Annotated in this window: 105 protein-coding genes and 1 tRNA gene (2 of these 106 only partly in view); 40 read left to right on the top strand and 66 right to left on the bottom strand. The window is 67.4% G+C overall.

Features of this window, described 5'->3' with window-relative positions:
* On the bottom strand, positions 1–1,502 hold the 5' portion of the coding sequence (locus tag ASC91_RS17680) for an ABC transporter permease (protein ID WP_056199369.1). The gene continues 1,066 nt to the left of window position 1, outside the view; 1,502 of the gene's 2,568 nt are visible here — the first part of the coding sequence; its start codon is at positions 1,500–1,502; its stop codon lies beyond the left edge, outside the window.
* Positions 1,503–1,557: 55 nt separating this feature from the next.
* Between ASC91_RS17680 and ASC91_RS17675 the strand changes: the two genes are divergently transcribed.
* Positions 1,558–1,631, top strand: a tRNA-Gly gene (locus tag ASC91_RS17675).
* A gap of 187 nt (positions 1,632–1,818) precedes the next feature.
* Here ASC91_RS17675 and ASC91_RS17670 read toward each other — a convergent pair.
* The 3 genes from ASC91_RS17670 to ASC91_RS17660 all read right to left on the bottom strand — a co-directional run bounded on the left by ASC91_RS17670 (position 1,819) and on the right by ASC91_RS17660 (position 7,164).
* Entirely contained in the window at positions 1,819–2,757 is a 939-nt protein-coding gene (locus ASC91_RS17670; RefSeq protein ID WP_327082884.1) for a diguanylate cyclase, read from the bottom strand.
* The gene (locus ASC91_RS17665) at positions 2,754–5,366 is read right to left on the bottom strand and encodes a response regulator (RefSeq protein WP_162247812.1); all 2,613 of its coding nucleotides are present in this window, start codon (positions 5,364–5,366) and stop codon (positions 2,754–2,756) included. The genes ASC91_RS17670 and ASC91_RS17665 overlap by 4 nt, the downstream gene beginning before the upstream one ends.
* A gap of 121 nt (positions 5,367–5,487) precedes the next feature.
* The gene (locus ASC91_RS17660) at positions 5,488–7,164 is read right to left on the bottom strand and encodes a bifunctional UDP-sugar hydrolase/5'-nucleotidase (RefSeq protein WP_056199363.1); all 1,677 of its coding nucleotides are present in this window, start codon (positions 7,162–7,164) and stop codon (positions 5,488–5,490) included.
* Positions 7,165–7,576: 412 nt separating this feature from the next.
* Here ASC91_RS17660 and ASC91_RS17655 point away from each other — a divergent pair, with 412 nt between their 5' ends.
* Positions 7,577–10,132 carry a TonB-dependent receptor gene (locus ASC91_RS17655; protein WP_056199361.1) on the top strand — a complete coding sequence of 852 codons (2,556 nt, stop codon included), beginning with the start codon at positions 7,577–7,579 and terminating at the stop codon, positions 10,130–10,132.
* A 102-nt stretch (positions 10,133–10,234) separates the two neighbouring features.
* On the opposite strand, the gene ASC91_RS17650 is transcribed toward ASC91_RS17655, so the two are convergent.
* Positions 10,235–11,719, bottom strand: coding sequence for an NAD-dependent succinate-semialdehyde dehydrogenase (locus ASC91_RS17650; protein ID WP_056199358.1), 1,485 nt, complete (start codon positions 11,717–11,719; stop codon positions 10,235–10,237).
* Positions 11,720–11,824: 105 nt separating this feature from the next.
* Between ASC91_RS17650 and alaS the strand changes: the two genes are divergently transcribed.
* Entirely contained in the window at positions 11,825–14,449 is a 2,625-nt protein-coding gene (gene alaS / locus ASC91_RS17645) for an alanine--tRNA ligase (protein ID WP_056199355.1), read from the top strand.
* A gap of 250 nt (positions 14,450–14,699) precedes the next feature.
* Entirely contained in the window at positions 14,700–15,836 is a 1,137-nt protein-coding gene (locus ASC91_RS17640) for a serine hydrolase (RefSeq protein WP_056199347.1), read from the top strand.
* Positions 15,837–15,864: 28 nt separating this feature from the next.
* Here ASC91_RS17640 and ASC91_RS17635 read toward each other — a convergent pair whose 3' ends face one another.
* From ASC91_RS17635 to ASC91_RS17615, 5 genes are all read right to left on the bottom strand, one after another.
* Positions 15,865–17,985 (bottom strand): methyl-accepting chemotaxis protein, encoded by a 2,121-nt coding sequence (locus ASC91_RS17635; RefSeq protein WP_082532755.1) that lies wholly within the window; start codon positions 17,983–17,985, stop codon positions 15,865–15,867.
* Positions 17,986–18,072: 87 nt separating this feature from the next.
* Positions 18,073–18,597, bottom strand: a complete 525-nt coding sequence (locus tag ASC91_RS17630) for a chemotaxis protein CheW (protein WP_056199343.1) — start codon at positions 18,595–18,597, stop codon at positions 18,073–18,075.
* Between the two features lie 29 nt (positions 18,598–18,626).
* Positions 18,627–20,750, bottom strand: a complete 2,124-nt coding sequence (locus ASC91_RS17625) for a chemotaxis protein CheA (RefSeq protein ID WP_056199340.1) — start codon at positions 20,748–20,750, stop codon at positions 18,627–18,629.
* A 25-nt stretch (positions 20,751–20,775) separates the two neighbouring features.
* Positions 20,776–21,138 carry a response regulator gene (locus tag ASC91_RS17620; RefSeq protein ID WP_056199337.1) on the bottom strand — a complete coding sequence of 121 codons (363 nt, stop codon included), beginning with the start codon at positions 21,136–21,138 and terminating at the stop codon, positions 20,776–20,778.
* A gap of 54 nt (positions 21,139–21,192) precedes the next feature.
* Positions 21,193–21,660, bottom strand: coding sequence for a hypothetical protein (locus ASC91_RS17615; protein WP_056199334.1), 468 nt, complete (start codon positions 21,658–21,660; stop codon positions 21,193–21,195).
* 197 nt (positions 21,661–21,857) lie between these two features.
* Between ASC91_RS17615 and ASC91_RS17610 the strand changes: the two genes are divergently transcribed.
* From ASC91_RS17610 to ASC91_RS17585, 6 genes are all read left to right on the top strand, one after another.
* Positions 21,858–23,015, top strand: coding sequence for a response regulator (locus ASC91_RS17610; RefSeq protein WP_056199331.1), 1,158 nt, complete (start codon positions 21,858–21,860; stop codon positions 23,013–23,015).
* Positions 23,012–23,659, top strand: coding sequence for a response regulator transcription factor (locus ASC91_RS17605; protein ID WP_056199324.1), 648 nt, complete (start codon positions 23,012–23,014; stop codon positions 23,657–23,659). The genes ASC91_RS17610 and ASC91_RS17605 overlap by 4 nt, the downstream gene beginning before the upstream one ends.
* A gap of 216 nt (positions 23,660–23,875) precedes the next feature.
* Entirely contained in the window at positions 23,876–25,096 is a 1,221-nt protein-coding gene (locus ASC91_RS17600; RefSeq protein ID WP_200955298.1) for an efflux RND transporter periplasmic adaptor subunit, read from the top strand.
* 4 nt (positions 25,097–25,100) lie between these two features.
* Entirely contained in the window at positions 25,101–25,787 is a 687-nt protein-coding gene (locus ASC91_RS17595) for an ABC transporter ATP-binding protein (RefSeq protein ID WP_056199321.1), read from the top strand.
* A gap of 88 nt (positions 25,788–25,875) precedes the next feature.
* Positions 25,876–27,045, top strand: coding sequence for an ABC transporter permease (locus ASC91_RS17590; RefSeq protein ID WP_056199318.1), 1,170 nt, complete (start codon positions 25,876–25,878; stop codon positions 27,043–27,045).
* 2 nt (positions 27,046–27,047) lie between these two features.
* Positions 27,048–28,364: an ABC transporter permease gene (locus ASC91_RS17585; RefSeq protein WP_056199315.1), complete on the top strand. Its 1,317-nt coding sequence runs from the start codon at positions 27,048–27,050 to the stop codon at positions 28,362–28,364.
* Here the strand turns inward: ASC91_RS17585 and fliR are convergent.
* The 13 genes from fliR to fliF all read right to left on the bottom strand — a co-directional run bounded on the left by fliR (position 28,361) and on the right by fliF (position 40,577).
* Positions 28,361–29,125 (bottom strand): flagellar biosynthetic protein FliR, encoded by a 765-nt coding sequence (gene fliR, locus ASC91_RS17580; RefSeq protein ID WP_056199310.1) that lies wholly within the window; start codon positions 29,123–29,125, stop codon positions 28,361–28,363. The genes ASC91_RS17585 and fliR overlap by 4 nt on opposite strands.
* A 646-nt stretch (positions 29,126–29,771) precedes the next feature.
* On the bottom strand, positions 29,772–30,041 hold the full coding sequence (fliQ, locus tag ASC91_RS17575; protein ID WP_056199307.1) for a flagellar biosynthesis protein FliQ: 270 nt from the start codon (positions 30,039–30,041) through the stop codon (positions 29,772–29,774).
* A gap of 60 nt (positions 30,042–30,101) precedes the next feature.
* Positions 30,102–30,848, bottom strand: a complete 747-nt coding sequence (gene fliP / locus ASC91_RS17570; RefSeq protein ID WP_056199304.1) for a flagellar type III secretion system pore protein FliP — start codon at positions 30,846–30,848, stop codon at positions 30,102–30,104.
* Positions 30,838–31,161 (bottom strand): flagellar biosynthetic protein FliO, encoded by a 324-nt coding sequence (locus ASC91_RS17565; RefSeq protein WP_056199301.1) that lies wholly within the window; start codon positions 31,159–31,161, stop codon positions 30,838–30,840. The genes fliP and ASC91_RS17565 overlap by 11 nt, the downstream gene beginning before the upstream one ends.
* Before the next feature lie 187 nt (positions 31,162–31,348).
* Complete coding sequence (fliN, locus tag ASC91_RS17560) at positions 31,349–31,795, bottom strand: flagellar motor switch protein FliN (RefSeq protein WP_056199299.1); 447 nt, start codon at positions 31,793–31,795, stop codon at positions 31,349–31,351.
* Positions 31,785–32,789: a flagellar motor switch protein FliM gene (gene fliM, locus ASC91_RS17555; RefSeq protein WP_056199294.1), complete on the bottom strand. Its 1,005-nt coding sequence runs from the start codon at positions 32,787–32,789 to the stop codon at positions 31,785–31,787. Before fliM ends, fliN begins: the two co-directional genes overlap by 11 nt.
* 13 nt (positions 32,790–32,802) lie before the next feature.
* The gene (locus ASC91_RS17550; protein ID WP_056199292.1) at positions 32,803–33,402 is read right to left on the bottom strand and encodes a flagellar basal body-associated FliL family protein; all 600 of its coding nucleotides are present in this window, start codon (positions 33,400–33,402) and stop codon (positions 32,803–32,805) included.
* Between the two features lie 134 nt (positions 33,403–33,536).
* Entirely contained in the window at positions 33,537–34,874 is a 1,338-nt protein-coding gene (locus ASC91_RS17545; RefSeq protein ID WP_157281730.1) for a flagellar hook-length control protein FliK, read from the bottom strand.
* 13 nt (positions 34,875–34,887) lie between these two features.
* Positions 34,888–35,343 (bottom strand): flagellar export protein FliJ, encoded by a 456-nt coding sequence (gene fliJ / locus ASC91_RS17540; protein ID WP_056199287.1) that lies wholly within the window; start codon positions 35,341–35,343, stop codon positions 34,888–34,890.
* Positions 35,344–35,422: 79 nt separating this feature from the next.
* A complete protein-coding gene (gene fliI / locus ASC91_RS17535; protein ID WP_056199284.1) occupies positions 35,423–36,850 on the bottom strand; it encodes a flagellar protein export ATPase FliI in 1,428 nt (475 codons plus the stop codon).
* On the bottom strand, positions 36,847–37,623 hold the full coding sequence (locus ASC91_RS17530) for a FliH/SctL family protein (RefSeq protein WP_056199282.1): 777 nt from the start codon (positions 37,621–37,623) through the stop codon (positions 36,847–36,849). Before ASC91_RS17530 ends, fliI begins: the two co-directional genes overlap by 4 nt.
* Positions 37,624–37,872: 249 nt before the next feature.
* Entirely contained in the window at positions 37,873–38,868 is a 996-nt protein-coding gene (gene fliG / locus ASC91_RS17525) for a flagellar motor switch protein FliG (protein ID WP_056199280.1), read from the bottom strand.
* 14 nt (positions 38,869–38,882) lie between these two features.
* Positions 38,883–40,577, bottom strand: coding sequence for a flagellar basal-body MS-ring/collar protein FliF (gene fliF, locus ASC91_RS17520; protein ID WP_056199276.1), 1,695 nt, complete (start codon positions 40,575–40,577; stop codon positions 38,883–38,885).
* A gap of 147 nt (positions 40,578–40,724) precedes the next feature.
* Here fliF and fliE point away from each other — a divergent pair, with 147 nt between their 5' ends.
* Positions 40,725–41,051, top strand: a complete 327-nt coding sequence (gene fliE / locus ASC91_RS17515; RefSeq protein ID WP_056199272.1) for a flagellar hook-basal body complex protein FliE — start codon at positions 40,725–40,727, stop codon at positions 41,049–41,051.
* A 222-nt stretch (positions 41,052–41,273) separates the two neighbouring features.
* Here fliE and ASC91_RS17510 read toward each other — a convergent pair whose 3' ends face one another.
* From ASC91_RS17510 to ASC91_RS17475, 8 genes are all read right to left on the bottom strand, one after another.
* Positions 41,274–41,843: a Tfp pilus assembly protein FimT/FimU gene (locus tag ASC91_RS17510; RefSeq protein ID WP_268795266.1), complete on the bottom strand. Its 570-nt coding sequence runs from the start codon at positions 41,841–41,843 to the stop codon at positions 41,274–41,276.
* On the bottom strand, positions 41,840–42,571 hold the full coding sequence (locus ASC91_RS17505) for a flagellar brake protein (RefSeq protein WP_056199265.1): 732 nt from the start codon (positions 42,569–42,571) through the stop codon (positions 41,840–41,842). The genes ASC91_RS17510 and ASC91_RS17505 overlap by 4 nt, the downstream gene beginning before the upstream one ends.
* Before the next feature lie 168 nt (positions 42,572–42,739).
* The gene (locus ASC91_RS17500; RefSeq protein ID WP_056199261.1) at positions 42,740–43,039 is read right to left on the bottom strand and encodes a flagellar protein FliT; all 300 of its coding nucleotides are present in this window, start codon (positions 43,037–43,039) and stop codon (positions 42,740–42,742) included.
* Between the two features lie 46 nt (positions 43,040–43,085).
* The gene (gene fliS, locus ASC91_RS17495; protein WP_056199259.1) at positions 43,086–43,523 is read right to left on the bottom strand and encodes a flagellar export chaperone FliS; all 438 of its coding nucleotides are present in this window, start codon (positions 43,521–43,523) and stop codon (positions 43,086–43,088) included.
* Between the two features lie 124 nt (positions 43,524–43,647).
* Positions 43,648–45,048: a flagellar filament capping protein FliD gene (gene fliD / locus ASC91_RS17490; protein WP_056199256.1), complete on the bottom strand. Its 1,401-nt coding sequence runs from the start codon at positions 45,046–45,048 to the stop codon at positions 43,648–43,650.
* 146 nt (positions 45,049–45,194) lie between these two features.
* Positions 45,195–46,169: a flagellin gene (locus ASC91_RS17485; RefSeq protein WP_056199253.1), complete on the bottom strand. Its 975-nt coding sequence runs from the start codon at positions 46,167–46,169 to the stop codon at positions 45,195–45,197.
* A 199-nt stretch (positions 46,170–46,368) separates the two neighbouring features.
* The gene (locus tag ASC91_RS17480; RefSeq protein ID WP_056199250.1) at positions 46,369–47,286 is read right to left on the bottom strand and encodes a flagellin; all 918 of its coding nucleotides are present in this window, start codon (positions 47,284–47,286) and stop codon (positions 46,369–46,371) included.
* A 291-nt stretch (positions 47,287–47,577) separates the two neighbouring features.
* Entirely contained in the window at positions 47,578–48,489 is a 912-nt protein-coding gene (locus ASC91_RS17475; protein WP_056199247.1) for a flagellin, read from the bottom strand.
* Positions 48,490–48,932: 443 nt separating this feature from the next.
* Between ASC91_RS17475 and ASC91_RS17470 the strand changes: the two genes are divergently transcribed.
* The 9 genes from ASC91_RS17470 (at position 48,933) to ASC91_RS17430 (ending at position 55,175) form a co-directional block, all read left to right on the top strand.
* A complete protein-coding gene (locus ASC91_RS17470; protein WP_082532754.1) occupies positions 48,933–49,394 on the top strand; it encodes a tetratricopeptide repeat protein in 462 nt (153 codons plus the stop codon).
* 223 nt (positions 49,395–49,617) lie between these two features.
* Complete coding sequence (flhD, locus tag ASC91_RS17465) at positions 49,618–49,938, top strand: flagellar transcriptional regulator FlhD (RefSeq protein WP_056199242.1); 321 nt, start codon at positions 49,618–49,620, stop codon at positions 49,936–49,938.
* Between the two features lie 35 nt (positions 49,939–49,973).
* Positions 49,974–50,510, top strand: a complete 537-nt coding sequence (gene flhC, locus ASC91_RS17460; protein WP_056199239.1) for a flagellar transcriptional regulator FlhC — start codon at positions 49,974–49,976, stop codon at positions 50,508–50,510.
* A 25-nt stretch (positions 50,511–50,535) separates the two neighbouring features.
* On the top strand, positions 50,536–51,288 hold the full coding sequence (locus ASC91_RS17455; protein ID WP_056199236.1) for a trans-aconitate 2-methyltransferase: 753 nt from the start codon (positions 50,536–50,538) through the stop codon (positions 51,286–51,288).
* A gap of 89 nt (positions 51,289–51,377) precedes the next feature.
* The gene (motA, locus tag ASC91_RS17450; RefSeq protein ID WP_056199232.1) at positions 51,378–52,235 is read left to right on the top strand and encodes a flagellar motor stator protein MotA; all 858 of its coding nucleotides are present in this window, start codon (positions 51,378–51,380) and stop codon (positions 52,233–52,235) included.
* A gap of 127 nt (positions 52,236–52,362) precedes the next feature.
* Positions 52,363–53,337 (top strand): flagellar motor protein MotB, encoded by a 975-nt coding sequence (gene motB, locus ASC91_RS17445; RefSeq protein WP_056199229.1) that lies wholly within the window; start codon positions 52,363–52,365, stop codon positions 53,335–53,337.
* A 55-nt stretch (positions 53,338–53,392) separates the two neighbouring features.
* Positions 53,393–53,785 (top strand): chemotaxis response regulator CheY, encoded by a 393-nt coding sequence (gene cheY / locus ASC91_RS17440; RefSeq protein WP_056199225.1) that lies wholly within the window; start codon positions 53,393–53,395, stop codon positions 53,783–53,785.
* Positions 53,786–53,812: 27 nt separating this feature from the next.
* Positions 53,813–54,442, top strand: coding sequence for a protein phosphatase CheZ (locus ASC91_RS17435; RefSeq protein WP_157255979.1), 630 nt, complete (start codon positions 53,813–53,815; stop codon positions 54,440–54,442).
* Positions 54,443–54,596: 154 nt separating this feature from the next.
* A complete protein-coding gene (locus ASC91_RS17430; RefSeq protein ID WP_056199218.1) occupies positions 54,597–55,175 on the top strand; it encodes a hypothetical protein in 579 nt (192 codons plus the stop codon).
* A 36-nt stretch (positions 55,176–55,211) separates the two neighbouring features.
* On the opposite strand, the gene ASC91_RS17425 is transcribed toward ASC91_RS17430, so the two are convergent.
* Complete coding sequence (locus ASC91_RS17425; RefSeq protein ID WP_056199216.1) at positions 55,212–55,964, bottom strand: ABC transporter substrate-binding protein; 753 nt, start codon at positions 55,962–55,964, stop codon at positions 55,212–55,214.
* Between the two features lie 171 nt (positions 55,965–56,135).
* Here ASC91_RS17425 and flhB point away from each other — a divergent pair, with 171 nt between their 5' ends.
* The 6 genes from flhB to ASC91_RS17395 all read left to right on the top strand — a co-directional run bounded on the left by flhB (position 56,136) and on the right by ASC91_RS17395 (position 64,150).
* Positions 56,136–57,311: a flagellar biosynthesis protein FlhB gene (gene flhB / locus ASC91_RS17420; protein ID WP_056199212.1), complete on the top strand. Its 1,176-nt coding sequence runs from the start codon at positions 56,136–56,138 to the stop codon at positions 57,309–57,311.
* A 95-nt stretch (positions 57,312–57,406) separates the two neighbouring features.
* The gene (flhA, locus tag ASC91_RS17415; RefSeq protein WP_056199209.1) at positions 57,407–59,497 is read left to right on the top strand and encodes a flagellar biosynthesis protein FlhA; all 2,091 of its coding nucleotides are present in this window, start codon (positions 57,407–57,409) and stop codon (positions 59,495–59,497) included.
* On the top strand, positions 59,494–61,155 hold the full coding sequence (flhF, locus tag ASC91_RS17410) for a flagellar biosynthesis protein FlhF (RefSeq protein ID WP_056199206.1): 1,662 nt from the start codon (positions 59,494–59,496) through the stop codon (positions 61,153–61,155). The genes flhA and flhF overlap by 4 nt, the downstream gene beginning before the upstream one ends.
* 8 nt (positions 61,156–61,163) lie before the next feature.
* Positions 61,164–61,940, top strand: coding sequence for a flagellar biosynthesis protein (locus ASC91_RS17405; RefSeq protein ID WP_200955297.1), 777 nt, complete (start codon positions 61,164–61,166; stop codon positions 61,938–61,940).
* Between the two features lie 98 nt (positions 61,941–62,038).
* The gene (locus tag ASC91_RS17400) at positions 62,039–62,752 is read left to right on the top strand and encodes an RNA polymerase sigma factor FliA (RefSeq protein ID WP_056199199.1); all 714 of its coding nucleotides are present in this window, start codon (positions 62,039–62,041) and stop codon (positions 62,750–62,752) included.
* A 132-nt stretch (positions 62,753–62,884) separates the two neighbouring features.
* Complete coding sequence (locus ASC91_RS17395; protein WP_056199196.1) at positions 62,885–64,150, top strand: methyl-accepting chemotaxis protein; 1,266 nt, start codon at positions 62,885–62,887, stop codon at positions 64,148–64,150.
* Between the two features lie 7 nt (positions 64,151–64,157).
* On the opposite strand, the gene ASC91_RS17390 is transcribed toward ASC91_RS17395, so the two are convergent.
* The 4 genes from ASC91_RS17390 to ASC91_RS17375 all read right to left on the bottom strand — a co-directional run bounded on the left by ASC91_RS17390 (position 64,158) and on the right by ASC91_RS17375 (position 70,836).
* Positions 64,158–66,200 carry an autotransporter gene (locus tag ASC91_RS17390; RefSeq protein ID WP_200955296.1) on the bottom strand — a complete coding sequence of 681 codons (2,043 nt, stop codon included), beginning with the start codon at positions 66,198–66,200 and terminating at the stop codon, positions 64,158–64,160.
* 163 nt (positions 66,201–66,363) lie between these two features.
* Positions 66,364–68,238 (bottom strand): GGDEF domain-containing protein, encoded by a 1,875-nt coding sequence (locus tag ASC91_RS17385; protein WP_056199190.1) that lies wholly within the window; start codon positions 68,236–68,238, stop codon positions 66,364–66,366.
* A complete protein-coding gene (locus ASC91_RS17380) occupies positions 68,238–70,460 on the bottom strand; it encodes a bifunctional diguanylate cyclase/phosphodiesterase (protein ID WP_056199188.1) in 2,223 nt (740 codons plus the stop codon). Before ASC91_RS17380 ends, ASC91_RS17385 begins: the two co-directional genes overlap by 1 nt.
* Positions 70,461–70,467: 7 nt before the next feature.
* On the bottom strand, positions 70,468–70,836 hold the full coding sequence (locus ASC91_RS17375; protein ID WP_056199185.1) for an Hpt domain-containing protein: 369 nt from the start codon (positions 70,834–70,836) through the stop codon (positions 70,468–70,470).
* Between the two features lie 173 nt (positions 70,837–71,009).
* On the opposite strand from ASC91_RS17375, the gene ASC91_RS17370 reads away from it, so the two are divergent.
* Positions 71,010–72,347 carry an ATP-binding protein gene (locus ASC91_RS17370; protein WP_157281726.1) on the top strand — a complete coding sequence of 446 codons (1,338 nt, stop codon included), beginning with the start codon at positions 71,010–71,012 and terminating at the stop codon, positions 72,345–72,347.
* 134 nt (positions 72,348–72,481) lie between these two features.
* Here ASC91_RS17370 and ASC91_RS17365 read toward each other — a convergent pair whose 3' ends face one another.
* The 7 genes from ASC91_RS17365 to ASC91_RS17335 form a co-directional block, all read right to left on the bottom strand.
* Positions 72,482–73,111, bottom strand: coding sequence for a response regulator (locus tag ASC91_RS17365; protein WP_056199180.1), 630 nt, complete (start codon positions 73,109–73,111; stop codon positions 72,482–72,484).
* A gap of 9 nt (positions 73,112–73,120) precedes the next feature.
* The gene (locus ASC91_RS17360; protein ID WP_056199177.1) at positions 73,121–75,598 is read right to left on the bottom strand and encodes a sensor histidine kinase; all 2,478 of its coding nucleotides are present in this window, start codon (positions 75,596–75,598) and stop codon (positions 73,121–73,123) included.
* Positions 75,599–75,639: 41 nt separating this feature from the next.
* Positions 75,640–76,824 carry an EAL and HDOD domain-containing protein gene (locus ASC91_RS17355; protein WP_056199174.1) on the bottom strand — a complete coding sequence of 395 codons (1,185 nt, stop codon included), beginning with the start codon at positions 76,822–76,824 and terminating at the stop codon, positions 75,640–75,642.
* A 157-nt stretch (positions 76,825–76,981) separates the two neighbouring features.
* Complete coding sequence (gene flgL, locus ASC91_RS17350; protein ID WP_056199172.1) at positions 76,982–78,265, bottom strand: flagellar hook-associated protein FlgL; 1,284 nt, start codon at positions 78,263–78,265, stop codon at positions 76,982–76,984.
* A 3-nt stretch (positions 78,266–78,268) separates the two neighbouring features.
* Positions 78,269–80,251 (bottom strand): flagellar hook-associated protein FlgK, encoded by a 1,983-nt coding sequence (gene flgK / locus ASC91_RS17345; RefSeq protein WP_056199168.1) that lies wholly within the window; start codon positions 80,249–80,251, stop codon positions 78,269–78,271.
* 173 nt (positions 80,252–80,424) lie between these two features.
* Positions 80,425–81,297 carry a flagellar assembly peptidoglycan hydrolase FlgJ gene (flgJ, locus tag ASC91_RS17340; RefSeq protein ID WP_056199166.1) on the bottom strand — a complete coding sequence of 291 codons (873 nt, stop codon included), beginning with the start codon at positions 81,295–81,297 and terminating at the stop codon, positions 80,425–80,427.
* On the bottom strand, positions 81,297–82,478 hold the full coding sequence (locus tag ASC91_RS17335) for a flagellar basal body P-ring protein FlgI (RefSeq protein WP_082532752.1): 1,182 nt from the start codon (positions 82,476–82,478) through the stop codon (positions 81,297–81,299). The genes flgJ and ASC91_RS17335 overlap by 1 nt, the downstream gene beginning before the upstream one ends.
* A gap of 151 nt (positions 82,479–82,629) precedes the next feature.
* On the opposite strand from ASC91_RS17335, the gene ASC91_RS17330 reads away from it, so the two are divergent.
* From ASC91_RS17330 to ASC91_RS17315, 4 genes are all read left to right on the top strand, one after another.
* Positions 82,630–83,028, top strand: coding sequence for a DUF4148 domain-containing protein (locus tag ASC91_RS17330; protein WP_056199163.1), 399 nt, complete (start codon positions 82,630–82,632; stop codon positions 83,026–83,028).
* Between the two features lie 344 nt (positions 83,029–83,372).
* Entirely contained in the window at positions 83,373–84,464 is a 1,092-nt protein-coding gene (locus ASC91_RS17325; protein ID WP_056199160.1) for a glycosyltransferase, read from the top strand.
* Positions 84,464–85,393, top strand: a complete 930-nt coding sequence (locus ASC91_RS17320) for a hypothetical protein (protein ID WP_056199157.1) — start codon at positions 84,464–84,466, stop codon at positions 85,391–85,393. The genes ASC91_RS17325 and ASC91_RS17320 overlap by 1 nt, the downstream gene beginning before the upstream one ends.
* A 48-nt stretch (positions 85,394–85,441) precedes the next feature.
* Positions 85,442–86,710 (top strand): amidohydrolase, encoded by a 1,269-nt coding sequence (locus tag ASC91_RS17315; protein ID WP_056199154.1) that lies wholly within the window; start codon positions 85,442–85,444, stop codon positions 86,708–86,710.
* Here the strand turns inward: ASC91_RS17315 and ASC91_RS17310 are convergent.
* The 9 genes from ASC91_RS17310 to flgB form a co-directional block, all read right to left on the bottom strand.
* Complete coding sequence (locus tag ASC91_RS17310; protein WP_082532751.1) at positions 86,700–87,428, bottom strand: transporter substrate-binding domain-containing protein; 729 nt, start codon at positions 87,426–87,428, stop codon at positions 86,700–86,702. The two genes, ASC91_RS17315 and ASC91_RS17310, sit on opposite strands and share 11 nt — an antisense overlap.
* A 76-nt stretch (positions 87,429–87,504) precedes the next feature.
* Positions 87,505–88,182, bottom strand: coding sequence for a flagellar basal body L-ring protein FlgH (locus ASC91_RS17305; protein WP_056199147.1), 678 nt, complete (start codon positions 88,180–88,182; stop codon positions 87,505–87,507).
* Positions 88,183–88,302: 120 nt separating this feature from the next.
* A complete protein-coding gene (gene flgG, locus ASC91_RS17300; RefSeq protein ID WP_056199143.1) occupies positions 88,303–89,085 on the bottom strand; it encodes a flagellar basal-body rod protein FlgG in 783 nt (260 codons plus the stop codon).
* 12 nt (positions 89,086–89,097) lie between these two features.
* On the bottom strand, positions 89,098–89,829 hold the full coding sequence (flgF, locus tag ASC91_RS17295) for a flagellar basal-body rod protein FlgF (RefSeq protein WP_056199140.1): 732 nt from the start codon (positions 89,827–89,829) through the stop codon (positions 89,098–89,100).
* On the bottom strand, positions 89,817–90,035 hold the full coding sequence (locus tag ASC91_RS28895) for a hypothetical protein (protein WP_082532750.1): 219 nt from the start codon (positions 90,033–90,035) through the stop codon (positions 89,817–89,819). Before ASC91_RS28895 ends, flgF begins: the two co-directional genes overlap by 13 nt.
* A 22-nt stretch (positions 90,036–90,057) precedes the next feature.
* Positions 90,058–91,404 (bottom strand): flagellar hook protein FlgE, encoded by a 1,347-nt coding sequence (gene flgE, locus ASC91_RS17290; RefSeq protein WP_056199137.1) that lies wholly within the window; start codon positions 91,402–91,404, stop codon positions 90,058–90,060.
* Positions 91,405–91,432: 28 nt separating this feature from the next.
* Entirely contained in the window at positions 91,433–92,074 is a 642-nt protein-coding gene (locus ASC91_RS17285; protein WP_056199134.1) for a flagellar hook assembly protein FlgD, read from the bottom strand.
* A gap of 16 nt (positions 92,075–92,090) precedes the next feature.
* A complete protein-coding gene (gene flgC / locus ASC91_RS17280) occupies positions 92,091–92,507 on the bottom strand; it encodes a flagellar basal body rod protein FlgC (protein ID WP_056199131.1) in 417 nt (138 codons plus the stop codon).
* Between the two features lie 13 nt (positions 92,508–92,520).
* Positions 92,521–92,934: a flagellar basal body rod protein FlgB gene (gene flgB / locus ASC91_RS17275; protein WP_056199128.1), complete on the bottom strand. Its 414-nt coding sequence runs from the start codon at positions 92,932–92,934 to the stop codon at positions 92,521–92,523.
* Positions 92,935–93,092: 158 nt separating this feature from the next.
* Here flgB and flgA point away from each other — a divergent pair, with 158 nt between their 5' ends.
* The 3 genes from flgA (at position 93,093) to ASC91_RS17260 (ending at position 94,667) form a co-directional block, all read left to right on the top strand.
* Positions 93,093–93,803, top strand: a complete 711-nt coding sequence (flgA, locus tag ASC91_RS17270; protein ID WP_157281724.1) for a flagellar basal body P-ring formation chaperone FlgA — start codon at positions 93,093–93,095, stop codon at positions 93,801–93,803.
* A gap of 138 nt (positions 93,804–93,941) precedes the next feature.
* Positions 93,942–94,274, top strand: a complete 333-nt coding sequence (gene flgM, locus ASC91_RS17265) for a flagellar biosynthesis anti-sigma factor FlgM (protein WP_056199125.1) — start codon at positions 93,942–93,944, stop codon at positions 94,272–94,274.
* A 3-nt stretch (positions 94,275–94,277) separates the two neighbouring features.
* Positions 94,278–94,667 carry a hypothetical protein gene (locus ASC91_RS17260; RefSeq protein ID WP_056199123.1) on the top strand — a complete coding sequence of 130 codons (390 nt, stop codon included), beginning with the start codon at positions 94,278–94,280 and terminating at the stop codon, positions 94,665–94,667.
* Between the two features lie 116 nt (positions 94,668–94,783).
* On the opposite strand, the gene ASC91_RS29835 is transcribed toward ASC91_RS17260, so the two are convergent.
* The 7 genes from ASC91_RS29835 to ASC91_RS17225 form a co-directional block, all read right to left on the bottom strand.
* Positions 94,784–95,140 (bottom strand): DUF4148 domain-containing protein, encoded by a 357-nt coding sequence (locus ASC91_RS29835; protein WP_162247811.1) that lies wholly within the window; start codon positions 95,138–95,140, stop codon positions 94,784–94,786.
* A gap of 211 nt (positions 95,141–95,351) precedes the next feature.
* Positions 95,352–95,783 (bottom strand): DUF1841 family protein, encoded by a 432-nt coding sequence (locus tag ASC91_RS17250; RefSeq protein ID WP_056199117.1) that lies wholly within the window; start codon positions 95,781–95,783, stop codon positions 95,352–95,354.
* 36 nt (positions 95,784–95,819) lie between these two features.
* Entirely contained in the window at positions 95,820–97,667 is a 1,848-nt protein-coding gene (gene kefC / locus ASC91_RS17245) for a glutathione-regulated potassium-efflux system protein KefC (RefSeq protein ID WP_056199115.1), read from the bottom strand.
* Positions 97,664–98,320: an NAD(P)H-dependent oxidoreductase gene (locus ASC91_RS17240; protein WP_082532748.1), complete on the bottom strand. Its 657-nt coding sequence runs from the start codon at positions 98,318–98,320 to the stop codon at positions 97,664–97,666. Before ASC91_RS17240 ends, kefC begins: the two co-directional genes overlap by 4 nt.
* Before the next feature lie 28 nt (positions 98,321–98,348).
* The gene (locus tag ASC91_RS17235; protein WP_056199113.1) at positions 98,349–98,900 is read right to left on the bottom strand and encodes an outer membrane beta-barrel protein; all 552 of its coding nucleotides are present in this window, start codon (positions 98,898–98,900) and stop codon (positions 98,349–98,351) included.
* Between the two features lie 62 nt (positions 98,901–98,962).
* Positions 98,963–100,351: a HAMP domain-containing sensor histidine kinase gene (locus tag ASC91_RS17230; protein WP_162247809.1), complete on the bottom strand. Its 1,389-nt coding sequence runs from the start codon at positions 100,349–100,351 to the stop codon at positions 98,963–98,965.
* Positions 100,348–101,007, bottom strand: coding sequence for a response regulator transcription factor (locus ASC91_RS17225; protein ID WP_056199107.1), 660 nt, complete (start codon positions 101,005–101,007; stop codon positions 100,348–100,350). Before ASC91_RS17225 ends, ASC91_RS17230 begins: the two co-directional genes overlap by 4 nt.
* Before the next feature lie 85 nt (positions 101,008–101,092).
* Here ASC91_RS17225 and ASC91_RS17220 point away from each other — a divergent pair, with 85 nt between their 5' ends.
* Positions 101,093–101,548 (top strand): MaoC family dehydratase, encoded by a 456-nt coding sequence (locus ASC91_RS17220; protein WP_056199105.1) that lies wholly within the window; start codon positions 101,093–101,095, stop codon positions 101,546–101,548.
* A gap of 44 nt (positions 101,549–101,592) precedes the next feature.
* Entirely contained in the window at positions 101,593–102,498 is a 906-nt protein-coding gene (locus ASC91_RS17215) for a DUF808 domain-containing protein (protein WP_056199102.1), read from the top strand.
* On the opposite strand, the gene ASC91_RS17210 is transcribed toward ASC91_RS17215, so the two are convergent.
* The 5 genes from ASC91_RS17210 to ASC91_RS17190 form a co-directional block, all read right to left on the bottom strand.
* On the bottom strand, positions 102,499–103,329 hold the full coding sequence (locus ASC91_RS17210; RefSeq protein ID WP_056199739.1) for a ScpA family protein: 831 nt from the start codon (positions 103,327–103,329) through the stop codon (positions 102,499–102,501).
* Between the two features lie 12 nt (positions 103,330–103,341).
* Positions 103,342–103,545 (bottom strand): DUF3460 family protein, encoded by a 204-nt coding sequence (locus ASC91_RS17205; RefSeq protein WP_056199099.1) that lies wholly within the window; start codon positions 103,543–103,545, stop codon positions 103,342–103,344.
* Positions 103,546–103,559: 14 nt separating this feature from the next.
* On the bottom strand, positions 103,560–105,209 hold the full coding sequence (locus tag ASC91_RS17200) for a SulP family inorganic anion transporter (RefSeq protein ID WP_056199096.1): 1,650 nt from the start codon (positions 105,207–105,209) through the stop codon (positions 103,560–103,562).
* Between the two features lie 127 nt (positions 105,210–105,336).
* The gene (gene metG, locus ASC91_RS17195; RefSeq protein WP_056199093.1) at positions 105,337–107,382 is read right to left on the bottom strand and encodes a methionine--tRNA ligase; all 2,046 of its coding nucleotides are present in this window, start codon (positions 107,380–107,382) and stop codon (positions 105,337–105,339) included.
* A 39-nt stretch (positions 107,383–107,421) separates the two neighbouring features.
* Entirely contained in the window at positions 107,422–107,604 is a 183-nt protein-coding gene (locus ASC91_RS17190; RefSeq protein ID WP_056199090.1) for a hypothetical protein, read from the bottom strand.
* Positions 107,605–108,193: 589 nt separating this feature from the next.
* On the opposite strand from ASC91_RS17190, the gene minC reads away from it, so the two are divergent.
* From minC to minE, 3 genes are read left to right on the top strand one after another with little or no spacing between them, the layout of a single operon-like run.
* Complete coding sequence (minC, locus tag ASC91_RS17185) at positions 108,194–109,027, top strand: septum site-determining protein MinC (RefSeq protein ID WP_056199088.1); 834 nt, start codon at positions 108,194–108,196, stop codon at positions 109,025–109,027.
* Positions 109,028–109,071: 44 nt separating this feature from the next.
* Complete coding sequence (gene minD, locus ASC91_RS17180; protein WP_056199085.1) at positions 109,072–109,887, top strand: septum site-determining protein MinD; 816 nt, start codon at positions 109,072–109,074, stop codon at positions 109,885–109,887.
* A gap of 13 nt (positions 109,888–109,900) precedes the next feature.
* The gene (gene minE, locus ASC91_RS17175; RefSeq protein WP_056199081.1) at positions 109,901–110,164 is read left to right on the top strand and encodes a cell division topological specificity factor MinE; all 264 of its coding nucleotides are present in this window, start codon (positions 109,901–109,903) and stop codon (positions 110,162–110,164) included.
* Positions 110,165–110,166: 2 nt separating this feature from the next.
* On the opposite strand, the gene ASC91_RS17170 is transcribed toward minE, so the two are convergent.
* The gene (locus ASC91_RS17170; protein WP_056199079.1) at positions 110,167–110,409 is read right to left on the bottom strand and encodes a VF530 family DNA-binding protein; all 243 of its coding nucleotides are present in this window, start codon (positions 110,407–110,409) and stop codon (positions 110,167–110,169) included.
* A 255-nt stretch (positions 110,410–110,664) separates the two neighbouring features.
* Positions 110,665–111,255, bottom strand: a complete 591-nt coding sequence (locus tag ASC91_RS17165) for a 1-acyl-sn-glycerol-3-phosphate acyltransferase (protein WP_056199077.1) — start codon at positions 111,253–111,255, stop codon at positions 110,665–110,667.
* Between the two features lie 232 nt (positions 111,256–111,487).
* Here ASC91_RS17165 and ASC91_RS17160 point away from each other — a divergent pair, with 232 nt between their 5' ends.
* Positions 111,488–111,990: the beginning of a serine hydrolase gene (locus ASC91_RS17160; protein WP_162247808.1), read on the top strand. 1,168 nt of this gene lie beyond the right edge of the window; 503 of the gene's 1,671 nt are visible here — the first part of the coding sequence; it begins with the start codon at positions 111,488–111,490; the stop codon falls past the right edge of the window.

Raw genomic sequence — 111,990 nt, 5'->3', positions numbered from 1 at the left:
ACGGCCAACGAGGACACCTGCATGACTGCAAAGCCCGGCCGTGCCGCGACCTGGCGCGTGGCCAGCAGCAGCCAGCGCGGCACGCCCGCACCGCTGACATTGACCGGCACCAGCCGGCGCAGCAGCCACACCGCCGCCCAGGCCAGCAGCGCGAACAGCAGCACCGCGGCGGCAAAGCCTGCGGCGGCGATGGCGCCGAGCTTCACGTCGCCTGCCAGCACGACGAGGATGGCCGCGAGGCCCGCCACACCCGCGCCGAGCACCAGCAGTGAGCCGGCCTTGGGCGCGCCGAGGTCGCGGCGGATGACGCGCAGCGGCGGCACGGCGGCGAGCTGCAGCACCGGCGGCAGGCCGAAGCCCAGCAGCAGCGACAAGCCCAGGCCCAGGCCCAGCAGCGCCGGCCAGATGCTGGGCGGTGGCAGGTCGACGTCGATCAGCCCGGCCAGTAGCGACACGAAAACCTGGTGCAGGGCCAGGCCGCCCAGCACGCCGACCGCGCTGGCGCTCAGGCCTGCGAGCAGGAACTCCAGCCCGTACGCCCAGGCGATGCGGCGCTGCGGCTGGCCGAGCACGCGCAGCATGGCGCAGTCGTCCAGATGGCGGGCTGCAAAGTCGCGTGCCGCCAGCGCCACGGCCACGGCTGCGAGCAGGGCTGACAGCATGGCCACCAGGCGCAGGAAGCGGGCCGCGCGGTCCAGCGTCTGGCGCATCTCGGGGCGGCCGGACTCCAACGACTCCAGGCGCACGCCGCGCAGCTTGTCCTTCTCGACGAGTTGCTCGGCGCCGGCCACGAAGCGGCCGACGGCACCCGGTGCTGCGCCCGGGCCGGGCACGACCGCCATGCGGTAGGTGAGGCGGCTGGCGGGCTGCACGAGACGGGTGGCGGCGAGGTCGGCCTCGGCCAGCATGACGCGCGGCGCGAAGCTCATGAACCCAGCGCCGCGGTCGGGCTCGGTCTCGATCAGCGCGGCGAGCTTCAGCTTCGCGTCGCCGAGCAGCAGCGAGTCACCGAGCTTCAGCCCCAGGCCATCGGCTACGGCCGGATCGACCCAGACCTCGCCGGCGGCTGGCGCACCGCTGCGGCCGGGCAGGGCCTCACGCAGCTTGATGCTGCCGCGCAGCGGATAACCCGCACCAACGGCCTTCACGGCCACCAGCCGGCTCTCGCCGCCATGGGCTTCGTCGCTGCGCGCCATGCTGGGGAAGGTGGCCGTGCGCACGGTGGTCAGGTTCTGGGCGGCGGCCAGGTCGACGAGGGCAGGGGCCGTGGGCTGGTCACTGGCAACGACTGCATCGCCGCCCAGCAGCTTGGCTGCGTCGCGGCGCAGGCCCTGGTCGAGGCGGTCGGACAGGAAGGCCACAGCGCACAGCGCCGCGACGGCCAGGGCCACGGCCAGCATCAGCAAGCGCAACTCGCCGGCCCGCCAGTCCCGCAGCAACTGGCGCCAGGCGATCAGCAAAGTGGCAGGCGGACGCTGGGCGGGCGAGGCGGAGGACGTCATGCGCGCGACTGTAGCCGTGGGAATCGCATTCAGCCCTGTAAACTCGCGGCCCATTGCGGGTGTAGTTCAATGGTAGAACTTCAGCTTCCCAAGCTGACTACGTGGGTTCGATTCCCATCACCCGCTCCAAATGCCAACGGCCCCACTCGGGGCCGTTGGCATTTGGGGTGGGGGCTTGGGATGAGAACCCACGGTTCGCTCAAGGACAGCCGGTGGCTGTCCTTGGACGGCGCCGTGCGCCGGGCCGAGTACCAGCGAGGCCGATGGATCGGTCCGACCGATCCATCGCATTCCGAGCATTCCCTTCCCGCCGCCGTCAGCCCTCTACCCAGCTGACGCGCCCACGCCCCGCAGCCTTGGCCAAATACAGCGCCTTGTCCGCCGCCTCGACGAGCCCCTGGGCCTGCGACCCCGCTGACACCCCCAGGCTGATCGTCACGCAGCCCTCCACCCCCGGATGCGGCAGCGACAACGCCCTCACCGTGTCCTCCATCAGCTGCGCCACCCCGATCGCCCCTGCCAGATCGGTGTCCGGGAGCAGGCAGACGAACTCCTCTCCGCCGTAGCGCGCCAGCAGATCGGTAGGCCGCCTCAAGCAAGCCCGCAGCGCCCCCGCCACGCGCCGCAGGCAGTCGTCCCCCGCCAGATGCCCCAGCGCATCGTTGTAGCGCTTGAAGTGGTCGACATCGGCGAGCACGATGGCCAGTGGCGAGCGCGAGCGCTGCGCACGCCGGGCTTCGGCGATGAAGCGCTCGTCGAAATGCCGGCGGTTGTGCACGCCGGTCAGCCCGTCGATGAAGGCGAGCTCGCGCAAAAGGTCCGACTGGGCTTTCAAGGTCAGCTGGGTCCGCACCCGCGCCCGCACGACGGTGGGATTGAAGGGCTTGGTGATGAAGTCGGCCGCGCCGGCGTCCAGCGCGCGGGTCTCGTCCTCGGGCTGGTCCTGCGCGGTCACGAAGATGACGGCGATGCTGCGCAGCAGCGGGTCGGCCTTCAATTCGGCGCAGAGCTGGTGGCCGTCCATGCCGGGCATCTGCACGTCCAGCAGCACGAGGTCGGGCTGGCGGTCGCGGCACAGCTGCAGGGCGCGGCTGCCGTCGGTGGCCATCAGCACCTGGCAATCGCTCGCGAAGACGCGGTGCAGGGCCTGGATGTTGACCGGCTGGTCGTCGACGATGAGCAGGCGCGGGCGGCGGCCGGCCGGCGCGTGGCCGGGCGTCAGCGGTGCGCGGTCAGGCAGGGAGAGCTGCATCATGTCGGGGCCTCCAGCGTCGTGCGCAGGCGGCGGCACAGCGTCAGCGCGGTGCCGAAGTCGAGGGCTTCCATGGCCGAATCGAGGGCAGTCACCGTGCCTTCATCGCCCTTCTGCCGCAGCCGCTCGCGCAGGCCCTGGTGGAAGTCGAGCGCAGCGAGGTCGGCGCCGTCGAGCAGTTCGGCGAGGGCATCCACGTGCTGGGCGAGGCTGCCGGGCGCTGCGGGCCGCTGCTGTTCGGCGAGATCGTCATGCAGGGCCTGGCGGGCGTGCAGGTCGGCGGCGAGCCGGTCCAGCGCGGCAAGATCGGCCTGGCGGCGCTCGAGAAAACGGCGGCGCCAGTCTTCGTCGGGCGCGCCGGCATGTTCACCTTCGGCGGCCAGGGCCGCCAGTTCCCCCGCGCCGAGCATGGCGGCCAGCCCGCGGTAGCCATGCAGGCCGCGCGTGGCGGTACGGCCACCCTCGGCCAGGGCCCGGGCGAGCTTGCGGTCCTGTTCGTGCAGGGCGGCCAGCGTGCGTTCGAACAGCTCAATGCGGCCGGACATGCGCGCCAGCGCCTCGGCCAGCGCGATGCCGGCACGGCCCGCGTCGGCCAGCAGGGTGGGGGGCAGCTCGGCGGCCACGGTCCTGGGCGCCGTGGGCGCAGCGCCGCAGCGCCGGCTGATCACGGCGACCAGTACGTCGGGGTCGAAGGGCTTGCCGATGTGCTCGTCCATGCCGGCCTCAAGGCAGGCCTGGCGTTCGGCATCCAGCGCGCCCGCCGTCATCGCAATGATGGGCAGGGTCAGGCCCAGCTGGCGTCGGATCAGCCGCGTGGCTGTCGTTCCATCCATGACGGGCATCTGCACGTCCATCAGCACGGCGTCAAAGCCGCGCCGGCCGCGGGTCTGGGCGAGCAGGGTCAGGGCCTGCTGGCCGTCGCCGGCCAGGCTGATCTGGGCACCTTCGAGTTCAAGCAGTTCGCGCGTGACCTGCTGGTTGCCGGGGTTGTCCTCGACGACGAGGAGATGCAGGCCGGCCAGGCGCTGCGGTGCCGGTTCGGGCGGCTCGCCGTCACTGCAGCGTGCCTGGATGGCCGCGCTGACGGCCTGGCTCAGCAGGGTCGCGGTGATGGGCTTGACGAGGAAGCCGTCGAGCAGGGCCTGCTCGGCCGCGCTGCGTTGGGCCAGGCGTTCGCGGTCGTAGCTGGTGACCATCAGGATCAGCGGCTCGGGGCCGAGGCGCTGGCGCAGGTGCACGGCGGTCTGCCAGCCATCCATGCCGGGCATGACCCAGTCGAGCAGCACGACCTCCGGCGTGCCGCTGGTGATCAGCTCCAGCGCCTCGGCACCGCTGGCCGCCAGGCGTGCCGTCCAGCCCAGGGATTGGGCCAGTGTGCCGATGACCCGGCGTGCCTCGGCATGGTCGTCGATGACGAGGGCCTGTAGGGCCTGGCGCGGCGCCGGCGCGCACTCCTCGGCGGGCAAGGGGAAGCTCAGAGTGAAGCTGAAGCGGCTGCCCTTGCCGGGCGTGCTTTCGATGTGGATGTCGCCGCCCATCAGGCGCACCAGGCGGCGGCTGATGGCCAGGCCCAGGCCGGTGCCGCCGAAGCGTCGGGCCGTTGACGCCTCGGCCTGGGCAAAGCCCGAGAAGATGCGCTGCTGCTGCTCGGGCGCGATGCCGATGCCGGTGTCGCGCACCGAGAAGGCGAGCACGACGCTGCTGGCGTTCTGCGACACGAGCGAGATGCCGAGCACGACCTCGCCGGCCTGCGTGAACTTGATGGCGTTGCCGGCCAGGTTGATGAGCACCTGCTGCAGGCGCAGTGCATCGGCGACCACGACCGGCGGCAGGGCGGGGTCGAGGTCGAACAGCAGCTCGAGCTCGCGCTTGTCGACGTTGGCGGCCAGGATGACGGAGAGGTCGCGCAGCAGCTCGTCCAGGCGTGTCGGGTGCGGGTCCAGGCCGAGGTGGCCGGCTTCGATCTTGGAGAAGTCGAGGATGTCGTTGAGCAGGCCGAGCAGGCCACGCGCGGCGCCTTCGCTCTTGACGGCGTAGTCACGCTGGCGGGCGTCCAGTGGCGTCTTCTGCAGCAGGCGCAGCATGCCCAGCACGGCATTCATCGGCGTGCGGATCTCGTGGCTCATATTGGCCAGGAAGCGCGTCTTGGCTTGTGACGCGCGCTCGGCGGCGAGACGGGCCTGGGCCTGGGGCGTCAGGTCGAGGACTGTCAGCACGAGGCCACCATCGGGAAGGGGCGCCGTGCGGGCCTCGATGAGGCGCTCGCCGGTGCGGTAGGTCTCGAGGCGGTTGGCGCGCTGGTCGCGGCCCAGGGCCAGGGCCGCGTCGACCGCGGCGCGGGCCTGTTCGCCTTCGCCATAGTCGCCGCGGGCGGCGAAGAAGAGGATCAGATCGTCGAAGCGCAGCGGCGGTTCTTCGAAAAGGGAGGCCGGCACGTTGAGCAGGCGCTCGAACTCGGCGTTGTGCACGAGGAGACGGCGTTCGGCGTCGAAAACGGCCAGGCCGCAGGGCAGGTGGGCAATGACCTCGCGGATCAGGGGGCTGGGCGTGCCGGGCGAGGGGCTCGCGGCTGCAGGACCGGCCTGAGGCTGGGCGTCACCGCCGGCTTGCATGTCCCACGCCATCACGCCCCCGAGCCGCTGCTGCCCGGCCATCAATGCCGGGCGCTTCGAGTCTAGGGCGGCCCCGTCAGGGCGCCGGGCCGGGGTCGCTACAAGAAGTTACAGGTTTGCCCTAGTCGCGCACGATGCGGCCCGGCGCCGCCTGGGAAAGCGCCAGCGGGTTGTCGCGCAGCAGCTCGACGAGGGCGTCGATGTCGGTGCCGAGCACGGCGCGGTCGCGGCCATGCTTGAAACCCGCCTGGGCGTCGCCGCCTTCGGAGAGGAAGTTGTTGATGACGACGCGGTAGTTGCGCGCCGGATCGATCGGCTCGCCGTTGATGCGCGGGTCGACGAGTTGGGCGACGCCATCGGCCGCGGCGCGCCAGTGGTAGCGCAGCGTCGACGAGGGCTGCAGCATGCGCGGGGCGGCGTCGCCCTTGGGCAGCTGGCGCTGCAGGATGTCCAGCAGCTGCTGGCCGGTCAGCGTCACCGCGACGATGTCGTTGCCGAAGGGCTGGATGGCGAGCAGGTCACTCATCGTCGTGGGCTTGCCGGGCTTCACGGTCAGGTCGGCGCGGATGCCGCCGGGGTTCATGAAGGCCACGTCTGCCGGGCCCTGCTTGCGCGCGAAGGCGAGCTGGCTGTCCGCGATGAGGTTGCCCAGCGCGGAGTCGCCATGGGGCTCCTTGGCATTGCGCGAGGCGCCTTGCGTCAAGGTGGTGACCGGCTTGTTGCGGGCTGCTTCGGTCAGCGCGGCGGCCTGGGCCACCAAGGCGGCCAGTGCCGGGTTGGGCGCGTAGGCCGACTGCAGCACCGGGTGGTTGACGGCCTGGGCATCGAGCACGCGGCCGGCAGCGTCGAACTTGAGATGGCTTTCGGTGATCCAGCCGCCATAGCTGCCGGCTTGCACGACGAGGCGGCCATCGATCTTGCAGGTGTAGGCCTGATGGGTGTGGCCGCCGATGATGATGGCGTAGGCGGGGTCCAGGCGCTTGGCGATGTCCTGCACGCGGCCGGTCAACGTCGGGCAGGCGTAGCTCGGATCGTTGGCACTGGCGTCCCTTCCTTGAACGCCACCCTCGTGCATGACGGCCACCAGCACTTGCGCGCCTTCCGCCTTGAGCTGGGGGACGAGGGCATTCAGCGTGTCGGCCTCGTCGGCGAAGCGGATGCCTTTGATCGCCCGGGCGACGATGACATGCGGCGTCTCCAGCGTCGCTACGCCCGCGATGGCGACTTTCAGCGCGCCAGCCTGCTTGATGACATGGCTGGGCAGCAGCGGCTTGCCGGTGTTCGCGTCCAGCACATTGGCGCCGAGATAGGGAAAGCCGGGGCCCTTGTAGCCCGGCCACAGGCAACCGCCTGCGCCGCATTCGCCGCGGGTCTGGCGCAGCAGCTCGGGCAGGCCGGCATCCAGCTCGTGGTTGCCCAGGGCGCTGGCGGCGATGCCGAGCTGGGACATGGCCGTCAGCGTCGGTTCGTCGCGCAGCAGATTGGAGATCAGCGGCGAAGCGCCAATCAGGTCGCCGCCTGCCACAACCAGGGCATCGGGGTTCCTGGCCTTCAGCGCGGCCAGGGCCGTGGCCAGATACGCGGCGCCGCCGGCAGGCTGGGACTTGAGCGCGCCTGTGGCGTCGGGGAGGCGCGGCAGCAGCGGCGTGGGGTCGGCGGGCTGGATGTTGCCGTGGAAGTCGTTGATGGACAGCAGCGTCAGCTCTGTCGTGGCGGGCTGCTGCTGGGTGGCGCAGCCGGCAAACAGGGCGCCCAGCACGAGGCCGGTGGCGAGACGGAAGGAGTGGGTAAAGGCCATGACGGAGCTGCTTGGAGGAGGCTGGGATCTTGGAGGTCGGTTTGTAGCGCGAGTTTGTCGCGGTTTCGCGACATCACGAGGTTCTGCCGCAAGGTTTACATTCCAGTAAAGATTGCACCATATCGGTGCTACAGGCGGCCCGATTCGTGGCTTGGTTCCGTGATTCCCAAGTCAGCGGGCCAAAAACGGGGAGTAATGTCGCCGGCCGGCGATGCACTGTCCCAGTGCTTCACGCCGGGCGCGAGTGTCTGAATCGGGCCACTTCTGACTTACCCGTAAAGTTCTGTCACAGAAAGTCATGACAATTCCGGGGCGCTTTGCGAAGCGTCTTTCTGCCGCGGTCATCGACGAACGGCACCCTACTGAATCTGTTGAAGCCCGCGCGCTTGGCGCACCCACTAGGAGTCTAGGAATGAAGAGCAGACTATTCTGCAAGACCGCCACCGCCCTGGCAGTTTCCGTGCTGGCCACCGGCACGGTGTACGCGCAGCAAGCGCCGGTGGATCAAGCCAAGGAAGAGGCCGCACCGCGCGCCAAGGACGATGCCGTCCGCCTGGGCACGATCACGGTCATTGGTTCCGGTGCCAAGCTGGCCGGTGGCAATATGATCAATGACGACTCCGTGAAGGGCCGCAGCACGATCACCAAGGCCGCGATGGAAAAGGAAATCGCCACCGGAAACGTGCTGCAGAGCATTGCGCAGCTGCCCGGCGTGAACACCTACAACTACGACGCGACCGGCCTAAACGGCGGCGACGTGAGCATCCGCGGCTTCGGCTCCGATCAGATCGGCTTCACGGTGAACGGCGTGCCGGTCAACGATTCGGGCGGCTATGCTTTCTATGCCCAGGAAATGATCGACAAGGAGAACCTCTGTACCGCTTCGGTGGCCCAGGGCTCTCCCGAGCTGGAATCGCCCCACAGCGGCGCCACCGGCGGCAGCGTGAGCATGATCACCTGCGACCCGAATGACACGAGCCGCCTCCGCTTCTCGCAGACGTTCGGCGGCCTGAACCTGTTCCGCTCCTTCCTGCGTGTCGACACGGGTCGTTTCCTGGACAACAAGGCCAAGGTCTTCCTGAGCTATTCGCATGCCGAAGCCGACAAGTGGAAGGGTGTCGGCAAGCTCAAGAAGGACCATGTCGACGCCGGCTTCACGCTCGACCTGAACGAGGACAACCACATCCTGGGCTCGATCCTGTACAACCGTTTGTACAACCAGAACATCTTCTCGGTCAGCCTGTGCCAAGCTCAGCTCGTTCCGCTCTCCAGCTGCGCCGCCTCCTTTGCCTCTGGCTCTGATGCCAATGGCACGCCCTATGGCTACAACTATGACTACGGCGCGAACTTCAAGGCGCTGAAGACACCGGTGGGCGGCACGGCCCAGACCGACGTCACCCAGTCGCCGGTCTACTACGGCATGGCGCTGAACCCGTTCAAGAACGTGATTGCGTCGGTGTCGGGTTCCTTCAAGGTCGCCCAGGACACTTATTTGAAGGTCCAGCCCTACATGTGGTACGGCTTTGGCAACGGCGGCTGGTCACAAGTCATCCTTGACGAAACCGGTACCGCTGCCAAGACCGGTAGCTCGGGGACTAGCCTGATTGGCGGTGCCATTGACATCAATGGCGATGGCGACAAGCTGGACAAGGTTGCCGTGGGCCGCGCCAGCGTGACCAAGACCATGCGTCCCGGCATCACCGGCGAACTCAGCACCACGCTGGACAGCCACTACCTGAAGCTGGGCCTGTGGTATGAGCGTGCCCAGCACCGCCAGACCCAGCCGGGCGTCCGCATCAATGCCGACGGCACGCCGGCGGACCCCTGGCTGCAGGACGGCTGCATCAAGCGCACTGACGGCACCTGCTACGAAGGTCGCGACAGCAAGACGATCAGCACCGCCTACCAGATCTACCTGAACGACCAGATCACGCTGTTGAACGACCGCGCCTTCATTTCGCTGGGCCTGCGCCTGCCGCATGTGACGCGTGACGTGACCAACTACGCTAGCGAGACCCCGGTCCCGACCTACACGCTGGTCAATGGCGTCTATACCAAGGGCGCCAACGTCTACCAAGACTTCAACATTACGCGTTCGTTCCGCAAGGCGCTGCCGCAAATCGGTGCCCGCTTCAACCTGGACAGCAAACAGCATGTCTTCCTGAATGCCGCGAAGAACTTCCGCGCACCACCGAACTATGCCTATCAGGTCAGCTCCAGCGGCGTCTATGTAGCTTCCGTCAACGGCGGCCCGGTCCAGCCCTTTGTAGAGGTCAAGCCGGAAACGTCGACGATGATCGACGGCGGCTACCGCTTCCAGTCGAAGGACATCTCGTTCACGGCTACGCTGTTCAGCTCAGACTTCAAGAACCGCCAGGTCTCGGCGACGGACCCGAATACCCTGGTCACCACCTATGTAAATGCCGGCGGCGTGAAGAACCGTGGCCTGGAGATGGAAGTCGGCAGCGGCGTCTTCGGCGGCTTCTCGGCCTATGGCTCGCTGACGCTGCAGAAGAGCAAGATCACGGACGATCTGCAGCTGACCGCTACCGGCTTCCTGCCGATCAAGGACAAGGAGTTCGGCAAGACGCCCAAGAAGATGGCCGCCCTGTCCGTGCAATACGAGCAAGGCCCGGTCTATGTGCGCCTGAAGGGCAAGTACACCGGCTCGCAGTACGTGGACCTGATGAACCAGGAAGCCGCCCCCGCTTACACCACCGGTGACCTGGACGCCGGCTTCAAGTTCGGCAACTTCGGCTCGCAGCTGAAGAACGCCCAACTGCGCCTGAACGTCAGCAACATCGGCAATGCGAAGTACCGCAGCGCGTCTTCGATCCTGACCAACACGCAGGCAACGCCGCTGCGGACGACGAATGGCTCGACCGCATCGCAATCTGCCAGCACCGAGTTCTACTACCTCGGTGCCCCGCGCTTCACCTCGCTGACCTTCAGCGTGGATTTCGAGTAAGTAGCTTGACTGCCGGGTGCACAAGGCCCGGTCAGTCGGTTCGGCAACCGCGAGTGCAGCCAGAAGCTGCCTCGCGGTTTTTTTGTTGCCGGGGCCTGGTTTTCAGCGGTGGATGTCGCCCAGGCAGAGGTACTTCACCTCGACATAGTCCTCGATGCCCTGGCGCCCGCCCTCGCGCCCCAGGCCCGATTGCTTGACGCCGCCAAACGGCACCTCGGCCGTCGAGATCAGGCCGGTGTTGACGCCCACCATGCCGTATTCCAGCGCCTCGCCGACGCGGAAGATGCGGCCGATGTCGCGGCTGTAGAAATAGCTGGCCAGGCCGAACTCGGTGGAGTTGGCCAACCGGATCGCGTCCTCTTCGGTCTGGAACTTGAAGATGGGCGCCACCGGGCCGAAGGTCTCCTCGCGCGAGCACAGCATCTGCGGCGTCGCATCGGCCAGCAGCGTCGGCTCGAAGAAGTTGCCGCCGGCGGTCTCGATGCGCTTGCCGCCCGCCAGCAGTTTGGCACCCAAGGCGATGGCGTCGGCGACATGGGTCTCGACCTTTTCCAGCGCTGCAGCGTCGATCAGCGGCCCGACATTGATGCCGGCATCAAACCCATTACCTGTCTTCAGCGCCGCGACCTTGGCCGCGAATTTCTCCAGGAAGGCGTCGTAGATACCCGCCTGCACATAGATGCGGTTGGCGCAGACGCAGGTCTGGCCGGCGTTGCGGTATTTGCTGGCGATGGCGCCTTCCACGGCGGAGTCGAGGTCGGCGTCGTCAAAGACGATGAAGGGCGCATTGCCGCCCAGCTCCAGGCTGAGCTTCTTGATGGAAGGCGCGCACTGTTTCATCAGGATGCGGCCGACCTCCGTGCTGCCGGTGAAGGACAGATGGCGCACGACATCGCTCTCGCACAGCACCTGACCGATCTCGATGGATTGCTGGGAGTCCGCCGTCAGCACGTTCAGCACGCCGGCCGGCATGCCGGCCTGCTGGGCCAGTTCGGCAGCAGCCAGGGCCGTCAGCGGCGTCGCCTCGGCCGGCTTGATGATGACGGTGCAGCCGGCGGCCAGGGCCGGGGCGACCTTGCGCGTGATCATCGCCAACGGGAAGTTCCACGGCGTGATGGCCGCGCAGACGCCGACGGCCTGCTTGATGACGAGGTAGCGCTTGGTCGGGTCGGTCGTCGGGATGGTCTCGCCGTAGACGCGCTTGCCCTCCTCGGCGAACCAGTCGAGGAAGCTGGCGCCATAGATGACTTCGCCGCGCGCTTCGGCCAGCGGCTTGCCCTGTTCGGCCGTCATCAGCCGGGCCAGGTCGTCGGCGTGCTTGACGAGCAGCTGCTGCCAGCGCACCAGCACGGCGGCGCGCTCCTTGGCGGGTTTGCTGCGCCAGGCGTTCAGCGCGTTGGCGGCGGCGGCGATCGCCGAATCGGCGTCGGCGCGGCCGAGGTTGGGCACCTGGGCCAGTTCGCGGCCGGTAGCCGGATCGTTGACCGCAAACGTGGCGGAGCCGCCGACCCATTCGCCATTGATCAGGGCCTGCGTGCGCAGCAGGCCGGGGTTGTCGAGCGCGTCCAGTGGGGAATTCGCGTCCATCAAGGGTTCTCCAGAGGTATCGCCCGGGACTCTACCCGGGGCAAGTAAAGCCCCCTCTCTACAATCGCCCCTCCTTGTCACAGACCTTTTCCAGGAAGCCCCGGAATGAAAGCCGCCGAGATCCGCCAGACCTTTCTGAAGTTCTTCGAGTCGAAAGGCCACCAGATCGTCGCGTCCAGCCCCGTCGTGCCGGGTGACGACCCGACGCTGCTGTTCACGAACGCCGGCATGAACCAGTTCAAGGACGTGTTCCTGGGCTTTGACAAGCGCGCCTACTCACGCGCCACCACCAGCCAGAAGTGCATCCGCGCCGGCGGCAAGCACAACGACCTGGACAACGTCGGCTACACGGCGCGCCATCACACCTTTTTCGAGATGCTGGGCAACTTCAGCTTCGGCGACTATTTCAAGAAGGACGCGATCAGCTATGCCTGGGAGCTGCTGACGGTCAACTTCAAGTTGCCGGCCGACAAGCTCTGGGTCACCGTCTACGAGGAAGACGACGAGGCCTACGACATCTGGAACAAGACCGTGGGCGTGCCCGCCGAGCGCATCGTGCGCATCGGCGACAACAAGGGCGCGCGCTACATGTCCGACAACTTCTGGATGATGGGCGACACGGGCCCCTGCGGCCCCTGCACCGAGATCTTCTACGACCACGGCCCCGACGTCGCTGGCGGCCCCCCGGGCTCGGCCGAGCAGGACGGCGACCGCTACATCGAGATCTGGAACAACGTCTTCATGCAGTTCAACCGGACTGAAGACGGCGTGATGCACCCGCTGCCCAAGCCCAGCGTGGACACGGGCATGGGCCTGGAGCGCCTGGCTGCGGTTCTGCAGCATGTGCATTCCAACTATGAGATCGACACCTTCGTGACGCTGCTGGCTGCGGCCAAGAAGGCTGTGGACGCGGCCGGTGGTGGCGACTGTGACGCCACCAGCCCGTCGCTGAAGGTCATCGCCGACCACATCCGCGCCTGCTCGTTCACCATCGTCGACGGTGTCATTCCCGGCAACGCCGGCCGCGGCTATGTGCTGCGCCGCATCGCCCGCCGCGCCATCCGCCACGGCTACAAGCTAGGTGCACGCACGCCGTTCTTCCACAAGCTGGTCGCGGCGCTGAGTGCCGAGATGGGCGAGGCCTACCCCGAGCTGCGCCAGGCGCAGGCCCGCGTCACCGACGTGCTGAAGCAGGAGGAGGAGCGCTTCTTCCAGACCATCGCCACCGGCATGGAAATCCTCGAAGCAGCCCTCGCCAAGGGCGGCAACGTCGATGGCGACACGGCCTTCAAGCTGCACGACACCTACGGCTTCCCGGTCGACCTGACCGCCGACGTCTGCCGCGAGCGCGGCGTGACGGTGGACGAGACGCGCTTCAACGAACTGCTGGACGAGCAGAAGAACCGCGCCCGCGCCGCCGGCAAGTTCAAGATGGCGCAAGGCCTGGCCTACAGCGGCGCGCCGACCGAGTTCCACGGCTACGAGCACCTCGTCTGCGAGCACAGCAAGGTGACGGCCATCTACGTCGATGGCGCTCAGGTCAACGGGGCGCAGGCCGGCGACGATGCCGTCATCGTGCTCGACCACACGCCCTTCTACGCCGAGAGCGGCGGCCAGGTCGGCGACGCCGGCGAGCTGCGCAACGGCACGACGCGCGTCGTCGTCGCGGACACGATCAAGATCCAGGCCGATGTGTTCGGCCACCATGGCCAGGTCGTGGAAGGCTCGGTCAAGGTGGGCGATGTGTTCGTTGCCCGCGTTGACGCCGAGCGCCGCGCCAAGACCGTGCGCAACCACAGCGCCACCCACCTGATGCACAAGGCCCTGCGCGAGGTGCTGGGTGCCCACGTGCAGCAGAAGGGCTCGCTGGTTACGCCTGAGCGCACGCGCTTCGACTTCGCGCACAACGCGCCGATGACGGCCGAGGAGATCCGCGAGGTCGAGTCGCTCGTGAATGCCGAGATCCTGGGCAATGCCGGGGCCAACGCCCAGGTCATGGCGCTGGACGACGCGCAGAAGTCGGGCGCCATGATGCTTTTCGGCGAGAAGTACGGCGAGACGGTGCGGGTGCTGTCCATCGGCTCCTCCAAGGAGCTGTGCGGCGGCACCCACGTGAAGGCCACGGGCGACATCGGCCTGTTCAAGATCGTGGCCGAGTCGGGCGTTGCGGCTGGCATCCGCCGCGTCGAAGCCGTCACCGGCGACAACGCGCTGGCCTATCTGCAGCTGCTGGAAACCACGGTGCAGGGTGCCGCGATGACGCTCAAGACCTCGCCGCACGAGCTGGGCGCCCGCCTGCACGCGGTGCTGGACCAGATCAAGTCGTTGGAGAAGGAACTCACCGCTGCCAAGAGCAAGCTGGCCTCCGCCCAGGGCGATGAGCTGCTGGCCCAGGCCGTGGACGTGGGTGGCATCAAGGTGCTGGCCGCCAAGCTGGAAGGCGCCGACGCCAAGACGCTGCGCGAGACCATGGACAAGCTCAAGGACAAGCTGAAGACGGCGGCCATCGTGCTGGCCGCGGTCGACGGCGACAAGGTCCAGCTGGCAGCCGGCGTGACGGCCGACAGCATTGGCAAGGTCAAGGCCGGCGAGCTGGTCAACTTCGTCGCCCAGCAGGTCGGTGGCAAGGGCGGCGGCAAGCCCGACCTTGCCATGGCCGGCGGCACGCAGCCGGCCGGCGTGGCCGCGGCGCTGCAGAGCGTGGCGGGCTGGGTGGCTGAGCGCGTGTAGTCAACACCTGGCCCCCGCCCTGAACAGGCCCGCTGATCGCGGGCCTTTTTCTTTGGTGGATACGGCCTGGGGCAGCAAGCTGCCGACCATGCCGACGATCGTGCGTTTCGTCGGCAAGTGCTGGCCCGCGAGGAGGGCGCCGACAACACTGCGCCGGCCCTCCAACCCTCCCCATGCCGCATGGCGGGCGGTCCTGCCTCGCCGTGTCGAGCCGCGGGATCGGTGTGTCCAGAACAGAAGAAACCCCGTGATGAACCACAGAATCTGCGCGATCGCCCTGGCCGCATGCGCCGCCTCGTTCACAGTCCTTGCAGCCGATGCGCCGCAGGCGCCCGCGTCTGCGGTCAAGGCGGCGCCCACCCTCGGTCTGCAGGCTCGCCTCGAAACCAGCGTGGGCGGCAAGGTGCCCGCCATGGGCGCCGTGGTGATACGCGGTGGCCAGGTGACGGAGCTTGTGGTGGCCGGCCTGCGCGCCAAGGGCGACGCCGAACCGGTCCGGCCGGGCGATGTCTGGCACCTCGGCTCCAACGGCAAGGCCATGACGGCCACGATGGTCGCGCGACTGGTGGAACGGGGCGTGTTGTCCTGGGACGCCCCGCTGAGTCAGTTGCTACCCGAGCTGGCCGTGGACATGCAGGCCGCCTATCGTGACGTCACCCTGCGTGACCTGCTCGCACACCAGGCCGGCCTGCAAGCGGACATTGATGAATCCTGGATGGCGGTGTTCTACAAAGACAAGCGCCCTTTGCACGAACAGCGCCTGGCCTTCGCCCGCATCGCGTTGGCGCAGCCTCCCGCCTTTGCGCGCGGTGCCGGCGACGGCTACTCGAACTCGGGTGTGCTGATCGCCGGCCTGGCCGCCGAGCGCGCCGCTGGCTTGCCCTACGAGACCCTGTTGCAACGCGAGCTGTTCGAGCCGCTGGGCCTGCGCAGCGCGGGGTTTGGTGCCACCCACCGCGGCCAGCCCTTGGGGCACAAGGCTGGCGAACCCGTCGAAGGCGTGGAGGCGGACAACCCCGCCGTCATTGCGCCGGCCGGGGGCATCACCATGTCGCTGGAAGACTGGTCCAAGTTCGCGGTCGACCAGATGGCCGGCGAGCACGGACGCGGCAAGCTGCTGAAGGCGCAGACCTACCACCTGTTGCACCAACCGGCGCGTGAAGGCGGCAAGTTTGCGCTTGGTTGGCGGGCGCAGAACAGCATGGCCGGCGTGAACGCCCGCCACCTCGCCCACACCGGCAGCAATCAGGCCTGGTTCGCCCTCATCGTGCTGAAGCCGGACACCGAAGATGCCGTGCTGGTGACCAGCAACGCCAGCGAGGACGTCGAGGCCGACAAAGCCGTCCGCGCGGTGGCAGTTGCCACGCTCAAGGCCATGGCGCCCTAGGCGGGCATCAACAAGGAGCGCCCAGGGCTCAGAAGGTTTCCCAGTCGCCTTCGGCGGCCGCCGGTGCCGGTGCCGGTGCCGGGGCAGGGCGGGGCGCGACGACGGAGGCGGGCTTCGCGGCAGCGGGCTTGGGTGCTGCCGCCTTGAAAGGCGCCTTGGGTGCTGCGGCCTTTGGAGCGGGTGCGTGCGCCTTCGTCGGTGCCGGGACGCTGGCCCTGCGCTGCGGCTCGCTGCCGGCCACGCGGAACACGGCGACGGCCTCGACAAGGCGCTGGGCTTGCTCCTTCAGGCTCTCGGCCGCGGCGGCGGACTCTTCCACCAGGGCGGCGTTCTGCTGCGTCATCTGGTCGAGTTGCACGACCGAGGTGTTGACCGAATTGATGCCCTCGCTCTGCTCGGTGGCGGCCGAGCTGATCTCGCCAATGATGTCCTGCACGCGCTGCACGCTGGAGACGATCTCGCCCATCGTCGTGCCGGCCGTCTGCACCAGGCGGGCGCCGTTCTCGACGCGCTCGACGCTGTTGCCGATCAGCGCCTTGATCTGCTTGGCCGCCTCCGCGCTGCGGCCGGCCAGGGAACGCACCTCGCCGGCCACGACCGCGAAGCCGCGGCCCTGCTCGCCAGCGCGCGCCGCTTCCACGGCGGCGTTCAGCGCCAGGATGTTGGTCTGGAAGGCGATGCCGTCGATGGTGCCGATGATGTCGGAGATCTTCTTGCTGGCGACATTGATCTCGTCCATGGTCGTGACGACCTGGCCGACGACCTCGCCGCCGCGTGTCGCGGCCGCCACGGCGGACTGCACGAGCTGGTTGGCCGTGCGGGCCGAGTCAGCGGTCTGCCGCACGGTGCCGGTCAGCTCGCTCATGGACGAAGCAGCGTTCTGCAGGTTGCTGGCTGTCTGCTCGGTGCGTTGGCTCAAATCCAGGTTGCCGGTCGCGATCTCGGTGCTGGCCGTGCCGATGCTGTCGACCGAGTTGCGCACCGTGCCGATGGTGGTGGCCAGGCGCTGGCGCATGCCCTCGGTGTCCTGGATCAGTGAGCCGATCTCGTCGTTGCGACTGCTGCTGACCGACTGGGTCAGGTCGCCCTCGGCAATCGCGCCGACGGCCTTCTGCAGCGAGGCCAGCGGCTGTGCGACCCAACGGCGCATCATCCACATCAACCCGAAGCCCAGGCCCACGGCAGTCAGTGCGAGGGCGCCCCAGAAGAACCACAGCGTCGTGCGGCCGGCGGCCTGAGCCTCGCCGCGTGAGACCTGGGCGACGACCCAGTAGCCGGTCTTCTCGCTCTTGCGCGCCACGGCGAAGTTGTCGGTCTTGCCGTTGCCCAGCACATCGGGCACGTCGTCCAGCACGACGGCGCTGGCGGTCTGTTCGGCCAGCGTCTTCTCGAAGCCGGGTGCGACGCTGGACAGCAGCTTGCCCTTGGCCGACGGGTGGGCGGCGAGCAGGGCCTTGGTCGGGTCCTTGGGCACGGCCACGATATAGGTGCCGCCGTGCTCGAAGAACTTGGCGCTGCCGGCCATGCGGTCCATGGCGAGCTCGAAGGCGTCGAGGTCGAAGCCGACGAAGAGGATGCCGATGACCTTGCCGGCGTCGCTTTTGATCGGTTCGTAATGCGTCATGTAGGCGCGGCCGAACAGCAGCGCGCGGCCGGTGTAGGGCTTGCCGGCGGAAACCGTGGCATGGGCAGGGTGCTGCTTGCCCAGCATCGTGCCCATGGCGCGTTCGCCCTTCTCGTTCTTCAGCGAGGTCGTGATGCGTTCGAAGTCGTCGCCCTTGGCCGCGAAAACGGTGGCCACACCGCCGTTGACGGCCGCGAACTTGTCGACCTGGGTGAAGTTGCCATTGAGCTTGGGGCCCCAGTCGCGCAGGTCGCCGGTGGCTTCGTCCAGTGTGAAGCTGGGGCCGAAATCCTGGCGGAAGGAGCCAAAGCTGCGCTGGATCTGCTTGGCGGCGACGTCGTCCATCGCCTGCATCGCGTCGATCAGCGACTCGGCCTTGTCGCCCACCCAGGTCTGCACCTGGTCATTGGCGGACCGCTTCAGCAGTGTGCCGACGATAAGGCTGACACCCAGCAGCACCACTGCAACGGCGACTGCGCCGGTCAGAGACACCTGGCGGGCAATGGAGTTGTTGGGCTGACTCATGCGAATCTCCAGGGGCCAAAGCAAGCAAGGCTCCGCACACCCCGCCTCGTTGCGGGGGGCACGTGAACAGGAATCAGGGCAGGGCGGTCAAGCGGCGATGGCCGCTTCCATCAGGCCCATCTCGGCACTGCTCATCAGGCCTTCGATGTCCATCAGGATCAACATGCGGTCGCCGACGGACCCGATGCCGGTGATGAAGCTGGTATCCACCGACGCCGAGCTCAACTCGGGGGCCGGCTTGATCGCGTCGCGGCTCAGCTCCAGCACGTCCGAGACCGAATCCACGACGGCGCCGACGACGCGGTTCTTCACGTTCAGCACGATGACGACCGTGAAGCTGTTGTACTCGGCGCTCGGGCAGTTCAGCTTCAGGCGCAGGTCGACGATGGGCACGATGACGCCGCGCAGGTTGACGACACCTTTGATGAAGTCCGGCGCATTGGCGATGCGCGTGGGCTGCTCGTAGGAACGGATCTCCTGCACTTTCAGGATGTCGATGCCGTATTCCTCGGAGCCCAGGCGGAAGGTCAGGTACTCGCCGCTCTTGGGGCCATGGGCCTTGGCGCTGAGGGCACCGGGTTGGCGCAGGGCAGGGACGTTGCTGGCTTCCATGCAGACCTCCTAGTTATGTGTGTGATGGTTCAATGGCGCGAACGACGCACAAGGCTGCCGACGTCCAGGATCAAGGCCACGCGGCCGTCGCCCATGATGGTGGCGCCGGACACGTCATTGACCTTGCGGTAGTTGGCTTCGAGGTTCTTGACGACGACCTGCTGCTGGCCGAGCAGTTCGTCCACCAGCAGCGCGACGCGGCCGCCTTCGGCCTCGACGACGACCATGATGGAGCTGACGTGCTCGAAGTCGAAGCGCGGCACGTCGAACACCTTCTCAAGCTCGATGACGGGCATGTACTCGTCACGCACCTCGACGACGCGGCCGGAGCCGGCGACGGTCTTGATGGTGTCGGACTGCACCTGGAAGGATTCGACGACGGAGGACAGCGGCAGGATGTAGCACTCGTCGCCAACGCCCACGCTCATGCCGTCCATGATGGCGAGTGTGAGCGGCAGGCGCACGGACACCTTCATGCCGTAGCCTTCCGCCGAGTCGATCTCGACCGTGCCGCCCAGCGACGTGATGTTCTTCTTGACCACGTCCATGCCGACGCCGCGGCCGGACACGTCGGTGACCACATCGGCCGTGGAAAAGCCGGGCGCGAAGATCAGGCTCCAGCACTCGGCGTCGGTCATCGTGTCCGGCGCGTCGATGCCCTTCTCACGCGCCTTCTTGATGAGCTTGTCGCGGTTCAGGCCGCGGCCGTCGTCGCGAACCTCGATGACGATGCTGCCGCCCTGGTGGGAAGCGACCAGCGTGATCGTGCCTTGCTCGGGCTTGCCGCGGGCGGTGCGGTCTTCCGGCATCTCGATGCCGTGGTCGCAGCTGTTGCGCACCAGGTGGGTCAGCGGGTCGGTGATCTTCTCGACCAGGCTCTTGTCCAGTTCGGTGGCTTCACCCTGGGTGACCAGTTCGACCTTCTTGCCCAACTTGGCCGCCAGGTCGCGCAGCATGCGCGGGAAGCGGTTGAAGACCGTCGACATCGGAATCATCCGGATCGACATGACCGATTCCTGCAGATCGCGCGTGTTGCGCTCCAGGTCGGCCAGGCCCGAGGTCAGCTGCTGGTACATCGCCGGGTCGAGTTCGCGGCTGTTCTGGGCCAGCATGGCCTGGGTGATGACGAGTTCGCCGACGAGGTTGATGAGCTGGTCGACCTTCTCGATCGACACGCGCAGCGTCGTCTGGTCCATGGCCGCGGGCTTGGCCTCGGCCTTGGCGACCGGCGTGGCGGGGCGCGTCGGCACGATGGCGGCCGTGGGCGCGGCCTCCGCGGCGGGCGCTGCCGCAGCGACACTTTCGGGCACGCCGGGGGCGTCATCGAAGAAGCCGTAGCCGGGGTCGGCGGACGGTGCTTCGGCCGGTGGTGCGCCGGGCGCACCGTCGTAGAAGCCGAAGCCGGGGCCGAGCGGGATCAGCTTGACCTGCTCGCGGGCGACGTGGAAGGTGAAGAGATCCAGCAGATCGTTGTCGGTCGAGCTGGTCAGTACCTTGAAGCGGCGCATGCCGTCGGAACTCTGGCCGGCGTCCAGCGGCTCGATGTTGCCGAGGTCGGTGATTTCCTTGAACAGCTCGACCAGGTTGTCGGCCAGGCTGAGGTCGGTCAGCGGGCCGACCTGCAGCTCCAGCAGTCGCGCGCCGGACTTGAGCGGTACGGCGGGCGCGGCGGCAGCGGGCGCGGTTGCCGCCTTGGGCGCCGGAGCGGCTGCCGCAGGTGCGGGCGCGCCACCACCTTCGACGAAGCTCTTGATGCTGACCAGCAGGTCGGTCGTGTCGAACACGTCGCCGCCCGAGCCCTGATGGCGGGCGAGCTGGGTGCGCAGCGCGTCGCCGGACTGCAGCAGCACGTCCACCATGGCGGCGTTGGGCTGCAGCTCGTGGCGGCGCAGCTTGTCCAGCAGCGTCTCCATCTGGTGGGTCAGCTCGGCGACGTCGCTGAAGCCGAAGGTTGCCGCGCCACCCTTGATGGAGTGGGCGCAGCGGAAGATGGCGTTCAACTCCTCGTCGTCGGCCGCCTCGACGTTCACATTGAGCAGCAGCCGCTCCATGTTGTCGAGGTTCTCGCCGGCTTCCTCGAAGAAGACCTGGTAGAACTGGCTGAGGTCGATGCCAGCACTGATGCTGGCGCCTTCTGTGGTCATGTCGCCCATGGCTGTTGCTCCGGTGGACCGAACTTCAGCGAATGACCTTGCCGATCACTTCGATCAGCTTGGCCGGGTCAAAGGGCTTGACCAGCCAGCCGGTGGCGCCGGCAGCCCGGCCCGCCTGCTTCATCGCATCGCTGGACTCGGTGGTCAGGATCAGGATGGGCGTGGTCTTGAACTTGGGGTTCTCGCGCAGCTTCTTGGTCAGGCTGATGCCATCCATGCGCGGCATGTTCTGGTCGGTCAGCACCAGGTCGAAATCACGCTGGCCCGATTTCTCCCAGGCGTCCTGCCCATCCACAGCTTCCACCACGTTGAAGCCGGCGTTCTTGAGCGTGAAGGCCACCATCTGGCGCATCGAGGCCGAATCGTCGACAGCGAGGATTGAGTGCATTTGAGTTTTCTCCGAGAGAACGTTGCCTGGGGGCTGAATTTAGCTTGGGGGGATTCAGAAAAGTTCGATGGAGCCGGCGTCCATCTCATCCTGCGTGACCGGGTTGGGCCGCAGCGGTGCGATCTCGACGACGGCCGCGCCGTCCTCATCATCCGCACCGAAGGCGTCGCGGGCCAATTGGTCGGCGCAGTTGCGCAGGCGCTGGCTGGTGTGGGCGATGAGCTGGGTCGCCATGTCCTGGAACTGCAGCGCGGTGATGGCGCCGGCAATGTCCTGCATGATCTGCTTCAGGCCTTCGGAGGCCGGCGTGCCGTCGCTGCTGCTGAGCAGGGACATGACCTCGCCGGACGCGCTGTAGAAATGCGTGGACAGGGCTTCACCGGCATCGTCGAGAAGGCGCTGCAGGCGCTCAAGGTCGTTCGTCACCGTCATCAGGTGATCCTGCAGTTCCGCGGCCGCCAGCAGCGGCATGGCGGCCACGGCTCCATCGAATTCGGCGGCGGTGGAAGGTTCTGTCTGCATCGTGTCTCCGCGAGGGGATGCTGCTTCTTGTCCCAGCCCTGTGGATACCCTCAGGGCGAATGCATCATGGCATGTTCACTCCTTTTTCGGCCCCTGTCGACCTGGAGATGTCACGAGAACGAGCCGTATTACCGCTCTGACCCGCGTCGAGTGTGGCGCCGGGCCACCTGCCGCGAGCGGCGGCATACTGCGCCCCCATGACGATTTCTGCTGTGGAGCAGGCGCCCCGGGTCCTGCGTGTGCTGCATGTCGAGGATTCCGAACTCGACCATCAACTCATCCTTGCCCAGCTCGGCCGTGCGGGGCTCAAGGTCGAGATGCAGAGGCTGGACGCCTTGCCCGCCGTGCTGGCCGCGCTGGAGCGCCCCTGGGACGCCATCATCTCGGACTACAACCTGCCTGGCTACTCGGGCCTGGATGTGCTGGAGGCGGTGAAGGCGCGCCAGCTGCTGACGCCTTTCATCCTCGTTTCCGGCGAGATCGGCGAGGACACCGCCGTGGGCGCGATGCGCAATGGCGCCTCCGACTACCTGCTGAAGAACAACCTGAACCGGCTGGCACCGGCCCTGCTGCATGCCATCGACGCCGCCGAGAACGAAAAGGCCCGTGTGGCCGCCGATCACGAACTGGTCAAGTCCAAGCAGCGCCTGCACCAGCTGGCCGGCCACCTGCAGACCAGCGTCGAACTGGAGCGGGCCGCCATCGCGCGGGAGATCCATGATGACGTCGGCGGGTCGTTGACCGCCGTCAAGTTCGACCTCGCCTGGATCGATCGCCATGCCCAGGAGCCCGAAGTGCGCCAGCGCGTCGCCGCGGCATTGGAGACCGTGAATGCCGCCATCGAGGCCAGCCAGCGCATCATGCACAACCTGCGTCCGGCTATCCTGGAGCAGGGCCTGGTTGCCGCCCTGCAGTGGATGACGGCCCGTTTCGAACGCCGCACCGGCATCGAGGCTGGCCTGCGCATCGGCGAAGAGCGGCTGGCGCTGCCCTCCGGCGTGCCGCTGGTGGCTTACCGCACGGCGCAGGAGGCGCTGACCAATGTATCCAAGCATGCGCTGGCGACCCGGGTCGACATCGAACTCAGCCAGGACTCCGGCGTGCTGACGCTGGAGATCCGCGACAACGGGCGCGGCATGGGGCGGGGCGACCTCGCCAAGGAGCGGTCCTTCGGCATCCGTGGCCTGCACGAGCGCGCCGCGACGGTGGGCGGCTGGGTCGACCTGTCCAGCCCGCCGGGCGGCGGCACCAGCCTGATCCTGACCGTGCCGCTGGCCCAGGACGCCATCGACGCACTGGACGACTCGACCGACTTCGGCAAGGATGACGGCCAATCCATCTGGGGACGCGCGTGATCAAGGTCATCCTCTGCGACGACCACGGCCTGATCCGCCGCGGCATCCGTGACACGTTGGCGGATGCCCAGGACATCGAGGTCATTGGCGAGGCCGGCGACTACACCGAGCTGCGCGGCCTGCTGCACACCCTGGGCAAGGACAACCCCTGCGACGTGCTGGTGCTGGACATCAACATGCCCGGCCGCTCCGGCCTGGACGTGCTGCATGTGCTCAAGGACGAGGGCAACCCGGTACGCACGCTGATCGTGTCCATGTATCCCGAGGACCAGTACGCCATCCGCGCGCTCAAGGCCGGCGCCTATGGCTATGTCAACAAGGGCGGCGACCCCGCCACGCTGGTGCAGGCCGTGCGCACCGTGGCCCAGGGCCGAAAATATGTAACGCCCGAGATCGCGCAGATGCTGGTCGAAAGCCTGACCGCGCCCGTCACCGAGCAGGCCCACCACAAGCTCTCCGACCGCGAGCTGCAAACCCTGGTCATGATCGCCTCGGGCAAGCGGCTGTCCGACATCGCCGAGGAGCTGATGCTCAGCCCCAAGACCGTCAGCGTCTACCGTGCCCGCATGCTGGAGAAACTGGGCCTGAGCAACAACTCCGAGTTGACGGTCTATGCCATCCGCAACGGACTCGTCGCCAGCTGAATGACGCCGGCGCGCCAAGCCTGACCGCCGCCGTTCATCGCCTCTGGCTGTCGATTCGCCACCGCCAGACGCCGTCCATCGATTGATGACATGCTGTGGCAGCAGCCACTGCACAATCCGCCCCGGTTCCAAATGGGTGGTCGAAAGACCGGTGCTGCTGCGGGCCTGAGGGTCCGCCCAAGCCAACTGTTCAGGGGGCATGTCATCGATACCGGATTGCTGAAAGAGTTGCGCATCGACGGTGCGCATCGCGAGGACCATGGCGACGGCGGGCCGCCCAAGTGGGTCTGGTCCCTGGTGGTGGCCGTCGTGCTGCTGGCCGCGGGCGGCGCCTGGGCCTGGTGGTGGCTGTCGGGGAACAAGCCGATCCCGGTGCAGACGGTCACGGTCCGCGCCAACGGTCAGGGCGCCGGCGCCGATGCAGTCCTGCAGGCGACGGGTTATGTGACGGCGCGCCGCATGGCGACCGTCTCGGCCCAGATGACCGGCACGCTGACTGAGGTGCTCATCGACGAGGGCTTCAAGGTCAAGAAGGGGCAGGTCCTGGCCCGGCTCGATGACACCGGCTTGAAGGCGGGCCTCGCCGCGGCCCAGGCGCAGATCCGCACGGCCGAAGCCAATCTCGGCCAGGTGCGCGCCCAGCTCGCCCAGGCCCAGGCCGACGAGCGCCGCCAGGCCGAGCTGAACGCCAGCGGCATGACGACGCGCCAGTCGCGCGAGCAGGCGGCCACGGCGGTGAAGACCGTGTCCGCGCAGATGGAAGCGTCTCAGCGCCAGATCGAGGCCGCCCAGGCCCAGGCGCGGCAGGCTCGCGTCAACTTCGACTACGCCACCGTGCGGGCGCCGTTTGATGGCGTCGTCACGGCCCGCGCGGCGCAGGTGGGCGAAATCATCTCGCCGTTGTCCGCCGGCGGGGGGTTCACCCGTACCGGCGTGGGCACCATCGTCGACATGGACTCGCTGGAGGTGAACGTCGACGTCAACGAGGCCTACATCGCCCAGGTCAAGCCCGACATGCCGTGCGAGGCCGTTCTCGACGCCTACCCGGACTGGAAGATCCCGGCCCATGTCGTTGCCGTCATCCCGAGCGCCGATCGTGGCAAGGCCACGGTCAAGGTGCGTGTGGCACTGGAAAAGAAGGACGAACGCCTGGTGCCCGACATGGGCGTGCGCGTGAGCTTCCTGGCGGCCAAGCCCAAGACCGAAGCCAAACCGGTACCCGGCGTGCTGCTGCCGCCGGAGGCCCTGGTGCAGCGCGACGGCGGCGACGCCGTGTTCGTCGCCCATGACGATCGCGCGGAGCAGCGCGCCGTGAAGCTCGGCGCCGACGCGGGCAAGTTCAAGCTGGTCACCAGCGGATTGAAGGCGGGCGAGACGGTCGTGCTGGCGCCGCCCACCGAGCTGAAGCAGGGTTCCAACATCGTGAAGAAGGACTGAAGAGATGAGCGCACTGATCGAGATCCGTGACCTGTCCAAGGTCTACACCCGTGGCAAGCAGAAGGTGGAAGTGCTCCACCACATCGAGCTGGATGTGCAGCAGGGCGACTTCCTTGCTTTGATGGGCCCCTCGGGCTCCGGCAAGACCACGCTGCTCAACCTCATTGGCGGCCTGGACGCTCCCAGCGGCGGCGCCATCAGCGTTGGCGGTGAACGTATCGACAAGCTGTCCGGCGCGGCGCTGGCCAAGTGGCGCGCCTCGCGCGTCGGCTTCGTGTTCCAGTTCTACAACCTGATGCCCACGCTGTCGGCGCAGAAGAACGTCGAGCTGCCACTGCTGCTGACCAAGCTGTCAGCGGGCGAGCGCAAGAAGCGCGCGGCGATTGCGCTGCAGCTCGTCGGCCTGGCCGACCGCGCCTCGCACAAGCCGACCGAACTGTCGGGCGGCCAGCAGCAGCGCGTGTCCATCGCGCGGGCCATCGTGTCGGACCCGACGCTGCTGGTCTGCGACGAACCCACCGGCGACCTGGACCGGCAATCCGCCGAGGATGTGCTGACGCTGCTGCAGGCCCTCAACCGCGATCATGGCAAGACCATCGTCATGGTCACCCACGACCCGCGCGCCGCGGCCCGAGCGAGCCACACGCTGCATCTGGACAAGGGCACGCTGGTAACCGAAGCCACCGCTTGAAGGAGCAGATGATGCCCCCACGCTCACTTTGTTCGCTGCCCCCCGAGGGGGCGTCCAGCCTCTTTGAGACGGCTCTGCGGAGGCTGGCATGAAATACCTTCATCTCATCTGGGCGGCGCTGTTCCGGCGCAAGGGTCGGACCTTCCTGACCCTGGTGTCCATCATCACGGCCTTCTTGCTGTTCGGCCTGCTGGACGCGGTGCGCGTCGGCTTCGACCAGGCCGGCAAGAGTGCCAACGGCGCCCAACGGTTGCAGACGGGCTCCAAGCTCAGCTTCATCCAGTTGCTGCCGATGTCGCTGGGCGCACGCATCTCGCAGATCGACGGCGTCAAGGATGTGGCCTTCGCCAACTGGTTCGGCGGCGCCTACCAAAAGCCCGAGAACGCGGTCTTCAGCTTCGCCGTCGCACCCAACTACCTCGACATCTACCCCGAGATGGAAGTCTCGGCCGAGCACCGCAAGGCGTTTGCCGAGACCAAGAATGGCGCCCTGGTTGGCGAAGGCCTGGCGCGCAAATTTGGCTGGAAGGTCGGCGACCAGGTGCCCATGCAGTCCACCATCTTCCCGGACCGCAACGGCAGCCAGAACTGGCCCTTCCAGATCGTCGGCATCATCCACGTGGCGGACAGGAAGGCGGCCGGCTGGTGGGACCAGATGTTCCTGCTGAACTGGAAATACTTCGACGACACCACGCCCTGGAACCAGGGCCAGGTGGGCTGGTACGTGACGCGAGTCAAGGATGTGAACCAGGCCGACCGCGTGCTCAAGGCCATCGACGAGATCTCGGCCAACTCCGACCACGAGACGCGCACCCAGACCGAGGCAGCCGCCATGTCCAGCTGGATGAAGCAGGTGGCCGACATCAACCTCATCGTCACCTCCATCATGGGTGCGGTGTTCTTCACGCTGCTGCTGCTGGCCGGCAACACCATGATGCAGGCCGTGCGTGAACGCACCGGCGAGATCGCGGTGCTGAAGACCCTGGGCTTCTCGGGTGAGAGCGTGCTTTCGATGGTGCTGGCTGAGTCGGTGCTGCTGCTGCTGATCGGCGGCACGGCCGGCCTGGGGCTGGCCAGCGTCATCGGCCCCATCGTCAGTCAGGGTAGCGGCGGCGCACTCAACCTGCCGGCGGCAGGGGTGGACAGCTGGATGATCGGCGTGGGCCTGGCCCTGCTGTTCGGCTTGGCCGTCGGCGCGTTGCCGGCGTTGCGCGCCATGCGTATCAACATCACCGATGCACTGGCCGGGAGGGCATGAGCATGAAATTCCTGAAGAACTTCGGCCTCATCCTCCTCACCGTCCTGATGCTGGCCGCGTGGATCCTCATGCCTTGGTATGGCGCCCTCGCGCTGGCCGCGCTGCTGGCGCTGTGGATGCTGCTCTTTCGCAGCGGCGCGCAGGCGCTCTCGGTCACTTCGGTGGGCATCAGCACACTGACGCAGCGGCTGGGCTCCTCGGCCGTCATCGTCGTCGGCATTGCCGGCGTGGTGGGTGTGCTCGTGTCGCTGCTGGCCATGGCCGAGGGCTATGCGCAGACCTTGCGCAACTCGGGCAGCCTGGACACCGCCATCGTCATGCGCGGCGCATCCGCCAACGAGGTGTCGTCGTCGCTGACGCGGGAGGACGTCGTGCAGATCGGGCAGGCGCCTGGGGTGTCCCGCAACGCCAAGGGCGAGCCCATCCTCTCGGCCGAAACCGTGGTGGCGGCCAACCTGCCGGTCAAGGGCGGCAAGGCCGGCGACCAGGGCAGCGCCCAGGTGCGCGGCATCAGCGAAGCCGCCTTCACCGTGCGGCCCAATGTCAAGATCGTCGAGGGCAAGGTTTTCCAGCCGGGCCTGCGGGAACTGGTCGTCGGTAAGGGCGCGGTGCGGCAGTTCGACGGGCTCACGGTGGGCGCCACGTTGAAGCTCGGCAACCAGCCCTGGACCGTCGTCGGCATCTTCGCCTCAGGCGACGCGATGGAGTCCGAACTGTGGGGCGACGCCACGATGGTCAACGACGCCTACCGGCGTGGCAACGGTGCCAACTCGGCCACGGTGAAACTGGACAGCCCGGCAGCGATCAAGGCCTTCAGCGAATCGCTGGAGAACAACCCGCAGCTCAAGGTCAAGGCGACCACGACGGTGGAGTTCTTCGCCAAGCAGAGCGAGCAGATGACCAAGATCCTGCGCATCATCGGCATCGTGGTCGGCTCCATCATGGCCGTGGGGGCGGTGTTCGGCGCGCTGAACACCATGTTCGCCGCCGTGGCCGCCCGGGCCCGCGAGATCGCCACGCTGCGGGCCATCGGCTTTCGCGGCTTGCCGGTCGTTGTCGCCGTGATGCTGGAGACAACGTTGCTGGCCTTGATCGGCGGCCTCATCGGCGGCGGCATCGCCTGGCTGATCTTCAACGGCTACGAGGCCTCCACGATGGCGGCCGGCTCGGTCGGCAAACTCAGCTTCAACCTGGCCGTGTCGCCGGGACTGCTGTGGGAGGGCATCAAGTGGGCCTTGGCCATCGGCTTCGTGGGTGGCCTGTTCCCTGCGGTGCGGGCGGCTTCGCTGCCTGTGACGACGGCGTTGCGCGAGGCCTAACTGAATGCTGACAGCAGACGCTCCAGCGCCACCATGAACGGCGTCTGCATCAGCGGCAGGGTGGCCACCATGCCGATCAGGCCGATGCTGACGGTCAGCGGGAAGCCGACCGAGAAGACACCGATCTGAGGCGCGACGCGCGAGATGACGCCGAGCACGAGGTTGACGAACATCAGCATCGTGATCAGCGGCAGCGCGATCCACAGCCCGATGCTGAAGATCTCCGCGCCCCATTGCTGGGGCGTGGCCACGCGCAGGAAGGCGAAGGGCTCGCCCCCCACCGGGAAGGCGTGGAAGCTCTGGATCAGTGCGTTGATCAGCAGCAGATGGCCGTTGATGGCGATGAACAGGAAGGCCACCATGCTGCCGAAGAAGCGTGCGCTGGCGGTGCCCTGAGCGCCGGTGCTGGGGTCGAAGAAGCCGGCGAAGTTCAGCCCCATCTGCAGGCCGATGATTTCGCCGGCGAACTCCAGCGCCGCGAAGACGATGCGCACCGCGAAGCCCATGGACAGGCCGATCAGCAGCTGCTGGGCGACCAGCAGCGTCAGCGCGGGCAGCGAGTCCAGCGGCGTGACCGGCATCGCCGGCAGTGAGGGCTGGGAGGCGACCGAGATGAAGAGGGCCAGGCCCACGCGCAGGCGCAGCGGCACATTGCGCTGGCTGAAGGTGGGCATGCCGGCGAACAGGGCCAGCGTGCGGATGAAGGGCCACAAAAGTGGATTCAACCAGGCGAGGAGTTGGGCTTCGGTGACGGAGAACATTTGGTGTTTGTTGCTCCGGTTATTGCCTGTCGCCTGAGGACGTGCTGCGTTCGGTGCTTTGGGTTGGCGCCACGTTGCCGGGAGTCCGTCCCGGCGGCCGGGTAACTTTCTTCTGCGGCGCCAGAAGAAAGTCACCAAAGAAGAGGCGCTGAACCGCACACGATCGCGACGACGCCATGAGCGTCGCGCGAAAACACTCACCTGCATTACGGGCAGACGCGACCCGCTGCGCTCTCGCTGCTGTCCTTGTGGAGAGCGCCATCCATTGCCCCTTCACGCCGCTTAACGCCGGCTGCACGCCGGGCTTATCAGGGAATACCGCGTCGCTGGGGCGACGCCGCCGAGCGCAACTAGCCGTCGCGTCGCCCGAGCGACGTTGTATTTGGTTTTCTGGTGAGCCCGGCGTGCAGCCGCGCGTTAAGCGGGCAGGCGGGGCGATGGATGGTGCTGGTGACAGGGACAGCAGCGAGAGCGCAGCGGTTCGCGTCTGACCACTCACATGTGGTGCTGGTGTGCGGTTCAGGGCCTCTTCTTTGGTGACTTTCTTCTGGCCCCGCAGAAGAAAGTTACCCGGCCGCCGGGACGGACTCCCGGCAACGTGGCGCCAACCCGAAGCATTGACCAGCCGCCCACTCACGGCGCCAACCTACCCAACCACGTTCGGGATCGTCATCAACGTCCGCTGGATGTACTCCACCAGCGTCGTCATCATCCACGGCCCCGCAACGGCCAGCGTCAGCACCGTGGCGATGACCTTGGGTACGAAGGACAGCGTCGCTTCGTTGATCTGCGTGGCCGCCTGGATCACGCTGACGACGACGCCGACGAGCAGCACGACGATGAGCACTGGTGCGGCGACCAGCATCATCATGTAGAGGCCTTGCTGGCCGAAGGTGAAGACTTGTTGTGCGTCCATCTGTTTCCTTTGCGGGACTGACCTGGAGGCGTACTCGCCGACAGCTCTGTCCCCAACTGACTAAGTCACAAAGCTCGCTGCAAGAGAACCAAGAAGCAAATTCCAGCCGTCCGCCAAGACGAACAGCATCAGCTTGAAGGGCAGGGCGACGAGCACGGGCGACAGCATCATCATGCCCAGGCTCATCAGTACGCTCGCCACGATCATGTCGATGACGAGGAAGGGGATGAAGATCAGGAAGGCGATCTGGAAGGCGCTCTTCAGCTCGCTGGTCACGAAGGCCGGCACCAGCACCTTGAAGGGCACGTCCTCGGCCTTGACGCTGGCATCCAGCTTGGCCAGGCGCGAGAACAGGGCCACGTCGGCCTGGCGCGTCTGCTTGAGCATGAAGCCGCGCATCGGCACCTCGGCGCGCTTCAAGGCCTCGTCGAACTGGATGGTGCCGGCGCTGTAGGGCTGCCAGGCCTCGGCGTAGACCTTGTCCAGCGTCGGGCTCATGACGAAGAAAGTCAGGAAGAGCGACAGGCCGACGATGACCTGGTTGGGCGGCGCGGCCTGCGTGCCCAGCGCCTGGCGCATCAGGCTCAGCACGATGGCGATGCGCGTGAAGGCCGTCATCATCAGGATGACTGCGGGCAGGAAGCCCAGGGCGGTGAAGAACAGCAGCGTCTGGATCGGCACCGAGTAGCTGCCGCCCGCACCCTGCCCAATCAGCAGCGGCACGGTGGCCGGCGGCGTCTGGGCTTGGGCAAAGGCGGCACCGGCTGCGAGCAGCAACGTGGCGCCAAGCAGGGGCTTAAGACGCATCTTGGCGCTCCTTGCTCAGCAGCTTGGCAAAGCTGGCTAGCGGGACGGGCTCGGCCTGCGGCGGCATCACATGCAGCGTCGTGATGTTCTGGGCCGTGGCCCCAAGCACCAGCCAGCGGCGGTCATCGCCCTGGCCGACCTCGACGACGAGGATGCGCTGGTTCGGCGCCGTGGGCAGTTGCGCCACGACACGCAGCACGCCGGTGGCCGCTGAGCCACCCAGCGGCGTGCGCTTGAGCAGCCACAGCGCGACCGGGATCAGCGCGACGATGCCGAGGAACCAGAGAAAGGGGAGCAGGCCGGAAGCATTCATGCCTCGGCATTCTGCGGACGGACTTGAGCCGGCGAACCCCCTAAATGGCAGCGCAAACCCTTGGTTGTCCAAAGACCGCCGCTGCCGTAGGCGCGGCGACGTCGAGGGCAGCCGCTGATCCGGCTTTGCCGGGCAGACGGCGTTGCCCCCTTGAGGGGGCCGGCGAAGCCGGTACGGGGTGGGCCGTTTATGCCGCCTTGGACAGGCGGCGCATGCGCTCGGAAGGCGTGACGATGTCTGTCAGCCGGATGCCGAACTTGTCGTTCACGACCACCACCTCGCCCTGGGCGATCAGGTAGCCGTTGACCAGCACATCCATCGGCTCGCCGGCCAGCGCGTCCAGCTCCACGACCGAGCCCTGAGCCAGTTGCAGGATGTTCTTGATCGGGATGCGGGTGCGGCCCAGTTCAACGGTCAGCTGGACGGGGATGTCCAGGATCATGTTGATGTCGTTGCCCGGACCCGCGCCGCTGGTCGGCGTGAAGTTGGCGAAGCTGGGCGTGGAAACCTGCTCCGGCACCTCGGTAACGACCTCGGTCGCGGTGGAGGGTGCGGGCGCGGCCTCGGCCAACGCCGCGGCCCACTCGGCCGCCATCGCGTCTTGTTCTTCTTGGCTGGGTGAATCAGGACTCATGTTTGGCTCCCAACCAGCTCTCTTGAGGGCCGGTCAGCATCTTGTCGATCTTGAGGGCATAGCGCCCGTTGGACGTGCCGTAGTGGCAGTCGAAGACGGGCACGCCGTCCACCTTGGTCTGGATCATGGGGTCCAGGTCCAGTTCGATGAAATCGCCCGGCTTGAAGGCCAGCAATTGCTCGACGGTGGCCGGCGCCGTGCCCAGCTCCGCCACCAGTTCAACTTCGGCCGATTGGATCTGGGTCTTGAGCAGATTGATCCAGCGCCGGTCCGGCTCGGAGGAGTCGCCGACCGTCGTCGAATACAGCACGTCGCGGATGGGTTCCAGCGTCGAGTAGGGGATGCAGAAATAAATGGTGCCGCTGGTCTCGCCGATTTCCAGCGTGAACGAGGTCGACACGACGATCTCGCTAGGCGTGGCGATGGTGGCGAACTGGGGCTGCATCTCCGAGCGCTGGTATTCCAGCTCGAGCGGATAGATGCCCTTCCAGGCCTTGTGGTACTCGGCGAGGATGACCTCGACGATGCGGGTGATGACGCGCTGCTCGGTGGGCGAGAAGTCGCGGCCCTCGATGCGGGCGTGGAACTTGCCGATGCCGCCGAACAGGGAATCGATGACGGCGAACACCAGCGTCGGGTCGCAGACGATCAGCCCGCTGCCGCGCAGCGGCTTCACCGACACGATGTTGAAGTTGGTCGGGACGACGATCTCGCGCAGGAAGGCGCTGTACTTCTGCACCTTGATGCCGCCGATGGCGACTTCCGGGCTCTTGCGGATGAAGTTGAACAGGCCGACACGGATGTTGCGCGCGAACCGTTCGTTGATGATTTCCATCGTGGGCATGCGCCCACGAACGATGCGTTCCTGGCTGGCGAGGTTGTACTCGCGTATGCCGCCGACCTGCTCCTCTTCCTGCTCGAGCTTTTGGCTCTCGCCGGTGATGCCCTGGAGCAGTGCATCGACTTCGTCTTGGGAAAGGATCTGCTGATTCATTGCTGACCCAGGCTTACTGGACGATGAAGTTGGAGAACAGGACTTGCGTCACCGGGCTTTCGACGTGGGCCTTTTTCTTCTTTTTCTTCTTGGGCGCGTCGGCGGCTTCGTGCTCGTCGTCCTCGTCGAGCTCGATCCCCATGGGGCGCACCGACTCGCGCATGATGTCCTTGGCGAGCTTGTCCTTGCCCTCGCGGGTCAAGAGCTCGGCGGCGGTCTTGTGCGCCAGCACCATCAGCACATTGCTGCGGATGGCGGGCATGTAGGCCTTGATCTGGTCGGCGAACTTCGGGTCTTCGACCTGCAGCGTGATGCCGATCTGGGCGAAGCGGTCCACGTCCTTGTCCGCCAGGTTGACCGTGAAGGGGTCCAGCGGCACGAAGGTGGGCGGGTGGTCGCTCTTGGCGTGGGCCTTGGGCTTGGCCGGGCTCTCGGTGGTGGCTTCGGCGCCGTCTTCACCGTCCTCGGCCACGGGCTTCTTCTTGAGCAGCATGACGGCCGCGCCGCCGCCCACCAGCACCAGCACCAGCACGGCGGCGAGGATGATGATGAGCTTCTTGCTGCCGCCCCCCTTGGGCGCGGCAGTTTCCGCAGCAGCCGGCGCAGTCGCCATGAGCACTCCTTGAGACGTCCATCGCCCAGGCCAGCCACTGCAGGCCGTGGGCACATGCGCTGGATTATTGACCCCGGGCCCGCCGGGCAAGCGCCGATTAGCTGGAGCGAGGTGTGCCTATTTCCGCTTCAGCTTCAGGCAAATGTGTCGAGCAGGCCGACGGCGCGCCGGGCGGGTGCTGCCGCGGTGCCGGCGGCGATGCGCCCGCCGCCGGTCGTCGTGCGCGAACTGCGGTCGTCACCGCTGTTGCCGGCGTCGGCATCGCTGCCCCTGGGATCCTTCTGATCCTGCTGGGTTTGCTGGAAGACGCCCCCTCCCGACAAGGTCAGTCCCTGGCTCTGCAGCGCGGCCGCCAGGTCGGGCAGGCTCTGCTCCAGCGCCTGGCGGGTTTCGGCCTGGGCGGCATGGAAGGAGACCTGCGCCTGGGAGCCGTCGATGACGATCTGCACCGCCACCGGGCCCATGTCGGCCGGGTTGAGCTGCAACTCGGCCTGCTGCACACCGTCCACTGCCAGCAGGCTGACGCGCGCGCCAAGCTCGGGCGCGAAGGCATTGCTGTGAACGGCGGCCTGAACCTGGCCACTGGCGCTGACCGGTGCGGTGTCGGCCGCGGCCGCCAGGGCCGGCATGGCCTGGGCGAGCACCGCGGCGAAGCTGGTGGGGAGGGCATCAGGCGAGGTGGCCGCGTGAGCCGTGCTGGCATCGCCGGAGGAGGCGGCTTGCAGGGCGTCACTGTGGATGGCCGCGCGTGCCGCCACCTTGTCGGCGGCAATGGCTTGTTCCACGCTCTTGGCGCGAGGCGCGACGTCCTGTGAGGTGGCGTCCGCCGGGCGGCGCTCGAAAGCTCCAGCCGAAGCGGCATCAGCGCCGGTACCGGCGCGGGCGGTTGATGTGCTGTCGTCGTCGGCCAGCCGGTTGATGCGCCCGCGGGCGACATGCTTGCCGCCAGGCGTGTCGTCTGCCGTGGCCTCGGCGCCCGGCAGCGCGGCCTGGGCGGCTGACGAAGCGGCCTGGGCGGGCAAGGCCGGCGGCGTCAGGCCGATGAGCTGGGTGAACTCGGCCAGGCCGGAGGTTTCAAGGTCTTGCGCGCCGTCGCCGTCGGTCGTGGCGACGGTGCTGTCATCGCCTGCCTCGCCGCTGACGGCTCCCTGCTCGGGTTTGGCCGAAGCTGCAGCGTCGGGCGTGCGGCCCTGCGCCGGCTTGGCGGGTGCAGGCGCGGCAGGGCGGCGGGTTGTGGCTGTGGCTGTGGCGGCAGCTGGCGCGGGCTCGTGGGTCGGGGACTCAGGCTCGCGCGGCACCGGATCGGCGTGGGCCGGCGGCGTCGGCAACCCAGGCTGGTCGTTCAGGAATTGCGCAAAGCTCGGCCCGCCGGCCGAACCGCTGCCGGGCAGGGCGGGGTGGGCGGGCTGAGAAGCTTGAACGGAGGGCAGGGCGGCCGGCTTGGGAGCGATGGTCTGCGAGGAGGCGAGCATGGTGGCGGCCTCCTCAGGCGTGCGCCATGCGGCGCAGGTGGGCGCGGGCGGCAAATTCGTCGGTGGCGCGCTGTTCGCTGCGCTGCACCGCTTTGGCGGCTTCGGCCTGGCGGCGGGCGATCAGCTGGCGCAGGGCGGCGACGCGCATCTCGGCCTGGCCGAGGGCCTCGCGGGCGCGCACCTGGCGCTGGTCGGCGTGGCTGGCGACGTGGCCCTGCGTGTCCACGGCCTGGTCGATGCGGCGGCCAAAGCTCTGGTAGCAGCCGACGATGTCCATGGTCGTGGCCTGGGCGAAGGATTGCGTCCAACGCTGCTGGTAGTCCTGACGGTAGCCGGACAGCTCGCCATGCTGGGCACGGGCGGCCTGGGCCTGGGTGCTGGCGGCATGCAAGGCCTGAGCGGCGGCGTCGCGCTCGTTCTCGGCGCGTTCCAACAGCAGGCTCAGTGTGTCTTTGGCGGGTGCACTCATCTCAAACTCCAGCACAGCGCCCGGCGACCCCGACAGGGGGCCCGGCGCTCAGTCGATATCGGCGGCCCGACCCGAAAGGTTAGGCGCCTTGGACCACGGCCTGCAATTGGCTGACGCTGGCGTGAAGAAGTGCCGGGCTGTGCATGTCCTGCTGCAGCAGCCGCGTCATGTCGGCATGCAGGCGTACGGCCAGGTCCAGCTCGGGGTCGCTGCCCGGGGCATAGGCGCCAAGCTGGATCAGGTCGCGGGCCTTGTTGTATTTCGCCAGAAGCTGGCGGAATCGACGCGCGGAATCGACCTGGTTTTGGGGTGCAACACTGGTCATCACCCGGGAAATGGAGCGCTCGATGTCGATGGCCGGGTAGTGGCCGGCCTCGGCCAGGTCGCGCGACAGCACGATGTGGCCGTCCAGGATGCCCCGCGCCGCGTCGGCGATGGGGTCCTGCGGGTCGTCGCCCTCGGTCAGCACCGTGTAGAAGGCGGTGATGGAACCCTCGCCCGGCAGGCCGTTGCCGCTGCGCTCCACCAGCTGCGGCAGCTTGGCGAAGCAGCTCGGCGGGTAGCCCTTGGTGGCCGGCGGCTCGCCGATGGCCAGGGCAATCTCGCGCTGGGCCATCGCATAGCGGGTCAGCGAATCCATCAGCAGCAGCACATGGCGGCCCTGATCGCGGAAATGTTCCGCAATCGCCGTGGCGTAGTGCGCGCCCTGCATGCGCATCAGCGGCGGCGAATCGGCGGGTGCGGCGACGACGACGCTGCGCTGGCGGCCTTCAATGCCGAGGATGTCCTCGATGAATTCCTTGACTTCGCGGCCGCGCTCGCCGATCAGGCCGACGACGATGACATCGGCCTGGGTGTAGCGGGCCATCATGCCCAGCAGCACCGACTTGCCGACGCCAGTGCCGGCGAACAGCCCGAGGCGCTGGCCCCGGCCGACGGTCAGCAGTGCGTTGATGGCGCGAACGCCGGTGTCCAGCGGGATGCGCACCGGGTCGCGGTCCATCGCGTTGATGGGGCGCCGCACCATGGGTTCGTTGTGGATGTCGGCCAGCTCGCCGCCGCGGTCCAGCGGGTGGCCATGCGGGTCGACGACGCGGCCGAGCAGGCCGTCGCCCATCGGCAGGTGCAGGCCGCGATCCTCGCCACGGCGCCAGGGGTGCAAGGGCTGGCCGAGTTGGGGAGCGAGCGGCGGCAGGTGGCGCGGCACGACGGTGGCGCCGCTGGACAGGCCCTGGACCTCGTCGGTGGGCATCAGATAGGCGCGGTCCCCCGAGAAGCCGACGACCTCGGCATTCACTGGCGCCGAGCCGCGGCGCGGGCTGTTGCCGCTGCTGGGCATCTGGATGCGGCAGACCGAGCCCATCGGCACCTTGATGCCGGTGGCTTCCAGCACCAGGCCGGCCACGCGAACCAGCTTGCCGTGGGATTCCAGCGGCGCGGTGTTGGCCGCCAGCGTCTCAAGGTCGGCGAGATAGCGCTGCCAGCGATCGGTGCGCGCCGAAGTCATTCGTCCTCCGTGCGCCGGTCTTCCCAGATCGATTGCTGGCCGATGGCCGAGACGGCCTGTTGCCAGCGCGTGGCAATCGTCGCGTCGACGCTGGCAATGTCGGCATCCACCTTGACGCCGCCGCGCGGCACCTCGGGATCGGGGATGAGCTGCGCCTCGCGGGCCTGCAACTCGTTGCCGGCGCCTTCCTGCACCAGGGGGTGGTCATCGGGGTGGACACGCACGCGCACGTGGCGCGCCGACAACTGCAGGGCCTCGACGGCGTCGTGGGCCACACGGGCGATCAGCTCGGGGCGTTGCTCAAGCTCGCTGCGCACGACCTGGCGGGCCAGCTCGACGGCGATACGGGCGATGGACTGGGCCATCTCGTCTTCCAGCGAGCGCATCTCGGTATCAAAGCCCGTCACCAGCGTGCCGAGCTGCTTGCTCATCTGCTGGGCAAAGCTCTGCTTGAAGGCGTCCAGCGCGGCCATGCCATCGCGGTAGCCGTCCTGATAGCCGCTCTGGCGCGCGGCGTGTAGCAGTTCCTGCGCGCTGGGTTCGGGCGGGGGCGGCGGCTCTACCGGTGCGGCGGCGGTGGGTGTGGCCGGCGGGTTGCCGGGGCGCATCGGCGCGAAGGGCGAGGGTGCGGCGTTGCCCAGGTTGTCGAGGTTCCAGGCCTTGGCGCCCTGGAGTTCCTCGCCAGGAATGAAGCGGGCATAGCTGCCACGCCGATCAGTCTCACGGCGATCGGGCGGCGGGACTTGCCGCGGGGGTTGGCGACCGGTGGCCATGTCAGTTGCTCCAATGTGCGTCGTTGCGCACCAGGGATTCTGCGGGCCGAGCGCAGGGCCGCTCCCAAGCCGGCCCGCCATGGCGATGTGCTTGCCGGTCAATCCGGCAAGCATCGCCGTCCCCTCGGGGGCTGAGGCCGGACACATTGCGCCCAGTGGGCGCGATGTGCCTGCCGAAGAGCTGCGGCACATGCCGCAGCGCGGTCTGCAAGACCGGCCAAGGTACTCCTTGGACGAGGGGCTTCATGATTAAACGAATTGGTCGTCGCCGCCGCCGACCAGGACGATTTGGCCCTCGTCGACGAGGCGGCGCACGATCTTGAGCATTTCCTTCTGCTCGGCCTCGACCTCGGACAGCCGCACCGGCCCGCGGGTCTCGAGGTCCTCGCGCAGCGTCTCGGCGGCGCGGGTGGACATGTTGCGGAAGATCTTTTCTCGCAGCTCAGCGCCGGCGCCCTTGAGTGCGACGATGAGTGCCTCGCTCTGCACTTCCTTGAGCACGGCCTGGATGCCCTTGTCCTCGATCTTGTTCAGATCGTCGAAGGTGAACATGTTGTCCATGATCTTCTGCGCCAGGTCGGAGTCGGCCTCGCGGATGTAGTCCAGCACCGAGGCCTCGACGCTGGAGCCCATCATGTTGATGATCTCAGCGGCCGTCTTGGCGCCGCCCAGTGAGCTCTTCTTCATGCGCTCGCCGCCGGCCAGGATTTGGCTCATCACTTCGTTGAGGTCCTTCAGCGCCGTTGGCTGGATGCCGTCCAGCGTGGCGATGCGGATCAGCACCTCATTGCGGCCGCGTTCGGTGAACATCTTCAGCACCGAGCTGGTCTGGTCGAAATCCAGGTGGGCCAGGATGGCCGCGATGATCTGCGGGTGTTCGTTGCGCAGCAGCTCGGCGACGCTGGCGGCGTCCATCCACTTCAGGCTCTCGATGGAGGAGACGTCGCTGCCCTGCAGGATGCGGTCCAGCAGCAGGTTGGCCTTGTCCTCGCCGAGGGCCTTGCGCAGCACGGCGCGCACGTATTCGTCGGTGTCGGTGACCAGAGTGCTCTGGGTCTCGGCGACGGCGTCGAACTTGTCGAGCACGGTCTCGACCTGGGCCCGCTTGATGACCTTGAGCTTGGCGATCTGCTCCCCCAGCGCCTGCACCTCTTTGGGCGACAGATGCTTGAAGACCTCGCTGGCTTCTTCTTCGCCCAGCGACATCAACAGGATTGCAGCGTTCTCTATGCCCTTGTCATCCATGGTTCAGCTCTGAATCATGCAGCCGTCTCGCCGGCCATCCAGTCGCGCATGATGTTGGCGACCGCTACCGGATTGTCGCGGGCCAGGGCGCGGGCACGCTCGAGTTTTTCGTTATGAATCGGCGCTTCAAGGCGCGGCATGCCGGCGCCCCCAGGCAGCAGCTCTTCGTCATCGACGACTTCATCCACCGTCTCGGCCTTGTCCTCGGGCGGCTGCGGCGCCGCGGCCTTGATGGCGGGGCGGATCATGCCGAAGACGGCGATCAGCGCGATGGCGACGAAGGCCAGCGGCACGATGGCGCTGCGGGCAACGTCCAGCAGCCAGGGTTGCTTCCAGATCGGCACATCGGCCGGTTCGGTCTTGTCGACGACGAAGGGCGCGCTGATGACCTTGACCGAGTCGCCGCGCTCGGTGTTGAAGCCCATGGCTTCCTTGACGAGGTCGGTCAGGCGCGTGATCTCTTCGGTCGGCACGGGCTGCTGCGTCGTCTTGCCCTTGGCGTCGGTCACCGAGCGGTGATTGACGACGATGGCTGCGTTCAGGCGCTTGACGTTGCCGACCGCGCCGCGCGTGACGCGCACGGTCTTGTCGACCTCGTAGTTGGTGACCTGCTCGCGGCGGCTGTTGCCGCCAGCCCCCGCTCCTTGTGCGGCCTGCAGCGGGGCGCTGGCGCCATTGACCGGGGCGGTGGCCGGCACAGGCGGTTGGTTGGTGGCAGCACCGGGTACGCCGGTGGGCGTGGCATTGCTGGCGTTGTTGCTCTCGTTGCTCTGGCTGGAGCGCACCGCAGCCTGGGCGTTCGGGCCCTGGTTGGGGCGGTACTCCTCGGCGGTGGCCTCGGTCTGGGAGAAGTCCACGTCGGCGGTGACGGAGGAGCGCAGGTTGTCGCGCCCGACAACGGGCTCCAGCAATTCGAAGATGCGCTTGTTGAAGCCGGCTTCGACCTGCTGCTTGTAAAGGAGCTGCTGGCTGTCGAGTCCGGTGGCGGTGTCCGCGCCGGTCTGGGAGATCAGGGCGCCGGTCTGGTCCAGTACGCTGACGGCCTTGGGATTGAGCTCGGGCACGGCACTGGAGACGAGGTGCACGATGCCGGCGATCTGGTTGCGATCCAGCGTGCGGCCGCCGCGCAGGGTCAGCACGACGGAGGCGCTGGGCTTTTGCTGCTCGCGGAAGAAGCCGTTCTGCTGCGGGATGGCCAGGTGCACGCGGGCATCGGCCACGTCCGACATGGCGGTGATGGTGCGTGTCAGCTCGCCTTCCAGACCGCGTTGGAAGTTCAGGCGTTCGTTGAACTGGGTCTGACCGATGCTGGACTTGTCCATCAGCTCGAAGCCGACGGCGTTGCCGGTGCCGCCCTTGGGCAGGCCCATCGCCGCCAGCTTCATGCGCAGCTCGTAAACCTGGCCGGCGGGCACGAGGATGGTGCCGCCTGCCTCATGCTTGTAGGGCACCTGCAGGGCAGCCAGTTGGCCGATGACGGCACCACCGTCCTTGTCGGCCAGGCCGCTGAACAGCGGGCGGTAGTCGCCCTGGCTGGACCAGAGCGTGATGGCCAGCACGGCGCCGGCCAGGGCGGCCAGGCCGGCGCCCATGGTCAGCTTGCTGCGCAGCGGCAGGCCGTTCAAGCGCTGCACGAAGTTGGGCTGGGCGTTGATCGGGGTGATCATCACCGGGGCGGCAGCAGCAGAGGCGCTCAGGGCGTTGTCCATCGGATGGGCGAGTACAGCGGGGGCCGGGGAATCCGGCGATGGCGCAAATTATTCGTGCCAGGCCCCTAAAGAAAGCGCCGAAGTGGCCGACTGAGCCCGCGCATCTCCGCCCTTAGTGCGCGTGACTTGCTGCCAAAGTCCTGCCCCATGGACATGAAGTTGCGCCCCTTCGACTTTGCACAGGCCGCCGCCCGAGCGGGCCTGGCGGTCAATGGCACGCCGCTTGCGCCCAAGCCGGCCGCCACGTCAGGCGCCAGCTTCGGCGACGCGATGACGCAGGCGCTGAAGAATGTCAGCGCCTCGCAGAACGAGGCCGCCCGCCTGCAGCGCGAGGTGCAACTGGACAACCCGACCGTCAGCCTTGAAGAGACCATGGTCTCGATGCAGAAGGCGCAGATCGGCTTCCAGGCCACGCTGCAGGTCAGGAACCGCCTGGTCTCGGCCTACTCCGAGATCATGAACATGCAGATCTAGCGGCTTTCGGGCCGAGCGCTGGGCCGCTCCCGAGCCGGCCCGGCTTGGCGATGTGCTTGTGGCTCAATGCCGCAAGCATCGCCGTCCCTTCGGGGCTGAGGCCGGACACATGGCGCCCAGTGGGCGGCATGTGCCTGCCGAAGCGTTGCGGCCTTAGCCGCAGCGCGGTCCCGACCAGACTTGCCCGCGTCCAGCGCGGCAAGGCTGGGCGAGGGGCACCACTCAGCAAGCGCCTTTTCGTGCGTCTGCTCCGCAGATCGCTGGCCGGCCCAACGGGTTCAAGTCCAGATACAGCTGCTGGTTGCGGTCGTTGGAGATGCCGATGCGCGTCCATTCCAGCGCCCGGCCCATGCCGGCCTGGAAGGTGACGCTCTGGCCAGACTGCAGCAGCGTGCCTTTGTGCTCGCGGGAGTTGATGGCGCCGAGCTCGCAGCGCGGCACGCCTGTGGCGCAGTCGCAGGGCGCGGTGCGGCTGGTGCCCCAGCACCATTGCGCGCCACTGCTGAAGCTGACATAGATGTTGCGGCCCTCGTCCACGCTCAGGCCGCGGGCGCGGCGCAGGTCCTGCTCCAGCATCTCGGCCACGTGGCGCAGGCGCTGGCGGGCCAGATAACTCGCGTAGCTGGGCACGGCCGCCGACAGGATGATGCCCAGCACGGCCAGCACGAAAACCACCTCGAGAAGCGTGAAACCTTGCCCCTCGGCGCGCGAGTACGCGCACCGGTCCCCCGAGGGAACGCGGGCTGGCTTGGGAGCGGCCCTGCGCTCAGCCCGTCCGCCGGCCGCGTTCATGGATCCAGCTTCAGCAGGCGACGGCGCTTTTGCGTCTGGTCCACATAGACCTGCAGCGAGCGGCCGGCGTTGGCATCGAGGTCGACGAAGGAGCATCCCAGCTGCTGCATGCCGCTCGTATCGCCGGCGATGGGGCTGACATGGTGGGGCAGCAGGGTGACGCGCAGGGCGCTGATGCGATCCAGCTCGAGCACCAGGCCGTCGCTGACCTCGCCCACGGGCAGGGGGCTGAAATCGGGCGGCAGGGCCAGCGCGAGGCCGCCGATGCTGAGGTCCAGCACGCGCAGTGCGCGGCCGGGTTGCTCGGCGCCAGGCAGCACGATGCGCGGATAGGCACTGCCGGCCGGTTGCACGCGGAAGGACTGACGGCGCTGGAAGCGGTACAGGCGGGCGGGCAGCGCGCTGCGCAGCACCGTGCCCTGTTCGCCGCTGACGAGGACGGGGCCCTCGAGTTCGAATTGCAGCTTGATGGCGCCGAGGTAGGCGACGGCGGTGATCTCGCCCTCGGCCACCAGGGCCTGGCTGATGCCGTCGGGATCGGTGCCGATCTCCAGGCCGATGAGGTCGGCGTCGGCGTCCAGCGCGACGATGCGGCTGGACAGGCTCTGGCCCTGGGGGCCGCTCAGCAGCACGCCGGAATTCTCGCGCTGCAGTTGCTGCAGATACGCCGCGATCTCGGCAGTGGAGGCGACGCGCAGTTCCTCGGAGGTGGGTTCAAGAGCGCTCATGCCAGGATGGTAGCTGCGCGGGTTGGTTTTGCGGGCCGAGCGCCGGGCCGCCCCTAGCCGGCCCGCCTTGGGCGATGTGCTTGCGGCTCGACGCCGCAAGCATCGCCGTCCCCTCGGGGGACCGGCTGGACTCGCCCGCGTTCAGCAGGGCGAGACCGGACGAGGGGCTCAATGCACCATCCTGCTCTTGCCCTTCATCACATGATCCAGGTCTTCCAGCCAGGGTTCGGCCAGATGGCGGATCTCGGCGTCATTGAGCAGGATGCGCTGCATGATGCGGGTCTTCAGCGCCGATTCACTCGGGGCCAGCTGGGATTGGTTGGCGGCGGACTTGAGCTGGGAGATCAGCAGCACGCAGGCACCTTCGAGCTTGACGACTTCATCCCAGTTGCCGGTGCGGGCAGCTGACAGCATGTCGGCGCTGGCTTGTTCGATGGCCTCGTAATAGTTGAGCAGTTCGGAATTCATGGGGGCGTACCGGAAAGCGTGAGCAGGGCGGGGCGGAATGGGCGGATCAGGCGGCCCTGGGCGGGCGCACTGCGGGGTTGTCGGCGATGGCTTGCCAGGCGTCACGTACTGGCGCCAGCAGACGCTTGCACTCCTCGATGGCAGCGACGTCGCTGTGCAGGTTGGCTTGGGTCAGCCGCATGCACAGATACGCGTAAAGGTCGCGCAGGTCGTGGGCCAGCGGGGTGGATTCGAGGTTGAGGGCAGCCTTGAGACCTTCGTCCAGGATGCGCACACAGCGGCACAGTGAGTTGTTCTTGACCGGCGTATTGCCTGCCTGGATCGCGGCCAGGGCCATGTTCATGCCTTCCATGACGCCGTCGAACAGCAGGGCGACGAGGCGGTGCGGGCTGGCGCTGAGGACATCGGTCTCGACGCCGACCTTGCCGTAGGCGGAGCCGGCGCGGTGAGCTCGGGAAGCAAACGGGGAGGAGGATCCGTACATGGGGGCTCTCTGGGCTGGATACCTTCAAATTTCGGCGCCCGGCCGGGGAACTTGAGGCGACCAACCCCCGCTGGCGGCATGAAAAAGGCGCCCTAAGGCGCCTTGTTTGCAATTCTTCACGGGCTCAGCTCGACGAGGTGCTGCCGAACTGCTTGTTGACATAGGACGACAGCGCGCTGAGCTGGCTCATCTTGGTGTCCAGCGCGCTGTACTGCGCGCGCAGGCGCTTTTCGGTCAATGTCAGCGAGTCCTGCATGTGGTCGATCGTGGCGTCGTTGCTGGCGATGCGCTTTTGCAGGCTGCTCTGGCCGTTGGTGATGGCGCCGTCCGTGCCCAGGATCTGGGTGGCAAAGGTGTTCCATTGCAGAGCGAAGCCCCGGTTGCGCGGCGTGGCGGCGTCCGGCGCGGCGAACAGCTTCTTCAAGTCCGTGAGATTGGTCAGCGCCTTGTCGAGCTTCGTCGAGTTGACCGTCAGCGTGCCGTTCTGGCCGGGCTCCAGGCCGATGTCGGCCAGGCGGCCGAAGGCGCCGGCGAGTGTCGTGCTGCCGCCGGTGATGCCGCGCAGCATCTGTTGCACGGAAACTGCCTTGCTGTCGCCCTGAAGCACACCGGCGGTCTTGGTGCCGGCGTCGTACTTGGTCTGGTCGCGCATCAGGTTGAGCAGCTTGTTGTAGGAGTCTGCGAAATCCGTGATCGCCTTCTTGATGCTGGTCGTGTCGTTGCTGGTGCCGATGCTGATGGCGCTGGCCGTCGTCTTGAGCAGGGTCACGCTCATGCCGTCGGTGATGCCGGTCAGCGTGTTGCTTTCGGAGGTCAGGTCCAGCCCGTCCCAGTTGAACTGGGCATTGCTGGCGGCCTGGGTCTGGGCCATGCCTGCGCCGCTGCCGGGATCGTAGGTCAGGTCGGCCAGGGCGGCATCGGGGCTCGTGATCTGGAAGGCCTGGTTCTCGCCGGTGCTCAGCGACCGGATGACCAGGCGCGTGCCGGCCGCGTCGTTCACCAGGCTGGCGTTGACACCGACATTGGCGGCGTTGATCTTGTCGCGGATGCTGGACAGCGTGTCGGTCGCACTGACGGTGATGGCGGCGGGCGTGCCGCTGCCGGCGGTGAAGACCGGCGGGTCACCGGCCCAACGGCCAAGGGCAATGGTCAGGGTGCCGTCACCCAGGGTTTCGCTGCCACCAGTGAAGATGCGGCTGGCCACAGACTGGGCCGAGGCCAGCTGGCTGACCTTGAGCAGATGGTTCTGGCTGCCCGCGCTGCTGGCGCTGACGGTGGCGACCGAGGTGTCCGACACGCTGACCGTGGAAGCGTTCCACAGGCTGGCGTCGGACAGCTTCTGAGCGGCCGTCTGCATGCTGGATACGGCCGACTGCAGCTGGCCGTAAGCGGAGATCTTGGTCTGAAGCCTGGCAGAAGCCTGCTTGATGTTGTTGATCGGCTGCTGCTCGATCGACATCAGCTTGCTGACCAGGCTCTCGACATCAAGACCACTGCCGATACCGAGCGATGAGATGGTGGCCATAGCCCTTTCCTGTTAAGACCCGTTCCGTAACGCCTTCGGCATGCCGGTGGCGAACTTTAGGAAAACTTTCGCGGGACCGGCGCTGAAATGACAACGCCGGGACTTCCGACACGCGGATCCCGGCGTTTTTGGGTGCGGCGGGCGACTCAGCCCTTGAGCAGTTGCAGCACCTGCTGCGGCAGCTGGTTGGCCTGAGCGACCATGGCGTTGCCAGCCTGTTGCAGGATCTGTGCCCGCGACATGTTGGACGTTTCCTGGGCGTAGTCGGCATCCATGATGCGCGAGCGGGCTGCGGTCTGGTTCTCGACGGCGACCTGCAGGTTGGCGATCACCGAGTCGAAGCGGTTCTGCGTCGCACCGTAGGTGGAGCGAGCCAGATTGACCTGGGCGAGGGCGAAGTCCAGGAACTGGACGGCCACCGACGGGTCACCTTCGTCGCCGTTGGCGCCCGTCAGGGCGGGCGGCGCGCCAGCGGCGGAGAAATCCACCGCCGCGGTCGGCGGAACGCCCCCTGTACCGCTGCCGGAGGCGCCAAGAATGTTGATCTTGGTGCTGTTGATGGCAGCTTCCAGGGCGCCGTCGTTGCCGTTGGGCGTGCCGCTGGTTCCCAGGGTCGTCGTCAGGATGTCGCTTTGGGTGATGACGATCTGGTCATCCACCGTGGCGTTGGCGCCGACCTGGAACGTGAACGAGGTCGCCGCGCCGGTCAGGATCTGCGAACCGTTGAAGTTGGTATTGCGGATCAGCCGCCCCACTTCGGTCTGCAGCTGCGTGAACTCGTTGTTCAGCGCCGCGCGGTCCTGCACGTTGTTGGTGCCGTTGGCGGCCTGCACGGCCAGTTCACGCATGCGTTGCAGCATGTCGCCAACCTTGCCGAGCGAGCCTTCAGCCGTCTGCGCCAGCGAGATGCCGTCATTGGCATTGCGCATGGCAACCGACATGCCACGGACCTGGGTGTTCATCCGTTCGGCGATCGCCAGACCGGCGGCGTCGTCCTTGGCGGAATTCACACGCATGCCAGAAGACAGGCGCTGCATCGACACCGCCAGCAGCCCTTGGGAACTGTTCAGGTTCCGCTGCGCGTTCATCGATGCGATGTTGGTATTGATCGTCTGGGGCATTTAAGCACTCCTGCAACAGCCCGGTTGATTCCGGTGTCCGCGCCGCAGAAGTCAGCGACGCGATGGAGTGAATTGTGTTGGTGCCCTGCGCAGGTCAAACCCGCGAACAACGGTCAAAACCACGGCTATTAAGGAAGCGTTGTTCAACGCTTCTCAAGCCCGTGCCGGCGGTGCCCCACCGCCGGCGGCCTTGCTTCTATCAGCCGCCGCGCAGCAGCGTCAGCACCTGCTGGGGCAGTTGGTTGGCCTGCGAGATCATCGCCGTGCCGGCCTGCTGCAGGATCTGCGCACGGCTCAGATTGGCGGTTTCGCTGGCGTAGTCAGCGTCCATGATGCGGCTGCGCGCGGCCGACTGGCTTTCCACCGACACCTGCAGGCTGGAGATGACGGCGTCGAAGCGGTTCTGGGCGGCACCGAAGGTGGAGCGGGCCGTGTTCACCTGGGACAGCGCCTGGTCGATCTTGGCGACCGAGTCCAGCGCACCTTTGGTGCCTGTGCCGGTGTAGAGATCGAAGGTGGCGCCGGTACCGGCCGCGCCGACCAGCAGGATGTCGGTGTTGGTCGTGTTGGTGACCTCGGCCAGGGCGCCCTGGTTGGTGCTGGCAGCGGTGGCGGCATTCAGGATGTCGGCACCGGTGATCGTGATGGTGTCGTTGGCCGTCGCGTTGGCGCCCACCTGGAAGGTGGTGGCTGCGGAGCCCGTCAGGATGGAGTTGCCGTTGAAGTTGGTGTTGCTGGACAGGCGCGTGATTTCGGACTGCAGCAGCGAGAATTCATTGTTCAGCGCAGTGCGGTCGTCGATGTTGTTCGTGCCGTTGGCTGATTGAACGGCCAGTTCACGCATGCGCTGCAGCATGTCGCCGATCTTGCCCAGTGCGCCTTCAGCGGTCTGCGCAAAGGAGATGCCATCGTTGGCGTTGCGGATGGCCACGCTCATGCCGCGCACCTGGGTGTTCATGCGTTCGGCGATGGCCAGGCCAGCGGCGTCGTCCTTGGCCGAGTTGACACGCAGGCCCGACGAGAGGCGCTGCATGCTGACCATCAGCGAGCCCTGCGAGGCGGACGTGTTGCGCTGAGCGTTCAGCGAGGCGAGGTTGGTGTTGATGATTGCGGACATGGCGCGTTCCTTTCAGTGCCAATAGGTTGAATCCGAGCCCTGGGCAGCCGGCGCATGGGGCCTTGTGGCCTGTTGCTTGGGCTGACGAGCTGGGACCCGTTGAAACCGTTATCGGACCGGTCGGGGGAACGCTTGAGAGTGATCCTTTGTAAAACGGGCCGCTCAATCTCGCGAATTGCGGGGTGATTGGCGGCCTTTTAAGGTGCTTGAGCTGGCGGGCTTTGCCCTCGGGGGTCGACGACGACGGCTGTCGCGTCGGAGCTCAGGGCCAGCGTCGAGGCTGGCCCAGGATCATCGAAGAAGCGACAGCACTTGCTGCGGTTGCTGGTTGGCTTGGGCAATCATGGCCGTACCCGCCTGCTGCAGGATCTGCGCGCGGCTCAGGTTGGCGGTTTCCATGGCGTAGTCGGCATCCATGATGCGGCTGCGGGCGGCGGACTGGTTTTCGACCGCGGTGCCCAGGCTTTCGATCACGGCGTCGAAGCGGTTCTGGGCGGCGCCGAAGGTCGAACGGGCCACGTTGACCTGGGCGATGGCCTGGTCGATCTTGGCGATCGAATCCAGGGCGCCCTTGGTGCCGGTGCCGGTGTAGGCATCGAAGGTCGCGCCGGTGCCGGCCGCGCCCACGTTCGAGATGTCGGTGTTGGTCGTGTTGGCCACTTCAGCCAGGGCGCCGTCGTTCTTGCCGACTGCCGTGGTGGTGCCCAGCATGTTCTGGCCGCTGATGGTGATGGTGTCGTTGGCCGTCGCGTTGGCACCGACCTGGAAGTTGAACGACGTCGTGTTGGTCAGCACCGCCTGGCCGTTGAAGGTCGTGTTGGTGCTCAGGCGGGTGATTTCGCTCTGCAACTGCGTGAACTCGTTGTTCAGCGCGGTGCGGTCGTCGGTGTTGTTGGTGCCGTTGGCGGACTGCACGGCCAGTTCACGCATGCGCTGCAGCATGTCGTTGACTTTGCCCAGGGCGCCTTCAGCCGTCTGCGACAGCGAAATACCGTCGTTGGCGTTACGGATGGCGACATTCATTCCCTTGACCTGGGAATTCATGCGTTCCGCGATGGCCAGGCCGGCGGCGTCGTCACGTGCGGAGTTCACCCGCAGGCCGGACGACAGACGTTGCATGGAGGTGGCCAGCGAGCTTTGTGCGGAGCTGGCATTGCGCTGCGCGTTGAGCGACAGCAGGTTGGTATTGATAACTGCGGGCATGATGCGCTTCCTTTTAGCTAGAGATGACCCGGCAAAGCGCCGGCGAAGACCCGAGTGCCCGGGTGAGGCACCCGTGCTGCCCACGCAGACTCGCCTTACTAACTAATAGGCAAGCCCTTGTGGCTACGCCCGACGCCAGTCAACCGTTGAAGCTCGTCCGCCGCCTGAGCTTTGGACATCGCCTCGGCTTTCCAGCCGGACCACGGAACCGTTGCCGGCGCCGTTGCAATGGCTATCGGACGGGCCGACACGTTTCTTGAGTCGCTTTTGTCAAGGGGCGTGATCTTTTGAACAGAGGCATCTGCAAAGCCTTGTTCATCGGATCAGCCGGATGAAGATTTTTTGGCCTGCTCGGGCCTGCCTTTTCGTTGGATCGGTCGTCTGAGGCCTGCCTAAAGTCCGCTCCATCCCGGCCGAACCCGCACGCCGGACTGGAGCCTGCGATGCCCGCCTTGTCCGCCTCGACCCGTCAAAAAGCTGTTCACCTTCCCACCGCCGCCACGCCGTTGGAGGAACCCCTGATGCTGCTGGCCCGCGCCCGCAATGCTGCCTTTGCCGAGGCCGCCCGGGGCAACCTGGGCCAGGGCCTGGGCATCCTGCAGGACGCCCTGGCTGACGAGCCCATGAGCCACGAGCTGCTGGCCGACATGGGTGCGCTGCTGCTCGTGGCCGGCCGCCACGACCAGGCCGCTGCCAGCGCCGAGCGCGCGCTGAAGATCCAGCCCGATCATGGCCCCAGCCTCTACACCCTGGGCTTTGCGTTGTCCGGCCGCGGTGAGAAGAAGCGGGCGATCGAGGTGCTGACTGCGCTGCAGTCGGGCCCCGGCGCTGACAGCCTGCGCGCCGAGTCGCCAGAACTGATGCCGGTCGCCATGATGGAATTGCACCGCTTGCAGCGCGGCTGACGCGACAAATTTCACACCTTCAAGGCCCCGGCCAGCGCGAGCTGCCGGGGCCTTGGTTTTTGGGCGCCGGCAAGCCCGACGCGGCTGTAGGAATTTGGCTGACAAGACCTTCCAGAAAAGGTGACGTGGCGCACCGACGCAGCCTGATATCGCGAAAGAAGAGGGGTCAACACAATCCGTTTCACTGATCCGCAACACCCCATCACCTCTGACGGAAGCCGCCATGAACACCGACCAAATGCTCGCCGAGATCCGTGAAGCCAACCTGTCCTACCTGATGCTGGCCCAGAGCCTGATCCGCGCCGACCGCGAACAGGCCCTGTACCGCCTGGGCATCAGCGAGGACACGGCCACGCTGATTGGCACGCTGAGCCCGGCGCAGATCATGAAGATCGCTTCCGGCAACACGCTGCTGTGCGCCTTCCGCATGAGTGACGACCTGGTGTGGGGCCTGCTGACCAACCACAGCAAGCCCGGTGCGAACGAGAGCGTCAGCCGCCTGCACGCCTCCATCCTGATCGCCGGCCGCCACGAGCACGCCTGATCTAGAACCGCCCTTACTGATTCCGGAGCCACACCATGCGCGTCAAAAGCATCCTCACCGAAGCCAAGCAGATCGACCGTGCCGTTCAGCTGATCCACCTCGGTGCCCGCCTGCAGGTGCTGGAGTCGGAAACCGATCTGTCCTACGAGCGTCTGCTGCGCCTCTATAAGGAAGTGAGCGGCAAGTCGCCGTCCAAGGGCCAGTTGCCCTTCTCGACCGACTGGTTCATGACTTGGCAGCCCAACATCCACGCCAGCCTCTTCCTGAACATCCACGAGTACCTGAACAAGGCCGCGGAGATGGACGAGATCGACACCGTCATCAAGGCCTACCAGCTCTACCAGGAGCAGACGACGGCCCAGGGCCTGGAAGCCATGCTGTCGGTCACGCGTGCCTGGCGCCTGGTCAAGTTCGTCGACAACGGCATGCTGACCCTGACCAAGTGCGCCAAGTGCAATGGCCAGTTCGTCACCCACCCGCACGAGATCGCCCGCCATTTCGTCTGCGGCCTGTGCAACCCGCCCGCACGCGCTGGCAAGGGCCGCGCGCAGGGTTCCATCCAGATGCACTAACTCACACTCCGCTACCCTCTCGGGTATGTGGATTGCTCGCTGGCCGCTGCCCGCTCTGCTGAGCTGGCTGGCGGCCTGGTTCATTTATGCGGCCGCGCTTTTTGCCGGCCTGTCACCCGGCCCGGCCTTGGCGCTGGGTGCAGCCGTCGCCGCAGCCTTGGGTTGGCTGAATGGCGAGCGCTGGCGCCGCCTGATCGTCGCCCTGGGCTTCCCGGCCTCCGTGCTGGCCCTGGGCTGGCAGGGTGAGGCTTCGGGCTTGCTGTGGCTGGTGCCATTGGCGCTGCTGTGGTGGCTCTACCCGCGCCGGACCTGGTCCGAGGCTCCCCTGTTCCCGACCCCCCGCGGCGCACTGGCCCGTTTGCCGGCACTGGCGCCCCTGTCGCCGGGTGCGCGCGTGCTGGACGCCGGCTGCGGTGTCGGCGATGGCCTGCGTGAATTGCTGCACGTCTACCCACAAGCCCGCGTCGAGGGCGTCGAATGGAGCCGGCCCCTGGCCTTGCTGGCGCGCTGGCGCGTGCGCGGCGCCATGGTGCGCCAGGGAGACCTGTGGGCCGACGACTGGGCGCCGTTCGCCCTGGTCTATGTCTTCCAGCGGCCCGAGTCCATGCCTCGTGTCTGGGCGAAGGCCTGCGCCGAGCAGGCGCCGGGATCCTGGCTGGTCAGCCTGGACTTTGCCGTGCCCGATGTGGTGCCCGTGGCCAACTGGCAGCTGCCGGGTGGGCAACCCGTATGGTTGTATGCAACTGTAGGGAAAGCCGTCTCAAAGGGGCCCAATTGAAAGTACTGCCGCAACTGACGCGCGGCATACTTGCTCAAGCCCCCCGGCTCCGGGCCGATATGGCCTGAACACCCCAAACTCAACCGCGCATGTTCGTCATCATCGGCTGGGCCATTTCCATGGTCTGCATCTTCGGCGTGTTCATCGCTCACGGCGGGAACATCGGCGTCATCCTGCACGCCTTGCCCTTCGAGATGATCACCATCTTCGGCGCGGCCATCGGCGCCTTCCTGGCCAACAACCAGATGAAGGTCGTCAAGGCGACGGCCGCCGGCTTGGGGCTTTGCTTCAAGGGCAGCAAATACAGCAAGGCCCGCTACATGGAGCTGCTGGCGCTGATGTACGACATCCTGCAGAAGGCGCGCAAGGAAGGCCTGATGTCCATTGAAAAGGACGTCGAGGATCCGCACAACTCGCCGCTGTTCCAGAAGTACGCGGTGGTTGGCAACGACCACCATGTCACCGAATTCATCACCGACTACCTGCGCATGATGGTGTCGGGCAACCTGAACGCCCACGAGATCGAGTCGCTGATGGACAGCGAGATCGAGACCCACCACCAGGAAGAGCATGCGGCGGTTGCCGCGCTGCAGCGCCTGGCGGGCGGCCTGCCGGCCTTCGGCATCGTGGCCGCCGTGCTGGGCGTCGTGAACACCATGGGCTCGGTCGGCCAGCCGCCGGCAGTGCTCGGCGGCATGATCGGCTCGGCCCTGGTCGGCACCTTCCTGGGCATCCTGCTGGCCTACGGCTTCGCCGAGCCGCTGGCCGGCCTGCTGGAACAAAAGGTCGAGGACGGCGGCAAGGAATTCCAGTGCATCAAGACGACGCTGCTGGCCAGCATGCAGGGCTATGCGCCCCAGGTGGCCATCGAATTCGGCCGCAAAGTGCTGTTCTCCGGTGACCGCCCGAGCTTCACCGAGCTCGAAGGCCACGTGAAGAAGAAATGACCCCCCCCCGAAGCGCCTTCGGCGCTCCCCCCCAGGGGGGCGCACCCAGTGGCCTGGCAAAGCCAGTTCCACGGCTGCCGCTTGAGGGCGGCGGCGCTTCGCGCGCCGGAAACACGGAGACCGTCTGATGGCTGGCGACGCGAAAAAACTCCAGCCCATCATCATCAAGAAGGTGAAGAAGGGCGGCCATGCGGTGCATGGCGGTGCGTGGAAGATCGCGTATGCGGACTTCGTCACGGCCATGATGGCGTTCTTCCTGCTGATGTGGCTGCTCGGTTCCACGACCGAGGGCGACAAGAAGGGCATTGCCGACTTCTTCCAGTCGCCCCTGAAGGTGGCGATGCTGGGCGGCTCGGGCTCGGGGGACTCCTCCAGCGTCATCCGCGGCGGCGGCAAGGACCTCACGCGCGAGACCGGCCAGGTCAAGGAAGGCGAGAGCGCCGCCAAGCGCGCCAGCTACACCTTGCGTGCGCTGAAGGAAGAACAGCGCAAGGCCGAGAAGGCGCGGCTGGAGCAGCTCAAGACCAAGGTCGAGGAAGTGCTGGCCGAGAACCCCAAGCTCGCCGCTTTAGGCGGTCAGATCCGCCTGGACATGACCAAGGAAGGCCTGCGCATCCAGATCGTCGACGAGGGCAACCGGCCGATGTTCGACAGTGGCAGTGCCGTCGTGAAGCCCTATATGCGTGAACTGCTGCGCGAGCTCGGCAGCGTGCTGACCGAGGTGCCCAACCGCCTGACGGTGGAGGGGCATACCGACGCCCAGGCCTTCCCCGGCGGCGACAAGGGCTACAGCAACTGGGAGTTGTCGGCCGACCGCGCCAATGCCTCGCGCCGTGAGCTCGTCGCGGGCGGGCTGTCGGAGGCGCGCATGCTGCGCGTGCAAGGCCTGGCCGCCAGCAAGCTGCTCGACGCCAAGGACCCCAACGGCGCGCTGAACCGGCGCATCAGCATCATCGTCATGAACCGCGACGCCGAAGACGCCGTGCTGAAGAACGTGCCCGACGAGCCCGAAGCCGACGCAGCGCCTGCGCAGACCGAGTCCACGCAAGTGCCGCAGAACGGAAAAATGCCGCAAACTCAATCGTCGGCGCCGGCTCGCTAGAAACTAGACTGCGTGCTGACCCTGAAATACCGCCTGCACCCGAGAGAGGATCGCCATGAGCACTGATATGAAATTCCTGGTCGTCGACGACTTCTCCACCATGCGCCGCATCGTGCGCGGCCTGCTCAAGGAGATTGGCTACAACAACTGCGAAGAGGCCGAGGACGGCGTCGAGGCGTTGAACATGCTCAAGGGCGCCAAGTTCGATTTCGTCGTCAGCGACATCAACATGCCCAACATGACGGGCTTCGAGTTGCTGAAGGCCATCAAGGAAGACCCCAACCTCAAGCACCTGCCCGTGCTGATGGTTACCGCCGAGGCGCGCAAGGAAGACATCGTGCTGGCCGCCCAGTCGGGTGCTGCGGGCTACATCGTCAAGCCCTTTACGAAGGCGACGCTGGAAGAAAAAGTCCTCAAGATCATGCAGAAGCTGGCCGCCGCGGCCTGACAACACCAAAAGGGGACTGTCATGTCGATGGATCAACTGGAGCAGTTGGGCAAGGCCCAGGAGCCGCTGCTCGTCTCGCCCGAAGTCTTTCAGCAACTTGGCACCATCACGCGCACGCTGCACGACACCATGCAGCGCCTGGGCGTCATGCCCAAGCTGCAGGTGGCCACCGACGGCCTGCCCGATGCGCGCAGCCGCCTGAGCTACATCGCGGAGAAGACCGCCGCCGCCGCCGAAAAGGTGCTGAACTCCGTCGACCAGGCCAAGGGCGAGCACGCCGGCATCAGCCGGGCGACCAAGGAATTGGCTGCTGCCATCGTTGCCGATCCGGTGCGCGCCGTTGCCAGTGGCGCCGTGATGAACTTCGTCAAGGATGTCGAGAACCGCACCGCGAGCATTGACGGCCATCTGACGGACATCATGCTGGCCCAGGACTTCCATGACCTGACCGGCCAGGTGGTGGCCAAGGTCGTGAAGCTGGCCAACGACCTGGAAGACAGCCTCGTCAAGCTGCTGGTGCAGGTCGTGCCGCCCGAGCAGCGCGAGAAGGTCGACCCGACCATCCTGCAGGGCCCGGTCGTCAACGCCGAGGGTCGTACCGACGTCGTCACGAACCAGGGCGAGGTCGACGATCTGCTGGCCAGTCTCGGCTTCTGAAGCGCTTCGCGCTCCCCGCATCAAGCCCGCCGTTCGGCGGGCTTTTTCTTGTCCCGAAATGGGTGATGCCGCTCGCTGGGTGGGCGGCAGGCTTCTGCTACAAACGCCGCCGCGCCCGCAGACGGGCGGGCATCAACAACATCAGGGAAGTCAAATGATCCGAATCAAACAGGGGGCTGTCGCCCTGGCGGCCGCCATGCTGGCCGTCGCATCACCGCTGGCCCAGGCTCAATCCAGTGCGCCGGACTCGCGCATCGGTTGGTACGGCGACGTTGCCGTCGGTGGCACCCACTATGAGTCCGAACCCGGCTTCATCCTCTGCCGCTGCCGCAAAGGCAGTGCCACCTCCCTCAAGGTCGGCGCCGGCTACCGCTTCGGCGTCTCCGCCGTCGAGGCTTGGTACGTGGACTTCGGCAAGGCAAATTTCGGCGCCGACTTCTACGGCCCGGCCACCTCGGCACATTTCCGTGCTGCCGTACTGGGCGGCGCCTGGGCCGTGCGGTGGGGGCAGCATGTCGAGGCCACCTGGCGCGCCGGCGCCGCCTTCGTCAATGCTTCTGCCGGCGGCAGCACCAAGCATGACGTGCGGCCCACGCTGGGCTTTTCCATCGGCTGGCGCACCACCGAAACCGCGACGCTGGAATTGAGCTGGGACTATCTTCGCGCCAGCGATGCCAGTGGCGCCCGTACCGACGCCGTGCCCATCACGCTGGGGTTCCGCCAGCGCTTCTGAACGCGCCAGGGCCGCCCGGCTTTTCTCTTTGGCGCCTCAGTCGGCCTGCGCTTCGGGCGGCAGCTCGCGGATGGCCTGATTGAGCTTGTCCAGCGTCTGTGGTTTGACTTGCAGGGAGCAGGCCAGGTAGCGAAGTTCCCCGCGCGGCATGTCGGCGAACTCGATGCGCACCAGGGGCAGGGGGGCGAATTCGGGGTCCTTGCGCAGCCAGTTCAGGTCTTCCTCGTCGATCAGCATGTAGTCGGCGCGGCGGACTCCCACCATGCGCGCCAGCTGCAGTGGCGCCAGCTGGGCGCGCAAGGGCGGCTTGGCTGCCGTGGCGAGGAACTGGTCCAGCTGCGGGCCGTAAGACACACCATCCAGAACGCCGGGTTGCAGCGAAGCATCGGCAAAAAGCTGGGCGACGCGCGGGATGGCGCGGATCTGTGCCGCGACGCTGGCATGGGCCAGCACGACATGCGGCCGGTCGCGGTGGATGGGCAGGGAGAAGCGGGCAAAGGCCTCGCGCTCGGGGTTCTTGTACAGGCCCGGTGAACACAGCGCCGCCAGGTTGGCCTGCAGATTCTGAAGCGTGCGGCGGATCGGCACCTCGGCATAACGGGCCTCGATGCCGGCGCGCTTGAGCAGCTTGGCGGTGCGCTCCATCAGGAAGCCGGCCGGCTTGCCGTCCACCGTGTAGCTGTAGGGCGGCTTGTCGCGGTACTCGATGGCCAACGGTTCCGCCTGGGCCAGGGCTGCGCCGGCGCAGGACGCGGCCAACAGCGTGAGCAGGCGGGCAGAGCGGGGCACGGTCCGAGATTAGCGTGAGCCGCGCCGGCCTCGCCACCCTGGCGGCGGCAATCCTGCACACCTGGTCCGGCGCGCTGCGGCCCGGCTGGGATTAGCCGGGCATCCACCCTGCTTTTCTCGCTCAAGTTTCAGCGGCTGCCTCGAACAATTCGGTTCAGCTGCAGCACCACCATGGCCGACCACGACGCACAGGATCGCAACTTACCCGCCTCGCCCAAGAAGATCGAAAGATCCCGGGCCGAGGGCCAGTTGCCGCGCTCGCGCGACCTGCCGCATTTCGCCATGATGGTCGCTGGCGGCGCCGTGCTGTCGGTGGGCGCGCCGCAGATTGTCGAGAAGCTGCGCCAGATGCTGATCACCGGCCTGCATTTCGACGCCCGCCTGCTGGCGCAAAAGGGTTTCATGGGCGAGCGGCTGGCTGAGATGACGCTGGCCTTCGCCGCCGTCATGGGGCCGATCGCCGCGGTGCTGGTGATCGTCGGCATCGCCAGCAACCTGGCCAGCGGCGGCTGGAACTGGACGATGAAGCCGCTCGCGCCCAAGTTCAGCCATCTCAACCCCCTCGCCGGCCTGGGCCGCTTGTTCACCGGCCAGGGGTTCGGCTCGGCCCTGAAGGCCGTGCTGCTGGCCCTGGTGCTGGGCATCGTCGGCGCGATGGTGCTGAAGGACCGCCTGGCGGCCTATGTCGGCATCATGTCCGTGCCGTTGCCGTCCGCCCTGGCCTACGCGGGCCAGCAGCTGATGGGGGGCCTCGGCCTGCTGGCCGTCGCGCTGGCGGTGTTTGCCGCCATCGACGTGCCGCTGCAACGCCAGCTCTGGCTGCGCCGCATGCGCATGAGCCGCGAAGAGGTCAAGCAGGAAATGAAGGAGGTTGAAGGCAACCTCGAGATCAAGGCCAAGATGCGCGCCATCATGCGCGAAATGGCCAAGCGCCGCATGCTGGCCGCCGTGCCGCAGGCCGACCTGGTGGTCATGAACCCGACCCACTACGCCGTCGCGCTGAAGTACGAGGAAGGCAAGATGGCCGCGCCCAAGGTCATCGCCAAGGGCGCCGACCTGCTGGCCATGAAGATCCGCGACCTGGCCAAGGAGAGCAAGGTGCCGGTGCTGCAGCAGCCGGTGCTGGCCCGCGCCCTCTACGCCCATGCCAAGGTCGACCACGAGATTCCCGCCGCGCTGTTCGGTGCCGTGGCCCAGGTGCTGGCGTACGTTTACCAGCTGCGCGCCGCCCTGGCCTCGCGCAACATGGCCCGCCCGGATGTGCCGCATCCGCATGTGCCGCCGGAGCTCGACCCGCACAACAAGCCGGGCTGGGCACCCGAGCCCGAGGAAGACTTCACGGAGTGAGCGCTGCGGGGAGAACAGCCCGGCTTTCCCGCCGTTTCTCCGGCTCAAGTTTTCCGGGCCGCCGCGAAGAATGCAGGTGAGACCAGACCTGCCGCATGAATAAGCTCACCGCCAAACTCCAAGCCCTGCTCGGCCCACGCGCGGGCATCATCGCCGCGCTCGGCGCGCCCATCGCGGTGCTGCTCGTGCTGTCCATGATGGTGCTGCCGCTGCCGCCCTTCGCGCTGGACCTGCTGTTCACCTTCAACATCGCGATGGCCGTGATGGTCATGATGGTCGCCGCCCACATGGTGCGGCCGCTGGACTTCGCGGCCTTCCCGACCGTGCTGCTGCTGACCACGCTGATGCGGCTGTCGCTGAACGTCGCCTCCACGCGCGTGGTGCTGCTGGAGGGCCACACTGGCACGGGCGCCGCCGGCAAGGTCATCGAATCGTTCGGCCACTTCCTGATCGGCGGCAATTTCGCGGTCGGCCTGATCGTCTTCGCCATCCTGGTGGTCATCAATTTCATCGTCGTGACCAAGGGCGCTGAGCGCATCGCCGAAGTCGGTGCGCGCTTCACGCTGGACGCAATGCCCGGCAAGCAGATGGCCGTGGACGCCGACCTGAACGCCGGCCTCATCAACGAAGCGGAGGCCAAGCGCCGCCGCGTGGAACTCTCCGACGAGGCCGACTTCTTCGGCTCCATGGACGGTGCCAGCAAGTTCGTGCGTGGCGACGCGGTCGCCGGCATGCTGATCTTGGCCATCAACATCGTCGGCGGCTTCATCATTGGCGTGGCCCAGCATGGCCTGTCCGCCGGCCAGGCCGCCGACAGCTACATCCTGCTGGCCGTCGGTGACGCGCTGGTGGCCCAGGTGCCGGCCCTGCTGATCTCGGTCGCGGCTGCCATGGTGGTGTCGCGCGTTGGCACGGACAAGGACATCGGCAGCCAGATCGGCAAGCAGGTGTTCGGCTCGGCCAAGTCGCTGGCCATCACGGCCGGCGTCATCGCCGCGCTGGGGCTGATCCCGGGCATGCCCCACGTCGTCTTCCTGCTGATCGCCGCCGGCCTGGGCTACCTGGCCTACTGGCTGCGCAGCAAGGAGCAGGCGCTGGAAGCCGCCAAGGCCGTCAAGCCCATCATGCCCAGCAGCGAAGGCGCCGGCGAAGCGAGCTGGGAAGACCTGGTGCCGGTCGACACCCTGGGCCTGGAGGTCGGCTACCGCCTCATCACCCTGGTCGACAAGAGCAAGGAAGGCGACCTGCTGAGCCGCATCAAGGGCGTGCGCCGCAAGTTCGCGCAGGAAGTCGGCTTCCTGCCGCCGCCGGTGCACATCCGTGACAACCTGGAGCTGCGCCCCAGCCAGTACCGCATCTCGCTGCGCGGCGCCGTTGTCGGCGAGGCCGAGGCCTTCCCCGGCATGTGGCTGGCCATCAACCCCGGCCATGCGACGCAAAAGCTCATTGGCACGCCGACGACCGACCCCGCCTTCGGCCTGCCGGCCGTGTGGATCGAGGAGCGGCAAAAGGAGATGGCCCAAATGAGCGGGTTTACGGTCGTTGATTGCTCGACCGTGGTGGCCACCCATCTTTCACACTTGATGCAAGTGCACGCGGCCAAGTTGTTGGGCCGCGTGGAGACACAAGCCCTGGTGGAACACCTCACCAAGCAGGCGCCGCAATTGATCGAAGACGTGATTCCCAAGATGGTCAGCATCGCCACACTGCAACGCGTTCTCCAGCTGCTGCTGGAGGAGGGCGTGCACGTCCGCGACATGCGCTCCATCGTCGAATGCCTGGCCGAGCATGCCGCCGCCGTCACCGACCCCGTCGAGCTGGCACGCCGCATCCGCACCCATATCGCGCCGGCCATCGTGCAGCAGATCTACGGCTCCACCAAGGAGCTGGACGTCATCGCGCTCGAGCCCGAGCTGGAGCGCCTCGTCACCCAGGCCCTCAATTCGCCGCACGGCGCAGCACTCGACCCGGGCGTGGCCGACACGCTGGCGCGCAGCGCCGCCGAGAACGCCCAGAAGCAGGAAGACCGCGGCGTGCCCGCCACGTTGCTGGTCCCCGACCTGATCCGCGCGCCCATGGCGCGCCTGCTCAGGCGCGCCGCGCCCCGCCTCAAGGTGCTCGGCCACAGCGAGATTCCTGAGACCCACACCATCCGCATCGGCTCCATCATCGGAGGCACAGCATGAACGTCCGCAAATTCACCGCTCGCACATCCCGCGAGGCGCTCGCGCTCGTCAAGCAGGCGTTCGGCGCCGACGCCGTCGTGCTGTCCAACAAGACCGTGCCAGAAGGCGTGGAAGTGCTGGCGATGGCGCCGGAAGGCATGGGGCAGATCGAGCAGATGGCCCACAGTGCGCCGCGCAGCCAGACCCGCCCGCAGGTGCCGCCGCCCACCGTGCAACCGCAGGCGCCTGCCGCCCGTGCCAATTTCGCCGACCGCTCCCGCATGGAGCCCAGCTTCGGCAGCCCCGAGGTGAGTGGCGACGTCGAGCAACTCGCCATGAGCACGCTGAGCTTCCAGGACTATGTGCGCGAGCGCGTGCTGCGCCGCCGCCAGGCCGAGATGACGGGCCAGCCCGATCCCATCGCAACGGCACCGCGGATCGCCCCGCCGCCGACCCAGCCGGCGGCTGCCTCCCTGGACGCCGCCCGCCAGCAGCGCGAGCGCCGCGCCGCCGAGGCCATTGCCGCGCTGGCACCCAAGCGCGCCGCTGCACCGGTTCAATCTCAGCCTCAGCCTAAACCTCGCCCGGCGCCGCCCGTGCTGCGCGACGAGATCCGCATCCCGTCAGCCAGTTCGCAACGCGCGGTGCCGCAGCTCAGCGACATCGGTGCCGTGGAGCCCATGCCGCTGCCCGGCCAGCCCAATGCCAGCCAGCGCAACCAGATGGACATGGCTTCCGAGCTGCGCCAGATGCGTGGCCTGATCGAAGAGCGTTTTTCGTCGCTGGCCTTCATGGAAAAGCTGCAGCGCCAGCCCGTGCAGGCGCGTCTGACGCAAAAGCTGCTGGAACTGGGCTTCAGCCCGGCCCTGGTTCGCAAGCTGGCCGAGAGCTGCCCGTCCGAGTTCAAGCCCGGCTCGCCCGCCGACCCGGCCGACGAGACCGCCTGGGCCGCCCATGTGCTGTCACGCAACCTGCATACCGATGAGGCTGCCCCGGCCATCGAGGACCGCGGCGGCGTGTTCGCGCTGATCGGCTCCACCGGCGTCGGCAAGACGACGACGACCGCCAAGCTGGCTGCCCACTTCGCCACCAAGTTCGGTGCCAGCCAGCTCGGCCTCATCACACTGGACGCCTACCGCATTGGCGCCCACGAGCAGCTGCGCGCCTACGGCCGCATCCTCGGCGTGCCCGTGCACACCGCCCACGACCGCGCCTCGCTCGATGACCTGCTCGACCTGCTGTCCAGCAAGAAGCTGGTGCTCATCGACACCGCCGGCATGGCCCAGCGCGACAGCCGCACCCAGGAGCTGCTGGAGATGCTGGCCCACCCCAGCATCAAGAAGCTGCTCGTCATCAATGCCGCCCAGCAGGGTGAAACCATTGAAGACGTCGTCAACGCCTGGAAGGGCGCGGCCTGCGAAGGCGTCGTGCTCAGCAAGATCGACGAAGCCGTCAAGCTCGCCCCGGCCCTGGACACCCTGATCCGCCACAAGCTCAAGGTGCTGGGCGTGGCCAATGGCCAGCGCGTGCCGGAAGACTGGCACCGCCTGCCCAGCGTCGGCCTGGTGCAGCGCGCGCTCAAGGGCGCCGCCTCGGGCGCCTGGCGCATGGACAACACCGACGTCAATCTCATCTTTGCCGGTGCGCCGCTGACCGAAGGCATGAGGGCAGTCCACTGATGTCCATCATGCAAGACCAAGCCCACGGCCTGCGGCGGCTGTTCGCCGCCTCCAAGACCCGCTTCGTGCCGGTTGTCAGCAATCCGCGCGTCATGGGGGCCGGCGTGCTGCTGGAAGGCCTGTGCGCGGCCTTTGCCGAGCTGAACCTGAACACCCTGGTCGTCGACGCCGGTGAACACTCGGCCAAGCCCTCGGAGCTGGCCAGCGTCGATCTGTCCAACTGCATCGAGCGCCTGTCGCCCAAGGTGTCCTACCTTGCCGCGCGCGGGCTGCCGCTGCGCCACATCAATGCCCATGGTTCGGCGGCTTCCTTTCTGGAGGCCGTGGCTGACGCCGCACCCGACGCCGACGTCATCCTGCTGCACGCCCCGGCGGCCGAACTCGCCCGCATCGTGGCCCTGCGAGAGGTGCGCCCGCTGTTGCTGGCTGATACCGAGCCCGCCAGCGTCACGGAAGCCTACGCGGGCATGAAATGGCTCACACAACGAGCGGGGCTGATGGTCTACAGTCTGCTGATGGCCTGCCACCCTCAACTGCGCGTGGCCACCCGCATCGCGCAACAGCTTCATTCCTGCGCCGACGGCTTCCTCGGCGCGGTGCTGCGCGATTGGGCCTGCCTGGACCCAAGAGCCTCCCAGCACGCACCACTCACGCCTGAACTGCGCCATCTCGCCCGCGAGCTGCTGCTTGCAGCTCCCCCGGGAGCGGCCGTTGACGCCGCCTCCGACGCGACTCCGCTGCGCCCGGCGCGCAAGGCGTCTTCCCCGTTCATCGCTGCGCATTGATCTCGCCGGAGACCAAACATGATGCCCCCACGCTCACTGCGTTCGCTGCCCCCCGCGGGGGCGCTTCAGCCCCTTCGGGCGGCCGTGCGGAGCTGACCATGTACACACCCAAAGGCCGCCTCGACAACAGCACGCTGATCAAGCAGTACAGCCCGCTGGTCCGACGCCTGGCGCACCAGATGATTGCCAAGCTGCCGGCCAATGTGGAGGTGGATGACCTGATCCAGGTCGGGCTGATCGGCCTGACCGATGCGCTGTCGCGCTTCGACGCCGAGCAGGGCGTGCAGTTCGAGACCTTCGCCACCCAGCGCATCCGCGGCGCCATGCTCGACGAGTTGCGCGGCGGCGACTGGATGAGCCGCGGCACGCGCCGCCAGCAGCGTGAGATCGAAGTCGCGGTGCACAAGGTCGAGCAACGCCTGGGCCGCGCGCCGCGCGAGGACGAGATCGCCGCCGAGATGGGCCTGCCGCTGGCTGAGTACCAGGAACTGCTTGGCAAGGTGCGAGGCACCCAACTGGTTTATCTGGAAGACATGTCGGGCGCCGACGGTGACAACGACTACCTCGACCGCCATGTGGCCGACGAGGGTGCCAACCCCGTCGCCCAGTTGCAGGACCACCGCATGCGCGAGGCGCTGGTTGCGGCCATCAAGAACCTGCCCGAACGCGAGCAGTTCGTCATGAGCATGTACTACGAGCACGACATGAATCTCAAGGAGATTGCGGCCGTGCTCAAGGTCACGGAGTCCCGCGTGTGCCAGTTGCACAGTCAGTCGATTGCAAGGTTGCGCGTTAAGCTGCGTGACTGGTAATTTACGGGGCCACTTCTTGCCGAGCCCCGGCCAATAAGCGGGGACAAATGCATGTTCAAGTGGCCCAAGGGCGGAGGTTCTTCCCCCGCCATCACTCGGGATGAGCCCGTCCGGCGAGATGACAGTGCGGCGTTGAATGTCGTCAAGCGGCTGGCCCGCTCGATTTCCACGGTCGGCAAGGATGCCGCGGAAGTGCGCGGTGCCCTGGAAGATACCCAGCGCATCGTCCAGGCCCAGAGCCAGGCCATGCAGGCCCTGGCTCAGCAGCTCAACCAGATCGGGCAGGCGCAGACCGCCATCACCACCGCCACCGCCCAGAGCGCCGCCGCCGTGCAGCGGGCCCGCGGCGCGCTCGGCGTCGTCGGTGGCGAGGTCGTTGGCATGGCGTCCACGCTGGCCCAGGTGTCGGGCGCAGCGGCCGAGATCACCAAGATTTCCCTGCAAACCCGCCTGGTCGCCTTCAACGCCGCCGTCGAAGCCAAGCATGCGGGCGATGCCGGGCGCGGTTTCGCTGTCGTCGCCGAGGCGGTCAAAGCCCTGGCCGGCCAGGTCGAGGCCTCATCCAAGGCCATCGTCAGCGCCATCGCCAGCCTGCAGGAGCGCATCGATCGCTTCAGCGCCGAGCTGACCGAGAACCCGGCCAAGCCCAGCCAGATCCACGCCGCCTTCCACGAGGTCGAGCAGGACGTGCAGCGCATCTCCGCGTCGGCCGGCGAGAGCAGCCAGCAGATGAGCCTGCTCAACGAACGCGCCCATGAGCTGGAGCGCGAGGTGTCCCAGGCCTCGCACGGCCTCAAGGTGGCCTTCGACGGCAGCGACCGCTTCCTGCGCATGTCCGAGGAGCTCGTCGAGCAGATCGCCGAGAGCGGCGTCGAGGTCGACGACATGCCCTTCATCCGTACTGCGCAGCAGGCCGCTGCGGAGATCGGTGCCCTGCTCGAAGAGGCGCTACGCGGTGGCCAGATCAGCCAGGCCGATCTGTTCGACGACAAATATCGCCCGATCGAAGGCACGGCGCCGCAGCAGCACACGACGCGCTTTTGCCAGCTGACGGATCGCCTCTTCCCCACCGTGCAGGAGAAGATGCTGGCGTTCAGCGACAAGGTGGTGTTCTGCATCGCGGCCGACCGCAACGGCTATATCGCGACGCACAACCGTAAGTACTGCCAGCCGCAGCGCCCGGGCGACACGGTCTGGAACACGGCCAACAGCCGCTACCGCCGCATCTTCAACGACCGCACGGGCCTGGCCTCGGCACGCAACACGCGGCCCTTCCTGCTGCAGACCTATCGGCGCGACATGGGCGGTGGCCGCTTCGTCATCCTGAAGGAGGCCGCGGCGCCCATCATCGTCGCCGGCAAGCACTGGGGCGGACTCCGCCTGGCTTTCAATTTCTGATCGGGAGCTACTGCACGGTGACGAAGAAGCTCGTGGCATCCTGCCCGGGCGCCACGGTCGCCCCATTGCTGCTGATCGAGCTGAACGCACCGCTGAGGCCACCGGTGGCCTGGATCAGCACGAGCTTCTGCCCCCGGGCGTAGCTGCCGCTGAAGTTCAGCACCAAGCTGCCACCGAGCATGGCAGGCCCGGCAACGCTGACATGGTCGTGGGTGACGCCAGGTGCGGTGCCGGCGATAGAGAGCGTGAGCTGGCCGGTCGCGCCCTGCCGGAAGCTACCCCCCAGCGCCAATTCATGTTGGCCGCTGGCCAGCCCCAGGGCCGCGTTGTTGACGACGTCGCCCGTGCCCATCGCATTGGCGCTGCCGGCCCAGGTGGTGCCCCCATTGAACAGCGTGGCACCTCTGTAGCTGTTGTTCTGCAGCGTGAGCGCAGCAGCGCCGTTGTGAGCGAGGCTGCCGCTGCCGCTGATGTTGGACAGCGTGATCGCGGTCGTGGTGTTCTGGACGATGAGCTGGCCGTCGTTGACGATGGCATTGCTCGCCACGCCATTGGGCGACTCGGCCGTCAGCAGGCTGGCGTCACCGCTGTAGGTGGCCTGCAGGAAGGTCGATTTGCCCTTGCTCGCATTGACGGTGATGTAGTTCAGCGGCACGGGCGTTCCTGTGCCCAGGCGCAGGATGGCGTTGGCGCCGATGGTCGTGGTGCCGTTGTAGTTCTGCGGTTGGGCGAAGGTCACGTCGTTGCCCGGCGTCGGCATGACCTTGACGTTGCCCGTACCGACCGCGCCATCCCGGTGCGGGCCGCCCCCGCCGCCGGTGATGCCCACGTGCAGAGTCACCGGTCCGTTGTAGTTGAAGGCCAGCGTGCCGCTGCGCAGGTTGATGTAGGCGTTCTTCTTGCCAAGCGTCGGGTAGGGGTCGGCCGGCGACGGCGCCGACGGCAGAAAGAAGTTGGCGTGTGTGCCGTCGCCCCATTGGACGACGCCGGCGCCGCGCTCGATGTTGATGCCGCGGTAGCTGCCGTCGTTGCCGTTGACGTCGTTCGCGCCGCCGCGGTAGATGACCTTGGCGAAGTTCAAGCTGAGGTCGCTCAGGCCCGGGTTGACCAGGTTGGGATGGTTGTGCGGGCTGTTGTCGGTGTGGCTGTAGACGCCCGACATGACGATGGTCGACGGGCCGATGGCGTGGAAGTTGATGTCGTTCCCGTAGGCCGCTTCATAGATGTTCTGCGTCACCGTGACGACGCTGCCTGGCGGGCTCCAGACCAGCCATGAGCCTTCGTTGAGGACCGCCTTGGCATTGGCCAGCGATGCAGCGACATGGTTGCTGCCGAAATCCTGTCCGACGGTAAGAGCGAGCACACCCGAGTAGGTATTGACGCCACCCGATGAGTTGCCGCCCCAGACGTCCGGGGCCTGGACGATGCTGCCGCTGCCACTGATCTGGCCCAGCAGCACGAACTGCGCACTGCTGAGGATGATCGTGCCGTTGTTCAGGATGTTGTTGAGGTTGATCTCCCGGTTGATCAGGCTCGCCTCATTCTTGCTGTCGGACGTCGCGATGATGTTGGGAGCGCTGTCGGCACTGGTGTTGGTGCCGATCTGGAGCGTGGCGCCGGGATCGATGGTCAGCACCGGCGGGTTCAAGCCGGTGCGGGTCAGCGCGTAGCCTGCGCCGGGATAGATTGTCTTTTTGATGACCTGGACTTGCTGGGCCGTCGGTAGCGTGAACGTGCTGGTGCGCGTGATGGTCAGCGTGCCCGTGCCGGCGGCGGGCATGAGGCGCAGCGTGCCTTGCCCGCTGATGACGCCGGAATAAGTCGTCGTGCCCGCGGGCAGCTTGATGACGGCGGTACCGTCCAGCGTGATGTCACGATTGGCGAGGACGTCCGCCGTGATGTCCCTGGTGGCCTGGACCGCCTGGGCGGAGGCGCCCGCTGTCGAGCTCGTGCTCTCGGCGTCCCCACCGCCGCCACAGGCCGTCGTGAGGGCGGCGCAGCCGGCCAATAAGATTCCGCGCCGGCTGGCGCCAGTAAAGGTCGAACGCAAGGAGGCTCCTGCTGGATGATCTGCGAGCGCCGGTTACCGCGCCCGCGCGCATCATGCCGGCAGGCCCCCTGCCAGCCGGAGCGCCAATTGCAACTTTCCGTTCGCCTCGGGGAACCGCGTCAAAGTTGGCGTGCAGCCTGCTTTGGGACGTCCCCCGTGCAAATCACTCCGCGATGCATGCCCGGTTCTTGCCGGTGTGCTTGGCTTCGTACAGGGCCACGTCGGCGCGGTCCAGCGCGGCTTCCAGCGTCTCGCCGGGGCGGTAGAGCGTGACGCCGGCCGAGAAGGTCACGAAGACGTCCTTGCCCTCGTGGTTGAACAGCGCACTGGACAACGAGCGCTGCAGCCGCACGAGCACCTGCTGGGCCTCGTCCAGCGGCGTGTTGGGCAGCATCAGCACGAACTCTTCGCCACCATAGCGCGCCACCATGTCGCCAGGGCGCAGCGAGGCCTGGGTGCGCTCGGCCAGCGACTTCAGCGCGATGTCGCCGGCATGATGGCCGAGGCTGTCGTTGAGCTTCTTGAAGTTGTCGATGTCCAGCAAAGCCAGGGCCACGCGAGTTGACTCCCGCTCGGCCTTGGCCTGCTCGATGCCGAAGGCCTGGATGAGGCCGCGGCGGTTGGCCACTTGCGTGAGCTGGTCGGTGTGGACTTCGTTGGACAGCCGGCGCAGCTCGCCCTCCAGCTCGTCGACGCGCTGGTTCAGCGCGGCCGCGCGGTCGTGCTCGAGGGTCAGGCGCGCTTGAGTCTGGGACACCAGGCTCTGCACGCTGCGGCTCTCCTCGACCATCTCGCGCACGGTGCCGGTCAGGCTTTCCAGCGAATCGGCCTGCTCGATGGCCTCGGCATAGCGGCCGACACTGCTCTGGAAGCGATCGGTGTGCTGGCCCAGCTCGCCGAGTTCGGCCAGCATGCGCTGGATGAGGCCCTTCAATGAGTCTCGCGCCTTGGAGCGTTCCTCGCGCAGCGCGCGCTGGCGCTCGCGTGTGCCCGACAGCAGTTCGGACACGGTGCGCACGCCGCGGCCCGACAGGCCCTGGGAGAGTGCGGTGCTCATCGCCTCGGCCTGGCCCCGGGCCCAGGAATCGTCCTCGGCCAGATCGACGAGGCTGCCACTCAGCTCGCGGCACAGGCCGCCGAGTTCATCAAAGAGATGGCGGCGGTGGTCCAGCAGATGGCGGGCGCGCAGGCACAGCGCGGCCATCTGCGTGGCGCGGTCGGGGCTGGCGCCATGGGATTTCAGTTCGGCCTGGGCGGCGTCGAGCTCGCGCATCAAGGCGTCGGCTGGCGTCGCCTCGGTCTGCGGCGAGCGCAGCGCATGGCGCACCGTGCCGTTCAGTTCGCCGCTGACATCGGCCCAGTGCAGGCTGGTGTCGACCGGCGGTGGCGTGTCGCGCAGGCCGGTGCGGCTGAGTTCACCAAAGCCGGTGCTCTCGCGAAAACGGGACGTTTCGCCAAAGCCCGTCTCGGCAAATGTGCTCTCGGAGAAGAACTGGCTGGGTGTGCCGCCGTCCTCATCCGTCTCCACGCCGCTGCCGTCGCCGTCCTTGTCCCAGCTTGCCACCAGCTGGCCCAGGCGCTTGACGAGCTTGCTGCTGTCGTTGCGGCCCAGCTCCAGCACGCGGCTGATGCCGTCCTTCTTGCGCGCCAGCGTCCAGTGCTTGCCGCCGCGCTCCAGGCCGCGCAACAGGCGCTCGATGGCCTGGGCCAGGGCCTCGGCCTGGGCGGCGGGGCCGGCCACGTCGAGCAGCTTGTCGACCTGGCGTTGCAGTTCGTCGAGCTTTTGTTCACGCAAGGCGGTCTGCAGCTCCTGGCGCGTGCTGCCCGAGGGCAGGGCCAGGCTGATCAGCTTGGACATCAGCTGCTGGAGGCGCTCGGAGACGGCGCTGGTGGCGCCACTGGCGGCCTGCGCCGGCTCGCCACCGCTTTCGATAGCGTAGGCACGGGCGTAGTTCTCGGGCGTGGGTTCCAGCCGGGCCTGGGCGAGGCGCTGCAGCGCGGCCTTGGCCAGTTGGGCCGGAGGCAGTTGCGAACGCATTAACGTTGCCCGCGAGACGTCACGTCGTTGTTGCCGTCGGCCTGCGTGATCCAGGGCGCCTTGCGTGGCAGCACGGTCTGGGCGATCCAGCGCTCCAGCTCATCGGGCGGCAGCGCCTTGCTGAACAGGAAGCCTTGCATCAGCGAGCAGCCCAGGCGGTGCAGCACTTCCATCTGGCGCAGCGTCTCGACACCCTCGGCAATGACGCGCAAGCCCAGGGCCCGCGCCAACGCAATGATGGCCGTGACGACGGCCGAGCTTTGCGGCGTGATGCCGAGGTCGCGCACGAAGGTGCGGTCGATCTTCACTTCCGAGATCGGCAGCGTCGTCAGGTAGGCGAGGGACGAATAGCCGGTGCCGAAGTCGTCGATGGAGATCTCCACACCCACTTCGTTCAGGCGATGCAGAGACGGGATGACGTTCTGCAGGTCCTTCATCAGGTTGTTCTCGGTGATCTCGAGCTGGATCGACCGGTGCGGCACGCCATAGGCGCTGACGCATTGGTGGATGTGCTCGACGAGATCGGTACGCTCGAACAGCCGGCTGGGCAGGTTGACGGCGATGGAATCGCTGAAGCCGAACTGCAGTGACCACAGCTTGGCCTGGCGGGCCGCTTCCTTCAGGGCCCATTCGGACAGCGGCACGATGAGGCCAGTCTCTTCGGCCAGCGGGATGAAATCGGCCGGCGGCACCAGCACATTGCCACGCTGCCAGCGCATCAGCGCCTCGGCGCCCACCATGCGGGCGGCGCGCACGTCGATCTTGGGCTGGTAGTGCAGCACGATCTCATTGCGCTCCAGCGCCTTGTGCAGGGCGCTTTCCAGCTCCAGCTTCTGCTTGCCGTGGCCGGCCAGCTGCGGCGAATAGACGGCCGAGGCATTGCGGCCCTGGCTCTTGACCGCGTACATCGCCACGTCGGAATTGCGCAGCAGGTCGGCCATGGTCTGGCCGTCGCGCGGGTACAGCGCAATGCCGACGCTGGCCGTGACGAAGCACTCCTGGCCGCCGACGAAGATGGGCTCGCGCAGGGCGTCCAGCACGCGCTGGGCGACCCGTTCGGCATCGCGTTCGTCGGCCACCTCGGGCAGCAGGGCGACAAACTCGTCACCGCCCAGGCGGCCCACGGCTTCCAGGCCGCGATGGCTGCGGTTGCCCAGGCCGTCGAGCACGCCTTCCAGAATCTGGTCGGAATGGCGCACGCAACTGCGCAGGCGACGGCCGACCTCGACGAGGAGCTCGTCGCCGGCGGCGTGGCCCAGGGTGTCGTTGATGACCTTGAAGCGGTCCAGGTCGATCAGCAGCAGGCCAACCTCGTGGCCGCCGCGGCGCGCACTCTCGATGGCGCGCTCGACACGGTAGATCAGCTGGCGGCGGTTCGGCAGGCCGGTCAGCGCGTCGAAGTGGGCCAGCTGGCGGATGCGGTCCTCGGCCTGGCGGCGGTCGGTCACGTCCTGCAGGATGCCGGTGTAGCCGTTGACGCCGCCCTGCTCATTGAATTCCGGCTCGGCCTCGATGTGGACGACGCGCTGGCGGCCATCGGGCAGGGTCAGTGGCAGGTCGGTGACCAGCACCGAGGTGTGGGCGATGACGTCGCGCAGCAGGCGCAGGAAGACATGGCGGTCGTCCGCCGGCACCATGCGCATGACGCCGATGAAGTCCAGCCGGTCCTGTGGGCCGCGGCCGAAGACGCGCAGGCCCTCGGCGGAAATGGCAAAGCTGGCGGCCGTGTCGCGCCACCATTCGAAGCTGCCCATGCGGGCCAGATCCTGGGCGCGCGCCAGCTTGGCCTTGCTGCGCTCCAGCTCAAGCCGGGTGCGCGAGCTGCGCAGCAGATAGCGCAGCCGGCCGTCGAGCAGGCTCCATTGCGGCGACTTGACGAAGAAGTCGGTCGCGCCGGCCTGGTAGGCGCGGTTGATGGAGGCTTCATCGTCCAGGCCGGTCAGCATCAGCACGGGCAGGGATTCGAAGCCGGGTGTGGCGCGCAGCAGCGAGCAGGTTTCGAAGCCGTCGAGCTCGGGCATCAGCGCGTCCAGCACGACGACGTCGGGCGTGCGCGTGGACAGCAGGCCCAGGGCCTCGCTGCCACTGGGCGCTTCGGTGACTTCAAAGCCGCGCTCGCGCAGCGCGGCGGCGGTCAACAGCAGATTGACCTCGTCATCGTCCACCAGCAGCACGCGCGGGCGCGGCGGGAGGTCGTCGAGGGCTTGACCGGTAGGCAGCATGCTTCTCTTAGAGCAGCGCGGCCAACGCCGCGCGTACCTGTTGGATGTCTTGGAGCATAGCGTCCAACTGCTCGGAAAGGCCGTCCACGCGGCCATCGCGCACCATGGTTTCGATGTCGGCGCAGCGCGCAGACAGTGCCATGGCGCCCAGGCTCGCCGACGAGGATTTCAGCGTGTGGCTGACATGGCGCACGACGGCGAGGTCAGGTGTAGCGCCTTCACGGGCGCGGGCGAGGTCGGGCAGCAAACGGTCCAGTGAGTTGGAGAACGCCGCCACGACGCGTTCCAGCAGCTTGTTGCCGCCGCTCGGGTCGAGTTCCCGCAGGCGACGAATCGCCTCGGGATCGAGCAGGGCTGCGGGCTGTGAGGCGGTCATGGACTGGTCTGCGGGTCAGGGACTCGGCACGCCTAAATGTATCTCGGGTGGGAGGGGGGGCAAACGCGAAGGAATGCACACTTTCGGCCGGCTGCGCTGTGGTTATTGACATCGGGCGACGCCGGGCATGCCCAGGCCCTGTTGCTGGGGAAGCGCTGCCTACAATGAAGCGCATGAACAGCCTCAGCGACGACAGCGCGCTCATCTCGCGCCGCCAGGAGCGACGACTGCCGATGCGGCTGCTGATGCTGACCCTGGCCACGGTCTCCATCTTGATGCTGGTACTGGGCGGCCTGGTGGTGCTGGCGTTGATGCGGGTCTGGGGCGGCGAGGTTGGCCTCGTGCACGCGGCCCTGGTGCTGACGGCATTCTTCACCGGCGTCCTGCTGCTGGTTGCGGCTGCGTTGGGCTGGCATGCCGGCGTGCGGCTGACGCGCCAGCGCCTGGCCGAGCCCCTGCGCGAAGTGCGCCAGCAGCTGCTGATGCAGGCCCAGCTGCAGCGTGACTGGCAATGGGCCACCGATGCCGAGCACCGCTTGGTGCGCTGGCAGGCGCCGCAGGGCGCGCCGTCATCGAGCTGGGTGGGTGCGGGCGCCAGCACCCAGCAGCTGTGGGAGCGCTTCGAGGTTGCCGAGCCGGCCGCCCAATTGCGCGAGCGCCTCGGTGCCCACCAGCCCTTTGTCGACTTGCAGCTCGCCGCTGCCGATGGCAGCACCGCCTGGCGCCTGCGCGGCCTGCCCTGTATCGACTCGCACGGCCATTTCGCTGGTTACCTGGGCACGGCCCGCCCCGACGAGCCCGCCGAGGCGACGCCAGCGCCACAGCCGGCGCATGCCGCCGACCTGGCCGCCGAACACGAGTCCTTCAGCTACACGGTCTCCCACGATCTGCGTGCGCCGCTGCGCGTCGTCGAGGGCTTTGCGCGCATCCTCAAGGAAGACTACGGCGCGCGGCTGGATCGCGTCGGCAATGACCACCTCGACCGCGTCATGAGCGCTGCCGCTCGCATGAACAGCATGATCGACGCGCTGCTGTCGCTCTCCCAGCTGTCGACGCGGCCACTGGCGTGCCAGCCTGTCAACCTGTCGCAACAGGCCGGCTATGTGATGGAAGAGATCAAGCGCGGGGCGCCGCAGCGCGAGCTGGTGCTGGACATCGAACCGGGCCTGACGGTGCAGGGCGACCCGACGCTGCTGCGCATGGTGCTGGAGAACCTGCTGGGCAACGCCTGGAAGTACAGCGGCAAGGTCGAGTGCACGCAGATCGGCTTTGGCAGCGTGCAGCAGGGCGGGCGGCGCGTCTTCGTCGTGTCGGACAACGGTGCCGGCTTCGACATGCGCTTTGCCGAGCGCCTGTTCGGCGTCTTCCAGCGCCTGCACAGCGCCAGCGACTTCCAGGGCACCGGTGTCGGCCTGGCCCTGGTGCGGCGCATCGTTCGCCGCCATGGTGGCGACATCTGGGCCGAATCCGCCGTGGGCGAGGGCTCGCGTTTTTATTTCACTTTGGGCTGACGCCCATTGCTTTGCGGGCCGAGCGCCGGGCCGCTCCCTAGCCGGCCCGCCTTAGGCGATGTGCTTGCCGGTCGATCCGGCAAGCATCGCCGTCCCCCTGGGGGACCGGCCAAGGTATTCCTTGGACGAGGGGCTCACTTCTGGCCCGGGCGCGCCAGCAGCTCCAGCGCATCCACGACACGCCGTGCCTGCTCGGGCAGGCTGTGGCCATCGGCGGAGGCCAGGCTCATCAGGCGGGCGAGCGCCTCGTCGCGTGGCAGGGAATAGCGGTGCATCAACACGCCGACTGCCAGGGCCGTCACGTCCATGGACGGCAATTCCGAGGGGGCCTCGAAAGCCTGGGCCATGGCGGCCGGTGCCGCCGGGGCTGAGGTGGCGACGGGGGGCGTCGAACGCGTGGTTGAACGTGCAAAAGCGGCCTCGACGGCGGGCACGATTTGCGAGATGTCCAGCGGCTTGACGAGGTAGGCAACGGCGCCCAGCTCCTTGACCTTGGCCACTGTCGCCTCGTCGGTGAAGGCGGACAGGAACATGAAGGGTGTCTGCAGGAATTCGCGCAGATAGGCGGCCACATCGAAGCCGGTCAGGCCTTCCATGCGGATGTCCAGCAGGGCCAGTTCGGGCCGGTGTTCGCGGGCGAGCAGGATGGCATCGTCGCCGTTGTCGGCGTCGATGACCTCGAAGCCGGCCTGCGTGAGCCCATAGCTCAGCGTCGCCAGTACCAGACGGTCGTCATCGACGACCAGGATCTTGCCCTTGCTCACCGTGCCCCTCTATCCAGAACTTGGTTTTATGGCCGGATTGTGAACCACGCTCGGTGGAATCAGTTCCAGCCGGCAGACGACATCGTCGCCTTGCTGTTCCAGGCTCAGGATGGCGCTGCGCCGCGGCAGCAGGGCGCGCACCAGGCCCAGGCCAGACACGCCGCTCTTGACGTTCTGCAGCGCAAAGCCTTCGGGCAGGCGGCCGGGGTTGGCGATCTCGACGGTGATGCCGGCCATGTCGCAGATGAGCTGGCAGCGCACCTGGGCGCCGTTGCTGTGCCGCAGCGCATTGCCGAGCAGCTCGTTGAGGCTGAGCGCGATCGGGATGGCCTCGGCCTCGGGCAGGCACCAGTCCTCCATCAGCGCGCCGCCCTCGGCGGCCGTGGTGATGACGCGGCCCTGCATGCGCTGCACCGAGCCGACGATGGCGTCGAACACCCGCTTGAGCACCAGCGGCCCGGAGGCGCCGACCTGCAGGCCATAGACCTGGGCGATGGCCTGCACCTGGCCCACGGCCTCCTTCAGCACCCCGGCCACCTCGGGGCGGCGCACGGCGATCTGCTGTAGCAGCCCGGCCACGCCCTGCAGGTTGTTCTTGATGCGGTGGTGCACCTCGCGCACCAACAGCTCACGCTGCGAGATGGCGGCCTGCAGCCTGGCCTGCTCAGCGGCGCGCTGCTCGGTGACGTCGCTGGCCACGAGCAGCAGCAGTTCGGGCGTGTCGTCGCCGCCGACACCGGCCAGGTGCAGCAGCCGCGCGTCCCAGATGCGCGTCGAGTTGCCGGCCGGCACGTGGTATTCCCGCTGCACGACGGTCTGGGATTCCAGGGCCTCGCGCATGTCGGCGACCACCTGCGCCCCCTGCTCGTCGCCGAAGAGCTGCGCCGGCGTGCCGCCCAGCATCGCGGCCTCGGGCCTGCCGGCGAGCGTGGCGGCGGCGTGGTTGAGCTTGACGATGCGCAGGCTCTGCGCCTCGTGCAGCGTGATGGCCAGTGGCGCACCTTCGATGATGCGGGCCAGCGATGCCTGGGCCAGCCGGCTCTGGGCCTCGGCCTGGCGGCGGCGGTCGATGTCCAGCAGGGCATAGGTCAGCTGCTGAGTGACTTTGCCGGGGCCATCCTCTCGCTGCGTCTGCACCGCATTGCCGATGACCCAGAACTCGCGCCCGTCGCGGCCGCGCAGCCGGCACTCGAACACATCGGCGCCGGGCTCCGTGTGAAAGGCGTGCTCGTCATCCTCCGGCGCCAGCACGCCCATGGGCTGGCCCTGCACGTCCTCGAGTTCGCAGCCGAACATGCGGCGCGCCGAGCGGTTCATCCACTCGATGCCGTCCGGGCCGACGGTGACGATGCCGACCAGCACGGAGTCCAGCACGGCGCGTTCGCTCTCGGCACGCAGCAGCAGCGCGTTCTCGGCCTGGGCTTGGGCCGTCACGTCGAGCGTGACGACCGAGGTGGAACGCCGCCCGCCGGCCAGCAGGCCCGGCGCGACGCGGGTCAGCAGCCAGCGCCGGCCCAGCTCGGGGTGGCGCACGGCATAGCGCACCTCGACGGCGTCACCCTTCTTGAGCGCGCGCTGCAGGCGCTCGAACTCGGGCAGGGAGGCGGGCTCGACGATCTCGCGGCTGATGCCCTGCAGCGAGCCGGCCGTACCTGTCGTGCCACCTGGCTGTTTGCTGCCGGTCTTGAAGGGCGAGCCCTTGCGGTGGGCCTTGAGCCAGCCGGCTTCGGGCTGGAAGGTGGCCAGGCCCACCGCGGCCGTGTCCATCAGCGCGTCGAGCTGCTGGTGGGCAAGGTCGCGCTCATGCAGCGTGCTGTGGTCTTCCAGCACGGCCAGCAGCAGGGCGCGGCCGGCATGGCGCCACAGGCGCAGCCGCGCCTGCAGCCAGCGGTGCTGGCCCTGCGGGTCGATGTACTCGGCCTCGGTGATCAGCGGCCCGTCCTGCGGGCGCTGCGCCGTCAGTGCCGGCAGCGGCATGCCGCGGTGCCAACCCAGCAGGGCCTGCAGCAGGTCGGGCAGGTCGTTCAGGTGGCGGGGGGCGCCGGCGTAGAGGCCGGCAAAAGCGGCGTTGTGGCGCAGCAGCGTGCCGCTGGCGGCATCGGCCAGCAGGGCCGGCAGGGGCAGCAGGGCCAGCCATTCGGCCAGCGGTGGCTCGCCAGGGTCGGCTGCGCTGAGGCGCGCATGCAGCACCCAGTTGGGTCGTTCGCGCAGCAGGTGCAGCGTGGCACGCTGGCCGTCGGCGAGTTTGAGCGGTGGCGCAAGTGGCGGCGCGCGACCGGCGTCGATGGCATGGGCAGCCTCGCGCAGCCAGCTTTCCAGCCGCGCTCCGGCGGCATGGCGAAGCAGCCGCCAGCCCTCGGCGGCGTCGGCGCCCAGCCATTCGCGCGCCGCTGGATTGGCGCGCAGTGCGGACAGATCCGCCCGTAACGTCAGCACCGGGTCGCCGACGAGGTCGAGCAGGGCAGTGGAGGCGGGCGGGCCGAACATGGCTCAGCCTGGCGAGCCGATGATCCGCAATGGCGCCTTGCTCATTCGAGCTGGGTGGCCTTGTGCAAGGCCCGCAGCACGCAGGCGTTGATCTCGCCGGCGCCGAGCATCAGCGCGTCAGCGCGTTCGCGGTAGTCGAACACGCTCTCGGATTCGATGGCGCGCACCAGCTCCAGATAGGGGTGGAAGGGGCCGCTGTCGTCCACCAGGGCCTGGCGCACACGCTCGGGCACGGGAATGCTTTGCAGCAGCTTCTCGAACGGCGCCTTGAGCATGTGGTCCAGCAGCGAGAACAGGCCACAGATGAACATCTCGTCGCGCTGCTCGCGGTCTTCGATGCTGGCGGCAAATTCCTCCATCAGCAGGCCGCGGCGCACGGCGCCGAACATGATGGGGCGCATGCTGTGGTCCTTGCTGGCCGTCGTCAGCAGCAGGGCCAGCCAGCGTTTCAGGCGCGCATAGCCGAGCAGCATGATGGCGTGACGGAAGCTCGACACCTCGACCGGCAGGCCGAAGGCGGCCGAGTTCATGTAGCGCAGCAGCTTGAAGGCCAGGCTGGGGTCGCGCTTCAAGGTCTGCTCCAGGCGCTCGACGTCCTCGCCTTCGTCGACGCGTGAAATGAGCTCCATGATGACCTGCAGGTCGGCCGCGATCTCAGTCTTGGCGGCGCCGGCGGTCGCTTCGTAAGGGCCGTCCATGGGCCAGCCGATGACGATTTCGGCGCCGGCCTTGAAGCTGGCGTCGATAGCGTCGGCGCCACGCACGCCGGCATGCACGACGGCAACGCCGGCCGGCGCGGCCTGGCCGGGCTCCAGCACCACCTGCCTGAAGGCGGCGCCGACGGCGGCCGGCAGCGGTGCATTGGGCAGGCCCTTGAGCAGGCCCCTGTGGCCAGCCGCCTTCAACGCGGCGATGGCGTCGCTGTGCGCGGCATCAGCGGCGATGAAGGCCGGCACCTCGATCTGGGTCGGCTCGGCCGGCGGCTGGGCCAGCAGGGCGGCCAGCAGGGCTTCGCCCTGGGCGCTGATGACGGCGCCGCCCTGGGGCCAGGTCGCGGCCAGCGCGGCCAGCAGCTCGGCGTGATCGGTCCTGGCATCGGCGCGCAGCGGCACCAGCGTCAACCGTGTGCCGGCGATGTTGCGCTGGCGGTCGATGACGGGGGCATAGCCCAAGGCAACACCGGGCAGGATTGCGCGATCGAGAGCGGCGGGAGAGTTGTCGGACATGGCGCGGCGCTGGGCTGGCGGTGAATGCGGCAGTCTGCCACGAGCGCCGCCGCCCTACCGGGACGATTCGTGACCGAATTCATTCCCGGTGGCGCCACACCAGAGATGGCAGCCGACGGCGCGGCGCCGTCCTGAAATCATGTGCAGCGGGGCGTGCCTAGCCCTGGATGTACTGGAACAGCGTCATGCGCTGGACCATGGCATAGGTCTTGAGCGCCGTTTCGTAGCCGGTCTGCTGGTTCTGGAAGTCGGAAATGCCTTGCACCATGTCCAGATCCTCGGCTGCGCTCTTTTCCTCGGAGCTGTACTGCTTCAAGGCGGCCAGGCGGCTTTCTGTGCCGTCGAGGTTGTTCAGCCGTTCGCCCACCTGGCTGCGCATGCTCTGCATATTGCCCATGACGGCGTCGATGTCGCGGATGCTGGTGGTGTTGGCCTGGGTCACCTGCGTGGGGGTGCGCTGCGTGGTGTTGAGGTCGGCGATGGCCTTGTCGATGACGTCGAAGACCTTGAGGCCGTTCTTGGAGCCGGCGATGGCGAAGGCGTCGCCGTCGACCGGCGTGCCTGAAACGGTGAAGGCCATGCCGTCGCCCGTGATGGCCTGGCCCGGCTTGAAGCTGCCGCTGGAGACGACGCTGCCGAGGTCGGTGTCGGTCAGCGTGTAGGTTTGCGAGGGCGTGGCGCCGGCGATGTCGACACGGTAGTTGTGGCCGGTCAGCAGCTTGGGGTCGATGGTGCGGCCGCTGTCGATCCATCCCGAAGCCACGTTGCCGGTGATGCCGTTGACCAGCGGGCCGCCGGTGGCCGGGTCGATCAGCTGCACGACGGACTTGCCGGTCGTGGGGTCGGTGGTCAGCGTGCGCGGCGCCGTCTCGAAGGAGCCATTGCCACTGCCCGCCTGCTCCCAGGAGGCCCGGCCATCGATGGTCAGCTGGAAGTTGTCGAGGTTGCCGGTCTGGATGTTGCCGGGCACGCCGATGTAGCTGACGCCGCCGGCTTGATCCAGGAAGGGTGGGGTGGAGGCGCCCTGGCCGGAGAAGATGTAGCCGCCGGAGCCGTCGGGCCGGTTGGCGATGGCCAGCAACTGGTCGCGGATGCCCTTGAGCTTGGTGGCCAGCCCCTGGCGTTCGGCGTCGGAATAGCTGGCATTGCCAGCCGAAACCATGGTTTCACGGGCCTGCTGCAGCAGCTCGTTGGCGTCGCCCAGGGCCGATTCGCCCAGGGTCATGCTGTTGCGGCTGGCCTCCAGTGCACGCTGGTTGGCCTCGACGCGGCCGATGGAGGCCAGAGCCCGCTCGGCGCGCGCAGCGCCGGTGGGGTCGTCGCTGGCCAGGGCGATGCGCTTGCCCGAGGTCAGCTGCTCTTGCTGGGTCTGCATCGCGTTCTGCCGGCGCTGCAGATTGGCGATGGACGCGTCGAAGAGGTTGGCGGTAGCGAGTCTCATGGATTACCTCTGCGCAATTCGCATCAGTTCGTCGAATAGGGTCTGGGCTGTCTGCAGCACCTTGGCGGCGGCCTGGTAGCCCTGCTGGAACTGCATCAACCGCGAGGCTTCCTCGTCGAGGTTGACGCCGGCCTGGCCGGCGCGGCTGGTCTCGGCATCGCCGGCGACGCTGGTGGACACGTCGGACAGGTAGTTGGCGCTCTGCACGCGCGCGCCGATGTCGCTCATCGCCGCGGCATAGGTGTCGTTGATGGTCGAACCCGGCGTGAAGCCGCCGCCAGCCAGCACCTGGCGGCCGACGAAGGTTTCGCTCTGGATGTTGAGGAAGGCCTTGGCGTTGCCGTTGTTCGTGGCGGTGTAGGTCGTCGGGTCGATGGCGATCTTGTCGCCGCTGCGCGGCACGCCGTTGGTGCGCAGCTCGAAGCCGAGGTCGATGCCGGCGGCGGGTTGGTTGCCGATGGGCTGGCCCGAGCTCCAAATGCCGCTGAGCACGCTGCCGTTGGCCAACGTCAGCGTGTACTGCACATTGTTGGCGTTGGCCGGATCGGGCGCACCGAACTGCAGGGTCATGGGCGCCGTGGTCGGGTCGAAGTTCTGGTTGACCGCGTAGATGCTGTCGACGCTGAGGGTGCCGGTGTTGTTGACGTTCGTGGAAGCGGTCAGCGGCGACGCGGCAGCGATGCCCGTGGGGGCGTCCAGCACGCGCTTCATGTTGACGGCGGCGGAACCCACGGGCTCGATGAGGAAGCTCTCACCCGCGGCCGGCGCTGCAGGGGTGAAGACGATCTTGAAGCCATCGATGGTGTCGCCGTCGTTGACGGTGCGCACCAGCCCGTCGGACAGGCGCGTCAGCTCATAGCTGCCGGACGTGCTGGAGCTCAGTTTGTAGCTGCTGGCCTGCAGCTGGCTGGCGTCGACGATGCTGGCCGCGACGCCGTTGGTGAAGCCACCGCCGGGGTTGCGCTGGTTGCTGGCCGCTGGCAGCACGTTGGGTACGGCGACGCTGAAGATGGCGGCACCCTTGCCGGGCGGGTTGGACAGGTCCAGGCCGAGGGCGTTCTGGTCGTTGACGCGCGTGCCGATGGCGGCTGCGAGCTGGCCCAGCAGGTTCTTTGCGTCCTGCAGATCCTTGTTCTGGAAGCTCAGCAGCGCGGTCATCGAGCCGCCGGTCAGCACGCTCTCGTCCAGCGGCCGGCTCTGGCCGCCTTCGTTCAGCGACACCACGGCGCGCAGCGGGTCGTAGGCGTCGGCCGAGACCTGCAGCGACGAGGCCTGGTTGCCGAGCACAAGGCGCTGGCCGCCGCCGATGAAGACGCCGACGGTGTCGTCGTCGGCGGCCAGTGTCGTCACCGCCACATGCTCGCCGAGCTGCGAGATCAGCCGTTCGCGCTGGTCCATCAGGTCGTTGGGTGTGTGGCCGCTGCCGCGGGTCTTGGAAATCTGGTCGTTGATGTTGGCGATCTGCTGCGCGAGCTGATTGACGACGACGACGTTGGCCTTGAGGTCGCTGACGACGCCGGCCTGCAGATCGGTGACCTGCTGGCCGGCGTTGGAGAAGCGCACGGCCAGCTCGTTGGCCCGGCCCAGGGCGACCTGGCGCGCCGACGGGTCGTTGGGGCGGCTGGTCACGTCGACCATGGCGTTCAGGAACTGGCTGGCGGCATAGCCCAGGCCCTCGGTGCCGGGCGGGAAGATCTTCTCCATGCGCGCCAGTTGCTCGGCACGGGTGGAATCGGCCATGGCGGTGGCCTTGGAGGAAGCGGCCTCCTTGGTCAGGAACTCGTTGTGCGAACGCACGACGGTCTGCACGTCCACGCCCTTGCCGAAGAAGCCGGCACCGGTGTATTGGCCGGCCGAGGTTGTCAGCACCACGGACTGGCGCGAATAGCCCGGCGTGTTGGCGTTGGCAATGTTCTGGCCGATGGTCTGCAACGCCGCCTGGTTGGCGAACATCGCGCGGGCGCCGAGAGTGAGCAAGCCGGCCATTTCAGTTCTCCGTTCCGCGCACGCGGCAGTTGCGGTGCATCAGATTTGCGGGCCGAGCGCCGGGCCGCTCCCTAGCCGGCCCGCGCTGGCGATGTGCTTGCCGGTCGAACCGGCAAGCATCGCCGTCCCCGCGGGGGACCGACCAAGATTCTTCTTGGGCGAGGGGCGTCATATCAAGCCATGAGCGTGCTTTGCACGCGCTGGGTGGTTTGGATGGTCTTCGCCAGCTTCTCGGCATAGGCCGGGTCGGTGGCGTAACCCGCTTGCTGCAGGCCGCGGGCAAAGCCGGCGGCATTGCCGTTCTGGGCCTGGGCGACGACCTTGGCATAACGGTCGTTGCCGCTGATCAGCTTGGCGTAGTCCTTGAAGGCCTCGTCGTAGCTGCCGTAGGCGCGGAACTTGGCCGTCACCTTGACGGCCTGGCCGTTGATGACCTCGGTGGTCCTCACGTCGACGGTCTTGCCCTTCCAGCCCGGCGTGGCCTTGATGCCGAAGACGTTGTGCGAAGGACTGCCGTCGGCGCCGGTGATCTCGCGCTTGCCCCAGCCGCTCTCGTGGGCGGCCTGGGCCACCATGAAGCTGGCCGGGATACCGGTGGCAGCCGACGCGGAGCGGGCCGCGGCATCGTGCTTTTGGATGAAGCCCTGCACATGGTTGGGAATGCCCTTGGTGGCCAGTGCCGGCAGGGCCTGGGCCAGCGTCGTCTGGCTGTTCTTCTTGATGTTCTCGGGCGACAGGTCCTGGATGCCCATCTGGCGCTGCAGCTGCTTCTGGATCGCCTCCGACAGGCCGCCGGGGAGGCCGCTCATCTTGCCGGCGAACTGCGTGTCCAGCATTTCGGTGCCGAGCTGGGTCGCGTTGTTGTCCAGCATGCCGCTGGACAGGGTGGACGCGCGCATGCTCTTCATGACTTCCTGCATGAAGAGCGACTCAAACTGCTTGGCCGTCTCACGGATGCTCGCCTTGGGGTCGCGCGAGGCCTGCGCCTTGAGCGCATCAAGGCTGCCCAGGCTCTGGCCGGAAATGGACTGGAACGACGACGACATCAGATCACCTCGAGCTCGGCGTTGAGGGCGCCCGCACTCTTCATGGCCTGCAGGATGGCGAGCAGATCCTGAGGTGTCGCGCCGAGGGAGTTCAGGGCCTTGACCACGTCCGCCAGGCGCGCGCCGGCGGCCAGCTGGATGAGGCTGCCGGGCTCCTGGCGGATGGAGATGTCGGCCTTCTCGGCCACCGTGGTCTGGCCGCCGGACAGTGCGTTGGGCTGGCTGATGATCGGTGTGGAGCTGATGGTCACCGACAGGCTGCCGTGCGCGACGGCGCAGGAAGACAGCGTGACGGCCTGGTTCATGACGATGGAGCCGGTGCGCGCATTGATGACGATGCGGGCCGCGGGCGTCGCCATGTCGATGGAGAGGTTCTCGACGTCGGCCAGGAAGCCGACGCGTTCGTCGGGCGTGGACGGCGCCTTCACGCGCACGACGCGGCCGTCCAGCGCCTGGGCGATGCCGGCGCCCTTGGCCTTGTTGATGGCCTGGGCGACGGCGCGCGCGGTGGCGTAGTCGCTGCTGTTCAGGTCGAGCTGGATGCTGTCGCCCTGGGACAGGGGCGTGGGCACCGAGCGCTCGACGAGGGCGCCTGCGGGAATGCGGCCGGCGCTGAGGTGGTTGATCTGCACCTTGGAGCCGCCGGCAGAAGCGCCAGCGCCGCCGACCACGAGGTTGCCCTGGGCGATGGCATAGATCTGGCCATCGGCGCCGCGCAGCGGCGTGGCGATCAGCGTGCCGCCGCGCAGGCTCTTGGCATTGCCGATGGAAGAGACGTTGATGTCCAGCTGCTGGCCGGGCTGGGCAAACGGCGGCAGCGAGGCCGTCACCATGACGGCGGCGATATTGCGCGGCTGCATCGTGACGCCCTGGGGCAGCAGCACGCCGAACTGCTGCAGCATCGCCGTCAGGCTCTGGCCGGTGAAGGGCGCCTGCGTCGTCTGGTCGCCCGTGCCGTCCAGACCAACGATCAAGCCGTAGCCGGTCAAAGGGTTGGAACGCACGCCGGCGACCGAGGCGACCTCCTTGATGCGCGCGGCATGGGCAGGGGCAACGGGCGCCAGCACGACGGCCAGGCTGAGGAGGAGGGCTTGCAGGTACTTCACTCGACCGATTCTGCGGATCCTTGAGCCCGCGAAGCCGACGAAAAGGGCGCGGTCAGCCCCGCTTTTCTGAACCATTGGTCGTGGCCGCCATGAGCCGCGGGTATTTTTCACACCCCGCCGAGGCTGTAAGGCCGGCGACCTTCGCCCGACCACTCACCACCTGTGAGCACTGAGGCGCCCAGTCAGCACAGCAACCTCTCTTCCACCGTCCCTTTTGGAGACTGACATGACACGCCTTTCCCTGCTGACCCTCGTGCTGGCCACCTCGCTTGCTGCCTTTTCTGCCCCCAGTCAGGCCCAGGGTCTGACCCGCGAACAGGTCAAGATGGAGCGCGACACCTTCCTGGCCCTGATGCGCTGGGACGAACTCACCGGCATGTGGGTGCTGAAGTCCGGCATGGAGCCGCCCAAGGGTGTGATGTCGCGCGCCGAGGTTCTGGCGATGCGCGACCAGTTCCTGCGCATGAATGTCTACGACGACACCGTCGGCAGCTGGGTGCCGATCAAGGCGCCGCGCGACATGAGCACGCTGACGCGCGAGCAGGTCAACATGGAGACGCTGCGCTTTTTGATGATGTATCGCTACGACGAGCAGCGCAACGAGTGGGTCAGCAAGATGCGCTGAGCCCTGCAGCCCTGTCGGGGCAATCCGGACATGGATGCCCGACCGCTTGGTCGGGCATTTTCCGTTGCCGTCTGCAAGGTCCGGCTAAGCCCTTGGACCTGCGTGCGTGAGATCCTGTCAATCCCGACTTCCGGCCCGCCGTAGATAGACCGAGGCCGCGATGTCTCCGCCGGCTCCCCGGGACTGCTAAACGTTTTCCCGCATTCCCGCCAATTGCGGACGTTTGAGAGCAATTGGGAGCTTAGCGGCACCCGTTTGCGGAGGGGCGGCGACAGGTTTCTGAATGTGTATATCGGTAAAGTTTTGCTTGCCGATTCGAGCTGCATTCAGTTGCAAGACCTGCCATGCCCCCGCCCTTCGAACCGTTGACCCTGGTTCATGTCGTGTTTTCATCCCGCATCGCGGGCGGTGAGCGGCATTGCATCGACCTCGCCAATGCCCAGGCCGCGCTGGGCCATCGTGTCCACGTCATTGGCACGGCCAATTCCGTTGTTGCCGCTGCGTTGGCTCCCGCGGTGCGCTTCCACGGGCTGAAACTGCCGCTGCTGCGCGGCTGGCGAGTGGCCAACCTGGCGCGCCGGCTGGCGGCCGATGTCTGCCATGGCCACCTCGGCCCGGCCTGCAAGGCCGTCGCGCACGCCCGGCCTTCGACCCGCGTCGGCACCCTGCACGTCGGCTACAAGGCTCATCACCATGCACGCATGGACGGCCTCATCTGCGTGAATCGCGCCCAGTACGAGAGCCTGCCTGAGCGTGAAGCGCTGGCCAGCGTCATCTACAACTGGGCGCCGGAGCGCGACGCCGCGGCCGCCGCCCGCCACACCGATCTGCGCGCCGAGCTCGGTCTGGCACCCGGCCAGCTGCTGGTCGGCAGCGTGGGCCGCCTGCACCGCAGCAAGGGCATGGACTTGCTGATCGCCGGCTTCAGGGCTCATGCACCGGCCGATGCCGTGCTGGCCATCCTGGGCGAAGGGCCGGACGAGGCCGCGCTGAAGGAACTGGCTGCGGGCGACTCGCGTGTGCGCCTGCTGGGTTTTCGCAGCGATGTTGATCAGGCATTGAAATCCTTCGATCTCTTCGTGTCACCGTCGCGTGAGGAGGCTTTTCCGCTCGCCATCCTGGAGGCCATGCGCGCCGGGTGCGCCGTGCTGTCCAGCGCCACCCAGGGCCCACGGGAGATGCTGGCCGGGCAGCCCGCCCGGTTGGTGCCGGTGGGTGATGCCCACGCTCTGGGCCATGCGATGGCCGAGGAACTGGTCCGGCTGCGCAGCCTGCTTCCTCAGGAGCGCAGCGTGCGTTACGCGACGGCGGCCTACGATCGCACCAATGCGGTTGCCCGCACGCTGGGCTTTTATCGCGACGTGATGCTCCATCGGGCTGCCCGGGCCAGGGGCTTCGACGCTGAGGATGAAGCTCACGCCGCCTGGCACGTTTGATGTTCAAGCGGCCGCGCACCGACTTCTGGCAGGTCGGCATCGTCCCTGTTCCCATTGAAGACATCGATGCCCGCCGGCTGAGCGCCGCGCGGGAGCGCATCACATGGTTGCCCGATGCCGGCCGCTGGCGTTACCTGGCCGACCCTTTCGGCCTGGTACGTGGAGACGCCCTGCACGTGTTCGTCGAGGCCTTCGACTACCGCGTCAAGCGTGCCACCATCGAGCGCCACGAGTTCGGCCTCCCCGACCTGGCCTGGCGCCGCCAGTCGACGGTGCTGGACCGGCCCTTCCACCTGTCCTATCCCCAGGTCTTCGAGCACGACGGCGAAACCTGGATGGTGCCGGAGAGCTACCAGGCCGGTGAGATCGCCCTCTACCGCGCCTGCGACAGGTCCCTCAATCACTGGGAACGCGAATGCGCCTTGCTGGGCGGCCTGCCCGGGGCGGATGCGTCCATCATCGAGCATGAGGGACACTGGTGGATGTTCTACACCCTGGTCGGGCCGGGAGCGCGCGACCAGCGTGAACTGCACATGGCCCATGCGCCGGCATTGTTCGGGCCCTGGGTGCCACTGGCCGCCAACCCGGTGCGCGTGAACCGCGAAGGCGCCCGCCCGGCGGGCCGGCCCTTCATCGGCCGTGACGGCGTGCTGACGCTTCCGGTGCAGGACAGTTCGACCGGCTATGGCGGCGCGACGCGCCTGCTGCGTTTTCCACGCCTGACGCCCGGGCAGGTCGAGATCGAGGCGAGCCTGGAGCGGCTGACCGGCGATCTGGTCAGCGACAGCCACCAGGCCGGCCTGCACACACTGACGGGCTGCGGCGGTTACACGCTCATCGACGTGAAGCGCATCGACCGCTCGCGCGGCAAGCAGTGGTTGGATTTGAAACGTCGCTTTACACGGATAGGGCGCCTGTTGGATCGCTGAGACGCCGCCCGCACACACCCGGGCCGCACAGGTCTACCATGGCTCTTCATGAGCCCCCAGCCTCCTTTTAGCGAGCGCATCGCCGCGCTGACGGCGGCCCTGGAGCCCCAGGTCATCGCCTGGCGGCGTGACCTGCACCAGCACCCCGAGCTCGGCAATCGCGAATTCCGCACCGCGTCCGTCGTCGCCGAGCATCTGCGCAGCCTGGGCTTTGACGAGGTCAAGACGGGCGTCGCCCACACGGGTGTCGTCGGGCTGCTCAAGGGCGGCCTGGCCGGTGGTGTTGTCGCGCTGCGGGCCGACATGGATGGCCTGCCGGTCACCGAAGAAGTGGAGCTGCCGTTCGCATCCAAGGCTCGCGCGGTATGGAACGGTGAGGAGGTCGGCGTCATGCATGCCTGCGGGCATGACTGCCACGTCGCCATCCTGATGGGCGTGGCCAGCATCCTGGCCAGTCTGCGCGCCGACCTTCCCGGCACGATCAAATTCATCTTCCAGCCGGCCGAGGAGATGCCCCCCGAAGGCGAGGAGGGCGGGGCGGCGCTGATGATCAAGGAAGGCGTGCTGGAGAGCCCGACGCCCAGCGCCATCTTCGGCCTGCATGTCACCTCGCGCCAGCAGGCTGGCGTGATCGGCTACCGCCCGGGGCCGACGATGGCGAGCAGCGACAAGCTCAAGATCACCGTGCAGGGCAAGCAGACCCATGGCGCCGCGCCCTGGCTGGGCATCGATCCCATCGTCACGTCGGCGCAGATCGTGCTGGGCCTGCAGACCATCGTCAGCCGCACGCTCGACCTGAACCGCGAGCCGGCGGTCGTGACCATCGGCGCGATCAAGGGCGGCGTGCGCGAGAACATCATCCCGGACTCCGTCGAGATGCGCGGCACGATCCGCAGCTTCGACGAGGGCATGCGCGAGGCCATCCATGAGCGCGTGACCCAGTTGGCCGAGGGCATTTCGGCCGCGTCACGCGCGACGTGCAAGGTCTGCATCACGCGCAATTACCCGGTCACGCGCAACGACCCGGTGCTGACCGAGCAGATGGTGCCGACGCTGACCCGCGTCGCCAGCACCGGTCCGAGGCCCATGGGCATCGAGGTCGTGCCCAAGGCAACGGGCGCAGAGGACTTCTCCTTCTTCCAGCGCCTGATCCCTGGCCTCTTCTTCTTTGTCGGCGTGACGCCGCCGGAGATCGAGCCGACCAAGGCCTACTCCAACCACTCGCCGCGCTTCATCGTCGATGAGCGCGGGCTGGAGGTGGGCGTGCGCGCACTGGCCAATCTGGCCGTGGACTACCTCGAGTCCGTCAGGGCTTGACGGCGCTCGCCGCCCAGGCCGTGCTACGCAGCCTGGCGGACTCGCCGCTGGCCTCCATCTGCTGCAACGCCTTGGTCAGCTGTGGTAGCAATGCCCGGTGGCGGCCGTTCAGCAGCGCGTAGAGCGGCGTCGAGTGCAGTGCGGCGGGCAGCCTGACGAGGCCGTCGGTCTGGTCGGTGTCGATGTCGGGCTCGCCGGCCATCGACGCAAACAAGGCCAGATCGATGGTGCCAAGGCGCAAGAGGCGCAGCAGATCTTGCCGGGTGGTGGCGTCGACACGGCGTGGCGCGTCGGCCAGCAGCTTCTCCAGCGCAATGACGCCACGCGGATAGCCGACCCGCCAGGCCGTCAGCGAATTCAGGTCGGTCGGCATGGCTTCGCCGCGCCGCACATAGCCCCGCACCTCCATCGTGGCCAGTGGCACCGGCACGAGCAGCATCGTGGGATGTTCTTCGGCGACGGCGCGGATGCGCATGGTTTCGCCATCCAGCAGGCCTTGCTCGGTCATGACCAGCGAGCGGCGCAGAGGCAGTGGTTCGAACTGCACCTCATGGCCCAGCGAAGCCAAGGCGTGCCTCAGCAGTGTGCGGACGGCTGGCGACAGGCCACTCTGATCATTGGCATCGGTGGCAAAGCGCAGGGGCGGCGCGGCCGCCGCTGCCAGCGGCAGCCAGGCCAGAACTGCCAGGCCGGCTTCACGACGCCGCCACAACTCCATGTCCCTCACCCCGCCGCGCGCTTTTTCTTCTCCCTTTGCGCCGATGTTAGGCGCAAGGGACGGGCGGCGGTGTGAGTCAGCTCGGCGCGAGGTTCAGGAAGAAGCGCGACAGCCAGCCCACGGCGTGGGCATCCGCCGCCGCGCCGCGGCCGCGCTGCTCGATGCGCACGTTGGCGACCGAGGTCGACGGCACCGCATTGCCCTGGGCAATCATGCGCGGATCGACCTGGCCGGAGAAGCGCAGCACGTCGACATTGCGGTTCACGCCGATCTGCTTTTCGCCGCTGATCATCAGATGGCCGTTGGGCAGCACGCCGGTGACGACGGCCGTGATGGCGCCGGTGAACTCGTTGGTGTTCTGGTTGCTGCCCTTGCCCTTGTTGTCATTGGCCGATGTGGCCTCGGCGCTGGCCCTGCCGAATGCCTTGGGCGAGATGCCCGGCACCGCGGTGATGCCGGCCGACAGGCTGCCCGTCTTGCTCAGCTCGCTGGTGCTCGTCTGCGAAGCCGAGACGCGTTCGGTGATGTTGACCGTCAGCGTGTCGCCGACGAGGCGGGCGCGGTGGTCCTCGAACAGCGGGCGGTAGGCAGCGGCCTGGTAAATGGAGCCATTGGTGGGCGCCATGGCCTGCACCGGCGGCAGGTTGACGACCGGCGTGTGGGCCAATTCGACCTGGGGCTCGGGATAGGGCGTGGCGCAGCCGGCGAGCAGGGCGGTGGCGACCAGGAGTCCAGTGAGTGCAACGATTTTCATGACAACTTGTCCATTCATAAGGCCGCGGAGCAGGCCGCTCATCCAGCGGCGCCGCGGAACCGGCTTTGCCGGGCCGCTGGCGCGCCCCCTGGGGGGAGCGCGCGAGCGCTACGGGGGGAGCTAGATCTGGGCGAGCTTCTGCAGCATCTGGTCGGAGGTCTGCACGGCCTTGGAATTGAGTTCGTAGGCGCGCTGGGTCTGGATCATCTGCACCAGTTCCTCGACGACGTTGACGTTGGAGGTCTCGACGAAGCCCTGTTGCACCGCGCCAATGCCGTTGTTGTTGGGCGCGCCGGTGTTGGGTGTGCCGCTGGCGGCCGTCTCGGTGAACAGGTTCTGGCCCTTGGGGTCCAGGCCGGCCGGATTGACGAAGGTGGCGAGCTGCAGCTGGCCGACGGTCTGCGCCGCGGCCTGGCCGGGCAGCGTGACACTGACGGTGCCGTCGTTGCCGATGGTCAGGCTCTGAGCGTTGGCGGGAATGGTGATGCCGGGCAGCAGCGTGTAGCCGTTGTTGGTGACCATCTGGCCATTGGCATTGAGCTGGAAAGACCCGTCGCGTGTGTAGGCGGTCGTGCCGTCGGGCTGCTGGATCTGGAAGAAGCCATCGCCCTTGATGGCCAGGTCCAGGTTGTTGCTGGTCTGCTGCAGATTGCCCTGCGTGTAGATACGTGCCGTGGCCACCGGGCGCACGCCCAGCCCGACCTGCAGACCGGTGGGCAGCGTGGTCTGGTCGGTGCTGTTGGCGCCGGCCTGACGCATGTTCTGGTAGATCAGGTCCTCAAAGACGGCGTGCGAGCGCTTGTAGCCATTGGTGGCGACGTTGGCGAGGTTGTGCGAGATGTTGTCCAGCTGGGTCTGCTGGGCTTCCATGCCGGTCTTGGCGATCCAGAGCGAGCGCATCATGGTGGGGCCTCTTTACTGACTGCCAAGCAGCTTGGCGGATTGCTGGCCCTGGGTCTGGGCAATTTGCAGCAGCTTCATCTGCTGCTCGAACTGGCGGCCGGCGGCGATCATGGCGACCATGGTCTCGACCGGACTGACGTTGGAGCCTTCCAGCGCGCCGTCCTGCAGGCGGGCGGCCTGGTTGGCGGGCAGGTCGCCCTCTAGAGCGCGGAACAGGCCGTCGTCCCCGCGCGAGAGTTGGTTGGCCGCTTCGGGCGTGACGAGCTTGAGCCGGCCCACCGTGGTCGGTTTCTGGTTCGGTGCCTTGGCACTGACGGTGCCGTCGCTGCCGATGGCCACCTCGCTGTTGGCTGGCACGTTGATCGGCCCGCCGTCGCCCAGCACCGGCATGCCGTTGCGCATGACGAGGATGCCTTCGGCGTTCACGTCCAGCGAGCCGGCGCGGGTGTAGGCCTCGGTGCCGTCATTGGCCTGCACGGCCAGCCAGGCATTGCCCTGCATGGCAACGTCGAGGTTGCGGCCAGTCGGCGTGAGCGGGCCTTGGGCGTCGTTGTAGCCGATGGTGGTCTCCAGCGCGAAGGCGCGCGTGGAGGCGCCGTCGCCGCGCACCGGCACGGCGCGAAAGGCCTGCAGTTCCGCCCGAAAACCATTCGTGGTGACGTTGGCAAGATTGTGCGAGAGCACGTCCTGCCGTTGCATGGCCGCCTTCGCGCCCGCCATCGAGAGGTAGATCATGCGGTCCATGTGCGCTCCTTTGCTTGGTGCGCGCGCCAGCGCCGCACCTCCTCAAGCGGCCGCCGTGGAACCGGCTTTGCCGGGCCACGGGCGGCGCCCCCTTGAGGGGGAGCGCCGAAGGCGCTTCGGGGGTGGGTCATCCCTTGCGAGAGCACGTCCTGCCGTTGCATGGCCGCCTTCGCGCCCGCCATCGAGAGGTAGATCATGCGGTCCATCGCGCGTCCTCAGTCGTCGTGATCAGCGCAGGTTGACGATGGTCTGCAGGACCTGGTCCTGCGTCTTGATCGTCTGCGCATTGGCCTGGTAGGCGCGCTGGGCCGTCACCATGTTGACGAGCTCGGCGGTCAGGTCGACGTTGCTTTCCTCCAGCGCGCCGGACTGCAGCGCGCCCATGTTGCCGTCGCCCGGCACGCCGACGACCGCGTCACCCGAGGAGACGGTGCGGATCCAGACGTTGCCGCCCATGGTCTGCAGGCCTTGCGGGTTGCGGAAGCTGGCGAGCTCAACCTGGCCGGCCGGCTTGCTCTGGCCGTTGGAATAGCGGGCCTGGACGATGCCGTCGTTGGCGACCTGGATGCCGGTCAGCTGGCCCGGGGCATAGCCGTCCTGGGTCAGGTTGGTCACCGCGAAGCTGCTGCCGTTCTCGGTCGCGCCGGTCAGGTTGAGCTGGATACCGGGAATCGCCAGCGTCGGGTTGCCGCGCGTGCTGGTGCCGGCCGGCACGGACATAGAGATCGCGCCGGGCGGTGTCGTCGCGCTGCCGGCGATGGCCGAAGGCGCGCCGCCGGTGGGCGGGAAGGTGACGGTGGTGTAGGGGATCGTCGGGTTGCCGTTGGCGTCCAGCGGGATGGCGTTGCCAGAAGCATCGGTATCGAAGGGCGTGCCGTTGGCAGTCGCGTAGACGTTCCAGACGTCGTTGGGCGGCACGGCGCCACTGGGGTCGGTCGCGCGCTGGAAGTAGAAGGTCACGGCGACGTCCTGGCCCTTGGCGTCGTAGGCCGTCATGGACGTCGCGTTGTTGTAGGTCGCGCTGTCCTTCAGGTCCATGCCGGTGCCCGTGCCGCCACCGGGGGCGGTGGCCTTCAGGCGGGAGTCGAGGTTGAGCTCCATGCTGACCTTGGTCGTCACGGCGGGCGGGATGCCGCCGGTGGGCAGCTGCAGCGGTTGGGCCGTGCCGGGTTGGATGACACCCGCGCCATTGGCCGGATAGCCCATCAGCTTGAGGCCCTCGTTATTGACGATGAAGCCATCCTTGCTGACCTTGAACTGGCCGTTGCGGGTGTAGCGCGTCGGGTTCACGCCGTCGCTGACCTGGAAGAAGCCGCCGCCGTTGATGGCGAGGTCCATCGGGTTTTCGGTCGTCGTGATATTGCCCTGGGTGAACTGCTGGGCGACGGACTGCAGGCTGGTGCCGATGCCGACCTGGTTGGCGCCGGCGCCGTTCAGCGCGGCGGCGTAGACGTCGGAGAACTCGGCCCGCGAACCCTTGGCGCCAAAGGTGCCGGAGTTGGCGATGTTGTTGCCGATGACGTCCAGGTTCTTGGAGGCGGCATTGAGCCCGGAAAGGCCTTGCTGGAAGCTCATGGGGAGTCCTTGCTTGCGGGAGAGGTGATCAGTTGACCGAGGAGACGGCCGTGTAGTCCACGGGGCCGAGGCGTTCGAGATTGAGCTTGAGGCTGCCGTTCTCGCTGTAGACGGCGTCCACCTTGTCGTGGGCGTAGAGCGTGGACGTGACGGCCTTGGCGCCGTTGGCTGCGGTGATGCGGTACTTGACTTCAGTGCCCTCAGGCACCTTGGTGCCGGCGGGCCAGGAGAAGGTCTGGCGGCCCGAGCCCTGGGCACCCAGCTGCACGGTGTCGATGACATTGCCGGCCCCGCCGAGGATTTCCAGCTTCACGGTCTGGGCCGCGCCGTCGAGCTCGTAGCTGCCGTCGGCAGCACCGTTCTCGACTTGGATCTTGTCGCTGGGCACGCTGACCTCGCGGCCCACCAGCGAGATGGACTGCAGGGCCTGCATCTGGCCGAGCTGGCCGCCCAGGCTCTTGATGCTGGTGTCCAGCGTGGACAGGCTCGTCACCTGCTGGATCTGCGCCATCTGGCTCGTCACCTGCGCGTTGTCCATCGGGTTGAGCGGGTCCTGGTTGTTCATCTGCGCGACGAGCAGCTTCAGGAAGCGGTCCTGGGTTTCGGCGGCGTTCTTGGCGGAAACGGTGGGCGTGCCCGTCGTGCTGCCGTTGAGTGCGGTGATGTCCATAGCGGGCTTTCAGCGGTCAGGACTGGCCGAGTTGCAAGGTCTTGAGCAGCAGGTTCTTGGCCGTGCTCATCACCTCGATGTTGTTCTGGTAGGAGCGCGACGCCGAGATCATGTTGACCATCTCTTCCACCGGGTTCACGTTGGAATAGGTCACATAGCCATCGGCATCGGCCTGCGGATGCTTGGGGTCGTGCACGCGGCGGCCGGGGGTCTGGTCCTCGGTGACGCTGGTCACGCGCACGCCGGCGCTGCCGCTGTCGTTGCCGGCGCCCATCAATTGGGTCTGGAAGACGACCTGGCGCGCCTTGTAGGCCTGGCCGTCCGGGCCGGCCACGGTATCGGCGTTGGCCAGGTTGCTGGCCACGACGTTGAGGCGCTGGCTCTGGGCGCTGACCGCGCTGCCGGCGACGTGGAAGATCTGGAACATGGACATGGTTCAGCTCTCCTCAGCTCTGGTTGTGCGACTTCATCGCATCCAGCGTCGTGCGTACGGCGCCGTTGATGAAGCGCAGCGTCGCCTCGTACTTCACCGAGTTGTCCGCGAAGCTGGCGCGTTCGCGGTCCATGTCGACACCGTTGCTGTCCAGGCTGGTCTGGGACTGCAGCGCGTATTCCTTGCCGCTCTCGCCGCGCGCACCGGCCAGCGGCGCGATGTGGCCGCGCTGCGTTGCGGCAAGAGCGCCGGGCGTGCCGATCTCGCCGGTGGCTTCGCGCAGGGCCTTGGCGAAGTCCATGTCGCGAGCCTGATAGCCTGGCGTGTCGGCGTTGGCGATGTTGCTGGCGAGCTGGCGCTGACGCTCCGCCCGCAGCGTGAGCGCCTGGGTCTGGAAGTTCAGCGTGTCTGTCAATCGGTTCAACATCTGGGGGCCTCTTTCGAGGTTGCTTTCGAGCTGAAGGGCCGGGATGGCTCTTCTCGCAAATTGTCTGGAGCAGCTCCGAAAACATGAGCGGGATAAACGGGGGCAAAGCCGTTCAATTCCGACCTAGGGACTGCCGGCCCCTCTCTAGAGTGGCGGCCATGCTTCGTGCCACCCTGCTCCTTGTCTGCATGCTGCTCTCGGCCGATCCCGGCCTGGCGCAGGCCGTGCCTGCGTCGGTGCTTGATCCGGCGCTGGTGGAGCGGGTGCGCGTGCTGGCCGAGGCGGCCGCGCGCGCCGCGGCACCCCCCAATACCCGTGTGGCCGTTGAGATCGGCGTGCTTGACGCCCGGCTGCGCCTGGCGCCCTGCCAGCAGATCCAGCCTTATCTGCCGCCCGGCATGGCCGTCTGGGGCAAGAGCCGCATCGGCCTGCGCTGTACCGATGGCGTGGCGCGCTGGAATGTCACGCTGCCAATACGCGTTGCCGTCTTTGGCCGCGCCGTTGTCGCCAGCGGCCCGCTGCCGGCTGGTGTGAATTTGTCTCAAGAACAGCTGGCCGTGGCCGATATCGACATCGCTGCCGAGCCCGGCGCCGTCTTCACGGATCCGGCCCTGCTGATCGGCCGCACGCTGGCTCGCCCGCTGGGCGCCGCCGAGGCGGTGCGCGCGCCGGCGCTGAAGTCGCGCCAATGGTTTGCCGCCGGAGAGACCGTGCAGGTCCGGGTTGCGGGTGAGGGATTTGCCGTCGCCTCCGAGGCGCAGGCTCTGTCGGCCGGCATCGAGGGCCAGGAGGTCAGGGTGAGGTTTGAGAGTGGTCGCGTCGCCAGCGGCCGAGCAGTCGGCGAACGCCGCGTGGACGTGTTGCTATGAGCAAACTGCCACGAATCTTGAGAACTGGCCGGAAAAACCGGCCAATTCCCGCTCAAGTTCCTAGGCCCGGGGCCGATACAGGAGGAAACTCCCCTGCAATGCCCTCTGCGGGGCCCGCCCCGCACCCTGGAGAAGCTCATGAAGATCGGTAACAGCCCAGACGGCACCGCCAGCCCGCCCAAGGCCGAGCGCCCCGCCTCGCGCAAGCCCGAGGCTGCCGGCACGGCCGACGTCGTCCGTCAGACCGCCCAAGCCGCGACCTCCGCGCCCAGCGCCCAGGTCGCCATTTCCAACACCGCCAAGCTGGCTGCCAGTGGCAGCGCCGACGACGGCAGCTTTGACGCCGCCAAGGTCGCACGCATCTCCAAGGCCATCAGTGAGGGTAAGTTCACGGTCAACGCGAACGCCATCGCCGACAAGCTGGTCTCAAATGCGCAAGAATTGCTGGACAGCCGCGTCAATAAGCACTGAACCATGACCGCCATCGCTCCGTCCACCCTCGGCACCGAACTCGAACAGCCTCTGCTGGCTGTCGAGGCTGCGCTGAACCAGCTCGGTGATGCGCTGGCCCGCCGCGACGCGACGGCCATCGAACAGCATGCCGCCGAGCTGCACCAGCACCTGGCCCGCGCCGTGCAGAACTTCAGCGAAGCCGCCCGCACCGGCAGCGTGCCCAGCGCCCTGCGCAACCGCCTTGTGCGTGCCGGCGGCCTGCTGGCCGCCCAGCGCGAAGCCCTGGCCCGCGGCAATGCTTCACTGGATCGTGCGCTGGACGTGCTGATCCCGAGCGAGCCCACGGGCCTGTATGGCGCTGGCGGCAAGGCCGAGCGCCGCAGCGTCGGCGGCGGCAGCTACCAGGCCTGATCGGTCGCTGAATACAGGAAGCCACCTGCGGGTGGCTTTTTTGCGCCTTGTCGCCCCACAAGCGCCAAAAAGAAGAGCGGCCCCGGAGGGCCGCTCGTCATGGTGCGGGGCTCCGCTTACTTGGCTGCCAGGGCAGTGGTGCGGCGCACGACCGGGGCCGGGAAATCGCCCAGCTCGCGAGCGGCGTTCTCGCCATGGTCGGCGGCCAGCGCTGCGGTCTGTTCGACCTGCAGGTCGGTCGCCCTGACCGTCAGGATGGCCTGACGGGGCAGCTTGACGGTTGCGACGGCGGCAGCCTTGGCGGTGGCCGGCGTCGTCGCTTCGACACCCTTCTCACCTTGGAGGGCAGCCAGTTCGCCGCTGTTGCGGGCGGCCACGAGGTCGGCGATGACGGATTCGCGGGTTGTTTGTGCGGAGGCGGCGCCGGCAGCGATCAGCAGGCCGGCGGCAAAGACGGTAGACAGCTTGTTCATGATGATTTCCTTCAAGTTCCGTGGCGGGTAGTTCCGCCTGGTTTGCTTGGGCATCGCGACCGCGGTGTCCATGGGCTGAACTCTAGGCAGTGCGACTCGGTAGAAACACCAGGGCCGCAGCAACGCGTCGTTCAGAAAAGGAAAACAATCAACGACCTGAATAAGCTGTTGTGCCGGAAAAATATCGAATTTATTCCGATGCTGACAGGGCTCAGCGGGTAGCCGCCTGGCGCACCTTGTCCAGATAGGCGTGCCCATCCGGCGGCAAGCCGCTTCGCTGGGACGCCCACACCATTTCCCCCAGGGCTTCCATGGCGACATGGTGGGCCTCGTGGCGGGAATTGCGCTTGGCAGCCAGCAGGTCGATGGCCTGGCGGATGCCCGAGGGCTGGTCGATGGCGTGTTGCTCGGTGATGGTCAGATGCATGGACAGATGCAGGAAGGGGTTGGTGCGTCCTTCCTCCACCGTGTAGACCTTCTCCAGCGCTGCGGCTTCGTCGGCGAGATCGGCGTGGTACTCCGGATGCTCGGCGATCCAGTCCGCTGCAAGGGCTTCCATCGGGATCAACGGCGCGCCGTCGCGCCACTTGCGGTAGGTGGCGCAGAAGAAGCGCCGGACTTCGAGCTGGGATGGGGCGAACATGACTCGATTGTCGCCGCGCACCTTCAAACCCTGCTCTCAAAGAGGCGGTGCGGCGTCCTGCCTGTCCCAGCCGCCACGCTGGGCCTTGCGGTGCGCGTCCTCGGCCTCGCGCTCGGCGGCGATCAACTGCTCGAACTGCTGGCGGCCCAGCCGGGCAGCGGCGATCAGCGCGCCCTCGTCACCCTGCAGCGGCACCATGGTGTTGAGCACGTCGATGTTGTGGCGCCGGAAGCGCATGGCCTGGCGGCGTGCGGCGTGCGGCTCCATGCCGGTCAGCTCCAGCACGCTGCGCGCGCTCATCAGCGCGGCGTCGAAGGTCTCGCGCTCGATGTGGCGCACGCCGGCTTCATGCAGCTGGTAGTAGTGCTGCACATTGCGTGCGCGGGCCACGACGGTGAGCTGCGGGAAATGCTCGCGCGCCAGCTCGGCAATCTCGACGCTCTGCGCGATGTCGTCGATGGCGATGACGAGGATGCGCCCCGTTGCCGCCCCGGCGGTCTTGAGCATGTCCAGCCGAGTCGCGTCGCCGTAGTAGACCGTCCAGTCGAAGCGACGCAGGCTCTCGATGGCCTCGGAGTCGTGGTCCAGCACCGTGGCCTCCAGCCCATTGGCGCGCAGCATGCGGGCGACGACCTGGCCGTAGCGGCCACTGCCGGCAATGATGATGGGCGAGGGCGGTGGCGGCGTAGCTTCGGCGCGCTTCTTGAGGCCGCGGCGGGCAAGCTTCTGCGACATCAGCCGGTCGCCCCCGGTCAGCAGCAGCGGGGTCAGCGCCAGCGACAGCGCGACGGCCGCCACCAGGGCCGAGTTCTGCGCCGCGCTGATCATGCCTTCGCTCTGCGCGAGCTGGAAGACGACGAAGCCGAACTCGCCGCCCTGGGCCAGCAGGATGACGAAGGCCGGCCGCTCCACCAGCGGGATCTTCATCGCCTTGGCCATGGCACCGAGCACGAGGATCTTGCAGGCGAGCAGGGCCAGCACGAGCAGCGCCACGAAGCCCGGCTGGGCGGCGACGGCCTTGAGGTCCAGCCCCATGCCGACGGCGATGAAGAACAAGCCCAGCAGCAGTCCCTTGAAGGGCTCCAGGTCGGTCTCCAGCTCGCGGCGGTATTCGCTTTCGGCCAGCAGCACGCCGGCCAGGAAGGCGCCCAGCGCCATCGACAGGCCGACGAGTTGCATCAGCGCCGCCGTGCCCAGCACCAGCAGCAGGGCCGCGGCGGTGAAGATCTCGGGTGTCTTGCTGTGGGCAATCCAGCGCAGCGCGGGCCGCAGCAACAGGCGACCGCCAAAGACGATGACGATGATGGCGCCCAGGGCCTTGCCCGCCGCCAGCCAGGTCTTGCCGTCGCTGTCGTCTGCCGCGCCGCTGAGCGCCAGCACTGGCACCAACGCCAGCACGGGAATGGCGGCGATGTCCTGCAGCAACGCAACCGACAGGATGCTCTCGCCCGCCGTCGTGCGGCCGAGGTTGCGCTCGGCCAGCACGGCCAGCGCCACGGCGGTGGACGACATCGCCAGGCCCAGGCTGACGACGACGGTCAGCCGCCACGGGTAGCCCAACGCGAGGCCCACCACAGCAAGCGCCGCCGCGCAGCCCAGCAGCTGTACGCTGCCCCAGCCGAAGATGGGCCGGCGCATCGCCCACAGCCGCTTGGGCTCCAGCTCCAGGCCGACGAGAAAGAGCATCAGCACCACGCCGAGCTCGGCGACCTCGGGGATGGCCGTGGATTCAGGGATCAGCCCGAGCACGGCCGGGCCGATCAGCAGGCCGGCGACGAGATAGCCGAGGATGGAGCCCAGGCGTGCCCAGCGCGCCAGCGGCACCGCCAGCACGGCGGCGGCCAGGAACACGAGGGGCAGTTGCAGCCAATTGCCGTGGCTCATTCGTCGCTCCCGGCATCCAACGTAGAGAACAACGGTGGCCGCTCGTCCAGAGCAACGGCCTCCTCGTCGCCGATGGCCGGCTCGGCGAGGTGCTCGCACCACTCGGGGTAGTGCGCCAGCCGCTTCACGAACAGCTCGGCATGGGCGGTGATCTCGGCGTCCGTCACGCGGTGGGCGCCTTGCAGGATCTGCGGCGGCAGGTAGTTCATGCCGCAGGTGTGGGCCGACTGCCGGTAAGGCAGCAGGAACTCGTCGATGGGGTGATGGTTGTGGCCGCCCGGCGCATAGGCCTCGGCACCGCCGCCGGTGGAGGCGACCAGCCAGAAGTCCTTGCCATGCAGGGCCGTGCCGCCGGGCCCATAGGCCCAGCCCAGGCGCGGCACCTCGTCCAGCCAGAGCTTCTGCAGTGCCGGCATGCTGTACCAGTAGATGGGATGCAACATGACGACCAGCTTGGCGGCTTCGAGGGCGCGCTGCTCGGCGTCGACGTGGATGTGGAAGTCCGGATAGAGGCGGTAGAGGTCACGCAGCTCGACCCGGTCGACCGCAGGCGAGGCACGCAGCGCATCGAGCAGCGTGCGGGTCGCATGGGAGCGGGCCAGGTCGGGGTGGGCGGCGAGGACGAGGATGTCGCGGGCGGTACTGTCAGGCATGGCCCGCGAGATTAACTTGCCCGCCCGACTAGAACTTGAAGGCCAGACCCACCTCGGCCTTCTGCTGCGTGAAGCGGTCGCCGTCGCTGCGGCGCGAACCGTAGCGGTTGTATTCGACGGTGGCGGACACCTGCGGTGCGAGCTTCCACTCCAGGCCGCTGCCGAATATGGGCCGCACGAAGGACTCGCGATCGGTGTGGCCCAGCGAGTCGCTGGCCTTGAGCCGGTTCACGGCCAGGCCGACCTTGCCGAAGAGTGCGAAGGAATCGCCGAGCGGGGTGGTGGCCCGTGCGGCCAGGTAGGCGACGCTTGTGGACATCTTCAGCTGGTAGGAGGAACCTGGCGTGGGGTCGGCCGCGTGGTAGCTGCCGAAGGCGCCGTAGCCCAGCTCGGCCGCCCAGGTGGGCGTGAACTGCAGCCCGGCGTACAGCTTCATCGCATGCGGCTTGTTGTCGTTGGCCACGTCATGGCCGTTGATGCTGAAGTTCGCCTCGCCGGGAGTAGTGAGGTTGAAGCCGACGTAGGGGTCGGCGGCATGCGCGGGCAGAGCGGCCAGCGCGGCAACGGTGAGGAACAGCACAGCTTTCAAACAAGGCTCCGGTCGGTGGTGGAAAGGACCGGGCCATTGTTGAAAGCCGTGGCTTAAGGAATGCCCAAGACGATGGCCGGCAACCGAAGTTCGAAGCGCGCACCGCAACCACTGCCGTCGGGCCACGTGAGGCCGTCGCCCAGCGTGACCTGGCCACCCAGTCGGTCGGCAGCCCGCGCCACGATGGCCAGGCCCAGCCCGCTGCCCTGCACGTCATGCCCGGCGCCGCGCCGGAAGCGCTCGAAGGCCTGAGGGCGGTCGGCGGGCGCAATACCCGGGCCGTCATCGGCCACAGCCAGCCGCAGGCCCTCGGGCGCGACGTCGAGACTGACCTCGATGCGGCCGCCGCGGCCCACGTAGCGCAATGCGTTGTCGAGCAGGTTCTGCAGCAAGGACTGCAAGGCCACGGTGTCCAGGCGTACCGGCAGCTGGTCCGGCGCGTCCAGCGCCAGCGCAATGCCGCGCTCGCGTGCGGCGCCCGCCTGCTCGGCCAGTCGCTGCGCGCAGAAATGCGCCAGGTCGAGGGCGACCGGCGCGGCGGGTTGCTCGTTGTCGAGGCTGGCCAGGTCCAGAAGCTGGCGCGACAGGTGGGCGCTGCGTGCGATGGCTTGTTGCAGCCCGGCGGCAGCAGTGGCGCGCGCGTCGGCATCAGCTGCGTGCACGAGGGCGTGGGTCTGCGTGGCGACGACGGCCAGCGGCGTGCGCAGCTCGTGCGCCGCCTCGTGCACAAAGGCGCGTTCACGCGCGCGGCGCCGGCGCAGGCGGCTCAGCAGCGCGTCGAAGGCCTGACCCAGCGGGCGCAGCTCACGGTAGCGCAGGTCCACGTCCAGCGGTGCCAGGTCCTGCCGCAGGTCCAGGCTGTTCAGCCGGCGAGCAAAGCGGCGCAGCGGCGCCAGGCCCGTGTAGACGGCGATCCACAGCGGCAGCAGCATCAACGGGAAGCCCACCAGCAGCTGCATGCCCAGCGCGCCGCTGGCAAAGCCGAGCAACTGGGCGCGCGACAACGCCGGCTCGGCCAGCCGCAGCGACCAGCGCGGCCCGTCCTGGCGGTAGGTCCAGTGCGTCCGGCCGGCGATGGTCTGCTCGCCGACGCCCGGCTTGGCAATGGCATCGCCGGGTGCCGACGCGTAGACCTGTCGGCCTTGACGGTCCAGCAACTGCATCAGCAGCGGGCCTGTCGTCATGGTCTGCCCCATGCGCAGCCCGTTGATGTAGCGCGTGTGGCCATCGAGCACCCGGGCAGCCAGCGCGGGATCGTCGATCTCTTCCAGCCCCGCGGCGAGCTGCCGGCCCAGCTGGCGCACACCCGGGTCGGTGGCCAACTGGTGCTGGACATCGAGCTGGTCGTCCACCAGCAGCAGCACCGAGCACAGCGTGAAGGCGAGCAACAGCGCGAGGATGAGCCGGCGCGTCAGCGTGGGTTGCAGCCATTCGAACTTCATGCGCATTCGAGCCAGTAGCCCACGCCGCGCAGCGTGCCGATGCGGGCCGCGCCCACCTTGCGGCGCAGGTTGGCCAGGTGCACCTCCAGCGTGCCGAACTCCATCGGCTCGCCCAGCGGCGCCAGGCGTTGCGCGAGCTGGTGCTTGGCGACCACACCGCCGCGTTCGCGTGCCAGTTCCAGCAGCAGCTGATATTCGCGCGGCGACAGCGCCAGCTCAGCGCCCTCCAGCAGCACCCGCTGGCGACGCGGCTCGATCGTCAGGCCGCCCAGCGTCCACTCGTCGCTGGCCTGCTGGGCGCAGCGCCGCAGCACCGAGCGCAGGCGCGCCATCAGTTCGGGCATCTCGAAGGGCTTGACCACATAGTCGTCGGCGCCGCCGTCGAAGCCGGCGAGGCGGTCCTCCAGCGTGGTGCGTGCGGTGATGACGATGACTGGCACTGCGCTGCCCTGGCGGCGCCAGCGTGTCAGCAAGGCGCGGCCGTCGCCGTCGGGCAGGGTCTGGTCCAGCAGCACGGCGTCCTGCGCGGCGGGGTCGAGCTGCCGGGGCGCGTCGTTGGCGCGCCGCAGCCAGGTGCTGCTGTGCCCTTCGGTGCACAGCGCGGCCTGCAGCGCAGGCCCCAAGCCGAGGTCGTCCTCGATCAACAGAATGTGCATGGAACGGTGGTGTCGCGTGGGCTACGGTCGATCAGGGCGCGCGAGGTTAACGTAGTGGCACACCCGCCACCTTGCGTCACCCTGCATGCGCCACTTCGACACCCTTGCCGATCTCGAATCCCTGATCGGCCAGCCCCTGGGCCACAGCGACTGGATCACCGTCGACCAGGCGCGCGTGAACGCGTTTGCCGAGGCGACCGAGGACAGGCAGTGGATCCACGTCGACCCCGAGCGCGCCAAGGCGGGGCCTTTCGGCGGACCGATTGCGCATGGCTTCCTGACGCTGTCGCTGATCCCGTATTTTTTTGAGACCGGCTTCTCGGTGCGCGAGTCGCGCATGGTGCTGAACTACGGCCTCAACAAGGTGCGCTTCACGAAGCCGGTGCCGGTGGGCAGCCGGCTGCGCGCCGGCTTCAAGCTGCTGGCCATGGACCCGGTGGCCGGTGGCGCGGTGCAGTTGACGGTGGAGGTCGCCATCGAGGCGGAAGGTGTGGCCAAACCCGTCTGCGTGGCGGAGAGCCTCGCTCGGCATTACCGCTGAGCGGATAGCATCGCGGCCGTTCCAACGACCGCATCGCCTGCCCCATGGCCTCCAGCCTGCTCGTCCTGCTCGACGACATCGCCACCATCCTTGACGACGTGGCGACCATGACCAAGGTCGCCGCCACGAAGACCGCCGGCGTGCTGGGCGACGACCTGGCGCTCAACGCCCAGCAKGTCACCGGCGTCAATGCCGATCGCGAACTGCCGGTCGTCTGGGCGGTGGCCAAGGGGTCGCTGCTCAATAAGGCCATCCTGGTGCCTGCGGCCTTGGCCATCTCGGCTGTCCTGCCTTGGGCCATCACGCCGTTATTGATGCTGGGAGGTGCCTATTTGTGCTTCGAGGGCTTCGAGAAGCTCGCGCACAAGTTTCTGCACAGCCCCGAAGAGGACAAGGCCCACCACGACGATCTGGTCAAGGCCATCGCCGACCCGCAGGTAGACATGGCCACCTTCGAGCGCGACAAGGTCAAGGGCGCCATCCGCACCGACTTCATCCTGTCCGCCGAGATCATCGTCATCGCCCTGGGCACCGTGGCCAGCGCGCCGCTGCAGACCCAGCTGGCCGTGCTGGTGGCCGTGTCGATCGCGATGACGGTGGGCGTCTATGGCTTCGTGGCCGGCATCGTCAAGATGGACGACGCGGGGCTGTGGCTGTCGCGCAAGGCGGGCGCCGCAGCGCAGGCCCTCGGCCGCTTCCTGCTGGCCGCTGCGCCGCAGTTGATGAAGCTGCTGACGGTGCTGGGCACGGCGGCGATGTTCCTCGTCGGCGGCGGCATCCTCGTGCATGGCATTGCGCCGCTGCATCACGCCATTGCCCATCTTGCAGAGGGCCAGGCGTGGCTGGTGTCAGCGGTACTGGAGAACGGTGCCAATGCACTGATCGGCGTCGTCGCCGGCGCACTGGTGCTGGCTGCCGTGACGGTGGTGCAGAAGCTGCGCGGACGTTGATCAGTTGGCCGAGTAGGCCAAGCGCACATAGATCGGCGCGAACGCCTCGGCCTGCGTGATCTCCAGCAGGCGCTCCTTGGCCAGCTCCAGCATCGCGATGAAGGTGACGACGATGACGGCCTGGCCGCGCGTGACGTCGAACAGCGCCTCGAACTCGACGAAGCGCTGGCCCTGCAGGCGGCGCAGCACGATGCTCATGTGCTCGCGCACCGAAAGCTGCTCGCGGCTGATCTTGTGGTGCTGGTTGAGCTTGGCACGCTTGAGGATGTCCAGCCAGGCTTCGCGCAGGTCATCGGTGTTGACGTCGGGGAAGTGGGGCGTCAGTGACTGCTCGATGTGGACCTGGGCGCGCAGGAAGTCGCGTCCCAGCTGCGGCAGGCGGTCCAGCCGCGCGGCGGCGAGCTTCATCTGCTCGTACTCCAGCAGGCGCCGTACCAGCTCGGCGCGCGGATCCTCGGCCTCCTTGCCATCCTCGCTCTTCTTGGGCGGCAGCAGCATGCGTGACTTGATCTCGATCAGCATCGCGGCCATCAGGAGGTATTCACTGGCCAGCTCGAGGTTGTGCTTGCGGATCTGCTCGACATAGCTCAGGTACTGGCGGGTCACGTCGGCCAGCGGGATGTCGAGGATGTTGAAGTTCTGCTTGCGGATGAGGTACAGCAGCAGGTCCAGCGGGCCCTGGAAGGCCTCCAGGAAGACTTCCAGCGCATCCGGCGGGATGTAGAGGTCCAGCGGCATCTGGAACAGCGGCTCGCCGTACAGGCGCGCCACTGCGACCGCGTCGACCACCTCGGGAAGGTCAGACGCGGCTTGGCTGGATTCCTCAGCCATGGCCGTCAACGCTTACTTGCCGGACGTTTGATAGACGTAGGGCTGCTGCGGCACGCGGGCGTCGTCGAAACCGGCCTGGGCGTTGCGGTCCTGCTCCTTGTCCCACAGCAGGGCACGGCCGGCGCGCTGTTCGGCCTCCAGCGTGGGGCGCTGGGCCTTGAGTTGCTCAATGAAGTTCGTGACTTCGGACTTGTAGGGCTTCCAGAACAGCGGCATGGGGGTCTCTTTGACTAAGGGGCTGATTTTAGATCGGCGATGCTGGGCACGATGGCGGCGTCGCCCAATTCGGCGGCCAGCCCGGAGCGGCGCAGCAGATCCAGGGGCTGGGCGTTGATGTTGGCGAGCACCAGGGCGACGCTGCGCTTGGCCAGCGTGCGGTGCAGTTCGCGCAGGGCCTCCACGCCCGAGGTGTCCATGACGATGAGGCGGTGCATCTCGAAGACGACGGCCCGCGTGCCAGCGGGCAGCTGCTCGGCCAGCGCCTCGATCTTGCCGACCGCGCCAAAGAACAGGGCGCCATAGAGCTCGTAGGCCACCACGCCCTCGGGCAGGACGCCGGCGTCGAAGCGGCTGATCGTGAACAGCTGGCCCATGCGCCAGACGAAAAACACGCAGGACGCGATCAGGCCCACCTCCACCGCCACGGTCAGGTCGGTCACGACGGTCAGCGTGAAAGTGCCGACGAGCAGCGTGCGGTAGGTGAAGTTGAATCGCCGCAGGCGTGCGAACTCGTGCCAGTCGCCCATGTTCCAGGCGACGACGAGCAGGATGCCGGCCAAGGCCGCGAGGGGCACATGCACGGCCAGCGGCGCGGCCACGAGCAGGATGATCAGCAGGCTCAGCGCATGCACGATGCCGGCGACCGGGCTGGTCGCGCCGGCACGGATATTGGTCACCGTGCGGGCGATGGTGCCGGTGGCCGGCATGCCGCCGAACAGCGGCGCCACCAGGTTGGCGATACCCTGCGCCATCAGCTCCTGGTTGGGGTCATGGCGGGGCAGGTCAGGCGTGAGCTTGTCAGCCACGCGGGCGCAGAGCAGTGACTCGATGGCGCCGAGCAGCGCCAAAGTCAATGTCGGGATGACGAGCTGGCGCAGGCCCTCCCAGCTCGCGTCCGGCCAGGCCAGCGCTGGCAGGCTACGCGGAATGCCACCGAAACGGCTGCCGATGGTTTCCAGCGGCAGGTCCAGCAGCGCGGTGGCCAGCGTCGCGCCCACGAGCGCGATGACGGTGCTGGGCAGCAGCGCCATCCAGCGCCGCACGCCGCTCAGGGCCTGCTGCCCGATGTTCTTGGGCCAGAGCAGCAGCACGGTCACGGCCGCGGCAGTCGTCGCAACGGCCCAGGGATTGAAGCCTGCCGCGTGCGCGCTCAGCACGCCAATCTGGCCGAAGAAGTCGGCCGGCATGGGCACGCGCGACAGGCCCAGTGCGTCCTTCAGCTGAGCGAGCGCGATCAGCACCGCGATGCCGTTGGTGAAGCCGGTGACGATGGCCACCGGGATGTAGCGCACCAGCACGCCCAGCTTGAGGGCGCCCATCGCGAACAGCAGCACACCGGCGCCCATAGTGGCGAGTAGCAGATTGGCCAGGCCGTAGCGCTGCAGGATGCCGTAGACGACGACGATGAAGGCGCCGGCCGGCCCGCCGATCTGCACGCTGGAGCCGCCGAAGAGGGAGATCAGCAAGCCGGCGACGATGGCCGTGGCCAGGCCCTGTTCGGGGCGCAGACCGGAGGCGATGGCGAAGGCCAGCGCCAGCGGCAGCGCGACGATGCCGACCGTCAGGCCGGCGCCGAGATCAGCGAGGAAGCGCTGCCGCGAGTAACCCGCCCGCAGCGCGAGCATGCGGGGGCGGAAAGGGTGCAGCTGGGGCAGTGGCATGGAACCTCCGGGGTGGCGACGACGCGAGGAGCGAGGTCGCGGCCGGAGGCCCGCAGTGGTAGTGCTCGGCGATGAAACGCCGGCGCCGCGACGGGCCAAGAGGCAGTCGCGGCGAGTTCATGGCTGCTCAGCGCACCCGCATGCCCGGCAGAGCGCCGGGGAAAGGCTCGAGCACGAAGATGCCCGGGTGGGCCTTCTCGTCGGCGTGGCTGGCGGCCAGCACCATGCCCTCGCTGATGCCGAACTTCATCTTGCGCGGTGCGAGGTTGGCGACAAGCACGGTCAGCTTGCCTTCCAGGGCCTCGGGCTTGTAGGCGCTTTTGATGCCACTGAAGACATTGCGCAGGCGGCCCTCGCCAGCGTCCAGCGTCAGGCGCAGCAGCTTGTCCGAGCCCTCGACGTGCTCGGCCTTGACGATCTTCGCGATGCGCAGGTCAACCTTGGCGAAGTCGTCGATCTTGATCTCTTCCGCGAGGTCTTCGCCACCGGGCACTACCTTCGGCGCCGGCGGGGCTTCGAACAGCTGCTCCACCTTGGCCAGGTCGACGCGCTGCATCAGGTGCTGGTAGACGCCGATCTGATGGGCGCCCAGGGCGCGGGCGCTGTCGCTCCACTGCAGCGGCGCGATCTTCAGGAAGGACTCGACCTGACCGGCCAATGCCGGCAGTACCGGCTTGAGGTAGAGGGTCAGCAGGCGGAAGGCCTCGATGCAGACGCTGCAGACGTCGTGCAGGGCGGCGTCCATGCCTTCCTGCTTGGCCAGCTCCCAGGGCTTGTGCTGGTCGACGAACTCGTTGACCTTGTCGGCCAGCAGCATGATCTCGCGGATGGCCTTGCCGAATTCGCGGTCCTCATAGAGCTGGGCGATCGAATCGCTTGGGGCGCGCAGCGCGTCCAGCAGCATGCGGCCTTCGACGCCAAGGTCGCCGCTGAGATGGCCGTCGAAACGCTTGGTCAGGAAGCCCGCGGCGCGCGACGCGATGTTGATGAACTTGCCGACCAGGTCGCTGTTGACGCGGGCCGCGAAGTCCTCGGGGTTGAAGTCGATGTCCTCGACCTTGGCATTGAGCTTGGCGGCGATGTAGTAGCGCAGCCACTCGGCGTTCAGGCCGAGAGCGAGGTACTTCAGCGGGTCCAGGCCGGTGCCGCGGCTCTTGCTCATCTTCTCGCCGCCGTTGACGGTCATGAAGCCGTGCACGAAGACGTGGTTGGGGGTCTTTCGGCCGCTGAAATGCAGCATCGCCGGCCAGAACAGCGTGTGGAAGTAGGTGATGTCCTTGCCGATGAAGTGGATCTGCTCCACCGACGGATCCGCCATGAAGGCGTCGTAGTCCCTGCCAGTCTTGCCGAAGTAGTTCTTCAGCGAGGCCAGGTAGCCGATGGGCGCGTCCAGCCAGACGTAGAAGTACTTGCCCGGCGCGTCGGGGATCTCGATGCCGAAATAAGGCGCGTCGCGGCTGATGTCCCAGTCGCTGAGCTTGTTGTTGCCATCCTCGTCGGTCTCGAACCACTCGCGGATCTTGTTCAGCACCTCGGGCTGCAGCCGGCCGGCCTCCTGGGTCCATTGCGTCAGGAAGTCGACGCAGCGAGGGTCGCTCAACTTGAAGAAGTAGTGCTCGCTGGTCTTGAGCACCGGCGTCGCGCCGGACAGCACCGAGTAAGGGTTCTTCAGCTCGGTGGGCGCATAGACGGCGCCGCAGACCTCGCAGGAGTCGCCGTACTGGTCCTTCGCGCCGCATTTGGGGCACTCGCCCTTGATGAAGCGGTCCGGCAGAAACATCGACTTGGCCGGGTCGAAGAATTGCTCGATGGTCTTGGTCGAGATCAGCTCGTTGTGGCGCAGCGCGAGATAGACGGCCTTGGACAGCTCGTGGTTCTCCGGTCCGTCGGTCGAATGCCAGTTGTCGAAGCTGATGTGGAAGCCGTCGAGGTATTGCTTGCGGCCGGCGGCAATGCCGGCGACGAAGTCCTGCGGCGTCTTTCCGGCCTTCTCGGCCGAAATCATGATCGGCGCGCCGTGGGCGTCGTCCGCACAGACGAAGTGCACTTCGTGGCCCGCCATGCGCTGGAAGCGCACCCAGGTGTCGGCCTGGGTGTACTCCATGATGTGGCCGATGTGGAAACCGGCGTTCGCATAGGGTAGGGCGGTGGTGACGAAGAGCTGGCGGGGCATGGGCGCTGGGAACGGAGCTGGCGGGCGGAACTGCGGATTCTAGGTTTGCGGGTCAACGGGGGCGGCCGGGTCGGCTGCGGCCTCGCCATCGGCCTGAGGCTCATCGGGGGCGTCGGGTTCGTCGGGCTTGCCGCTGATCTTGCGCTGGCGCTTTTCTTCGGCCTTGCGCTTCTTGGCCAGCTCGCGCTGGCGTTTTTCATAGCTGTAGTTCGGGGTAGCCAAAATGGACTCTCCTTGAGGTGGTCGGCCCAATGTAGCTTGCGATGGCGCGTTGAGCGCTTCCAAGTTGCAGCCGAAAGCTCCACAGCGCCTCAAGGACCTCGCTTAAGTCACTGATTTGTAACGCTTCTGAAAGCTATCCACCGAGTCTGTGGAAAACTTTGTGGAGAACCCGCCGCCATCGCAGCCAAGCCCTTATGGAATGCGGGTCCGCTTAGGTTGCTCAATTTCTAGGCACCCTCGGTTCGCTTATATGAATCAATAACTTAGCGGAATGGCGGGGCGAGCTCACGGGCCAGGGGGCATGAGGGCTGGCGGGGCTTGACGCCTTCCAGATTTGGGGATAAGTCAAGGCGCCAAGTGCGGATGTCACGGTTTGGAAGGACATTTCGACGCGCTTTGTCCCCGTCTGCTGTGGACAAGTCTGTGGGCCGGCTGACGACAGCGGCGCTAAGTGCTTGATCGGCCAGCCGGCCGCCCGCAATGCCCGTTTTTGAGGCGCCATCGCGGGTGCCGCCTGGGGGCAGCCCCAACAGGCAAGGCGGGGGTGGCGGCTAAACTCGCGCCCTTTTGAACGGGCGGCAGCGGCGCAATGGCGGATTTGACGAGGGAAAGTGGCGGACGCGGCAAGAGCGCAGCGCGCGCCGGCACTTTCGAATTGAAGTCGCGCCGCTTCAGCCTGCTGGGCCTGGTGCTGCACAGCGCCGACATGGCCGAGCTGGCCGCCGACTGGGCCCAGCGCGCGGGCGCCGGCGGCTTCGAGCATGAGCCCGTTGTCATCGACTTGAGCCAGTTGGCGCGTGCGCCGGCCACCGTGGCCGCGCCGGTCGAAGGCCAGGCACCGTTGGCCCTGGACGGGCCGGCACCGGTTGATTTGCGGGCGATCGTCGAGCTGCTGCGCAACAGCCAGCTGCAGCCAGTGGCCGTGGCCGGTGCGACGGCCGAGGAGCTGGCCGCGGCGCATGAGCTGGGCCTGGCCGACGCGGCCGACGAGCCGATGGGTGAACGCAGTGCCGCGCCGGCCGAGACAGTGCGTGAGGTGGTTCGCGAGATCACCGTTGAAAAGATCATCGAGAAGCCCGCCGCACCTGCGCCGACCCTGGTCATCGACAAGCCGCTGCGCTCCGGCCAGCGCATCTATGCCAAGGGCGGCGACCTCGTCGTGCTGGCGCTGGTGAACCACGGCGCCGAAGTCATCGCCGATGGCAGCGTGCATGTCTACGCACCGCTGCGCGGCAAGGCCATCGCCGGCGCGCGCGGCGACACGTCGGCCCGCATCTATGCCCACAGCCTGGAGGCGGAGCTGCTGTCGATTGCCGGCATCTACCGCACGACCGAGAACCCGCTGCCTGCCGACGTGGCGGGCAAGCCGGCCCAGGTCCTGCTCGATGGCGAGAAGCTGCTGATGCTGCCACTCGCCCTCTGAAGTGCTCTGAACCCGATTGAACTGAACGAACAGGAAAGCTCCAGATGACCAAGATCGTCGTCGTCACCTCCGGCAAGGGCGGGGTCGGCAAGACCACCACCAGCGCGAGCTTCGCCACCGGCCTCGCGATGCGCGGCCACAAGACCTGCGTCATCGACTTCGATGTTGGCCTGCGCAACCTTGACCTCATCATGGGCGTCGAGCGCCGTGTGGTGTATGACCTCATCAACGTCGTCAACGAAGAGATCAAGCTGACGCAGGCCCTCATCAAGGACAAGCAGCTTGACAAGCTCTACATCCTGGCCGCCTCGCAGACGCGCGACAAGGACGCGCTGAAGCAGGAAGGCGTCGAGCGCGTGCTCAACGAGCTCAAGGCGATGGAGTTCGACTTCATCGTCTGCGACTCGCCGGCCGGTATCGAGACTGGCGCGCTGATGGCCATGCACTACGCCGACGAGGCGCTGGTCGTGACCAACCCCGAGGTCTCCTCGGTGCGCGACAGCGACCGCATCCTCGGCATGCTGAGCAGCAAGACCAAGCGTGCCATCGAAGGCGGCGAGCCCGTGAAGGAGCACCTGCTCATCACCCGCTACAACCCGAACCGTGTCGAGGGCGGCCAGATGCTGAGCCTGGACGACATCCATGAGATCCTGCGCACGCCGCTGATCGGCGTCATCCCCGAGAGCGAGAGCGTGCTGCAGGCCTCCAACCAGGGCACGCCGGCTATCCACCTGGCCGAGACCGACGTGGCCGAGGCCTACAAAGACGTCGTCGCGCGCTTCCTCGGCGAGGACAAGCCCATGCGCTTCACCGAAGCCGTGAAGCCCAGCTGGTTCAAGCGCGTCTTCGGCGCCAAGTGATGGGAGCCGCGCAATGGGATTCCTGAACTTTTTCCTCGGCGAGAAGAAGAGCTCGGCCAGCGTCGCCAAGGAGCGGCTGCAGCTCATCCTCGCGCACGAGCGCAACGGCCGCAGCTCCAGCCCCGACTATCTGCCGCAGTTGCAGCGCGAGCTGGTGGCCGTCATCAGCAAATACGTGTCGATCAACCCTGAAGACATCAAGGTGCACATGGAGCGCCAGGGGGATCTGGAAGTACTCGAAGTCAAGATCGAACTCCCGGAGCCTGGCGGCCGCTAAACCTACGGTCGAGCGGCGCGCGCCTGCTCGCGCCGCATGAAGAGGTAGAGGCTCTCGACCTTGGCGCGCGCCCACGGCGTCTTGCGCAGGAACTTCAGGCTCGACGCCACGCTGGGGTCGATCTGGAAGCACTTGATCGCAATGCGCTGGCCGAGTTCGGCCCAGCCGAAATGCTCCACCAATGCGGTCACGATGGCCTCGAGCGTGAGGCCGTGCAGCGGGTCTTTGGACTGGTTGGTTGGCATGGGCTGCACTTATGCGAAGTAGGTAGTTTCGGTATTCGGGCCGAGCGCCGGGCCGCCCCAAGCCGGCCCGCGCAGGCGATGTGCGAGAGGCTCAATGCCGCGAGCATCGCCGTCCCCTCGGGGGCTGAGGCCGGACATATTGCGCCCAGTGGGCGCAATATGCCTGCTGAAGAGCTGCGGCACTGCCGCGGCGCGGTCTGCAAGACCGGCTGGGCTCGCCCGCGTCCAGCGTGGCGAGACCGGACGAGGGGCACATCATTCGTGTGTGAACTGGTCTGAGTTCTTGCCCTTGTACTGGGCGTAATAGCGCTTGATCTCGGCCATGTCGGCGTCGACATCGCCGGTCGGCCGGAACAGCGGGCCGAGGCCAACGAGCTTGCGCGGGTAGTCCATGTGCGCCATGACGATGGGCAGTTTCGCCGTGACGGCGATCCAGTAGAAGCCGGTCTTCCAGTAGATGGTCTTGCTGCGCGTGCCCTCGGGGGGCACGATGAGCTGCACCGGGCCGTCGGCGGCCTGCAGGGCCTCGGCTGAGGCGGCGACAAGATTGCTGGACTTGTCGCGATCCACCGGGATGCCGCCCAGCCAGCGCATCAGCCCACCAAACGGGAAGCGGAAGATGGAAGCCTTGCCCATCCAGTAGGGCGTCAGGCGCAGCGCGAAGGACGCGAACAGCGTGTAGGGCAGGTCCCAGTTGCTGGTGTGCGGGGCGGCGATGAAGACGCTCTTGCGCGCCTCGGGCTGCAGCTCGCCCTGAACGGTCCAGCCTGCCAGCTTGAGCCAGGCCACGGACAAACCCCGCAGCAGGGTGCTCAGCCCCGGGGTTGTGAAGATGGTGCGATGCATGGCGGCGATTGTCCCGTGCGCCGGTCTGCCTCAATCTGAGGCAGCGCAAGGAAAGCGCTGTTGTGCCAAGGACTTGGGCTTGCCGCCCGCAGGCTGTGCACGGTGTTGTCCACAGGAGCTGTGGATGGCCGCTGCGGCTCATGCCTTCTTTCGTGCCGTTCATCGCACGCCGGCTTGCCGGGCCGCGCGCCAAACGCCATGCTGCGCGGCGTCTCACCACCTGCCCACCGCCATGCGACAACACGCCACGCCCGCCTTCGCTCTGTCTGTTTTGCTGGTCGGCACGGCCCACGCTGGCCAACCCGCCACGCCCGCGGCCATGACGGCCTATGCCGAACAGCTGCTCGACGCGCAGAAGCTGAAACGCGATGGCCCCGGCGTCACGGTGCTGGTGGCGCGCGGTGACCAGCTTCTCTACAAGGGCGCTCGCGGCATGGCCAGCATCGAGCTCGGCGTGCCCCTGCAGCCCGACCAGCTGATGCGCATCGGCTCCGTCACCAAGCAGTTCGCTGCCGCGGCCCTGCTCAAGCAGATCGATGAGGGCAAGGCCAAGCTCGATGATCCGCTGTCCAAATTCCTGCCCGACTATCCCAATGGCAGCCAGATCACGCTGCTGCAGCTGCTCAACCACACCTCGGGCGTCAAGAGCTACACCGGCATCCCGGGCTATATGGGCAACCCGGTGCGCCGCGACCTCAGCACGGCCGAGCTGATCAAGGAGTTCAAGGACCTGCC

The sequence above is a fragment of the Pelomonas sp. Root1237 genome (assembly GCF_001425055.1).
Lineage (GTDB): Bacteria > Pseudomonadota > Gammaproteobacteria > Burkholderiales > Burkholderiaceae_C > Pelomonas.
The sequence above is the reverse complement of the archived record's forward strand: the minus strand, read 5'-3'. Positions and strand labels throughout refer to the sequence as shown.

Excerpts from the sequence above, each read along its gene's own strand:
- ASC91_RS17385 (WP_056199190.1), bottom strand. The coding sequence starts at position 68,238 with ATGCGTTCGCAACTGCCTCCGGCCCAACTGGCCAAGGCCGCGCTGCAG.
- fliI (WP_056199284.1), bottom strand. The coding sequence starts at position 36,850 with ATGACTTCGGCGCGCACCGATCGCTGGCAGCGCTATCTCGCCGACCTT.
- ASC91_RS17550 (WP_056199292.1), bottom strand. The coding sequence starts at position 33,402 with ATGGCGACTGCGCCGGCTGCTGCGGAAACTGCCGCGCCCAAGGGGGGC.
- motA (WP_056199232.1), top strand. The coding sequence starts at position 51,378 with ATGTTCGTCATCATCGGCTGGGCCATTTCCATGGTCTGCATCTTCGGC.
- ASC91_RS17505 (WP_056199265.1), bottom strand. The coding sequence starts at position 42,571 with ATGAGCGCTCTTGAACCCACCTCCGAGGAACTGCGCGTCGCCTCCACT.
- ASC91_RS17325 (WP_056199160.1), top strand. The coding sequence starts at position 83,373 with ATGCCCCCGCCCTTCGAACCGTTGACCCTGGTTCATGTCGTGTTTTCA.
- ASC91_RS17485 (WP_056199253.1), bottom strand. The coding sequence starts at position 46,169 with ATGCCCCAGACGATCAATACCAACATCGCATCGATGAACGCGCAGCGG.
- ASC91_RS28895 (WP_082532750.1), bottom strand. The coding sequence starts at position 90,035 with ATGGACCGCATGATCTACCTCTCGATGGCGGGCGCGAAGGCGGCCATG.
- metG (WP_056199093.1), bottom strand. The coding sequence starts at position 107,382 with ATGCCCCGCCAGCTCTTCGTCACCACCGCCCTACCCTATGCGAACGCC.
- ASC91_RS17335 (WP_082532752.1), bottom strand. The coding sequence starts at position 82,478 with ATGGTTCAGAAAAGCGGGGCTGACCGCGCCCTTTTCGTCGGCTTCGCG.
- ASC91_RS17455 (WP_056199236.1), top strand. The coding sequence starts at position 50,536 with ATGTGGATTGCTCGCTGGCCGCTGCCCGCTCTGCTGAGCTGGCTGGCG.
- ASC91_RS17405 (WP_200955297.1), top strand. The coding sequence starts at position 61,164 with ATGCAAGACCAAGCCCACGGCCTGCGGCGGCTGTTCGCCGCCTCCAAG.
- ASC91_RS17170 (WP_056199079.1), bottom strand. The coding sequence starts at position 110,409 with ATGCCAACCAACCAGTCCAAAGACCCGCTGCACGGCCTCACGCTCGAG.
- motB (WP_056199229.1), top strand. The coding sequence starts at position 52,363 with ATGGCTGGCGACGCGAAAAAACTCCAGCCCATCATCATCAAGAAGGTG.
- kefC (WP_056199115.1), bottom strand. The coding sequence starts at position 97,667 with ATGAGCCACGGCAATTGGCTGCAACTGCCCCTCGTGTTCCTGGCCGCC.
- ASC91_RS17630 (WP_056199343.1), bottom strand. The coding sequence starts at position 18,597 with ATGGAAGCCAGCAACGTCCCTGCCCTGCGCCAACCCGGTGCCCTCAGC.
- ASC91_RS17285 (WP_056199134.1), bottom strand. The coding sequence starts at position 92,074 with ATGGACATCACCGCACTCAACGGCAGCACGACGGGCACGCCCACCGTT.
- flhC (WP_056199239.1), top strand. The coding sequence starts at position 49,974 with ATGCGCGTCAAAAGCATCCTCACCGAAGCCAAGCAGATCGACCGTGCC.
- ASC91_RS17640 (WP_056199347.1), top strand. The coding sequence starts at position 14,700 with ATGAACCACAGAATCTGCGCGATCGCCCTGGCCGCATGCGCCGCCTCG.
- flgC (WP_056199131.1), bottom strand. The coding sequence starts at position 92,507 with ATGTCCATGTTCCAGATCTTCCACGTCGCCGGCAGCGCGGTCAGCGCC.
- flgL (WP_056199172.1), bottom strand. The coding sequence starts at position 78,265 with ATGAGACTCGCTACCGCCAACCTCTTCGACGCGTCCATCGCCAATCTG.
- fliD (WP_056199256.1), bottom strand. The coding sequence starts at position 45,048 with ATGGCCACCATCTCATCGCTCGGTATCGGCAGTGGTCTTGATGTCGAG.
- ASC91_RS17610 (WP_056199331.1), top strand. The coding sequence starts at position 21,858 with ATGACGATTTCTGCTGTGGAGCAGGCGCCCCGGGTCCTGCGTGTGCTG.
- ASC91_RS17330 (WP_056199163.1), top strand. The coding sequence starts at position 82,630 with ATGACACGCCTTTCCCTGCTGACCCTCGTGCTGGCCACCTCGCTTGCT.
- fliF (WP_056199276.1), bottom strand. The coding sequence starts at position 40,577 with ATGGACAACGCCCTGAGCGCCTCTGCTGCTGCCGCCCCGGTGATGATC.
- ASC91_RS17315 (WP_056199154.1), top strand. The coding sequence starts at position 85,442 with ATGAGCCCCCAGCCTCCTTTTAGCGAGCGCATCGCCGCGCTGACGGCG.
- ASC91_RS17655 (WP_056199361.1), top strand. The coding sequence starts at position 7,577 with ATGAAGAGCAGACTATTCTGCAAGACCGCCACCGCCCTGGCAGTTTCC.
- ASC91_RS17585 (WP_056199315.1), top strand. The coding sequence starts at position 27,048 with ATGAAATTCCTGAAGAACTTCGGCCTCATCCTCCTCACCGTCCTGATG.
- ASC91_RS17670 (WP_327082884.1), bottom strand. The coding sequence starts at position 2,757 with ATGATGCAGCTCTCCCTGCCTGACCGCGCACCGCTGACGCCCGGCCAC.
- ASC91_RS17480 (WP_056199250.1), bottom strand. The coding sequence starts at position 47,286 with ATGTCCGCAATCATCAACACCAACCTCGCCTCGCTGAACGCTCAGCGC.
- minC (WP_056199088.1), top strand. The coding sequence starts at position 108,194 with ATGGCGGATTTGACGAGGGAAAGTGGCGGACGCGGCAAGAGCGCAGCG.
- fliE (WP_056199272.1), top strand. The coding sequence starts at position 40,725 with ATGGACATGAAGTTGCGCCCCTTCGACTTTGCACAGGCCGCCGCCCGA.
- flgG (WP_056199143.1), bottom strand. The coding sequence starts at position 89,085 with ATGATGCGCTCGCTCTGGATCGCCAAGACCGGCATGGAAGCCCAGCAG.
- fliJ (WP_056199287.1), bottom strand. The coding sequence starts at position 35,343 with ATGAGTGCACCCGCCAAAGACACACTGAGCCTGCTGTTGGAACGCGCC.
- ASC91_RS17320 (WP_056199157.1), top strand. The coding sequence starts at position 84,464 with ATGTTCAAGCGGCCGCGCACCGACTTCTGGCAGGTCGGCATCGTCCCT.
- ASC91_RS17625 (WP_056199340.1), bottom strand. The coding sequence starts at position 20,750 with ATGGGCGACATGACCACAGAAGGCGCCAGCATCAGTGCTGGCATCGAC.
- ASC91_RS17615 (WP_056199334.1), bottom strand. The coding sequence starts at position 21,660 with ATGCAGACAGAACCTTCCACCGCCGCCGAATTCGATGGAGCCGTGGCC.
- ASC91_RS17430 (WP_056199218.1), top strand. The coding sequence starts at position 54,597 with ATGATCCGAATCAAACAGGGGGCTGTCGCCCTGGCGGCCGCCATGCTG.
- ASC91_RS17310 (WP_082532751.1), bottom strand. The coding sequence starts at position 87,428 with ATGGAGTTGTGGCGGCGTCGTGAAGCCGGCCTGGCAGTTCTGGCCTGG.
- ASC91_RS17620 (WP_056199337.1), bottom strand. The coding sequence starts at position 21,138 with ATGCACTCAATCCTCGCTGTCGACGATTCGGCCTCGATGCGCCAGATG.
- ASC91_RS17650 (WP_056199358.1), bottom strand. The coding sequence starts at position 11,719 with ATGGACGCGAATTCCCCACTGGACGCGCTCGACAACCCCGGCCTGCTG.
- ASC91_RS17260 (WP_056199123.1), top strand. The coding sequence starts at position 94,278 with ATGACCGCCATCGCTCCGTCCACCCTCGGCACCGAACTCGAACAGCCT.
- flgK (WP_056199168.1), bottom strand. The coding sequence starts at position 80,251 with ATGGCCGGCTTGCTCACTCTCGGCGCCCGCGCGATGTTCGCCAACCAG.
- ASC91_RS17660 (WP_056199363.1), bottom strand. The coding sequence starts at position 7,164 with ATGGCCTTTACCCACTCCTTCCGTCTCGCCACCGGCCTCGTGCTGGGC.
- ASC91_RS17225 (WP_056199107.1), bottom strand. The coding sequence starts at position 101,007 with ATGCACATTCTGTTGATCGAGGACGACCTCGGCTTGGGGCCTGCGCTG.
- ASC91_RS17370 (WP_157281726.1), top strand. The coding sequence starts at position 71,010 with ATGAACAGCCTCAGCGACGACAGCGCGCTCATCTCGCGCCGCCAGGAG.
- ASC91_RS17380 (WP_056199188.1), bottom strand. The coding sequence starts at position 70,460 with ATGCTGCCTACCGGTCAAGCCCTCGACGACCTCCCGCCGCGCCCGCGC.
- ASC91_RS17165 (WP_056199077.1), bottom strand. The coding sequence starts at position 111,255 with ATGCATCGCACCATCTTCACAACCCCGGGGCTGAGCACCCTGCTGCGG.
- ASC91_RS17220 (WP_056199105.1), top strand. The coding sequence starts at position 101,093 with ATGCGCCACTTCGACACCCTTGCCGATCTCGAATCCCTGATCGGCCAG.
- ASC91_RS17530 (WP_056199282.1), bottom strand. The coding sequence starts at position 37,623 with ATGGCCACCGGTCGCCAACCCCCGCGGCAAGTCCCGCCGCCCGATCGC.
- ASC91_RS17355 (WP_056199174.1), bottom strand. The coding sequence starts at position 76,824 with ATGTCCGACAACTCTCCCGCCGCTCTCGATCGCGCAATCCTGCCCGGT.
- flgJ (WP_056199166.1), bottom strand. The coding sequence starts at position 81,297 with ATGTCGTCGTCGTTCCAGTCCATTTCCGGCCAGAGCCTGGGCAGCCTT.
- ASC91_RS17250 (WP_056199117.1), bottom strand. The coding sequence starts at position 95,783 with ATGTTCGCCCCATCCCAGCTCGAAGTCCGGCGCTTCTTCTGCGCCACC.
- fliG (WP_056199280.1), bottom strand. The coding sequence starts at position 38,868 with ATGGATGACAAGGGCATAGAGAACGCTGCAATCCTGTTGATGTCGCTG.
- minE (WP_056199081.1), top strand. The coding sequence starts at position 109,901 with ATGGGATTCCTGAACTTTTTCCTCGGCGAGAAGAAGAGCTCGGCCAGC.
- ASC91_RS17510 (WP_268795266.1), bottom strand. The coding sequence starts at position 41,843 with ATGAACGCGGCCGGCGGACGGGCTGAGCGCAGGGCCGCTCCCAAGCCA.
- ASC91_RS17205 (WP_056199099.1), bottom strand. The coding sequence starts at position 103,545 with ATGCCGCTGTTCTGGAAGCCCTACAAGTCCGAAGTCACGAACTTCATT.
- flgA (WP_157281724.1), top strand. The coding sequence starts at position 93,093 with ATGCTTCGTGCCACCCTGCTCCTTGTCTGCATGCTGCTCTCGGCCGAT.
- ASC91_RS17210 (WP_056199739.1), bottom strand. The coding sequence starts at position 103,329 with ATGGCTGAGGAATCCAGCCAAGCCGCGTCTGACCTTCCCGAGGTGGTC.
- fliS (WP_056199259.1), bottom strand. The coding sequence starts at position 43,523 with ATGTACGGATCCTCCTCCCCGTTTGCTTCCCGAGCTCACCGCGCCGGC.
- flgM (WP_056199125.1), top strand. The coding sequence starts at position 93,942 with ATGAAGATCGGTAACAGCCCAGACGGCACCGCCAGCCCGCCCAAGGCC.
- ASC91_RS17240 (WP_082532748.1), bottom strand. The coding sequence starts at position 98,320 with ATGCCTGACAGTACCGCCCGCGACATCCTCGTCCTCGCCGCCCACCCC.
- flhA (WP_056199209.1), top strand. The coding sequence starts at position 57,407 with ATGAATAAGCTCACCGCCAAACTCCAAGCCCTGCTCGGCCCACGCGCG.
- fliN (WP_056199299.1), bottom strand. The coding sequence starts at position 31,795 with ATGAGTCCTGATTCACCCAGCCAAGAAGAACAAGACGCGATGGCGGCC.
- ASC91_RS17565 (WP_056199301.1), bottom strand. The coding sequence starts at position 31,161 with ATGAATGCTTCCGGCCTGCTCCCCTTTCTCTGGTTCCTCGGCATCGTC.
- ASC91_RS17200 (WP_056199096.1), bottom strand. The coding sequence starts at position 105,209 with ATGCCACTGCCCCAGCTGCACCCTTTCCGCCCCCGCATGCTCGCGCTG.
- ASC91_RS17665 (WP_162247812.1), bottom strand. The coding sequence starts at position 5,366 with ATGCAAGCCGGCGGTGACGCCCAGCCTCAGGCCGGTCCTGCAGCCGCG.
- flgE (WP_056199137.1), bottom strand. The coding sequence starts at position 91,404 with ATGAGCTTCCAGCAAGGCCTTTCCGGGCTCAATGCCGCCTCCAAGAAC.
- fliP (WP_056199304.1), bottom strand. The coding sequence starts at position 30,848 with ATGCGTCTTAAGCCCCTGCTTGGCGCCACGTTGCTGCTCGCAGCCGGT.
- fliM (WP_056199294.1), bottom strand. The coding sequence starts at position 32,789 with ATGAATCAGCAGATCCTTTCCCAAGACGAAGTCGATGCACTGCTCCAG.
- ASC91_RS17400 (WP_056199199.1), top strand. The coding sequence starts at position 62,039 with ATGTACACACCCAAAGGCCGCCTCGACAACAGCACGCTGATCAAGCAG.
- ASC91_RS17635 (WP_082532755.1), bottom strand. The coding sequence starts at position 17,985 with ATGAGTCAGCCCAACAACTCCATTGCCCGCCAGGTGTCTCTGACCGGC.
- cheY (WP_056199225.1), top strand. The coding sequence starts at position 53,393 with ATGAGCACTGATATGAAATTCCTGGTCGTCGACGACTTCTCCACCATG.
- flgB (WP_056199128.1), bottom strand. The coding sequence starts at position 92,934 with ATGTTGAACCGATTGACAGACACGCTGAACTTCCAGACCCAGGCGCTC.
- ASC91_RS17545 (WP_157281730.1), bottom strand. The coding sequence starts at position 34,874 with ATGCTCGCCTCCTCGCAGACCATCGCTCCCAAGCCGGCCGCCCTGCCC.
- flhB (WP_056199212.1), top strand. The coding sequence starts at position 56,136 with ATGGCCGACCACGACGCACAGGATCGCAACTTACCCGCCTCGCCCAAG.
- ASC91_RS17500 (WP_056199261.1), bottom strand. The coding sequence starts at position 43,039 with ATGAATTCCGAACTGCTCAACTATTACGAGGCCATCGAACAAGCCAGC.
- ASC91_RS17435 (WP_157255979.1), top strand. The coding sequence starts at position 53,813 with ATGGATCAACTGGAGCAGTTGGGCAAGGCCCAGGAGCCGCTGCTCGTC.
- ASC91_RS17230 (WP_162247809.1), bottom strand. The coding sequence starts at position 100,351 with ATGAAGTTCGAATGGCTGCAACCCACGCTGACGCGCCGGCTCATCCTC.
- ASC91_RS17375 (WP_056199185.1), bottom strand. The coding sequence starts at position 70,836 with ATGACCGCCTCACAGCCCGCAGCCCTGCTCGATCCCGAGGCGATTCGT.
- ASC91_RS29835 (WP_162247811.1), bottom strand. The coding sequence starts at position 95,140 with ATGAACAAGCTGTCTACCGTCTTTGCCGCCGGCCTGCTGATCGCTGCC.
- ASC91_RS17470 (WP_082532754.1), top strand. The coding sequence starts at position 48,933 with ATGCCCGCCTTGTCCGCCTCGACCCGTCAAAAAGCTGTTCACCTTCCC.
- alaS (WP_056199355.1), top strand. The coding sequence starts at position 11,825 with ATGAAAGCCGCCGAGATCCGCCAGACCTTTCTGAAGTTCTTCGAGTCG.
- ASC91_RS17360 (WP_056199177.1), bottom strand. The coding sequence starts at position 75,598 with ATGTTCGGCCCGCCCGCCTCCACTGCCCTGCTCGACCTCGTCGGCGAC.
- ASC91_RS17475 (WP_056199247.1), bottom strand. The coding sequence starts at position 48,489 with ATGCCCGCAGTTATCAATACCAACCTGCTGTCGCTCAACGCGCAGCGC.
- fliR (WP_056199310.1), bottom strand. The coding sequence starts at position 29,125 with ATGTTCTCCGTCACCGAAGCCCAACTCCTCGCCTGGTTGAATCCACTT.
- ASC91_RS17595 (WP_056199321.1), top strand. The coding sequence starts at position 25,101 with ATGAGCGCACTGATCGAGATCCGTGACCTGTCCAAGGTCTACACCCGT.
- flhF (WP_056199206.1), top strand. The coding sequence starts at position 59,494 with ATGAACGTCCGCAAATTCACCGCTCGCACATCCCGCGAGGCGCTCGCG.
- fliQ (WP_056199307.1), bottom strand. The coding sequence starts at position 30,041 with ATGGACGCACAACAAGTCTTCACCTTCGGCCAGCAAGGCCTCTACATG.
- flhD (WP_056199242.1), top strand. The coding sequence starts at position 49,618 with ATGAACACCGACCAAATGCTCGCCGAGATCCGTGAAGCCAACCTGTCC.
- flgF (WP_056199140.1), bottom strand. The coding sequence starts at position 89,829 with ATGGACCGCATGATCTACCTCTCGATGGCGGGCGCGAAGGCGGCCATG.
- ASC91_RS17590 (WP_056199318.1), top strand. The coding sequence starts at position 25,876 with ATGAAATACCTTCATCTCATCTGGGCGGCGCTGTTCCGGCGCAAGGGT.
- minD (WP_056199085.1), top strand. The coding sequence starts at position 109,072 with ATGACCAAGATCGTCGTCGTCACCTCCGGCAAGGGCGGGGTCGGCAAG.
- ASC91_RS17305 (WP_056199147.1), bottom strand. The coding sequence starts at position 88,182 with ATGAAAATCGTTGCACTCACTGGACTCCTGGTCGCCACCGCCCTGCTC.